Annotated in this window: 105 protein-coding genes and 1 pseudogene (1 of these 106 cut by a window edge); 56 read left to right on the forward strand and 50 right to left on the reverse strand. The window is 62.1% G+C overall.

What is annotated here, in order from left to right; translation table 11 throughout:
- Nucleotides 1-113: 113 nt before the first annotated feature.
- Nucleotides 114-995 carry a LysR family transcriptional regulator gene (locus tag ACIQUG_RS10345; protein ID WP_402320701.1) on the reverse strand — a complete coding sequence of 294 codons (882 nt, stop codon included), beginning with the start codon at nt 993-995 and terminating at the stop codon, nt 114-116.
- A 178-nt stretch (nt 996-1,173) separates the two neighbouring features.
- Between ACIQUG_RS10345 and ACIQUG_RS10350 the strand changes: the two genes are divergently transcribed.
- The 6 genes from ACIQUG_RS10350 to ACIQUG_RS10375 all read left to right on the forward strand — a co-directional run bounded on the left by ACIQUG_RS10350 (nt 1,174) and on the right by ACIQUG_RS10375 (nt 7,285).
- A complete protein-coding gene (locus ACIQUG_RS10350) occupies nt 1,174-2,163 on the forward strand; it encodes a hydroxyacid dehydrogenase (protein ID WP_402320704.1) in 990 nt (329 codons plus the stop codon).
- A gap of 47 nt (nt 2,164-2,210) precedes the next feature.
- Nucleotides 2,211-2,894 carry an RraA family protein gene (locus ACIQUG_RS10355; RefSeq protein ID WP_402320707.1) on the forward strand — a complete coding sequence of 228 codons (684 nt, stop codon included), beginning with the start codon at nt 2,211-2,213 and terminating at the stop codon, nt 2,892-2,894.
- A 102-nt stretch (nt 2,895-2,996) separates the two neighbouring features.
- The gene (locus ACIQUG_RS10360) at nt 2,997-4,007 is read left to right on the forward strand and encodes a tripartite tricarboxylate transporter substrate binding protein (RefSeq protein WP_402320710.1); all 1,011 of its coding nucleotides are present in this window, start codon (nt 2,997-2,999) and stop codon (nt 4,005-4,007) included.
- Nucleotides 4,007-4,471: a tripartite tricarboxylate transporter TctB family protein gene (locus tag ACIQUG_RS10365; RefSeq protein WP_402320713.1), complete on the forward strand. Its 465-nt coding sequence runs from the start codon at nt 4,007-4,009 to the stop codon at nt 4,469-4,471. The genes ACIQUG_RS10360 and ACIQUG_RS10365 overlap by 1 nt, the downstream gene beginning before the upstream one ends.
- Nucleotides 4,472-4,481: 10 nt before the next feature.
- On the forward strand, nt 4,482-5,990 hold the full coding sequence (locus tag ACIQUG_RS10370) for a tripartite tricarboxylate transporter permease (protein WP_402320716.1): 1,509 nt from the start codon (nt 4,482-4,484) through the stop codon (nt 5,988-5,990).
- A 128-nt stretch (nt 5,991-6,118) separates the two neighbouring features.
- Nucleotides 6,119-7,285 (forward strand): alpha-hydroxy-acid oxidizing protein, encoded by a 1,167-nt coding sequence (locus ACIQUG_RS10375; protein WP_402320719.1) that lies wholly within the window; start codon nt 6,119-6,121, stop codon nt 7,283-7,285.
- A gap of 231 nt (nt 7,286-7,516) precedes the next feature.
- Here the strand turns inward: ACIQUG_RS10375 and ACIQUG_RS10380 are convergent, their stop codons facing one another.
- The 3 genes from ACIQUG_RS10380 to ACIQUG_RS10390 all read right to left on the reverse strand — a co-directional run bounded on the left by ACIQUG_RS10380 (nt 7,517) and on the right by ACIQUG_RS10390 (nt 11,683).
- Nucleotides 7,517-9,472 (reverse strand): hypothetical protein, encoded by a 1,956-nt coding sequence (locus ACIQUG_RS10380; protein WP_402320722.1) that lies wholly within the window; start codon nt 9,470-9,472, stop codon nt 7,517-7,519.
- Nucleotides 9,473-9,550: 78 nt separating this feature from the next.
- Nucleotides 9,551-10,852: a PAN domain-containing protein gene (locus ACIQUG_RS10385; protein WP_402320725.1), complete on the reverse strand. Its 1,302-nt coding sequence runs from the start codon at nt 10,850-10,852 to the stop codon at nt 9,551-9,553.
- A gap of 570 nt (nt 10,853-11,422) precedes the next feature.
- Nucleotides 11,423-11,683: a hypothetical protein gene (locus ACIQUG_RS10390; protein ID WP_402320727.1), complete on the reverse strand. Its 261-nt coding sequence runs from the start codon at nt 11,681-11,683 to the stop codon at nt 11,423-11,425.
- Between the two features lie 45 nt (nt 11,684-11,728).
- On the opposite strand from ACIQUG_RS10390, the gene ACIQUG_RS10395 reads away from it, so the two are divergent.
- The gene (locus ACIQUG_RS10395) at nt 11,729-12,205 is read left to right on the forward strand and encodes an antibiotic biosynthesis monooxygenase (protein WP_402320730.1); all 477 of its coding nucleotides are present in this window, start codon (nt 11,729-11,731) and stop codon (nt 12,203-12,205) included.
- 90 nt (nt 12,206-12,295) lie between these two features.
- On the opposite strand, the gene ACIQUG_RS10400 is transcribed toward ACIQUG_RS10395, so the two are convergent.
- Both ACIQUG_RS10400 and ACIQUG_RS10405 read right to left on the reverse strand, forming a co-directional pair.
- Nucleotides 12,296-12,568 carry a hypothetical protein gene (locus tag ACIQUG_RS10400; protein ID WP_402320732.1) on the reverse strand — a complete coding sequence of 91 codons (273 nt, stop codon included), beginning with the start codon at nt 12,566-12,568 and terminating at the stop codon, nt 12,296-12,298.
- Nucleotides 12,569-12,733: 165 nt separating this feature from the next.
- Entirely contained in the window at nt 12,734-13,012 is a 279-nt protein-coding gene (locus ACIQUG_RS10405) for a helix-turn-helix domain-containing protein (RefSeq protein WP_402320735.1), read from the reverse strand.
- 105 nt (nt 13,013-13,117) lie between these two features.
- Here ACIQUG_RS10405 and ACIQUG_RS10410 point away from each other — a divergent pair, with 105 nt between their 5' ends.
- Nucleotides 13,118-14,029: a LysR family transcriptional regulator gene (locus ACIQUG_RS10410; protein ID WP_402320738.1), complete on the forward strand. Its 912-nt coding sequence runs from the start codon at nt 13,118-13,120 to the stop codon at nt 14,027-14,029.
- A gap of 403 nt (nt 14,030-14,432) precedes the next feature.
- On the opposite strand, the gene ACIQUG_RS10415 is transcribed toward ACIQUG_RS10410, so the two are convergent.
- The 3 genes from ACIQUG_RS10415 to ACIQUG_RS10425 form a co-directional block, all read right to left on the reverse strand.
- Nucleotides 14,433-14,783, reverse strand: coding sequence for a hypothetical protein (locus ACIQUG_RS10415; protein WP_402320741.1), 351 nt, complete (start codon nt 14,781-14,783; stop codon nt 14,433-14,435).
- A gap of 100 nt (nt 14,784-14,883) precedes the next feature.
- Nucleotides 14,884-16,548, reverse strand: coding sequence for a putative bifunctional diguanylate cyclase/phosphodiesterase (locus ACIQUG_RS10420; protein ID WP_402320743.1), 1,665 nt, complete (start codon nt 16,546-16,548; stop codon nt 14,884-14,886).
- A 517-nt stretch (nt 16,549-17,065) separates the two neighbouring features.
- Nucleotides 17,066-18,046: a substrate-binding domain-containing protein gene (locus ACIQUG_RS10425; protein ID WP_402320746.1), complete on the reverse strand. Its 981-nt coding sequence runs from the start codon at nt 18,044-18,046 to the stop codon at nt 17,066-17,068.
- 91 nt (nt 18,047-18,137) lie between these two features.
- On the opposite strand from ACIQUG_RS10425, the gene hisD reads away from it, so the two are divergent.
- On the forward strand, nt 18,138-19,448 hold the full coding sequence (gene hisD / locus ACIQUG_RS10430; protein WP_402323003.1) for a histidinol dehydrogenase: 1,311 nt from the start codon (nt 18,138-18,140) through the stop codon (nt 19,446-19,448).
- Nucleotides 19,449-19,478: 30 nt separating this feature from the next.
- A complete protein-coding gene (locus ACIQUG_RS10435) occupies nt 19,479-20,249 on the forward strand; it encodes an SDR family NAD(P)-dependent oxidoreductase (RefSeq protein WP_402320749.1) in 771 nt (256 codons plus the stop codon).
- Between the two features lie 81 nt (nt 20,250-20,330).
- Here the strand turns inward: ACIQUG_RS10435 and ACIQUG_RS10440 are convergent, their stop codons facing one another.
- On the reverse strand, nt 20,331-21,128 hold the full coding sequence (locus tag ACIQUG_RS10440; RefSeq protein WP_402320752.1) for an IclR family transcriptional regulator C-terminal domain-containing protein: 798 nt from the start codon (nt 21,126-21,128) through the stop codon (nt 20,331-20,333).
- 238 nt (nt 21,129-21,366) lie between these two features.
- Here ACIQUG_RS10440 and iolD point away from each other — a divergent pair, with 238 nt between their 5' ends.
- The 13 genes from iolD (at nt 21,367) to ACIQUG_RS10505 (ending at nt 34,431) form a co-directional block, all read left to right on the forward strand.
- On the forward strand, nt 21,367-23,214 hold the full coding sequence (gene iolD / locus ACIQUG_RS10445) for a 3D-(3,5/4)-trihydroxycyclohexane-1,2-dione acylhydrolase (decyclizing) (RefSeq protein ID WP_402323004.1): 1,848 nt from the start codon (nt 21,367-21,369) through the stop codon (nt 23,212-23,214).
- 2 nt (nt 23,215-23,216) lie between these two features.
- A complete protein-coding gene (locus ACIQUG_RS10450; protein WP_402320755.1) occupies nt 23,217-24,050 on the forward strand; it encodes an NAD-dependent epimerase/dehydratase family protein in 834 nt (277 codons plus the stop codon).
- Between the two features lie 11 nt (nt 24,051-24,061).
- On the forward strand, nt 24,062-25,024 hold the full coding sequence (locus tag ACIQUG_RS10455; RefSeq protein WP_402320758.1) for a hydroxyacid dehydrogenase: 963 nt from the start codon (nt 24,062-24,064) through the stop codon (nt 25,022-25,024).
- 4 nt (nt 25,025-25,028) lie between these two features.
- Nucleotides 25,029-25,799 (forward strand): HpcH/HpaI aldolase/citrate lyase family protein, encoded by a 771-nt coding sequence (locus ACIQUG_RS10460; RefSeq protein ID WP_402320761.1) that lies wholly within the window; start codon nt 25,029-25,031, stop codon nt 25,797-25,799.
- A gap of 56 nt (nt 25,800-25,855) precedes the next feature.
- A complete protein-coding gene (locus tag ACIQUG_RS10465) occupies nt 25,856-26,791 on the forward strand; it encodes a sugar ABC transporter substrate-binding protein (protein WP_402320764.1) in 936 nt (311 codons plus the stop codon).
- 59 nt (nt 26,792-26,850) lie between these two features.
- Nucleotides 26,851-27,969 (forward strand): ABC transporter permease, encoded by a 1,119-nt coding sequence (locus ACIQUG_RS10470; RefSeq protein ID WP_402320767.1) that lies wholly within the window; start codon nt 26,851-26,853, stop codon nt 27,967-27,969.
- Between the two features lie 11 nt (nt 27,970-27,980).
- Entirely contained in the window at nt 27,981-28,784 is an 804-nt protein-coding gene (locus ACIQUG_RS10475) for an ATP-binding cassette domain-containing protein (RefSeq protein ID WP_402320770.1), read from the forward strand.
- A gap of 22 nt (nt 28,785-28,806) precedes the next feature.
- Nucleotides 28,807-29,940, forward strand: coding sequence for a Gfo/Idh/MocA family protein (locus ACIQUG_RS10480; protein WP_402320773.1), 1,134 nt, complete (start codon nt 28,807-28,809; stop codon nt 29,938-29,940).
- The gene (locus ACIQUG_RS10485) at nt 29,940-30,854 is read left to right on the forward strand and encodes a TIM barrel protein (protein ID WP_402320776.1); all 915 of its coding nucleotides are present in this window, start codon (nt 29,940-29,942) and stop codon (nt 30,852-30,854) included. The genes ACIQUG_RS10480 and ACIQUG_RS10485 overlap by 1 nt, the downstream gene beginning before the upstream one ends.
- Before the next feature lie 2 nt (nt 30,855-30,856).
- Nucleotides 30,857-31,726 carry an SMP-30/gluconolactonase/LRE family protein gene (locus tag ACIQUG_RS10490; RefSeq protein ID WP_402320779.1) on the forward strand — a complete coding sequence of 290 codons (870 nt, stop codon included), beginning with the start codon at nt 30,857-30,859 and terminating at the stop codon, nt 31,724-31,726.
- A gap of 23 nt (nt 31,727-31,749) precedes the next feature.
- The gene (gene iolG, locus ACIQUG_RS10495) at nt 31,750-32,754 is read left to right on the forward strand and encodes an inositol 2-dehydrogenase (protein WP_402320781.1); all 1,005 of its coding nucleotides are present in this window, start codon (nt 31,750-31,752) and stop codon (nt 32,752-32,754) included.
- 246 nt (nt 32,755-33,000) lie between these two features.
- On the forward strand, nt 33,001-33,648 hold the full coding sequence (locus ACIQUG_RS10500) for an HAD family hydrolase (RefSeq protein ID WP_402320784.1): 648 nt from the start codon (nt 33,001-33,003) through the stop codon (nt 33,646-33,648).
- Nucleotides 33,649-34,221: 573 nt separating this feature from the next.
- Nucleotides 34,222-34,431 (forward strand): hypothetical protein, encoded by a 210-nt coding sequence (locus ACIQUG_RS10505; protein WP_402320787.1) that lies wholly within the window; start codon nt 34,222-34,224, stop codon nt 34,429-34,431.
- Nucleotides 34,432-34,610: 179 nt separating this feature from the next.
- On the opposite strand, the gene ACIQUG_RS10510 is transcribed toward ACIQUG_RS10505, so the two are convergent.
- Nucleotides 34,611-34,952: a helix-turn-helix domain-containing protein gene (locus tag ACIQUG_RS10510; RefSeq protein ID WP_402320790.1), complete on the reverse strand. Its 342-nt coding sequence runs from the start codon at nt 34,950-34,952 to the stop codon at nt 34,611-34,613.
- 81 nt (nt 34,953-35,033) lie between these two features.
- Between ACIQUG_RS10510 and ACIQUG_RS10515 the strand changes: the two genes are divergently transcribed.
- On the forward strand, nt 35,034-35,924 hold the full coding sequence (locus tag ACIQUG_RS10515; RefSeq protein WP_402323005.1) for a LysR family transcriptional regulator: 891 nt from the start codon (nt 35,034-35,036) through the stop codon (nt 35,922-35,924).
- A gap of 222 nt (nt 35,925-36,146) precedes the next feature.
- On the opposite strand, the gene ACIQUG_RS10520 is transcribed toward ACIQUG_RS10515, so the two are convergent.
- The 5 genes and pseudogenes from ACIQUG_RS10520 to ACIQUG_RS10540 all read right to left on the reverse strand — a co-directional run bounded on the left by ACIQUG_RS10520 (nt 36,147) and on the right by ACIQUG_RS10540 (nt 42,038).
- Nucleotides 36,147-37,025, reverse strand: coding sequence for an HNH endonuclease (locus ACIQUG_RS10520; RefSeq protein WP_402320792.1), 879 nt, complete (start codon nt 37,023-37,025; stop codon nt 36,147-36,149).
- 136 nt (nt 37,026-37,161) lie between these two features.
- Nucleotides 37,162-37,706: pseudogene (locus ACIQUG_RS10525) on the reverse strand (IS3 family transposase); the annotation flags it as partial.
- Between the two features lie 90 nt (nt 37,707-37,796).
- On the reverse strand, nt 37,797-38,582 hold the full coding sequence (locus ACIQUG_RS10530) for a pseudouridine synthase (protein ID WP_402320795.1): 786 nt from the start codon (nt 38,580-38,582) through the stop codon (nt 37,797-37,799).
- A 78-nt stretch (nt 38,583-38,660) separates the two neighbouring features.
- Nucleotides 38,661-40,223 carry a D-aminopeptidase gene (locus ACIQUG_RS10535; protein ID WP_402320798.1) on the reverse strand — a complete coding sequence of 521 codons (1,563 nt, stop codon included), beginning with the start codon at nt 40,221-40,223 and terminating at the stop codon, nt 38,661-38,663.
- 96 nt (nt 40,224-40,319) lie between these two features.
- Complete coding sequence (locus tag ACIQUG_RS10540) at nt 40,320-42,038, reverse strand: ABC transporter ATP-binding protein (protein ID WP_402320800.1); 1,719 nt, start codon at nt 42,036-42,038, stop codon at nt 40,320-40,322.
- Nucleotides 42,039-42,375: 337 nt separating this feature from the next.
- On the opposite strand from ACIQUG_RS10540, the gene ACIQUG_RS10545 reads away from it, so the two are divergent.
- A complete protein-coding gene (locus ACIQUG_RS10545; protein WP_402320803.1) occupies nt 42,376-42,669 on the forward strand; it encodes a DUF6074 family protein in 294 nt (97 codons plus the stop codon).
- A 10-nt stretch (nt 42,670-42,679) separates the two neighbouring features.
- Here the strand turns inward: ACIQUG_RS10545 and ACIQUG_RS10550 are convergent, their stop codons facing one another.
- The 3 genes from ACIQUG_RS10550 to ACIQUG_RS10560 form a co-directional block, all read right to left on the reverse strand.
- Entirely contained in the window at nt 42,680-43,900 is a 1,221-nt protein-coding gene (locus ACIQUG_RS10550; protein WP_402320806.1) for an adenylate/guanylate cyclase domain-containing protein, read from the reverse strand.
- Nucleotides 43,901-43,968: 68 nt separating this feature from the next.
- Nucleotides 43,969-46,035 carry a pyridoxamine 5'-phosphate oxidase family protein gene (locus ACIQUG_RS10555; protein ID WP_402320808.1) on the reverse strand — a complete coding sequence of 689 codons (2,067 nt, stop codon included), beginning with the start codon at nt 46,033-46,035 and terminating at the stop codon, nt 43,969-43,971.
- 58 nt (nt 46,036-46,093) lie between these two features.
- Complete coding sequence (locus ACIQUG_RS10560; protein WP_402320811.1) at nt 46,094-46,705, reverse strand: glutathione S-transferase family protein; 612 nt, start codon at nt 46,703-46,705, stop codon at nt 46,094-46,096.
- A gap of 148 nt (nt 46,706-46,853) precedes the next feature.
- Between ACIQUG_RS10560 and ACIQUG_RS10565 the strand changes: the two genes are divergently transcribed.
- Nucleotides 46,854-47,747 carry a LysR family transcriptional regulator gene (locus ACIQUG_RS10565; protein ID WP_402320814.1) on the forward strand — a complete coding sequence of 298 codons (894 nt, stop codon included), beginning with the start codon at nt 46,854-46,856 and terminating at the stop codon, nt 47,745-47,747.
- Nucleotides 47,748-47,759: 12 nt separating this feature from the next.
- On the opposite strand, the gene ACIQUG_RS10570 is transcribed toward ACIQUG_RS10565, so the two are convergent.
- From ACIQUG_RS10570 to ACIQUG_RS10580, 3 genes are all read right to left on the reverse strand, one after another.
- The gene (locus tag ACIQUG_RS10570; protein ID WP_402320817.1) at nt 47,760-48,563 is read right to left on the reverse strand and encodes a LytR/AlgR family response regulator transcription factor; all 804 of its coding nucleotides are present in this window, start codon (nt 48,561-48,563) and stop codon (nt 47,760-47,762) included.
- Nucleotides 48,560-49,654, reverse strand: a complete 1,095-nt coding sequence (locus ACIQUG_RS10575; RefSeq protein WP_402320820.1) for a sensor histidine kinase — start codon at nt 49,652-49,654, stop codon at nt 48,560-48,562. The genes ACIQUG_RS10570 and ACIQUG_RS10575 overlap by 4 nt, the downstream gene beginning before the upstream one ends.
- Before the next feature lie 116 nt (nt 49,655-49,770).
- Nucleotides 49,771-50,865, reverse strand: a complete 1,095-nt coding sequence (locus tag ACIQUG_RS10580) for a sensor histidine kinase (RefSeq protein WP_402320822.1) — start codon at nt 50,863-50,865, stop codon at nt 49,771-49,773.
- Between the two features lie 271 nt (nt 50,866-51,136).
- On the opposite strand from ACIQUG_RS10580, the gene ACIQUG_RS10585 reads away from it, so the two are divergent.
- On the forward strand, nt 51,137-54,160 hold the full coding sequence (locus ACIQUG_RS10585; RefSeq protein ID WP_402320825.1) for an autotransporter domain-containing protein: 3,024 nt from the start codon (nt 51,137-51,139) through the stop codon (nt 54,158-54,160).
- On the forward strand, nt 54,160-54,693 hold the full coding sequence (locus tag ACIQUG_RS10590) for an invasion associated locus B family protein (RefSeq protein WP_402320828.1): 534 nt from the start codon (nt 54,160-54,162) through the stop codon (nt 54,691-54,693). The genes ACIQUG_RS10585 and ACIQUG_RS10590 overlap by 1 nt, the downstream gene beginning before the upstream one ends.
- A 169-nt stretch (nt 54,694-54,862) precedes the next feature.
- Here ACIQUG_RS10590 and ACIQUG_RS10595 read toward each other — a convergent pair whose 3' ends face one another.
- Entirely contained in the window at nt 54,863-55,441 is a 579-nt protein-coding gene (locus ACIQUG_RS10595; protein WP_402320830.1) for a flavin reductase family protein, read from the reverse strand.
- 220 nt (nt 55,442-55,661) lie between these two features.
- Between ACIQUG_RS10595 and ACIQUG_RS10600 the strand changes: the two genes are divergently transcribed.
- The 3 genes from ACIQUG_RS10600 to ACIQUG_RS10610 are packed head-to-tail and all read left to right on the forward strand — an operon-like array spanning nt 55,662 to nt 56,652.
- Nucleotides 55,662-55,985 (forward strand): ArsR/SmtB family transcription factor, encoded by a 324-nt coding sequence (locus tag ACIQUG_RS10600; RefSeq protein WP_402320833.1) that lies wholly within the window; start codon nt 55,662-55,664, stop codon nt 55,983-55,985.
- Nucleotides 55,982-56,392, forward strand: a complete 411-nt coding sequence (locus tag ACIQUG_RS10605) for an SRPBCC domain-containing protein (RefSeq protein ID WP_402320835.1) — start codon at nt 55,982-55,984, stop codon at nt 56,390-56,392. Before ACIQUG_RS10600 ends, ACIQUG_RS10605 begins: the two co-directional genes overlap by 4 nt.
- A 44-nt stretch (nt 56,393-56,436) precedes the next feature.
- Nucleotides 56,437-56,652 (forward strand): hypothetical protein, encoded by a 216-nt coding sequence (locus tag ACIQUG_RS10610; protein ID WP_402320837.1) that lies wholly within the window; start codon nt 56,437-56,439, stop codon nt 56,650-56,652.
- An 18-nt stretch (nt 56,653-56,670) separates the two neighbouring features.
- Here the strand turns inward: ACIQUG_RS10610 and ACIQUG_RS10615 are convergent, their stop codons facing one another.
- Nucleotides 56,671-57,657: a GlxA family transcriptional regulator gene (locus tag ACIQUG_RS10615; RefSeq protein ID WP_402320840.1), complete on the reverse strand. Its 987-nt coding sequence runs from the start codon at nt 57,655-57,657 to the stop codon at nt 56,671-56,673.
- A gap of 106 nt (nt 57,658-57,763) precedes the next feature.
- Here ACIQUG_RS10615 and ACIQUG_RS10620 point away from each other — a divergent pair, with 106 nt between their 5' ends.
- Nucleotides 57,764-58,405, forward strand: a complete 642-nt coding sequence (locus tag ACIQUG_RS10620) for an HD domain-containing protein (RefSeq protein WP_043615281.1) — start codon at nt 57,764-57,766, stop codon at nt 58,403-58,405.
- Nucleotides 58,406-58,500: 95 nt separating this feature from the next.
- On the opposite strand, the gene ACIQUG_RS10625 is transcribed toward ACIQUG_RS10620, so the two are convergent.
- Nucleotides 58,501-59,388, reverse strand: a complete 888-nt coding sequence (locus ACIQUG_RS10625) for a LysR substrate-binding domain-containing protein (protein WP_402320843.1) — start codon at nt 59,386-59,388, stop codon at nt 58,501-58,503.
- Nucleotides 59,389-59,510: 122 nt separating this feature from the next.
- Between ACIQUG_RS10625 and ACIQUG_RS10630 the strand changes: the two genes are divergently transcribed.
- The gene (locus ACIQUG_RS10630; RefSeq protein WP_402320846.1) at nt 59,511-60,206 is read left to right on the forward strand and encodes a type 1 glutamine amidotransferase domain-containing protein; all 696 of its coding nucleotides are present in this window, start codon (nt 59,511-59,513) and stop codon (nt 60,204-60,206) included.
- A 242-nt stretch (nt 60,207-60,448) separates the two neighbouring features.
- Here the strand turns inward: ACIQUG_RS10630 and ACIQUG_RS10635 are convergent, their stop codons facing one another.
- On the reverse strand, nt 60,449-60,922 hold the full coding sequence (locus ACIQUG_RS10635) for a VOC family protein (RefSeq protein WP_402320848.1): 474 nt from the start codon (nt 60,920-60,922) through the stop codon (nt 60,449-60,451).
- Between the two features lie 253 nt (nt 60,923-61,175).
- Between ACIQUG_RS10635 and ACIQUG_RS10640 the strand changes: the two genes are divergently transcribed.
- A complete protein-coding gene (locus tag ACIQUG_RS10640; RefSeq protein ID WP_402320850.1) occupies nt 61,176-61,940 on the forward strand; it encodes an SDR family oxidoreductase in 765 nt (254 codons plus the stop codon).
- 199 nt (nt 61,941-62,139) lie between these two features.
- Nucleotides 62,140-62,877: a glutathione S-transferase family protein gene (locus tag ACIQUG_RS10645; RefSeq protein WP_402320853.1), complete on the forward strand. Its 738-nt coding sequence runs from the start codon at nt 62,140-62,142 to the stop codon at nt 62,875-62,877.
- 75 nt (nt 62,878-62,952) lie between these two features.
- Here the strand turns inward: ACIQUG_RS10645 and ACIQUG_RS10650 are convergent, their stop codons facing one another.
- The 3 genes from ACIQUG_RS10650 to ACIQUG_RS10660 all read right to left on the reverse strand — a co-directional run bounded on the left by ACIQUG_RS10650 (nt 62,953) and on the right by ACIQUG_RS10660 (nt 64,737).
- Nucleotides 62,953-63,330: a hypothetical protein gene (locus tag ACIQUG_RS10650; RefSeq protein ID WP_402320855.1), complete on the reverse strand. Its 378-nt coding sequence runs from the start codon at nt 63,328-63,330 to the stop codon at nt 62,953-62,955.
- A gap of 10 nt (nt 63,331-63,340) precedes the next feature.
- On the reverse strand, nt 63,341-64,255 hold the full coding sequence (gene yghU / locus ACIQUG_RS10655; RefSeq protein ID WP_402320858.1) for a glutathione-dependent disulfide-bond oxidoreductase: 915 nt from the start codon (nt 64,253-64,255) through the stop codon (nt 63,341-63,343).
- Between the two features lie 128 nt (nt 64,256-64,383).
- Nucleotides 64,384-64,737, reverse strand: a complete 354-nt coding sequence (locus ACIQUG_RS10660) for a GNAT family N-acetyltransferase (protein WP_402323006.1) — start codon at nt 64,735-64,737, stop codon at nt 64,384-64,386.
- 305 nt (nt 64,738-65,042) lie between these two features.
- Between ACIQUG_RS10660 and ACIQUG_RS10665 the strand changes: the two genes are divergently transcribed.
- The gene (locus ACIQUG_RS10665) at nt 65,043-66,011 is read left to right on the forward strand and encodes a TerC family protein (RefSeq protein ID WP_210333184.1); all 969 of its coding nucleotides are present in this window, start codon (nt 65,043-65,045) and stop codon (nt 66,009-66,011) included.
- A gap of 151 nt (nt 66,012-66,162) precedes the next feature.
- Complete coding sequence (locus tag ACIQUG_RS10670; protein WP_402320861.1) at nt 66,163-66,546, forward strand: YybH family protein; 384 nt, start codon at nt 66,163-66,165, stop codon at nt 66,544-66,546.
- A gap of 75 nt (nt 66,547-66,621) precedes the next feature.
- On the opposite strand, the gene ACIQUG_RS10675 is transcribed toward ACIQUG_RS10670, so the two are convergent.
- Nucleotides 66,622-68,037: an aldehyde dehydrogenase family protein gene (locus tag ACIQUG_RS10675; protein WP_402320864.1), complete on the reverse strand. Its 1,416-nt coding sequence runs from the start codon at nt 68,035-68,037 to the stop codon at nt 66,622-66,624.
- Between the two features lie 96 nt (nt 68,038-68,133).
- Between ACIQUG_RS10675 and ACIQUG_RS10680 the strand changes: the two genes are divergently transcribed.
- The 10 genes from ACIQUG_RS10680 to ACIQUG_RS10725 all read left to right on the forward strand — a co-directional run bounded on the left by ACIQUG_RS10680 (nt 68,134) and on the right by ACIQUG_RS10725 (nt 80,813).
- Nucleotides 68,134-69,078 (forward strand): LysR family transcriptional regulator, encoded by a 945-nt coding sequence (locus ACIQUG_RS10680; protein ID WP_402320867.1) that lies wholly within the window; start codon nt 68,134-68,136, stop codon nt 69,076-69,078.
- A gap of 125 nt (nt 69,079-69,203) precedes the next feature.
- Entirely contained in the window at nt 69,204-69,746 is a 543-nt protein-coding gene (locus ACIQUG_RS10685) for an RNA polymerase sigma factor (protein WP_402320868.1), read from the forward strand.
- A gap of 165 nt (nt 69,747-69,911) precedes the next feature.
- Nucleotides 69,912-70,910 (forward strand): FecR family protein, encoded by a 999-nt coding sequence (locus tag ACIQUG_RS10690; RefSeq protein ID WP_402320870.1) that lies wholly within the window; start codon nt 69,912-69,914, stop codon nt 70,908-70,910.
- Nucleotides 70,911-71,027: 117 nt separating this feature from the next.
- Nucleotides 71,028-73,334: a TonB-dependent receptor domain-containing protein gene (locus ACIQUG_RS10695; protein ID WP_402320873.1), complete on the forward strand. Its 2,307-nt coding sequence runs from the start codon at nt 71,028-71,030 to the stop codon at nt 73,332-73,334.
- A 153-nt stretch (nt 73,335-73,487) separates the two neighbouring features.
- A complete protein-coding gene (locus ACIQUG_RS10700; RefSeq protein WP_402320876.1) occupies nt 73,488-73,778 on the forward strand; it encodes a DUF2218 domain-containing protein in 291 nt (96 codons plus the stop codon).
- 101 nt (nt 73,779-73,879) lie between these two features.
- Nucleotides 73,880-75,664 carry an IucA/IucC family protein gene (locus ACIQUG_RS10705; protein ID WP_402320879.1) on the forward strand — a complete coding sequence of 595 codons (1,785 nt, stop codon included), beginning with the start codon at nt 73,880-73,882 and terminating at the stop codon, nt 75,662-75,664.
- Nucleotides 75,648-77,384: an IucA/IucC family protein gene (locus ACIQUG_RS10710; protein WP_402320882.1), complete on the forward strand. Its 1,737-nt coding sequence runs from the start codon at nt 75,648-75,650 to the stop codon at nt 77,382-77,384. Before ACIQUG_RS10705 ends, ACIQUG_RS10710 begins: the two co-directional genes overlap by 17 nt.
- Nucleotides 77,381-78,661, forward strand: coding sequence for an AMP-binding protein (locus ACIQUG_RS10715; protein WP_402320885.1), 1,281 nt, complete (start codon nt 77,381-77,383; stop codon nt 78,659-78,661). The genes ACIQUG_RS10710 and ACIQUG_RS10715 overlap by 4 nt, the downstream gene beginning before the upstream one ends.
- Nucleotides 78,658-79,971 carry a DUF6005 family protein gene (locus ACIQUG_RS10720; RefSeq protein WP_402320887.1) on the forward strand — a complete coding sequence of 438 codons (1,314 nt, stop codon included), beginning with the start codon at nt 78,658-78,660 and terminating at the stop codon, nt 79,969-79,971. Before ACIQUG_RS10715 ends, ACIQUG_RS10720 begins: the two co-directional genes overlap by 4 nt.
- Entirely contained in the window at nt 79,968-80,813 is an 846-nt protein-coding gene (locus ACIQUG_RS10725; protein WP_402320890.1) for a sugar phosphate isomerase/epimerase family protein, read from the forward strand. Before ACIQUG_RS10720 ends, ACIQUG_RS10725 begins: the two co-directional genes overlap by 4 nt.
- 44 nt (nt 80,814-80,857) lie before the next feature.
- Here the strand turns inward: ACIQUG_RS10725 and ACIQUG_RS10730 are convergent, their stop codons facing one another.
- From ACIQUG_RS10730 to ACIQUG_RS10755, 6 genes are all read right to left on the reverse strand, one after another.
- The gene (locus tag ACIQUG_RS10730) at nt 80,858-82,681 is read right to left on the reverse strand and encodes an adenylate/guanylate cyclase domain-containing protein (protein ID WP_402320893.1); all 1,824 of its coding nucleotides are present in this window, start codon (nt 82,679-82,681) and stop codon (nt 80,858-80,860) included.
- 117 nt (nt 82,682-82,798) lie between these two features.
- Nucleotides 82,799-83,983: a glycoside hydrolase family 5 protein gene (locus ACIQUG_RS10735; protein WP_402320896.1), complete on the reverse strand. Its 1,185-nt coding sequence runs from the start codon at nt 83,981-83,983 to the stop codon at nt 82,799-82,801.
- Between the two features lie 117 nt (nt 83,984-84,100).
- On the reverse strand, nt 84,101-84,796 hold the full coding sequence (locus tag ACIQUG_RS10740; protein WP_402320899.1) for a hypothetical protein: 696 nt from the start codon (nt 84,794-84,796) through the stop codon (nt 84,101-84,103).
- Between the two features lie 143 nt (nt 84,797-84,939).
- The gene (locus tag ACIQUG_RS10745; RefSeq protein ID WP_402320901.1) at nt 84,940-86,604 is read right to left on the reverse strand and encodes an ABC transporter ATP-binding protein; all 1,665 of its coding nucleotides are present in this window, start codon (nt 86,602-86,604) and stop codon (nt 84,940-84,942) included.
- Between the two features lie 374 nt (nt 86,605-86,978).
- Complete coding sequence (locus ACIQUG_RS10750) at nt 86,979-88,814, reverse strand: ABC transporter ATP-binding protein (RefSeq protein WP_402320904.1); 1,836 nt, start codon at nt 88,812-88,814, stop codon at nt 86,979-86,981.
- A gap of 45 nt (nt 88,815-88,859) precedes the next feature.
- Entirely contained in the window at nt 88,860-90,059 is a 1,200-nt protein-coding gene (locus tag ACIQUG_RS10755; protein WP_402320907.1) for an aminotransferase class V-fold PLP-dependent enzyme, read from the reverse strand.
- Between the two features lie 217 nt (nt 90,060-90,276).
- Here ACIQUG_RS10755 and ACIQUG_RS10760 point away from each other — a divergent pair, with 217 nt between their 5' ends.
- Nucleotides 90,277-91,083 (forward strand): IclR family transcriptional regulator, encoded by an 807-nt coding sequence (locus ACIQUG_RS10760; RefSeq protein WP_402323007.1) that lies wholly within the window; start codon nt 90,277-90,279, stop codon nt 91,081-91,083.
- A gap of 15 nt (nt 91,084-91,098) precedes the next feature.
- On the opposite strand, the gene ACIQUG_RS10765 is transcribed toward ACIQUG_RS10760, so the two are convergent.
- The 5 genes from ACIQUG_RS10765 to ACIQUG_RS10785 all read right to left on the reverse strand — a co-directional run bounded on the left by ACIQUG_RS10765 (nt 91,099) and on the right by ACIQUG_RS10785 (nt 96,312).
- Entirely contained in the window at nt 91,099-91,614 is a 516-nt protein-coding gene (locus ACIQUG_RS10765; RefSeq protein WP_052201747.1) for a RidA family protein, read from the reverse strand.
- Between the two features lie 22 nt (nt 91,615-91,636).
- Complete coding sequence (locus ACIQUG_RS10770; RefSeq protein WP_402320910.1) at nt 91,637-92,848, reverse strand: amidohydrolase/deacetylase family metallohydrolase; 1,212 nt, start codon at nt 92,846-92,848, stop codon at nt 91,637-91,639.
- 3 nt (nt 92,849-92,851) lie between these two features.
- Complete coding sequence (locus tag ACIQUG_RS10775; RefSeq protein ID WP_402320913.1) at nt 92,852-93,721, reverse strand: ABC transporter permease; 870 nt, start codon at nt 93,719-93,721, stop codon at nt 92,852-92,854.
- Nucleotides 93,721-94,662 carry an ABC transporter permease gene (locus ACIQUG_RS10780; protein WP_402320916.1) on the reverse strand — a complete coding sequence of 314 codons (942 nt, stop codon included), beginning with the start codon at nt 94,660-94,662 and terminating at the stop codon, nt 93,721-93,723. Before ACIQUG_RS10780 ends, ACIQUG_RS10775 begins: the two co-directional genes overlap by 1 nt.
- A gap of 120 nt (nt 94,663-94,782) precedes the next feature.
- Nucleotides 94,783-96,312, reverse strand: coding sequence for an ABC transporter substrate-binding protein (locus ACIQUG_RS10785; RefSeq protein WP_402320919.1), 1,530 nt, complete (start codon nt 96,310-96,312; stop codon nt 94,783-94,785).
- Between the two features lie 221 nt (nt 96,313-96,533).
- Between ACIQUG_RS10785 and ACIQUG_RS10790 the strand changes: the two genes are divergently transcribed.
- A complete protein-coding gene (locus tag ACIQUG_RS10790) occupies nt 96,534-97,232 on the forward strand; it encodes an aspartate/glutamate racemase family protein (RefSeq protein WP_402320923.1) in 699 nt (232 codons plus the stop codon).
- Nucleotides 97,233-97,268: 36 nt separating this feature from the next.
- On the opposite strand, the gene ACIQUG_RS10795 is transcribed toward ACIQUG_RS10790, so the two are convergent.
- Both ACIQUG_RS10795 and ACIQUG_RS10800 read right to left on the reverse strand, forming a co-directional pair.
- Entirely contained in the window at nt 97,269-97,562 is a 294-nt protein-coding gene (locus ACIQUG_RS10795; protein WP_034787562.1) for a hypothetical protein, read from the reverse strand.
- Between the two features lie 224 nt (nt 97,563-97,786).
- Nucleotides 97,787-98,734: a LysR substrate-binding domain-containing protein gene (locus ACIQUG_RS10800; protein WP_402320926.1), complete on the reverse strand. Its 948-nt coding sequence runs from the start codon at nt 98,732-98,734 to the stop codon at nt 97,787-97,789.
- 143 nt (nt 98,735-98,877) lie between these two features.
- Between ACIQUG_RS10800 and ycaC the strand changes: the two genes are divergently transcribed.
- On the forward strand, nt 98,878-99,504 hold the full coding sequence (gene ycaC, locus ACIQUG_RS10805; protein ID WP_034787558.1) for an isochorismate family cysteine hydrolase YcaC: 627 nt from the start codon (nt 98,878-98,880) through the stop codon (nt 99,502-99,504).
- Between the two features lie 78 nt (nt 99,505-99,582).
- Here ycaC and ACIQUG_RS10810 read toward each other — a convergent pair whose 3' ends face one another.
- A complete protein-coding gene (locus ACIQUG_RS10810; protein WP_402320929.1) occupies nt 99,583-100,764 on the reverse strand; it encodes an MFS transporter in 1,182 nt (393 codons plus the stop codon).
- A gap of 309 nt (nt 100,765-101,073) precedes the next feature.
- Entirely contained in the window at nt 101,074-101,490 is a 417-nt protein-coding gene (locus ACIQUG_RS10815) for a DUF2000 domain-containing protein (RefSeq protein WP_402320932.1), read from the reverse strand.
- A gap of 143 nt (nt 101,491-101,633) precedes the next feature.
- Here ACIQUG_RS10815 and ACIQUG_RS10820 point away from each other — a divergent pair, with 143 nt between their 5' ends.
- A complete protein-coding gene (locus ACIQUG_RS10820; RefSeq protein ID WP_043623419.1) occupies nt 101,634-102,119 on the forward strand; it encodes an Lrp/AsnC family transcriptional regulator in 486 nt (161 codons plus the stop codon).
- A gap of 11 nt (nt 102,120-102,130) precedes the next feature.
- Here ACIQUG_RS10820 and ACIQUG_RS10825 read toward each other — a convergent pair whose 3' ends face one another.
- Nucleotides 102,131-103,036 carry a LysR family transcriptional regulator gene (locus tag ACIQUG_RS10825; RefSeq protein WP_402320936.1) on the reverse strand — a complete coding sequence of 302 codons (906 nt, stop codon included), beginning with the start codon at nt 103,034-103,036 and terminating at the stop codon, nt 102,131-102,133.
- A gap of 130 nt (nt 103,037-103,166) precedes the next feature.
- Between ACIQUG_RS10825 and ACIQUG_RS10830 the strand changes: the two genes are divergently transcribed.
- On the forward strand, nt 103,167-103,646 hold the full coding sequence (locus ACIQUG_RS10830; RefSeq protein WP_402320939.1) for a carboxymuconolactone decarboxylase family protein: 480 nt from the start codon (nt 103,167-103,169) through the stop codon (nt 103,644-103,646).
- Nucleotides 103,647-103,682: 36 nt separating this feature from the next.
- Complete coding sequence (locus ACIQUG_RS10835; protein WP_402320942.1) at nt 103,683-104,090, forward strand: cupin domain-containing protein; 408 nt, start codon at nt 103,683-103,685, stop codon at nt 104,088-104,090.
- 141 nt (nt 104,091-104,231) lie between these two features.
- Here the strand turns inward: ACIQUG_RS10835 and ACIQUG_RS10840 are convergent, their stop codons facing one another.
- Nucleotides 104,232-104,720 (reverse strand): RrF2 family transcriptional regulator, encoded by a 489-nt coding sequence (locus tag ACIQUG_RS10840; RefSeq protein ID WP_402320944.1) that lies wholly within the window; start codon nt 104,718-104,720, stop codon nt 104,232-104,234.
- Between the two features lie 114 nt (nt 104,721-104,834).
- Here ACIQUG_RS10840 and ACIQUG_RS10845 point away from each other — a divergent pair, with 114 nt between their 5' ends.
- Both ACIQUG_RS10845 and ACIQUG_RS10850 read left to right on the forward strand, forming a co-directional pair.
- A complete protein-coding gene (locus ACIQUG_RS10845) occupies nt 104,835-105,737 on the forward strand; it encodes a M23 family metallopeptidase (protein ID WP_402320948.1) in 903 nt (300 codons plus the stop codon).
- A gap of 85 nt (nt 105,738-105,822) precedes the next feature.
- A complete protein-coding gene (locus ACIQUG_RS10850) occupies nt 105,823-106,467 on the forward strand; it encodes a LysE family translocator (protein WP_402320951.1) in 645 nt (214 codons plus the stop codon).
- A gap of 59 nt (nt 106,468-106,526) precedes the next feature.
- On the opposite strand, the gene ACIQUG_RS10855 is transcribed toward ACIQUG_RS10850, so the two are convergent.
- Nucleotides 106,527-107,798 (reverse strand): GGDEF domain-containing protein, encoded by a 1,272-nt coding sequence (locus tag ACIQUG_RS10855; protein ID WP_402320954.1) that lies wholly within the window; start codon nt 107,796-107,798, stop codon nt 106,527-106,529.
- Nucleotides 107,799-107,988: 190 nt separating this feature from the next.
- On the opposite strand from ACIQUG_RS10855, the gene ACIQUG_RS10860 reads away from it, so the two are divergent.
- Nucleotides 107,989-108,558, forward strand: coding sequence for a methylated-DNA--[protein]-cysteine S-methyltransferase (locus ACIQUG_RS10860; protein ID WP_402320957.1), 570 nt, complete (start codon nt 107,989-107,991; stop codon nt 108,556-108,558).
- Between the two features lie 125 nt (nt 108,559-108,683).
- On the opposite strand, the gene ACIQUG_RS10865 is transcribed toward ACIQUG_RS10860, so the two are convergent.
- Together ACIQUG_RS10865 and ACIQUG_RS10870 are read right to left on the reverse strand one after the other, a co-directional pair.
- Nucleotides 108,684-109,949, reverse strand: coding sequence for an alkyl sulfatase dimerization domain-containing protein (locus tag ACIQUG_RS10865; protein ID WP_402320960.1), 1,266 nt, complete (start codon nt 109,947-109,949; stop codon nt 108,684-108,686).
- A 122-nt stretch (nt 109,950-110,071) separates the two neighbouring features.
- Nucleotides 110,072-112,693, reverse strand: partial view of an AsmA family protein gene (locus tag ACIQUG_RS10870; protein ID WP_402320963.1) — the 3' portion only. 435 nt of this gene lie beyond the right edge of the window; 2,622 of the gene's 3,057 nt are visible here — the last part of the coding sequence; its start codon lies beyond the right edge, outside the window; its stop codon occupies nt 110,072-110,074.

Below are 112,693 nucleotides of genomic sequence, written 5' to 3' on the forward strand. Positions count from 1 at the left end.
TGTGGGCATGGCTCAGCTGCGGCCCTCCCGTTCCGGCCGGGGGGGGGGGGGGGGGCGGGGGGGGGGCGGCGCCCCCCCCCCCCCCCCCCGCCACGAGAGGAGCGGAGCCTGTCTCAACGAGCGACCCCAAAGTCTCCACTCAAGCTGACCAAATGTTGGTGAAGCCGGTCGATGACGGCTGCTCGAGGACTGGCCCGTCGCTCTATAAGGCCTATCTGGCGATGGATGGGTGGATCGCCAAAGGGCACGGCAATCACTTCGCCAGGCGTTTCCTTGAGGGCGCTCCAAGGCGCGATGGAAACTCCGAGGCCATTGACCACGCAGGCAACGACCGCCGTGATCGTGTCAATCTCGGCAATAACGTTCGTGACGATGCCGCTTCTCGCGACTTCGGTCTCAATAATGTTTGCAAGACGAAACCGGCTGATGAATTTCACATAGGGAAGGTCCGTAAGCATCTCCGCTGCAGGCCTGATCTGCGTCCCCTTTGGAGCGATCACAAAGAGGGGCTCCTGGATGAACGGGCTCCACCGCAATGTCGATGGGACGCTGGAATATTCGGCCACCATCGCGGAATCGAGGCGTCCGGTAACGACATCGTTGAGCAGCTCATCGGTGTTGGCGACGTGGAGCTTGATTTTCAAGCCGGGGAAGTCGTTCTTGAGGGCGATGATCGCCTTCGGCAACAGAGAAAGGGCGCTTGAGCGCACTGAGCCGATCGTAAACGTGCCACCGACCGATTTCCCCGAAATAGCGTCAACGATATCATCGGCAGAACGCACGAGACCTTGTGCCGCCTCCAGCAATTGAAGTCCCTGACTGTTCAGCGTGATCGGCCGCGTCGACCGATCGAAGAGCTCTGACCGCACTTCCAATTCCAGCGCCTGGATTTGTTGGCTCACGGCAGACGGTGTGAGACCAACCGCGTCGGCCGCCTTCGCGAACGTGCCGTGTTCTGCAATCGCGATGAAGGTCTTCAGCTGACGAATGTCCAACGGGCACCTATCGAATTAAGATTTCCTGTTTATCTTTGACAGAATTATTCGCTTTTATCAAGAAATGCTTATGCTACCGTCTTGCGTAGGAGGTGCCCACGGGAGTTCGGGCACGAGGGAGGATCTGGCAAAAGCACCTTGGTGCTTTGCGTCCTCGCCATTGCCAATCGAGGTACGCATGCCAAGCCAAAACATTCTCGTCACCGGCCCGGCGATCAATGAGCGGGCAGTGAAGCTCGCCGAAGAACGCGGCTACAGCCTGGTCTACGTGCCGCCCTATACGAGCGAAGAAGCTCTCGTGGGCATCGTGGCGGGTGCCGATCCGGTGGGTGTCATTGTTCGCATGGGCCGCTTCGGCGCTTCGGCGATTGCCGCTGCACCCTCGCTTCGGGTGATTTCCAAACATGGGGTAGGCGTCGACAACATCGATCTCGATGCAGCCTCCCGTCGCGAAATCCCTGTCGTCGTTGCAACCGGCGCGAACGCTCAATCTGTTGCCGAACACGCGATGGCCCTTCTCCTCACAACGGTGAAGCGCGTCTTGCCGCTCGACGCCGGGCTTCGAGCTGGAAAATGGGAAAAGCCAGGCTTCGCGGGCAAGGAGCTTTCGGGCATGACGCTGGGACTTGTCGGCTTCGGCGCAATCGCACGTCATACGGCAGCGCTCGCGAAAGCTTTCGGCATCCGCGTCAGCGCCTATGATCCGTTCACGAATGATGCCACGTTCGAACAGGCCGGCGTCGCCCGGCTGAACACAGTCGAGGACATCCTCGCTGGCTCGGATATCATCAGCTTGCACTGCCCGCTGACGCCCGAGACACGAAACCTCCTTGACGACGAGAGCCTCGCTCGGATGAAGCCCGGCTCCTACGTGATCAACACCGCGCGCGGCGGGCTAATCAATGAGGACGCCCTGCTGCGGGCCATAGCCAACGATCACATTGCGGGCGCCGGACTGGACACCTTCCAGACCGAGCCACCTGCGGCCGACCACCCGTTCTGGCAGGAGCCGAAGGTTGTCGTCACACCCCACATCGGTGGTGTTACGAAGGAGGCGAATGTCCGTGTCGGCATCGATGCGGTGGAGGGAGTGCTCGCAATTTTAGAGGAGCGTGGTCTCGGTCGCGAGAGGATCGTGAACTTCCGGGCCTTGGCGGCTACAGCCTGACGATCGAGCCCATTCAACATCATCAATCGCACTTTCAGGAGAGTATTTTGACCATTGGATTCAGAGTTCGCAGTCGGCCCCGGGCCGTCGAGCAAGCGTGGGTCGAGAAGTTTCGGGAACTGCCTGTTGCCAATGTGAGCGATAGCATGCACCGCATGCATGCGGCTGGTGCGCAACTTCGGCCTATGCATCGGTCTGGTAAACTTGCCGGCCGCGCCATCACAGTGAAGGCACCGCCCGGTGACAACCTCATGCTGCACAAGGCAATCGACATGGCCGTCGAAGGCGACGTCATCGTCATTGATGCGGGCGGTGACGTCACGAATGCCTTAATGGGCGAGATGATGCTTGCGCATGCCCGCGGTCGTGGCGTGGCCGGTTTTGTGCTCAACGGAGCTATTCGTGACGCTGACGCGTTTCTTGAGATGAACGTTCCGTCGTTTGCCGTCGGTGTGACACATCGAGGCCCCTATAAGAACGGACCTGGTGAAATCAATTGTCCGATTGCCATCGGCGGGATGGTGGTCATGCCGGGCGATCTGGTCCTTGGCGACGCGGATGGGGTGGTCGTAATCCCGATCGATGACGTGGCCGAGGTCTTTGAGCGGACCGCTGCCAAGCATGCTGCCGAAAACAAGCAGATGGAAAACATCAAGGCTGGGACGCACAAGCCGACCTGGTTCAACGACGCGCTCACGAAGGGTGGTTGCGAACTGCCGCCTGAGCCTTGATCGCGTGAACGACTGAATTTCGCCGGCACTTCACGGAGGAGTTGAAGCTCACCGGCCCAAGCAAAGATCCTGGCTCGTCACAGCAATTCCGCGTCGGGCCGAATGAAACTCGAAGCGCGAGGCGCGCTCGGTAACAGACATCAATGGGAGGATACCATGAAGCATTTGATCCGAAACACCGCGCTGGCGACGACGCTTTTCTTGGGCGCGGGTGCTGCACATGCCGAATGGCCGACGGATCGGCCGATCGAGTTCATCGTCGCTTTCGCTCCGGGCGGGGGTACGGACGTTATGAACAGAACACTGGCGCCATACGTCGAGAAGGGGCTCGGTGCCAAAATCACGGTTCTGAACCGGCCGGGTGCTTCGGGTGAAATCGCCTACACGGCAATGACGGAAGCCCGACCGGACGGCTACACAGCGTCCTCGCTGAACACGCCCGGCTATCTGACCATGCAGATGGACCGGAAGGTCCGTTTCGACCCCAAGAAGATCTGCCCTGTTGCTCGCATCGTTGAGGATCCGGGTTCGTTCATCGTCCAGGCGAACTCGCAGTTCAATTCTCTCAAGGACCTTGTGGACTATGCCAAGGCCAATCCTGGCGCAGTGACCGTTGGGACAACGGGTCTCGGCACGGACGAACATCTCGCCATGCTGCAACTCGAGAAGTCGGCCGGCATCGACCTGACCGCGGTGACGTTCAATGGTGCGAACGAGGCGCGCACGGCGCTGCTCGGCGGCCACGTCATGACGATCGGCATCAATGTCGGCGAATTCGTTGGCAGCGATCATTCCGCCTTCAAGAATCTGGGCCAGTTCGCAGAAGAGCGCGCTGTGATCGCCCCCGATCTACCGACGGCAAAAGAGCAGGGGTTCGAAGTTTTGGTGAGCTCAGAGCGCGGCATTGCGATGGGTTGTGACGTGCCGGAAGATATCCGGGTCAAGTTCTCCGATGCAATCCGAAAGGCCCTCGATAATCCGGAATTCCAAGCGAAGGCCAAACAACAGTCGCTTGCCCTTTCTTATCTCTCTTCGGATGCATGGAGCAAGGAATTGCCGGTTCGGGCAGACCGGCTGGGCGCCATCTGGAAGCTCGCAAAGGAACAGCAGTAATGTCGGCGCCGCGCAAAGCTGGCGGGGCGGGCGACCGTCCGGACCTCCTGACCGCCGTGCTTTTCGTGGGTTTTGGCGCGCTCGGCCTTTGGGCCGGGCGCGACCTGACCCTGGGGGCGGCGTCTGCGATGGGACCGGGCTACCTTCCGACGATCGTCTGTTGGCTTCTCATCATCGTTGGCGTGACAGTCGGGGGAGTTGGTGCCTTTCGTGATCGTCAGGAGATCGCCAAGCCGAAGCTTTGGCCGGTCGCAATCATTCTTTCTTCGGTTGTCGGGTTTGCGTTCATTGCCGAATTCTTCGGTTTTGTCGCGGCGTCGGTTTGGTTGCTGCTCGTCGGCAGCATTGCCGATCGTGACTCAAAACTGCGCGAGGTGATCCTCCTCACCGCGGGACTGACGGCCTTTGGCGCAATGGTGTTCATTGTCGGCTTGGGTGTTCAGATGCCCATCTGGCCATTCTGAGGAGGGACTTATGAACTTTATCGACCTCCTTATGCTGGGATTCAGCGAGGCGCTGACGCCCACAAATCTCGGCTTCTGCCTTTTAGGCGCACTTCTTGGAACCCTGATCGGCGTGCTGCCCGGCATCGGCCCGACTGCTACGATCGCTGTCCTGCTGCCGATCACGTTCTATCTGCCGCCGCTCGCCGGCCTCATCATGTTGGCTGGCATCTACTACGGTGCTCAGTACGGTGGCTCGACAACGGCCATCCTGGTCAACCTGCCGGGAGAAGCCTCCTCGGTGGTGACGGCGATAGACGGCTACAAGATGGCCCAGAAAGGGCGAGCGGGATCCGCGCTCGCCGTCGCGGCCCTTGGTTCCTTCTTTGCCGGTACGATCGCGACTTTTGGCATCGCCCTTGCCGGTCCGACGCTCTCCTCTTTCGCCCTGTCGTTCGGGCCGACGGAATACGTCTCGCTAATGCTGTTCGGCCTACTAGCGGCAACGGTACTTGCTCGCGGACCGGTTCTGAAAGCCATCGGCATGATCCTCCTCGGTCTGCTCCTGGGGATGGTCGGCATTGACGCCAGTTCCGGGGAGGAGCGCCTGACATTCAGCGCCGTGGAGTTGTTCGACGGCATCGACTTCGTCGTCATCGCTATCGGTCTCTTTGGCTTTGCGGAAATTATCGAGAACCTCGAAAATCACGAGGCGCGCGGCGTGCTCGTGAGTAAGCTAAGCCGGCTGTGGCCAACGCGAGAGGACTTCCGTCGGGCCTGGCCTGCAGTTCTGCGCGGAACGGGTGTCGGAACGTTCCTCGGTGTCCTGCCCGGCGGCGGGGCGACCCTTGCGTCCTTCTGCGCCTACTCGGTCGAGAAGAAGATTTCCAAGAACCCGTCCGAGTTCGGCGAGGGTGCCGTCGAAGGTGTCGCAGGTCCGGAGGCTGCCAACAATGCGGGCGCACAATCGTCGTTCATTCCGTTGCTGACACTGGGCATCCCGTCCAACAACATGATGGCAATGATGCTGAGCGCGTTCATCATCCACGGTATTACGCCCGGGCCGACTGTTCTCGCGACGCAGCCCGAGATTTTCTGGGGCCTCGTTGCCAGCATGTGGATCGGCAATCTTATGCTGGTCGTGATCAACCTGCCGCTGATCGGTGTCTGGGTGAAGCTGCTGACGGTTCCCTATCGCCTGCTCTATCCGGCCATCCTGCTGTTTTGCTGCGTTGGCGTCTACAGCATCAACAACCGCATCTTCGATGTGGTTCTGGCAGCCGGGTTTGGTCTGTTGGGCTACGCGTTCCGCAAGGCGAAGTGTGAAGCTGGGCCGCTGCTACTCGGGTTCGTCCTGGGCCCGCTTCTTGAAACGAACATCCGTCGCGCGATGACCATCTCCCATGGCGATCCGAGCGTCTTCTACGAGCGCCCGATCAGTCTGGTCCTGCTCATCGCAACGGTTGGGATGCTCGTGCTGATGGTGCTGCCGTCCTTCCGTCGGACGCGCGAGGTAGCGTTTCAAGACGAAGAAGCATGACACCGGTTGATAACGACGCTCCATGACGGCCGCTCCGCGCGGCCGTTTTTCGCGAAATGATGTAAGGCGTCATTGCCCCGGCAACCTGATCATTGGAAGCTGCGGCCAGCGACCTTGGTGGACACACAATGGGCGATTCCCTTCAAAAGTATCTCTGCTTGAATGATTTTGAAACTGCGGCCAGGCGCCGCCTTCCGCGCCCGCTGTTCGGCTACATCGCGGGCGCGAGTGAGACCAACGCGTCGTTGCGCTACAATGCGGAAGATTTCGATACGTATGCCTTTCGGCCCCGTGTGCTTCGAGACGTCTCCGGGCGGAGCACCCAAACGACACTGCTCGGCGAAACATATGACGCGCCGTTTGGGATCGCGCCTATGGGTATCAGTGCGCTGATGGCCTACCGTGGCGACGTCGTGCTGGCCGAGGCGGCCGCAAAGCGTCGAATTCCGATGATCATGAGCGGATCGTCGCTAACTCGGCTCGAGGACGTCGCCAACGCCGCCCCGGGCTCGTGGTTCCAGGCATATCTTCCAGGAGAACCCGACCGGATTGACGCACTCGTCGACCGCGTGCAACAGGCCGGTTTTCGGACGCTCGTCCTGACGGTCGACACGGCCACCCTGGCAAATCGCGAGAACAATATTCGCGCAGGGTTCTCGACACCTCTGCGCCCGAGCCTGCGTTTGGCGTGGCAAGGTATCACCCATCCGCGATGGACGATCGGCACCTTTTTACGAACACTCGCAACGCATGGAGTTCCGCATTTTGAGAACTCCTATGCGACCCGCGGCGCGCCGATCATTTCGTCCAACGTCATGCGGGATTTCGGGCGGCGGGATCATCTCAATTGGGTCCATCTCGAGCGCATTCGGGCGCGTTGGCCGGGAAAGCTCGTCGTCAAGGGTGTGCTGCACCCAGATGACGCTTTTCGGGCTCATGAGGTAGGCGCGGATGGGTTGATCGTGTCAAATCACGGCGGGCGTCAACTCGACGGAACGATGTCGCCCCTAAGTGCGCTTCCTGAGATCGTTGCGCGAGTCGGCAACAAAACCGCCATCATGGTCGATGGAGGCTTCCGGCGTGGCACCGATGTAATCAAGGCACGCGCCCTGGGCGCACGCTTCGTTTTTGTCGGGCGGCCGTTCCTCTACGCCGCGGTTGCGGCCGGCGGTTCAGGTATCCTCAAAGCCATCGACATCCTAAAATCCGAAATCCATCAGGACATGGCGCTCCTCGGAGCGGTTTCGCTAGACGACATTGACGACGGTTTCGTCGTTCGTCGTGATCGCCGCTGATCGGAGAAGGATTCTGGGGACGAAGGTCTGGGCGTCTCATCGACAGGTTCTCCGGCTCGGTTCCAGTCAAACCGACGGATGCATCTGGACTGCGCGATTATTTGTCGGTTCCGTCCATCTAGGTCGGTCAGGGCGCGGAAAGAAGGGCGGTGACGACAAACGCTTCGCGCTGCCCGCCCCCTTTTGATGTTCAGTGCCTGCGTTGTCGATCGTTCGCTAATGGCCTTCAGCCTACCGGCCCAGTGGGATGACTTCTTCGAGCCGGTCGAGGTAAGCGTCTGCGTTGGCAGCAGATCCCATGCTGTTTGGGTGGATCATGCCATAGACCTTCAGGTATTTGTCGGCAATGAGCGACGTCAGCGATCCATCGATTTCACTCTCAACCTTCATCTGGTTCTGGATAAGATAGCTGTCATTGATCGTCCGGAACCAGCGCGTCGCCTCGGCGTACGGATTGAATTCCATCAGATACCTGCGCGTCTCAAGGCTGTCTTCCTTCGAAAGGTTTCCTTCCGCGCAAATGCCATGCCCTATCGTGCGTCCCAGATGATCGTCGGCCACCGTCCATTTGCGACTGCCCCGGTCGGGAGCTTTGCCAATCACCGCGTTGAGCGGCTCGATGACATTTTTGACGATACTTGCGCTCTCGCCGGCTGACAGAGTAGCGGTTTTGCGGGCCGGGAATGCCTCCAATCCTCGCTTCATGCCGCCCGGATTGTTTCCGCAAAGGGCACCGTTTTGATCTGTTGCGGGATTGGGGTAGGCGCTGATGATGATCCGGCGCGCATCCTTCATGCCCAGGTACTTTTCAAGGAGGCGATCAAGCTCGCGGTACTTGCCGGGAAGCGTGTCGGCGATCGTCTTCTTTGCTTGTTGCGGCGAGACGATCTGACCCGCCAGGCTGAAAAGTTTGGACCTGAACCAGCCTTCGACAATCACGCCAGCGATAATCTTCGAGAAGCCGATGTCGTTTCCACCGACCGAGAGAAGCACAGCGTCGATAGGACGCTTGAAGCCGCTCGGGCATTTTGTTACCAGCCCATCCAGGCGGTTGGTTTCGAACCTTCCCTCGAGCTTTGGCGCATAATTGCCGGCGCGCAGTTCCCAGGGGAGGTAGATGCCTTTGTAGCGGAACGCTGCGCCGACCGGCTCATTGCAGAGCGCGCGAATTACCTGGTTGATCTGCGAGCCGTCCCACTGGTCATAGCGGCCCTGGCTGCGGCCGGCGCGTGAAAACTGGGAAGTGTCGCCAGTGCCGGTATATGGGCCAATGATGCCCTCAAGGATCTCGGCGCCCGAGCAGGCGAAGCCAAGAAAGATCGTTTCCTCCCTGGGTCGGCGCGCCGAGAACTGGATCGCGGCGCGCTGCTGTGCGCCGAGCAAAGATCGATGGCAGTCGCGATCGAGCCATTGCGCCGCATCGGTTTCCATCATCGTGCTGGTCGCGCGCCGTTTTGGAAGTGGGAAGGCGCTGTCGCCGTCAAGCTCTTCAGACAGGCGGACAGGGACATCGGGATTGCCCTCGCCGGAAGCGAAGGAATCGCCGAGACCGACAATCAGGCGTTCTCGGATCAGGGTGTCGGTTCCGCTCAGCTGGTAGCTCTTGCCTGTCTCGAGCACAGTCACGCTCAGCGTGCTTGAGGTTGCGCCTCGTTTTATGTTGATGTTCGTCAGCCATTCGCCGCAAGGCACCCGCCAGGCGTCGAGCGCGATCCCGTCAGCGGACCATTGGCAGGTCAGGGAGGCGGCAGACGGGCCCAAAAGGCGAGCCTTGATTCCGACACGCGGCTCACCATTGATCATCGTGCTATCATAGACGCGCTCGCGATTGTTCCAGGCCGTCGCCGTAGCAAGCCATGCGTCGCGAAGATGGGAGTTGTTATCCGGTTTGTATGGTGCAGCTAGCATTTCACGCATGGTTTGCAGCCGGGATGGCCCGAGCTTTTGCTCCGAGCAACTGACGGGATTTTTTCCCGCGCTGCAGGACGCATCGACAAAGAGATCACGCCGATAATCCCAGACCGCCCTGTCTATTGAGCCGGCCTTGAAGTAGTCGTCCTTGGCGCCGAATGCGCCAAACATCTTGAACGGGCGCCTAAGCTCCCACTCTATCCGCACGTCGTCCTGTGCAGTCGCTGGCGCCGCGGCGAGTGTTGTCGCCGCCAAAATCACCTTCATGAATTTCATGATGCAAATGCTCCCTGAAAAAGATCTTTGAGTTCAAAAGGCGGTGGTCCGAACCGTGGCCGATGCACGCGGCCTGCTTCAGTCCAAGGTGACGATGGTCGCAGGGGCGAAGCGCTGGAAATTCTTTACGCCCGATGTCATCCCAACTTTGAAAACGGGCGTTCCGACCGTCGCTTTCAGCCAGCATTCCCGCTTGCGCTTTATGTAGGTAAAGGCCGTACAGCGATCGCTGTCTATGCAGGCGAGCCGGCACTGCAATGCCGTCGCGTTCGAAAGGGACGGGCTCGCATGGATATCACCGCCCGGCAGATCGACATCATCAAACAGCGCCTGTTTGGGATCGATCGTACCAATGCTGAACGGAGATGGGTTCGGATCTGCACCTGTCAGGAATTTGCCCGAGACGGCGACGGAATTGCCGTCCGCTCGTCCCTCGCGGGATTTCAGGAAACAGTTCGGGCCGCGCAGGATCTTCGGGTCCGCGTTGAATGTGAAAGCCTTGCACGTTCCGTTCAACTCCAGGCAGCTCCTGGCGCACTCGGCCGCGTCGCCGGTACGCTTTGAGGCGATGTCGTCGCCGAAAAGATCGAGCCCGGTATAGAGGGCGATACGGGTCGGCTTGCGAGAAAACTCTTCGATCGCAGACAGGCCCGCGGTCGTGCTCGTCGTGACGGCTGACGCAGAGCTGGCGGCGACAGGCAGATTGGACGTTGGAGCTGCGTTGGGCGCAGAGCTCGCTTCTGAGCGCGTATCTGCTGGCGAAGCTGAGGGCGTCGCCGCAATCTGAGATGATTGGGTAAGATTGTTGGCGGACTTCCGGTTCAACGCGAACCGTTCGATCTCATCTTTCGAAAAGACGTGCATCTCCGATGGCGGGGTCTTGAACATGGTCGTCATCACCTCGGCAGGGGTGCCGAAGCGGGCGAGCATATCGATGATATCGGAGATGGATAGTTGAGCGTTGATCAGATCGTTTGAACCAGACGAGATCTGGTGGACACCAAGCTCGCCATCCACCTGTCGTTCGGAGCCGGCCAGGAAGATGAAGGCGCAAGCTGAATAGCAGCCATTGTCCTTGGCGATGTAGGTGGATAGCCCCCGCTGGTTCACGTCGTCGGCGATTAGCAAGGCCATTTGGACGGCGCCGCCGGCACTTTCAAGCACGAGTAGTTTTGCGTCCGGAAACGCCTGCAAGGCGCGGCGGAAATTGAGCGCCGAGTAGAGATCAATTTCTCCGCTTAACGCGATGACACCGGGGTGGGCATCGTCGACCGAGAACGGGCCGAAGTGCTTCTCGGCCGCCATTGCCGCGCTCTCGTGGAGCGCAAACGCAAGAACAAGCGCCACCATCCGGAAGACCCCGGCGATCAATTTTCCCAAAGCACCAACCCTCAGACCTGCCCTTCGTTAAGAAAACATTAATCAAGTTAGAGTTGCAACTGCTCTGTTCGCAGAGAGTTAACAGCCGCGCCGATATGGTCGGCAGGGACATGCGACTTGTTCAGCGGTCGGCGTCTTCAATTGGCTGCTTAGGTCCTCTGAGTAGCCTTCTGCCTTCAACCAATCCGGTAGCGCAAATGTGGATCCGAGCGGCACTTTTCCTGGTCTTGCTTGCCGTCCCCGTGGCCGGGCATGCCACAAACACCCCTTGCAGCGGAAAGAAGGGCGGAATCGACCGCTGTCAGGGGGACACGTTTATTTGCAGGGACGGTTCGGTCAGTGGCAGCAAGAAGTCATGCGTGGCCGAAATGGGGAGGATCGGGCTGATCGGATCAGATACCAACCAGATGACGCCTGCCGTCTCCAATGACTGCTCGTGCAGGTCAGGCACCTACTGCATCGGACCCCGCGGCGGGCGTTTCTGCCTGACGGATGGTGGTAGCAAGAGCTATCTGCGAAATTAGGCCGCCGGATTGTTCAGTGTTAGACAACCCATGTCAAAATGAACTGTCAGGCTTTTCTGAACAAAGGATCGGGTGATTGCACTGACGGGGTCGAGATCAAATTCAACGTCGCGCCGATGTGTCTTGCCTGCTGCTCGGTCAATCTGAACTGCAGGGACGACACGTCTGTTCGGTGCGGGTCGACGCTAAATTCCAACCTCAGCAAGACGTCGCCACTGCCGTCCGTCACGGCCTGTGCTTTCCAATCGATGATGTCTGATGCTCGAACATTGCCTCGTCCGTCTTTACTCCAGTCCTTGGTTTGCAAGCTGGCCCCCTAGCTGCGTCCGCGCTGGAAATTGGTTCATACCAATTGGTACTGGTTAATCGTTCGTTTGGCATTAAAATTTGCAATGCGAAGGACGAGTTTTCGATCTTCCTGCGCTTTGCCTGTACGTCCGGTTTCGATGCCTTGTGTCGCGCCGGAGATGGTACTCGATGCCAGGGATATCCGAACTGCAGTGCTGAATTGAACAAGCGCAAGGAGGTTGCGATGGTCGCGTTCAATGTGGTGCGTTTCAAAGTCAAGCCAGGCATGGAGACGGCATTTCTCGATGCCCACAGACACATCGCTGAAAGCTGGGCTGGTCTCCATCACGCCAACATCATCAAGACGGGGGAGGGGCGCTACTGCATCATTGCAGAATGGGAGAGCCTCGAAGCCTTGGCCGCAAGTCACCCCCAGATGATCGCCACCCTCGACAGTTTTCGAGAGACCCTGGAAGATCTGGGCGGTGGGTTGGGCGTCACAGACGCGGTCGCAGGGCCCGTTGTTCTCTCAGCGAAGTAGCGGCGTCGACAGGCCTCGAAGCAAGCTGGCTTCGGCACGCGACTCGGGTCTTCGACCGATATAGGTCAAAGGATCGCATAAGCGGTTTGCTCAGGTCTCTATGTGGCCGCGCTGATGCTTCGAAAGCGCATCGATCAGTCTAATCTGCGAGCGGACTCCTCTTTGGTACTCCGAGACAAGGATCTTGGCTTCTTTCGTGGCGTCCTTCCTGTCGATTTTCTGGTCGTGGCACCAGGCGTCGAGGACGCTTTGCAGCAGCGAAACATCTTGTGGCGGTATGCTGGAGTTTGCCAGGTTCATTTGTTGCTCTCCCAAGACGACAAACTTACCCCGAATAATGCCGCCCCCGGCATTGAACGTCATGATACACACTGCGCTGACGTCGCGAAGTAAACCATTGGTGAGCGGCCGCCCGGATGTCGTCGGGGAATTGCCAGGCGCAAAAGCGGGTTGTTCGTCGTCGGGGTCGGTTCGCCTTACGCGCAGACGGGTGCTGCTTGGTTTTGCCCATGGTTCTCGGGCAGGTCTCTACCTGGAGCGTCTATCCGCCGGCGGACGTCGACCACTCCTAAGTGGTTCAATTGCCGTTGCACCCTCTGGGATTTTCTCGAATAGCTCGGCAATCTCGCATTCCAGGGCAAGAGCAAGCTTTTCCAGTGTGACAATGGTCGGATTCTTGGTTCCGCGCTCGAGGTGGCCGGCGTAGGAGCGCTCGATGCCCGCCGCTAGAGCCAAATCATCCTGAGATATCTGTCGCGCAACCCGCAAACGTCGAAGGTTTAAGGCGACCAGCTGCCGTACATCCATAGCAGCAAAACAGCATTTGACAGGCTACGAAACCACGTATTATAGAACTATGAAAGCGACCAGGACGTGTGGTCGATCGAGGCTACACCTTTGAAAGGGGTCGCCATGGAGTTCCGACAACTCTCCTACTTCGTTGCCGTCGCCGAGGAACTGCACTTTCACCGGGCGGCCATGCGCATGCACATCGCTCAACCGGCGCTGAGTTCGCACATCCAGGCGCTGGAGAAGGAGTTGGGTGTGCGGTTGCTTGATCGGTCGACCCGAAGGGTGGAACTGACGCGGGCAGGGGAGGCGTTCTACGATCGGGCGGTCCGGATCATCGGCGATGTCGGGCTGTCGGCGGAGGTGGCGCGCTCGGTTGCCGGCAAGGCGGCACGCACGATCAGGATCGGAACCGTCTATCCAGCAACAACAGGTGTGCTGCCTTCGTTTCTGTCGCGCATCGGCCGGAAGTTTCCCGACGTGGCGCTGCATGTGCGAAGCGGCTCGACCACCGACATCATCCGCGGACTGGAAAACGGCCAGATCAATCTCGGCTTCATCCGTCCGGTCGAGAACATCGGTTCCTTGCGCTTCTTCTCGATCGCCCATGAGCGCTATCTCTTGGCGGTCGAAAAGACGAGCCCGCTGGCGCTTCGAAGCGAAATCGACATCGAGGATCTGCGGGGAGAGAAGATCATCGCCTTTTCCCGTCAGAACCTCTCCTACTCAGAGCGCTATTTCTCCGAGATGTTTGAGGCCCACGGCCTGGCTGGCAACATCGCCTATAGCTGCGACGACACCTTCTCGCTGGTGTCGCTGGTCTCGGCCGGCCTTGGCGTCGGCTTCGCGCCGGAATGGACGAAGGACCTGCCGAACCGCAACTTCGAGCTCAAGCCGGTGCGCGGCGTCGATCTGAAGATCGGGCTTGGCGTCGCCTGGAACAAGGAAGACCCGACGGCAGCCCGCGACGACATCATCGACATTGCCCGGTCGCTGGCCCGGTCGGGCAGGTGGAAAGGAGGCGATTTGCCGTAGTCAAGGGAGATTGAAGAAGTCACGCCAGTGGGATTGGGCTTTCGAGGAGAGTGGGGTCGCGCGCCTTAACCTTATGGGAAGTTGTATCGAAATCTTGACTGTCAGCGTCAATTTTTAGGAGCGCATAGCGAACAGTAATCGAACGCAGCGTGAACTTGATTGTGCTTCTCATGATTCCGTCCGGTCGCCCAGTGGAACGTACCCACAACCAGCTATGCCACTACCAACGGGTGAATTGCTTTCCCTCTGACCGATTGTAGATTGGAGGTGCTGTTGCAGCAGGCAACGACCTCTGTTGCGATGGTGTAGTCTTCCATTAGCCTCTGCTTCCCCGGCAGAGGCTTTTTTCCTGCCGCGGTCCCAACCCGGGAGCGGTCCACGGCTGGCGTTCATCACCGCTGGGTCACGCATATAAGCTTTCGGATTGCCCGGCTTTGTGGGGTGTCGGCAGAGTTGCCTGCCGCGGCCCGGTGTCGAGGATGTTATGAGCGGCCTGCATGATATCAATATCGTGGATGTGACTGACGGCGGCCAGCTCCATCATCATGTCGCCGACCACCATGTCGACGCGTCGAGGCTGAAGGGTTGCGTCCGCGACGCAGGCCTCTAACTGCTCAAAAGTTCCTCCCAAAGCCAGATAGAGTTCCATGGCCGTGGTCAGAACGTTTCTGCGACGTTCGTCGAGATCGCCGAGCGACGCCTCTCCAGTGGACGCAATCATCAAGCGAACAGCTTTGTTCTGAAATTCGCTCACACTCGCAACCCTCTCTTGATTTCCCTGCGAGGCAGATGCGTAGCGCAGAATTCTGAATCTTGCTTTAAAGCCAGTCACTTATACTTATTATCGTCGTTGATCATGCCTTCGTCGATCGATCCACCACAGAAGATTCTCGTAGAAAATCCGCAATCCTCTCAGGCCGCATGGGGGCGCCCAACAAATTTCCCTGCAAGCGGTCGCATCGCCGTGTCTGAAGCCAGGCAACTTGGTACTGATTTTCGACGCCCTCGGCGGTAGCCCGCATTCCCAAACCGTGGGCCAGTGCGATGATGGAGTGGACGATCGCCTGGCTTTTTTCATCAGTTTCGACGTCTTCAATGAAGTACCTGTCGATCTTGATCGTATCAAAAGGGAAATTCTTCAAATACGCCAGCGATGAATATCGCGTGCCGAATTCGTCGAGCGCGATCCTGACGCCCAACAACTCAAGCGTAAATAGAGTGTCGAGATTGCTGGTGGTCCGCTCAAGCAAGACCGACTCGGTGATTTCCAGTTCCAGGCGCTCGGGCGCGAGACCAATCACGTCCAGGGTCTGGGCCACGCGATCTGTTAGTCCCTTGTGCAAGAATTCAGCTGCCGACAGATTGACGGACACGGTAAAATGAGCCGGCCAGGTCGAGGCTTGCCTGCAGGCCTGCTCAAGCACCCATTCGCCGATCTCACCCATCAAGCCATCTGCTTCCGCCATCGGGATAAACACCCCAGGCGGTACACTGCCCGCGATGGGGTGCTCCCATCTGAGAAGGGCCTCAAACCCAACGATTGCACCGGATTCTGCGAACGGTTGATACTCGATGAAGAACTGCCGTTCCTGCAGCGCAACGCGTAGGCTGCGCCTCAGTATCTCCCTCTGCTCCAGCGCCGTGAGCATTGAGTGGTTGAACGTTCTCGCTATGCCCCGGCCGTCGCGCTTGGCTGCATAGAGGGCAATATCCGCGGCGCGCATCAACTGCTCAGCGCCAGTTCCATCTTCTGGTGCGATCGCGATGCCGACGCTTGCACCGACAAACACATCGATGCCGGCGATAGCGAACGGCTCTTTGAAAGCTTTCACGATCGTGTCGGCCATAGTTTCCGCCGCGGCCAGATCATCCCCACGCTGGATAACGGCGAATTCATCTCCAGCCAGTCGATAGGCGACGTCAGCTTCACCAAGCACGGCTCTAATTCGGTCTGCCGCCGACCTGAGCACAAGATCACCCGCCGCATGCCCGAGCGTATCGTTAACCGGCTTGAATTCATCGAGATCGATTTGCATCAACGAAATTTGGTTCGCTTTCCCGGCCGAGAAAATGCCATTCAAATGATCGCTGAATTGCCGGCGGTTCGGCAAACCCGTCAGTACGTCGTGTAGCGCCTGGTACTGAAATGCATCACGCTCGTCGGTCCCAGAACTTGACACTTCCGCGGTAGCCTCGGGGTCTCTCGTTTCGAGCACCCCAAGGTTTTCCTCCGCCCTGAACATGACGAGCGTCCGCCGCATGTCAGGGCTGCTACCGACGGCAACGCTTCGAGGAAGACCGGTGGCGAACACCGAAGCCATGACTAGCCCGACATCGTCAGCCGCAAGTTCGGGATAAATTTCGCAAAGCCTGGCATTCGGTGACGCCGCGTCTGGAAAGGTTCGGCTAAACGACGGGGAGCAGCTGACCAGTCTGCCGGCGTTGTCGTAGAGCGAAAAGATCTCGCCGCACTCACCTACTTCTCGTGGCGGGGTCGAGGCTGCATCGAAATCGGTCATTTCAGTCTTTTGCCAGCATTCTGCGCTTAAGCTGCTTCCCGTTTTTGCGGCCCGTCACAACGCACCTTGCGAATTTGGCATCCAACAGGAATTGCTTACTTACGCTAACGGCCAAGCATTGGGGAAGGAAGGTCGGTTATGGCGTTTCCGGTACGCTGGCAAAAAATAATTGTCACGTTTACTTTGTCCCGCGAACGACGTTTTGTCCCGGGAGGTTCCGAAGACAAAAGCCGGTCGAAATGCACTGAAGTAGCGAAACCTCGTTCATGGCGAAAGGTCGGCTAAGTGCAGCTTCGGATCGCCTTAGGAGACGAGCACGCCAACGACACTGATTCCACAACCGGCTGATCCAGTTTCCCTGTCCGCGCGCCCTTTCGCTTTTCTTCAAGGCGAGGCGAAAGGATCCGCATCCCAGGAGAAATGTTCATCCTGCTGCTGATAGCCGTCTTGGCTTGAATAAGAGTGCTCAACCGGGGGGTGCAGTTCGACGCGTTTCGCGCCCTGCATCTAGCAGAAGTTAAGCACTTCCCCGCTTGATTAACTCTCCGGAAAGCATCCGCGTTATGCCATCGTCTGTGGGCTTAATGCCTGGATCATCAATAAGGCTCAACGCCTCCTGGACCATGCGGTCAATCGGCTGACGGATTGTCGTTAGGTGATACGCGTTCCAGGAGGCCATCGGAATGTCATCAAATCCAACGACTGCAAGATCCTCAGGGACGCGCATGCCACGCTCGCGCGCAGCGTCGATCAAGGCGAGCGCCATAATGTCGTTGCAGCAGAAGATTGCATCTGGCGGGTTGGCGCCTGACAATAGATCCTGTCCGGCGAGATAGCCGCGACGATACTCGAAATCTCCCGAGGCCTGGGCGTGAATCCTCATACCAGATTCGCTCAGGACATCGCGAAAGCCGCGGGCCCGCTCTGCATGGGTCGAGGTGTTAGCAATGCCTCCGACAAATCCAATCTTGCGATGGCCACGTTCCAGCAGAAGTCGCCCGACATCCCGTCCACCCTGATAGTTGTCGCAGGCGACTGCGTTGATACGGATATCCCGCTGCACCCGGTTGAGGAGCACCACCTTGATTTGATGCTGTCGGCAGGCGCGCGCCATCTTCGAGGTGAGTTGTGCGGACGTAACGATGATCGCGGAAGGTCGCGAGGCCAAAATCTGGTCGGTGGCAGAATCCACATCGGTTTGGGCCGGGAGGGCGTAGACCAATAGCTGCCTATGGCTCTCTTGCAGCCGGCGCGCGAGCGCATCGAGGACGGTCGGATAGAACGGATTCACGAGGTCGCCGGCAACCAGGGTGATCGTCCCCGCCGCGATAACCTCGGCGGTCCGCCTCGCGGGGCTGATATAGCCGATCTCCTCAGCGACCGCGAGAATTCGTTTGCGCTTCTCGGCCTGGATTGGAGCCCCCGGCGTAAACGCGCGGGAGACCGCGGCAACGGAAACGCCCGCGGCGTGTGCGACCTGTTTGGCAGTGGGCTTCATGGCGACCGGATTGAAACTTTTTCACTTTGGCGATGAAAACTTGCACTCCGCGTTTAGCATCATATCCTTCGCTGCGAAAGGGAGAACATCCATGGCTATTACCTATCTCAAGCGCGGCAAACCGGAATCCGAGCGCTCCGAGGACGAAAGCAAGGTCAAGACGGTCGTCGCCGACATCCTGAAAGACATTGAAACGCGCGGCGATGCCGCGGTCCGAGAGCTCTCCTCCAAGTTCGACAACTATGCTCCGGCTTCATTCCGGCTTTCCGCTGGCGAGATCGAGGCCTTGATGAGCAAGGTGCCGGCGCGGGATATGGAAGACATCAAGTTTGCGCAGGACCAGGTTCGCAATTTTGCACAGGCTCAACGAGGCTCAATGCTCGATATCGAGGTCGAGACACAACCCGGCGTGATCCTCGGCCATCGCAACATCCCGGTCCAGTCCGTCGGCTGCTACATTCCGGGCGGCAAATTCCCGATGGTTGCGTCGGCACACATGTCAGTTGCCACCGCAACGGTTGCGGGTGTGCCGCGTATCGCGGCGGCCACGCCTGCCTTCAAGGGCGAGCCTAATCCTGCCGTCATCGCGGCAATGCATCTGGGTGGTGCTCATGAAATCTATGTTCTCGGTGGTATCCAGGCGATCGGCGCCTTGGCGCTCGGCACGGAGACGATCAAGCCTGTCCACATGCTCGTTGGCCCGGGTAATGCCTTCGTCGCCGAGGCCAAGCGCCAGCTTTATGGTCGCGTGGGGATCGATCTCTTTGCCGGGCCGACAGAGACGATGGTGATTGCTGACGAGACGGTCGATGCCGAGCTCTGCGCGACCGATCTGCTCGGTCAGGCTGAGCATGGCTACAACTCGCCCGCAGTCTTGGTGACCAATTCGCGCAAGCTCGCCGAGGATACGCTCGCTGAAATCGACCGTATCCTCGCGATCCTCCCGACAGCCGACACGGCGTCACGCAGTTGGAGTGATTATGGCGAGGTGATCCTTTGCAACACTTACGAGGAGATGCTCGACGTTGCCAACGATATCGCCTCCGAGCATGTGCAGGTTATGACCGATCGGGATGACTGGTTCCTTGCCCACATGCATTCTTACGGTGCGCTGTTCCTGGGTCCCAGGACCAATGTCGCGAATGGCGACAAGGTAATTGGGACCAACCACACGCTGCCCACCAAAAAAGCCGGCCGATACACGGGTGGTCTCTGGGTTGGAAAATACCTCAAGACTCATTCCTATCAGAAGATCTTGACGGATGAGGCTGCCGTTCAAATCGGCGAATACTGCTCACGCCTCTGCATCCTGGAAGGCTTCGTCGGCCATGCGGAACAGGCAAACGTCCGTGTTCGGCGTTACGGTGGCAGGAACGTGGCCTATGGAGCGGCGGCTGAATAGCTGCCGCCGACATTTAACCCAGGTGTTGTTATGACCTTACAGTTGCCCCGCACCCCGTCGTTCCGTTTGGATGGCAAGACGGCATTGGTTGTTGGAGCTTCGTCTGGCATCGGCCAGGCCGCGGCCGTGGCGCTTGCAGAGGCGGGCGCCGATGTAACCCTCGCTGCCCGTTCCATCGACAAACTCGATCTCACCGTGGGGGCTTTGCAAGACCTGGGCTATTCGGGCTCCGCGCTTGCGCTCGATATCGGCAACGTCGAGGCCACGGAGGAGGAGATCATGTCTCTTCCCGCGTTCGACATTCTCGTCAACAGCGCGGGCCTCGCGCGACACGGGCCTGCGTTGGAGACCACTCCCGCTGATTTCGACGCCGTTGCGTCGATTAATTTTAGGGGCGCTTACTTTCTCACGCGCGCTGTCGCCAAACGCCTGATCGAGGCCCGACGCCCAGGATCATTGATCAACGTTTCCTCTCAAATGGCTCATGTCGGCGGTATCGATCGTGCCGTTTACAGCGCCACGAAGCATGCGATCGAGGGCTTCACGAAATCTATGGCAATCGAATGGGGCCGTCATGGTATCCGCGTCAACACCATCTGCCCGACCTTTATCAAGACCCCGCTTGCAGAACAGACGTTTTCCAATCCTGACCGGGTCAAATGGATTGAGGAGAAGATCAAGCTCGGGCGCATCGGCGAATTGGAAGACATCATGGGGCCCGTCACGTTCCTCGCCTCTGACGCGGCCGCGATGATCACGGGCACAGCCTTGATGGTCGATGGGGGCTGGACCGCGGACTAGTCGACGTCACGAAGTTCGGTTCGTGTGACGACCATCCTGATATCCCTGGCCGCGGTATGGAGGAGCGATTACGCCTCTATCCTAGAGGACGGCCCAGTTTCGCTCCTGATAATCCCGTAGAATTCCTTCTACCTTCCGCGCGGAATCGCGTAGCTGAGGAAGAACTTTGTTTTCCAGATCCTCTGGCGGCATGCGATCACGATGCGATGCGACGCTCATGGCGGCCACGACGCGGCCGGCTCGTTCTCTGAGGGGGACCGCGATTGAGATTGTGCCATTTTCCATTTCGTCGATGGCAGTGGCAAAGTCGGCCTGCCTGGCATCAGACAAGCGGGCCTTGAGTGTCTCCGCGACGGTAATCGATGCGGGACCTTGCTTTGTCAGAATAGCACCATTCAGTCGGCTGTCTAACTCGCCCACGGGAAGAGACGCCAACAGCATCTTTCCACTTGCCGAGCAATGTGCAGGAAGCCGATCTCCGACGCCGAGACGCGATGTGTAGATGCGCCGCGTTGCGTCGCGGCTGACGAACAGGATGTCCAGACCTTCAAGCACCGAAATCGAGCATGGTTCGTTGAGCTGATCGGCCAACGCCATGACGATCGTTGATGCAGCGCTCCAGACGTTGGTTCGTCGCAAAACACCACGTCCGAGCGACAGCACCTTCGGCGTCGAAGCATAAAGCCCGCGCTCCTCCTTGACGTAGCCGAGGCTCTCCAAGGTCAAAAGGATCCGTCGTGCCGCTGCTCGGCTGACATCCATGGCCCGCGCAACCTCCGTACAGGTCGCCGGCGCGTCGGCCTCTGCCAACTTCTCGAGGCAAGCCAACCCCCGTGCAAGGGTTTGAGCAAAGTCGCGTTTTTGAATCTCTGTGTCCATGGCGACCAGTCATCTCACGAAGGGAAAAGCAAGTCAATGCGCGATAATCGCACAAGTGCGCGATATGTTGACATGCCGTTTTGAATGTGAAATAGATGTGAAGCTCGCTCTTGAGGAGGAAACATCGAAAGAGCGGAGCGAATGTGAGGAAGTTCATCCGAACAGTCGGGACGTGGCGCGGTCATTGATCGCAGCGTCTTGCGCGAAGGATGGAATTGAATGCCCGAAGGAGGAAGAGATGGGTTCGGTTCGGCTAACGCTTGCTCAAGCGATCGTCCGGTTTTTGATTGCGCAGAAAATCGCCGATGAGGGCGATATCATCCCGCTGTTCACGGGCGTCCATGCGATCTTCGGCCACGGCAACGTAACCTGCCTCGGTTCCGCGCTCGAAGAGGTTCAGGATCAGCTGCCGACCTACCGCGGGCAAAACGAGCAATCGATGGCTCTGGCCGCTGTCGCCTATGCCCGCGCCCGTCGGCGTAAGCAGATCCATGTCTGCTCCGCATCCGTTGGTCCTGGTTCGTCGAATATGGTCACGGCCGCTGGCGTTGCGCTGTCCGACCGGCTGCCAGTACTGTTCCTTTGCGGCGACAACTTTGCCTCCAGGCTGCCTGATCCGGTGTTGCAGCAGGTCGAGCACTTCCATGACATGTCGTTGACGACCAACGATGCTTTCAAGGCTGTGTCGTCCTACTTCGACCGCATCACCCGGCCTGAGCAAATTCTCACTTCGCTGCCGCAGGCGGTCGCCCTGATGCTTGACCCTGCGGCCTGCGGTCCGGCGACGATTTCACTGGCACAGGATGTGCAAGGCGAGGCCTTCGATTATCCCGAAGCCTTCTTTGCGGAGCGTATCCACCGCATTCCACGCTATCCGGCCGCCGACTACCAGATCGACGCGGCTGTGGAGTTGATCCGCAGTGCAAAGCGTCCTCTGATCATTGCGGGTGGCGGTGTGCACTACTCCGGCGCAACGGCTGAGCTCGCAGAGTTCAGCGATCGCTTCGGCATCCCCGTTGCCGAAACCATCATGGGGCGGTCGGCGCTGCTGCATGATCATCGCCTCAATCTTGCGTCGATCGGGGTCATGGGCGGCAACGCCGGCAACAATATTGGCGAAAAGGCCGACCTGGTGATTGCGATCGGCACCCGCATGGCCGACATGATTACGGGGTCGTGGAGCGTCTTCCGTGATCCGGACGTCAAGTTCCTTTCCCTCAACGCCAACCGCTTTGATGCCAACAAGCATATAGCACAGCCGGTCGTCGGCGATGCAAAGCTGTCGCTGAACGCAATCGCCGAAAAGCTTGGCGACTGGCGCGCGTCGGCGACGTGGGGTGAGGAAGCCGTAAGGCAGAAGGCTGCCTGGGACGAGATCGTCGAAAATCGGACCGGCCCGACGAACCAGGATCTACCGAACTACCCGCAAGTGATTGGGGCGGTCCAGCGAAGCGCCAAGCCCGATGATGTGATCGTCTCCGCGGCCGGCGGTCTGCCCGGCGAGCTCTACTGCACATGGAAATCGATCGGCATCGGGACGTTTGAGTCCGAATACGGCTTTTCCTGCATGGGCTACGAAATCGCCGGGGCCTACGGCCAGAAGATCGCCAATCCGGCGCGCGAGATCATCGCCATGCTGGGTGACGGCTCATATATGATGCTGAACTCCGACATCTACTCGTCGGTTCTGACGGGCAACAAGATTATCTGCATCGTCTGCGACAACGGTGGATTTGCCGTCATCAATAGACTGCAGACCGGCAAGGGCGGCGCCGAATTCAACAATTTGCTGGCTTCGTCGAAACACGTGGGCGAGGTGCCGCGCATCGACTTCGCAATGCACGCGAAATCGATGGGTGCGGACGCCGAGAATGTTACCTCGATCGAGGAACTTGAAGCGGCGATCGCGCGGGCCCGGGCAAGCGACAGAACCTACGTCATCGCCCTTCGCACCCATCCGTACGAATGGATGGACGGCGGATCGTGGTGGGATGTTGGAATGCCCGAAGTCACCAATCGTGCCTCGATCGCGACGGCGCGCGAGGCTCAGGAAGGGCAACGCAAGCATCAGCGCAAAGGGGTCTGACGATGTCAGGCCCTATGCATCGCCGCGTATTGTTGACGGGCTCCACCGGGAATCTTGGGCACAAAGCCACGGCGGCTCTCAAGGCGACCGATGGCGTTGAGCTGACGCGTATCGGCAGAAATGGCGGCAATGATCCGGAGGTCGTCACTGCCAATCTCGAAGTCTTCGATGACAGTTGGGTGCGGCACTTCCAGGGCATCGACACCGTGTTGCATCTCGCTGCCGATCCGCGTGCCGCTGGTAACTGGGACACGGTTTCGCCTCTCAACATCGATCTGGCGCTCAATGTCATGCGCGCGGCTCGTTGTGCTGGGGTCAAGCGCTTCGTCTTTGCAAGTTCGAACTGGGTGCTAGGGGGATACCGCTTCAGGAAGGAGCAACTGACGTCTGGCCTTTCGCCGCGACCGGTGAACCCCTACGGCGCTTCCAAGCTCTTTATCGAGCGTTACGGCCGGATGGTCAGCGAGGAAAACGGGATCGCCTTTCTCTCGCTTCGGATTGGCTACTGCCAGCCCGGTGAGAATAGACCCGGCCCGCACATGGCCTTTGGGATCTGGGGACAGCAGATGTGGCTCGGCAACGAGGATTGGGCTCAAGCCGTGGTCAAGTCTGCGACATCGGAGTTCACCGGGTTTCAGGCGATCAATGTGGTTTCACGCAACGAAGGCATGCGCTGGGATCTGGAAGAGGCGCAAAAGGCCATCGGCTATGCGCCAGTCGAGCGGCATCGGCCGAAACTGAGCTTCTCCGGCTGGATGAAGGACCGGGCCGCCAGTCTTCGCGAGACATTGATGCCATCGGGATCAGCTGTGCCGGCATATGGCAACCGCTGGTGAGGGAGGAAGTTTTGAAAAAGATAGTCGTAATACAGCCGCTTCGAGCCGAAGCGCTCGCCCTATTTGACCAGCGGAACGATGTTTCCTACGAAGTCGTGACAGATTTCTCGAAGGAGAACCTGCTCAAGCACGTGGGCGACGCCGATGCAATCACGGTTCGTGATGCGCCACTGCCCGAGGAGGTCCTCGCTGCCGCATCGCGGGTCAAAGTCGTGTCCCGGCATGGTGTCGGTTACGACAACATCCCGATCGATTACTGCACCACCCGCGGCATCCCCGTGACGGTCGTCGGCGACGTCAACGCCATCTCCGTTGCAGAGCAGACGATGTTCCTGATGCTGGCTGCCGCAAGAGCGGGAGTGCAGCTCGATGCCGCGGTTCGCAAGGGTGACTTCGCAGCTCGCTCCAGACTGCTTGGTGTCGAGCTCCGGGGCCGCACGCTGCTTGTCGTCGGTTTTGGTCGGATCGGGCGGGAGGTCGCCAAGCGATCGGCAAGCTTCGGCATGAACATCCGGGTATTTGATCCCTTCGCGTCGCGTGCAACATCGGAAGGTACTACTTTCGTCGACACGCTCGAAGAAGGCCTCGCGGTCGCGGACGTCGCCAGCCTGCATATCCCGTTGTCGGACGCCACACGCAATATCATCGATGCAAAAGCGCTCGCTACGTTGAAGCCTGGAGCGATCATCATCAACACCGCCCGGGGTGGGATTGTCGATGAAGCCGCTCTCGTACATGCCGTGAAGACCGGCCATGTGCGCTCCGCGGGCCTCGACACATTCGCGGTCGAGCCGCTGCCGACAACCGACCAATTGATTGCCGAAGAACGCATCATTCTTAGCCCTCATTCGGCCGCGCTGACTGAAGAATCGCTCGTCGCCATGGGCGTCATGACGGCACGCAACGCGCTGGCCGGCCTCGATGGCAACCTCGATCCGCAGCTGGTGGTCAATCGCTCTGTCCTGAAGGTGTAATCCAATGCGCAATAACAATATTCGCGACGTCTGGGCGAAGGGCGAGACCGTTGTTTCGGCGTGGCTGTCGATTGGCAATGCTTACACCGCCGAGATCGCCGGTTGGTCAGGTTACGATTGTGTGCTGGTCGACCTGCAGCATGGGATGACCGATATCCAGACGATGATCTCGATGTTGCAGGCCATTTCGGCAACGCCTGCGACGCCAATCGTCCGGGTGCCGTCCTGCGATCCTGCGGTCATCATGAAATCACTCGATGCTGGGGCTTTCGGGATTATTTGCCCGATGATCAACAGTGCTGAGGAAGCGAAAGCCTTCGTTGCGGCCACGCGCTATCCGCCGCTTGGAACCCGCAGCTTCGGCCCGGCACGTGGGCTCCTCTACGGTGGCGCTGATTACTTTGCCCATGCCGACAATGCGATCGTACGTCTGGGCATGATTGAGACGCGTGAAGGCTTGGAAGCGCTCGACGAGATCGTAGCGGTCGATGGCCTTGACGGCATATTCGTTGGTCCGAACGATCTTGGCTTGGCACTGGGCAAGGGCACGCTCGGTGACCCGACGGACGAAACTGTCCGTGAAGCGATCCTTCGCTGCCTGGCGGCTGCCAAAGCGCACGGGAAGCATGCGGGCATTTTCTGTCCTTCAAGCGCGGTTGCTGCCCGGCGTAGCAACGAAGGCTTCGATTTTGTCGTGCCGAACAGCGACGCAAATCTTCTGAAATCGGCTCTGAATGCGGAAGCAAACGGAGCGCGCGTGAGTATCCGCAAATAGGTGCGGAGCAATCGGTGATGCGGGAGCGTCATCTTTCTTAGTGGGAGGAGAATGGAATGAAGAATTTCCTGAAAGTTGCGGTGCTCGCAGGCGCTGCGTTCGTCGGGGCAGTCACCAGCGGTTTCGCCGAAGAACGCATCATCATGATCAGCCACGGTCTCGCCAATGACCCTTACTGGAATATCGTGAAGAATGGCGGCGACACAGCGGCCAAGCAGATGGGTGTGAAGTTCGACTACGTTGCGCCGGAGACGTTCGACATGGTTCGCATGTCTGAACTTATTACCTCCGCCGTCAACCAGAAGCCCGACGGCATCATCGTCACCATCCCCGATGCTGACGCTCTCAAGGACGCAATCAAGAGCGCCGTTGCGTCCGGTATCCCGGTTATTTCCGTCAACTCTGGTGCGACCGTCGCCAAAGAATTCGGAACGCTCATCCATATCGGTCAGGATGAGTACCCGGCCGGCAAGCGCGTTGGCGAACGGTTGAAGGAACTCGGTTCCAAGAAGGCGATCTGCATCAACCATGAGGTCGGCAACACCGCTCTCGACGATCGTTGCCGCGGCGTGACTGACGGTTTCGGTGGCCCGGTTACGGTTCTGCCGACGACCAATGACTTCCAGGAAGTCAAGTCGAAGGTGACGGCAGCACTCTCGAGCGATCCCGAAGTCGATACCGTGGTCGGTCTCAGCGCCGGCCAGGCTGGCGAGCCGGCAGTCGCTGCGGTTCAGGAATTGGGCCGGACCGACGTAAAGGTCGTTTCGTTCGACCTGTCTCCGGGCTTCCTCCAAGCGCTCATTGACGGCAAGGCCTTGTTTGCGGTCGAGCACCAGCCGTACTTCCACGGCTACCTCAGCACGGTTCTGCTGACGAACTACATTCGCAACGGCCTGATGCCGACCAACGATCTGATCGAGAGCGGACCGAAGTTCATCACCGCCAAGGAAGCTCCGCAGGTTCTGAAGCTTTCCGAGAAGGCGATCCGATAGCAGGAGTAAAGGCATGGATAGCTGGGAGCTATCCATGCCCTGAACTGGGAGATACGAAAATGGTAGACATAACCAAGGTACCCAACGGTGGGGCTAAAGACGAGCGGTTGAACCGCGTTTCGCTGATGGCGTCCCTGATCCGGAAGCCGGAACTTGGTGCCTTGGCGGGCCTGGTCTTCGTGCTTGTCTTCTTTCTGACGACTGCAAGCCCGCAGATGTTCACTCTCGCCGGCGTAATGAACTTCATGGCTCCGGCTGCCCAGCTTGGCATTCTCGCGGTGGCGGCCGCACTGCTGATGATCGGCGGTGAATTTGACCTCTCGATTGGCTCGATGATCGCTTTCAGCGGTATGATTTTCGGCGCGGCGGTTGTCGCCTGGGGACTGCCGCTCAGTGTCGCAATCGTTCTAACCCTTGCGGTTGCTGCACTTTTGGGGATCACCAACGCGCAGATCGTCATGCGAACAGGACTACCATCATTCATTGTCACGCTCGCGTTTCTGTTTGTTCTGCGTGGCCTCTCGCTCGTGGGTTTGAAGTGGGTCACCGGCGGCGCGACGCAAATGCGCGGGATCAAGGATGCGGCCTCGAATAGTCCGTTGGCGCCGTTCTTTTCGGGCGACGCTTTCAAGGGCCTCTTTCAGTACCTGGCCGACCACGACCTCATTGCAAAGTTCCCCAATGGCACTCCCGCTGTACCCGGCGTGCCCGTCGAACTCCTCTGGTTCCTGGCGATCGCGCTGGCAGCAACATATCTGCTCGTCCGCACCCGTTTCGGCAACTGGATTTTCGCAGCTGGGGGCGATGCCAACGCTGCTCGCAATTCGGGCGTGCCGGTGGCGCGTGTGAAGACGACCCTCTTCATCCTGACGGCATGCGCTGCAGCCCTGGTCGCCATTCTGACCGTACTCGATGCTGGATCGACCGATGCTCGACGCGGCTTCCAGAAGGAGTTCGAGGCCATCATCGCCGCGGTCATCGGCGGTTGCCTTTTGACCGGCGGCTATGGCTCGGCAATCGGAGCGTTCTTCGGCTCCATCATCTTCGGCATGGTCCTGATCGGCCTCACTTACACTCAGATCGACCAGGACTGGTACCAGGTATTCCTGGGCGGCATGCTTCTCCTTGCCGTCTTCTTCAACAACATCATCCGCAAGCGCGTGACTGGCGAGCGTTGAGGAGAACGATCATGCTGAACAGTCAAAACCCCAAGGACACAACACCTTTCATCGAGATCAAGAACCTTGTGAAGCATTTCGGGCCGGTGATTGCACTTAACGGCGTGTCCCTGAGCGTGCGGCCGGGGGAAGTGCTCTGCTTGCTGGGCGACAACGGGGCAGGGAAGTCGACCCTGATCAAGACCTTGTCCGGTGTCCACAAGCCGACGACCGGCGAGTTTCTGGTTGAGGGCAAGCCGGTCGAGTTTGGCAGCCCCCGGGATGCCTTGGATGCCGGCATCGCTACCGTCTACCAGGACCTTGCGATGATCCCACTGATGTCGGTCAGTCGGAACTTCTTCATGGGCCGGGAGCCGTTGAAGCGCATCGGTCCACTCTCCTGGTTCGACACGAAGTTCGCCGAGCAGGTCACCCACGACGAAATGATGAAAATCGGCATTGATGTGCGTGATCCCAATCAGGCGGTTGGCACCCTGTCTGGCGGTGAGCGTCAGTGCGTCGCAATTGCTCGGGCGGTGTATTTCGGTGCGAAGGTGCTCATCCTTGACGAGCCGACCTCGGCGCTTGGCGTTGCACAGACCTCAATGGTGCTCAAGTACATCGACGCAGTCCGCGCCAAGGGACTGGGAGTGATCTTCATCACCCATAACGTCCGCCATGCCTATGCGGTGGGCAATCGTTTCACAGTGCTCAATCGCGGTAAGACCCTGGGAACCTACGCCAAGGATGAGATCGCGATCGACGAGCTTCAGAACCTGATGGCGGGCGGCAAGGAATTGCAGACCCTTTCTAATGAGCTAGGCGGAACGATCTAGCTCTCTTTACGGAGTAACCAAAGTGACAGTCATTAAAGTAGGTCTCATCGGCGCAGGCTGGATGGGTCGTGCCCATGCGGCTGCGTTCGAAAATGCCACCCGCATCTTCGGTACAGACCCGGCAACCCTGAAAATTGCTGCGGTCGCCGACGTCAACGAATCGGCAGCGAAAGAATTCGCGGAGCGCTTTGGCGTCGAGCGCCATACCAGCGATTGGCGTAGCGTCGTCAACGATCCCGACATCGACGTTATCGACATCACGACACCGAACGATGTCCATCCGGAGATCGCTCTTGCTGCGATTGCTGCAGGCAAGCACGTCTATTGCGAAAAGCCGATGGCAAACACAGCGGCTGAAGCCCGCCAGATGCATGAAGCCGCTGCGAAGGCTGGTGTCGTTACCCTGGTCGGCTTCAACTATCTCTGCAGTCCCATCCAGGCCTATGCCCGTCAGCTCATTGAAAACGGGGATCTTGGCGAGATCTTCCACTTCAGAGGCACGTTCGACAACGACTACATGGTCGACGAGAGCTTTCCGTTCACCTGGCGGACGGACGCGAAGGCAGCAGGCAAGGCCGGCGCGCTCGGCGATATGGCAAGCCATGTATTGAGTCTCGCACACTATCTCGTCGGGGAAGTCACCGAGGTCAGCGGTGCACGCCAGGTGCTGCATGAAAAGCGGCGTGACGCAAGGGGCGTCGAGCGTACGGTTGAGAACGACGACCTTGCGCATTTCATCTGCCGCTTCAAGAACGGCGCTTCCGGTTATCTCGAAGCCAGCCGCATCGGGACTGGCCGCAAGCTCTACCTCTCCTATGAAATCCAAGGCACCAAAGGTGCTCTGTTCTTCGACCAGGAACGGATGAACGAGCTCAATCTCTATCGTGTTTCCGACGATCCCGCAGAGCGCGGCTACAAGCGCGTGCTGGTCGCCCCGCAGCACCCTGACTACGCCGCATTCTTCGGTCTCCAGGGCAATCCACTCGGCTATAACGACCTGAAGATCATCGAGGCCCGCCGCCTCATAGAATCGGTCGCATCCGGCAAGAAGTGGATTGCCGACTTTGAGTTTGGTTACATCGTCGATCGCGTTGTCGAGGCGGTGCTGGTTTCAGCCGATGAAGGCCGTTGGGTTAAGGCTGAGGAGATCGCTTAATGACCGTCGCTTTTAAGCTCGCGAATGCGCCTTGTTCCTGGGGCGTCGATTTCGCCGACCGGCCTGAAAACCCGGCCTGGACGAAAGTCCTCGACGAGGCTTCGGCGGCAGGATTCTCCGCCATCGACCTCGGGCCCGTCGGATATTTCCCGACTGATCCTTCACGACTGAGCGATGAGCTCTCCAAGCGCAATCTCGCTCTTTCAGCCGGCGGTCTCTTCGACCCACTGACGGATCAGCGCGCCTTCGAGGGCGTTGTCGACAAGACGCGGCGTACCTGCGCCCTTCTCAAGGAACTCGGTGCCCCCCGCCTGGTCATCATCGACTGTGTCTCGGATGAACGGGGAAAATACGCTGGCAGGTCCAACGATGCTCCCCGCCTGTCGGCAGAGGACTGGAAAGCGATGATGGGCCGCATCATCGAACTCGCGAAGATCGCCAAGAACGACTATGGCGTGAAGTCCTACCTGCACGCTCATGCGGGTTGCTACATCGAGTACGAGGACGAGCTCGATCGAGCGATGGCTGACCTTCCCGATGAACTCGTTGGCCTTTGCGTCGATACTGGTCACTCAGCCTATGCCGGTATCGATCCGATCGGCCTGATCCGACGCTACGGCAGCCGCATCGGGCACATGCACCTGAAGAACATCGACCGGCAAGTCCATTCCGCCTGCGTTGCCGATGGAACCGGCTTCTTCGACGCCATTGCACGCGGCATCTTCTGCCCGCTCGGTAGGGGTGTCGTCGATTTCGTCGCTGTCCGCGATGCATTGGCGGCGATCGACTATCGCGGAATGGCAGTGGTCGAGCAGGATGTGGACCCGACGGGCGATGCATCGCCGTTGAGCAATGCCCGGGAAAGCTTCGACTATCTCGCGTCGATCGGTATGTCATCCTCGGGAAGGGGATGACGATGGAAGCGACCTGCGTCGTCGACTGCAAGAACACGCTGGGCGAGGGCTGTGTTTGGGATCCTCGCGACGGGTGTGTCTATTGGACCGATATCGCCGAGAGCCGAATATATCGGTTGGGGGGAGACGGGGCGGTCGCCGTTCTTCCGCTTCCGGAGCGGGCAGGTTTTATCCTGCCACGCGCGCAGCCAGGCTTCGTGATCGGGTTGGCAACGCGCATCGCCATCTGCGACGCCAACTTTAGGCATTTCGAGACAATCGCCGTTATTGAAGAAGATCTGCCCCAGACGCGCATCAATGATGCCGCCGTGGATCCCTTCGGCGGCGTGGTCTTCGGGACATTCGACGAAAGGGACAGGAAGCCGGTTGCTGCTCTCTATCGCTGTTCTCCAGACGGCAAGGTCAGCAAGTTGCTATCCCATGTAACGATCAGCAACGGGATCGCATTTTCGCCGGCGGGTGATCTCATGTATTTTGCTGATACCGCGGAGGGCACAATCCGACGCTTTGAGGTCGGTCAGTCGGGGTGGGAAAAAATCGACGAGATCAGCCCCCTCGCAGACCTCGACGCGGCACCAGGACGTCCTGACGGCGCGGTTGTCGATGCAGAAGGCTCCTATTGGAATGCCCGCGTTTGGGGAGGATGCCTGGTGCGCTTCAACCCTGATGGCGTCATTCAGGAGAAGGTCCAGCTTCCCACGAAGGGCCCCACCTGCGTGACTTTTGGGGGAAAGGATCGAAAAACCCTCTATGCGACAACGCTTCGTGTCATGCACACGGAAGAGGAGCTTCGAGCCACTCCGCTTGCCGGCGGGTTGTTCTCAGTGCGAGTGAAGGTGCCCGGTCCGCCTCAACGTCTCGCTGCGATTTGAACGAATTCAGAAGGAAAGTGCTTATGAGGTTTTGTGTTTTCGGTGCTGGCCGTATGGGCGCGCAGCACATTGCAAACGTTGCGGCTCACGACACCGCCGTTCTCGCATATGTCTGCGACGTCGACTTGGAGCGCGCCAAGGTTCTCGCAGAGCGCTATGGAGCGAAGGCCATCAGTGATCCGCGCATCGCTCTCGATGACAAGTCGGTCGATGCGGTCATCATCGCATCCGCGACGAATACCCACGTCGACCTCCTCGTAGAGTCCGCCAAAGCGGGCAAGGCGATCCTTTGCGAGAAGCCTATCGACCTCGATCTGACGCGCGTCGACTATTGCGCAGAGCTGATCAAGGACTGCGACGTGCCGATCATGATTGGCTTCCAGAGGCGGTTTGACGCCACGCACATGGCCGTGAAACAAGCCGTGTCGGACGGCGAGGTTGGTGCGGTCGAAGTGGTGACCATCATTAGCCGGGATCCGTCGCCGCCTCCGGCATCCTATATTTCTGTATCCGGTGGCCAGTTTCATGACCAGATGATCCATGATTTCGATATGGCCTTGTGGCTGACAGGCGCTACGGGCACCCTCGAGCTTTGTGCGATGGGCAGTAACCTGGTCGATCCAGAAATTGGAAAGCTGGGCGACACGGATACTGCTCATGTCATGATCCGTTTCGAAAGTGGCGTCCTGTGCCGCATCGACTGCAGCCGTCGTGCTGTCTACGGTTATGATCAGCGCGTCGAAGTATTCGGATCCAAGGGCATGGTCACTTCGGCGAACCTTCTTAAGACCGGCATAGAGCGTTTTGGAGTGGCCGGGACGGGATCGCGAGACACTTTGCTTCCTGGCTTCATGGAGCGTTATCTTCCGACTTATTCAACGGAATTGAACTACTTCATCGATGCGGTGTCAAAAGGACTTAAGATCGAGTCAGATTTTGCGAGTGGGCGCAACGCGATCCTGCTGGCGGATGCTGCGCGGAAGTCGATGAAGGACGGTAAGTTCGTCACGGTCAACCTAGGAAGCTGACGCGATGGAAATGGATGGCTAGCGCTCGGCTCTTGGGTGGCCGAGCGAAAGTGCAAAATTCTCCGGCATGTCGACGTTGACGCCAAGCCAGGCATCTCGAGGTCGCAGAGGCCGCCTGAACTTTGGGTCCGTTTCAGCAAATAGCGGCTCAGTGGTCGGCTTTCGGTCTGCTCAACTATGGTGGACTCGAACTGGATTGCGCTTCAGCTTTCCTCTACACAAAGGCCTCACGAAAAAGGGGCGACGATGACGTTTCGATTTTCCGGTGTAATCCTCGACTTGGACGGCCTCCTCTTGGATACGGAAAGACTGCAATTCGAGGTCGGACCAGCTGTTCTCCACGGTATGGGTTTTGACCTCGCGCCGGACTTTTTCCGGAAACTGGTCGGGGTGGACCGGGTGGAGAGTGCCCGATTGATCGGTCTGGAAATCGGCGCGAGCATCGATAGTGCTGACCTAGACCGAGCTTGGAATGTGGCCATGGATAAAAGGATGAGGGACTCCATTCCCTTGCGACCGGGCGTCCACGACTTTTTGGATGCGCTGGATAAGCGAAAGCTTCCTCGCGCTGTTGCCACAAACAGCGTCACGGCACGCGCGGAATGGAAACTTGACCACAGCGGGTTGCTGGATCGTATCGACGCGGTTGTCGGTGTCGACATGGTCAAACGCGGAAAGCCTGCTCCAGATGTGTATGTTGCTGCAGCTGAAAAACTAAGGCTTGCACCGTCCGACTGCATCGCGCTCGACGATAGCGATTTGGGAGTACGAGCCGCCCTAAGCGCGGGGATACCTAAAGTAATCCAAGTGCCTGACCTCGTGATGAGTCGCGATCTGCTAGCTCACCACCAAGCAAATTCCCTGTCAGAGGCGCGCAACATTTTAGGTATTTGATCATCGACTGACGGCCAAGGCCGTGGGCGTACTCTTCTCGAGTGCGACACTGGCTGTGGCTCCATTGGCCACGGCTTTTATCATTGCTGCGATCATAGTGTTTGTCACCTCGTCCGTTGCAATGGCGTGGTTGCGGACCCCAGTGCAATCGCTCGATGTCTTCCGGCGACTACTCCCCGAGAGCCGCTTTGCGAACGCCGTCACCAGAGCATCACGGTCAAGCGGTACCTGGCTTGGTGAGCGAATTGCATTGTCTTACCTCGTCAAACCGCTAGCCGATCAGCTCAATAGGGCGACGCGCGAGGAATAGTAGGCGCTCACAAACACAAAGATCTGATCCCAGAAGACTGAGCCGGATCTGCGTCCTGTCTCCTCAGATATGCAATCCGACCTTATCGTCTCAAGGACAGAAAGATAATTTTGTCAATAACTTAGCGCTAAAATTGGCCACGTCTGGCGAACAGTGTTGTGATATATGGTAGGTTGCTAAGGAATCATATATTTGTTCCAATCCGCGCCGCGTTTTATCGTTGTGTCCAACTGGTCTAGCTGGTCGGATTGGGAGGATAGTTCATGGGAATTTTTCTGCGAGCCATCAAGGCGATGATTCTCGTTGTGGTCTCGACTGTTTACTGCCAAGCGGAGGAAATCTCCTTGCGCGCAGTGTCAGCGTTTTCGCCGAACCTCGAGTTCACAAAACAGTTTCAAGCCCTTATCGACAGGGTCAACCGCGACGGCAAAGGTGTGGTGAGCATTCATCCGGATATGGCCTGCATCGGCTGATCCGGTCTCTTGGGTATGAATGTGTGGTCGTGGCGCCACCGGCGGTCGTTTGCAGACCTAAGCGTGGAAGCGCCTTACGGGCCGGACACAACTGTGCTTCCAAGAGCCCTGCAAGCCTTGTTGCCGTGATGTTCACGCTTTGGGCCACGGAGATCGCATAATGTATCGAGCGGAACCGGCTAGGCCGATTGCTTCAACCCGGTTGCTAACGCTTCGATCATCAAAACGAGCCTCTGAAGGTCATCGCTTTTCAGCGCCTTGAGCGCAACGGAAATGCGATCTTGAAATTCCTCCTCGACCGTGCGGACCTTGTTCTCGTTTGCGGTCACTCCCAGCAATTCGTCGACGCTAATGCCCAGAACATCCGCTATCCGGACCAAAGTCGAGAGGTCTGGCTCCCGCACTCCGCTAACGTAGTTTCCGTATCGGCGGTCACTTAGGCCGGCGCGTCGGGCGACCTCGGCGTTGGAAATCCCAAGTTGTTCCGCGCGGCGCTTCAGGTTCAGGGCAAAAGTATCCATACCCACATTTTGTTCATGACAAACCACACGGGTCTATGTACGTTACGTGGTGTTATACAACAACGAAACGTGGTGATCGCTGTGGAACTGCGTCAACTCTCATACTTCGTTGCGGTGGCAGAGGAGCTGCACTTCCATCGGGCGGCCGCGCGGATGTGCATCGCCCAGCCGGCGCTGAGTGCGCACATCCAGGCGCTGGAGAAGGAGTTGGGTGTGCGGTTGCTTGATCGCTCGACGCGCAGGGTGGAACTGACGCGGGCAGGGGAGGTGTTCTATGATCGGGCGGTTCGGATCCTCGGCGATGTCGGACTGTCGGCCGAGGTGGCGCGGTCGGCAGCCGGCAAGGCGGCCCGCACGATCAGGATCGGAACCGTCTATCCGGCAACGACCGGCGTGCTGCCGGCGTTTCTTTCCCGCATCGGCCGGAAGTTTCCCGATGTGGCGCTGCATGTTCGAAGCGGCTCGACCAGCGACATCATCCGCGGACTAGAGAACGGCCAGATCAATCTCGGCTTCATCCGTCCGGTCGAAAACATTGGGTCGTTGCGCTTCTTTTCGATCGCGCATGAGCGCTATCTGCTGGCGGTTGAAAAGACGAGTCCGCTGGCGGCTCATAGCGAGATCGACATCGAGGATCTGAGAGGAGAGAAGATCATCGCGTTTTCCAGGCAGAACCTCTCCTATTCGGAGCGGTACTTCTCCGAGATGTTCGAGACCCATGGTCTGACCGGCAACATCGCCTATAGCTGCGACGATACCTTCTCGCTGGTGTCGCTGGTTTCCGCCGGCTTGGGCGTCGGCTTTGCGCCGGAATGGACGAAGGATCTGCCGAACCGTGGCTTTGAGCTCAGACCCGTGCGCGGTGTGGATCTCAAGATCGGGCTCGGCGTTGCCTGGAACAAGGAAGATCCAACTGCGTCGCGCGACGACATCATCGACATTGCCCGATCGCTGGCGCGGCCGGTGAGGTGAGGGTGGGCGGGCTCAGCTACACGGCGGTTTGCGAGACGAACTTCGTGACCTCGTGTTCGGCCATGCCCGTCTGCGATGTGTGGCGATCAGTATGGTCGGCCCGGAGGACCCTATCTTTCCGAATAACAGATTGTAATTGCTTTGGTTTTCCGGTCTGCGATGTCGCGATGCCAACACTGATGCCAACACAATTTTGGGATTTTCTGGGATTTCTGTGGACGATTACACAGAAAACACGCTTCCCCGATGGTGGGCCAAATACTCGCGGTGTGCGTCAACAAGTGTCGAGAGTTTGGCTGCGCCGGAGATGCCCGCCGCCAGTAACTGGTTCGCAGGCAGCTTAGGCGAGACGAGGACAGAGCCGTTGTCCTCGAAGCTGATCAACCCTGCATCGAACGCAGCGTCGTAGGCTGGCCCAAGCATGAAACCGTTGAGCACATCCAGTCGCTCGCGATTGTCAGAGTCACGCCAGGGCTTGATGTGAGACGCCCGCAGTAGGGCCTCGACTTCCAGACCGGTGACAGCGCATTTCCCCGCCCAGTGCTTCATCAGGTCACGGCGCCAACGCCCCTGACCGATACGAGCTTTCACGAGAGCTTCGCGGGTGGTTTCGTCCGGCACCGTCTGCGTGAGGGTGTCCGCCACGAGCTGTTCGACTGGTGCCGCAAAATCGAGCCGTTCGCAGATGAGTTGGCCAGCCTTTGGAGGGATGGCGAACAGGTATCCCTGGACGCCCTTCTTCTGGCTGGTGATCGGAGAGTTGCGCTCGGGCAGGAGCGGGATCAGATCATCGACGAAGGTATCGAGGCGGACTGCCGGATTGATCGTGCGATAGACCACGTCGATCTTCCGACCGTCTGCATCCCACGCATTCTCAAACTCTTCCGGCTGCGCTGCATCGTAGGCAGCAGTCGAAGCGACACCTACCGCGCCGATCGACTGCTTTGCGTATGAGAAGATCACATCGCCGGGACGCACCAGGGTCATGTTCGACCAGTGTGTGAAAACCACTCCACCAGACCCGCTCTTCGGCGCCCAAAGATATCCGCCGTCGCGTTCCTGCTTATGCGTCTGATTCTGCGATACCCACCAATACGCCATGCCGCTTAACTTGCCCCTCTATTACCCGCTACTGGATATCGCAAGATTCTTGGCTGTTTGTAAGCCCAGGGGAGGATCGAGGTGAAAAGGGAGAGGCAATCTTGGTGCCAATGGCAGCGGCGGCACGGACTATCGCATTGCGGATGATACGCGCGGTAGGTAGCGAGAAATCCACCTCGATGCCCAGCCCCTCGCGGTTGAAGTTGTCCAGGACGTTCAACAGGCGGAATTGCCTGCCATCCTCAAGACGATCCGCCATGAAGTCCATAGACAAGACCAGGTTCGGCTTCTCCGGTCCGGCCAGAGCATCCGGCTTCTCGCGCGTCAACCGGTTGCGTGGCTTGATCCTGAGGTTCAGTTCCAGCTCGCGATAGATGCGGTACACCCGCTTGTGGTTCCAGCGATGCCCCCGGACATTGCGCAGGTAAAGAAAGCAAAGGACGAAGCCTCAACTCTTCCTCGCCCGCGTCAACCCGATCAGGAGATCGGCGATCTGCTCGTTCTCGTCGTTCAGCTTGGCGCTGTAACGATAGCAGGTCTCGCTGACACCAAAGTGCGGCAGGCGAGTGCAATGCTCACCCCGCGCAACGCCACCGCTTTCCCGGCCATCCCTTGGCCGACAGGCAAATGCTCGCATTTGCCGTAAGGCTCCCGGCGTTGAGATGGCCGCGTTACTTTTTCTTCACCGCCGAGGGTGATGTGGTCGGCAAACTCCAGCCGCGTCTTGTGTGCCGATGCATGGTGGCGCGGACCTCCGATCGGATTGTCCTTTCACCGAGCTGTTCGCTGCCTCAAATAGGCGACTTCATCCGCCGTGAGCACACGCGTCGCACCCTTCGGTAAATCGCCGAGAGTGACCCTTCCGATCGAAACCCGCAGCAGTCGCAGCACCTCGAAGCCGAGCGCGTCGAGCATGCGGCGGATCTGGCGGTTTCGACCCTCTTCGAGTTCCACCTCGATCCACATGTTGCGGTCTCCCGCCCGCAAGTGTTCGGCCCGGGCGGCCCGCAACGTCTCGCCGCCTTCATCGATGCCGGTGACCATTTGCGCAAGCTGTGTGTCGTCGATCTGCCCGGCCAGTTGTACGTGGTAGATCTTGCCAACATGGGTTTCCGGGTCGAGCAGCCGCTGCGCAAGCACCGTGTCGTTGGTGAACAGCAGAAGACCTTCGCTCGCCTTGTCGAGGCGGCCGACCGGCGACAGATGGGTGGAGTCGACGTCCTTCAGGCAGTCGAAGACCGTCGGCCGGCCCTCCGGGTCATGCCTGGTCGTCACCAGCCCGCGCGGCTTGTTCAGCATTAGGTAGACCTTGTCTTCGGCAAGCACGGCCTTACCGTCGACGCCGAGACGGTCCGTGTCGACATCGACCCATGCGGAGAGACCAGGCGCCTTGCGGCCGTTGATGCTGACGCGGCCTTCAAGCACCAGCTTTTCGGCCTGCGTGCGCGAGCAGTAGCCAAGCTTGGAAAGGGCGCGGGCGACCGTCACGCGCTTGCCCGTATCGGCCGCGGGGCGGCGGCCGGTATCTCGGGCGGCAGTCGGTCGCTTCTGTTTCACGTGCTGGTCTTCCGGTTCCTGGTCATCTCGTGGTGCATGGTCGCGATGCCAAGCATAGCCGGCGGCGCGATCTGGACATCAGCCGATCTTGCTATAGTCGATCCGCCGGGCGAGCCAGCAGCCGATCGTCAGCCCCGTCACCTTGCCGTCAGCGTCACGCGAAACGAGTACGGTCCAATCTCCCGGCGCCGGCGCGTCCATCGAGCGTTTGCAGCGCAGCAGCCAGACATCTTCGGCGAGCGGCCGCATGGCGTGCATGGCGCCTCTGCCAAGCGGGCCGTCGAAACCGCCATAGAAGACGCCGTTGGCAGAGACGATGTCGAGATGGGCGTCGAGTTCTGCTGCATGGTAGCGGCCGGCGATATCCGGCTTGGCGGTGCCGGAGATGCGCGCGGCGTGAACCGTCAGGTTCTCACGCGGGCGCTCCATGTGAAGCGAGGCGCCTTCCGCACGAAGCATAACGGCCGTTGACTGTGCGCTGCCATCCGGACCGACGTCAAGCGTCTCGGCACCCGTGGCGAAGCTCAGCGCGACGCGGGATTTGCCGGTGGCCCGGGTAACGAGTACGAGGCCCGTTTCCGGATCGAGATAGCTGCCGGTGCCGTCGGCATCCCAGGTGCCCGTCGCAGGCTCGGCATCGCTGTGCCCAAGGGCGACCTTCATCAGTGCTGTCGCGGCAGCATGGGCGTCGGCTTCGTGATTGAACATCACCACGACGGAAAGGCGCTCGGCGGGCGCATAGAGCCTGCGGCTACGGAAGCCGCGCAGCGCGCCGCCATGGCCGGTCATGGCGACGTCGCCGATCTTTTCATGCGCAAGGCCGAACCCATAATGGGCCGGGCGGCCATCGGCATAGGTCTGCGGTACGGACAGGCGCCGATAGAGGCTGTTCGCGTTATCACGCGTCCGGTCGATGAAACATTCCCAGGCGAGCATATCGTCGAGCGACGCGGAAACACCGGCATCGCCCGCCCAGTAGATGTTGTTGACCGCTTCGAAATAGCCAGCCGTCTCATTGCCCTCGTAGCCGACGATACCGTCGGGGGGCAGGCTCGTATCGGCGGTGAGGGCGGCGGTCCGCATGTCGGCCGGGCCGAAGACGGAACCCTGATAAAGCTCGGCCATCGAGCGCCCGGTTTGCTCTTCGATGAGGTCGGCGAGAATGCGGAAATTGCCGTTCGAATAGGAGTAGCGTGTACCCGGCTCGAAATGGGTCGACCGCGCGGAGGAGAGCAGGGGCCGAGCGTCCTCGCGGCGGAAGACGCCGTCGTGCCTGGCGCCCTGCAGCACGGTCAGCGCCCAGTAATCGCGCAGCCCCGACTGGTTGTGACAAAGATGGGCGACCGTCGGGCGCTTGCCTTCAAGCAGAGGCAGATAGGCGTCGAGCGCCCGGTCGAGCCTCGCCGGTTCGCCGACTGCGTCCAGAAGCACAGCGCAGGTCATCTGCTTGGTGATCGAGCAGATGGGGACGCGGGTTGCCGCGGTCATCGGCCTGCGGGCGGTGAGGTCCGCATAGCCCCAGCTGTGGCTGAGGATCACCTGGCCATCCCGGACCACACCGGCGACGCCGCCGGGACCGGGATAGTGTTGGGGCAGGGCTTTTACGGCGCGTTCGAGAGCGGAGAGTTCAGAAGTGGTCATGGCGCTTAAGGATCGGTCCGACGAAGGGCAGGGCGGTGTCTGCCTCGTTCGTACCGCCCCGTCCCGGCACTTGCAATGCCGCGCCGACAGCTCTCCTCAGCCGGCGCCCGCCTGGGCGTGATAGAGGCGGCTATAGGCGCCCTTGGCGGCGAGCAGCGTCGCATGCGGTCCCTGCTCGCGAATGCCGCTGCCGTCGACCACGACGATGCGGTCGGCATCGCGGATCGTCGCCAGCCGGTGCGCGATGATCAGCGTCGTGCGCCCCTTGGACAGTTCGGCGAGGGACTGCTGGATGGCTCTCTCGGTTTCCGTGTCGAGCGCCGAGGTGGCCTCGTCGAGAATGAGGATCGCCGGGTTTTTCAGGAACATGCGCGCGATCGCCAGCCGCTGCTTCTGTCCGCCGGAAAGCTTGACGCCGCGTTCGCCGATCACCGTGTCCATGCCGTCTGGCAGGGCGGCGATCATGCCGTCGAGCCGGGCGCGGCGCGCCGCTTCCAGGATGTCGGCTTCGTTCGCTCCGAGCCGCCCGTAGGCGATGTTGTCGCGAATGGTGCCGGCAAAGAGGAAGACATCCTGCTGCACGATGCCGATCTGGCCGCGCAGCGACGCCAAGGTGATGTCGCGGATATCGGTGCCGTCGACGGTGATTGCGCCTTCCATCACTTCGTAGAAACGCGGAAGCAGCGAGCAGATCGTCGTCTTGCCGGCGCCCGAGGGACCGACGAAAGCGATCGTCTCGCCGGCGCGGATCGTCAGGTAGATGTTCTGGATGATCGGCTTTTCGGCGCTGTAGCCGAATGAGACATTGCTGTAGGTGATGTCCCCCTTGAGATCAGCGACGTCGGTCGCACCGGGACGATCCTCGATGTCGGGCTCGGTTTCCATCAGTTCGAGGAAGCGCTTGAAGCCGGCGATGCCCTTCGGATAGGTTTCGATGACCGAGTTGATCTTCTCGACCGGGCGGAAGAAGACGCCGACGAGAAGCAGGAAGCTGACGAAACCGCCATTGGTCAGCTCGCCTGTCAGCACGAAGTAGCAGCCGGTGATCATCACGATCAGCTGCGTCAGCCGCATGCTCATGTAGCTGAGCGACGTGCTCGCCGCCATGATGCGGTAGGCTTCGAGCTTGGTGCGGCGATAGTTCTGGTTGTCGGTCTCGAACAGGCTGCGCTCGTGCGCCTCGTTCGCGAAGGCCTGGACCACGCGCATGCCGCCGACATTCTCCTCGATACGCGCGTTGAAGTCTCCGATCCGGCCGTAGAGATTGCGGAAATTCCGGGTCATGCGCCCGCCGTAGCGGCTCGTCACCCAGGCCGTCAGCGGCACGACGGCGGCGGTAATCAGCGCCAGCTGCCAATGCACCATCAGCATCAGGATCAACGCCCCGATAAAGGTCATGACGGCAATGAACAGATCTTCCGGCCCGTGATGCGCGACTTCGCCGATTTCTTCCAGATCCTTGGTGAGGCGGCCGACGAGATGGCCGGTCTTCTGGTTGTCGAAGAACGAGAAGGAGAGCTTCTGCAGATGGTCGAAGGCCATGCGCCGCATGTCCGTCTCGATATTGATGCCGAGCATGTGGCCCCAATAGGTGACGGTTGCCATCAGGCCGGTGTTGAGCAGGTAGACGATGAGCAGCCCCACGGACGACAGCAGGATCAGCGTCCACTCCTGGCTTGGCAAGAGCTGGTCGACGAACAGCTTCACCGCAATCGGGAAGCCGAGTTCGAGCAGGCCGGAAAGCACGGCGCAGGAAAAGTCGAGGATGAACAGGCCGCGATAGGGGCGGTAGAACGCGAAGAAACGCTTCAGCATGCACGAGCACTCACTGGGGGCGGGGGGCGCCGTAGGGCGCCGCTAGAAAGATGATTGTCAATGTCATGTTTTTGGATCGAAACCAACCCAGAAAAGCGCGAAAGCGTGTCGGCCACGTGACGCGACCGATGTCTCTTCCGCCTGAGAGACACAATCGGTTCACTTCGGCACCGGTGGGAAGAAAACGTTAACCATAGGCTTCGTAGAAATGGAATCAGCAGAGCAATTCGCCTTCGATTGGGGACACCGGAGGCGGAGCAATTGCTCGATACCGAAACGCGTAGGGCGTCTTTGTGCGTTCGAGTGAGCGCACGAAGTCCAGGGGGCAAACGAGACGATGGCAGGCAATCAATCAGTGGAAGCTGCGGAAACCAACACCATTGTTCCGTTTCCCGTGGTCAGGAGATTGCATGCCATTCGCAGTGCTGCCGCCGAGCTTGAAGATCTGCACGGTGCCGAGGCGCTGCAATTCTGGCGCCGCCGCTGCCGCGCTCTAGCGGACGAGCTTTTTGCCTGCGGCTGCTCCGAAGACGAAGTCCGCCGTCAGGTGATGGACTTCCAGGACGAGGTCCAGATCGAGCTCCAGCATCGCCACCTCTCGCGTCTTTCCGCAGGCGCGATGAGCCAGTAGCCGCCGCGTCTCAGGGCAACGGCAATTCCGGATCCCAGGTAAAGAGCTCTTTTGCTCTGGCGATACCGCGCAGCGCAAAGCGGCCGAGCGAGACGGCGTGGACCCGTTCATCCGGCGGGCAGGCTTCGACGAAATCAGACGACATGATCATGTGCCGCTCAACGGAACGGCACATCGAGGAAATACGGCTCACCTCATTGACCGCCGGGCCGACCACGGTGAAATCGAGGCGGGTCTGGCTGCCGATATTGCCGTAGAAGACTTCGCCGATATGGAGTCCGAGATAGACCTCTGTGGTCGGCTTGCCCTCGGCCTGTCGGCGCACGTCGAGTTCGGCGAGCATGCGGCGCAGCTGCCGTTCGGCGGCGATTGCGTTGGCGCAGGCGGTCCCCGGATCGTCGGCATTGAAGATCGCCAGAACACCGTCGCCGATCAGCTTCAGAACGCTGCCGCCATGGTCGTGAATGGCGGTGATCACCGTTCCCGAATAATCGTTGAGAAGCGGAATGATCTCGTCGGGGGCGGCGGTGTCGGAGATGCGCGTATAGCCGCGCAGGTCGGAAAACCACATGACCGTTTCGATGCGTTCGGCCGAACCGCGGGCAATGCTGCCCTTGACGACGCGCTGGCCGGCATCGGCGCCGAGATAGACGTCGGCAAGCGTGCTGATGATGCGCACGCAGGAGCCTGCCTTCACCGCCAGCGCAAGCGTCGGCAACAGGATCCTAAGCGCTGCGATGTCATCCTCGCTGAAGCCGCCGTCGCTCCGTGTCGTCCAATAGGAATAGAAACAGTCCATCTCGCCGACACGGCCCTGGTCGGTGAAGTGGTGGATCATGCTGACGCAGTCGGTGTGGCCCTCGCCCTTCAGTTTGTCCAGTATGTTGTAGGTGGTGCCTTCGTCGGCGGAAAGCCGGATCCGGCGCTCGGCGGTCCGGTCGCGCAGCATGTGATAGAAGATCGAATTCTGCCAGTTCAGCAGCGCCTCACCCGTGGTCGTCGAGCCGTACTGGATGACTTCCGGGGTGATGTCGCTTTCATCGTTCCACTGGAAGGCACGCCCCTCGAATTCGGGGTGCAGCGTGTCGATCAGGCCGAGCGCGCGGGCAAGGTCGAGACCAGCTGCGCGACATTGCTCGCAGAAGCCGGCAAACAGCTCCGGCTCGTCCAGTCCCTTCAGGCCCTGTTCTGAAAGCCAGAGCACGATATCGCGTAGCTGTTGGTCGTTCATGGCGCATCCCGCTCGGCCGAGGTCGACTGCTTGATGATGTGGTGCACCATCCATAGCCGAACCAGGGCTTAGAGCGAAAGATGCAGTTTGCCCGCCTCGCTTTCGGCCGGCACTGCGCAACAGATCAGCGCTTCGCCTTCGGCGACCGGGAAGGAAGGCTGCGAGGGATAGGTTACCCTGCCCTCCAACACCGGCGCCCGGCAGGTGCCGCAACTGCCGTTGCGGCAGCCATATTCCGGGTTGAGGCCGCGCGCCTCCGCGAGATTAAGCAGCGTGCCTTCGCCCGGTTGCCAGCGCGCCTCCTTGCTCGACTTGGCAAAGACAACGTGAACGGGGGCGCTCGCCGCCGGTTCCATCGCCGGGGCGGAACCGCCATCCGGCCGCCGGGTCAGCGACGAGAGCCCGAAGGCCTCCGCATGGATGCGGGCATCGGCGATGTTGAGTGCCCGCAGACCGTCGTAGAGCGACTGGGTGAAGGTGGCCGGGCCGCAGAGATAGAAGTCGTAGTCGTCGAAGGGCAGGGTGGCCTTGAGATGGGTGAGGTCGATGCGACCGGCGATGTCATAGTCCTGGCTTTCGATGGCCGTTGCCGGCTGGCTCAGCGCCCGCACCAGACGAATATTGCCCTCGCCTTCCGCGACGAGGTCGGCGATCTCCCGATCGAAGGCGCGCTCTTCCGGCGAGCGGGCTGCCTGGAAGACCCAGGTTGGGCGCGTGCGCCGCTTGCGGCGGCTTTCAGCGACGATGTGCTTGAGCATGGCAAGGATCGGCGTGATGCCGACGCCGGCGCCGATCAGCACGGCCGGACGCCGCTCGGTTCCGTCGATCGTGAAGCTGCCGGCAGGCGCCCGCGCCTCGATCCGGTCTCCAGACTTCAGCCCGTGCAGGTGCCGGGAGGCTACGCCGTCCTTCTTGACGCTGATGCGGTAGAGACCATCCGTCGGCGCCGAGGACAGCGTATAACTCCTGACGAGCGGTCTTTCGCCGTCTTCGACGTTGATGCGGATCGGCAGGTGTTGGCCGGCCTGGTGGGCCATGAGCCCGACGCCGTCATCCGGTTCGAGGTAGAGCGAGCGGATCGTCGTGCTCTCGTCCTCGACGCGGGCAATCCGGAACGGGCGCCACGCATCGGCAAGGGCCGCGGCTTCAAGCCGGACCTTCGCCTGGACCCAGTCGCCGGTGGACGTGAGGCTGGGAGACCAGCCGCCTTCCTCGAAGGCCCAGCGAAGCGGCAGGCCGTCCTCGCGGTAGATGACCTTTTCCGGCCGGAAGCGCCATAGGCGCTCGGCTCCTTGGAATGCCGCGACCTCCGGGGAGGACAGGATGACTTCGGCGCTGCCGGTCATCTGCAGCATGTCGCCGGTCGCAAAATCGACGAACAGCAGGCCGGCGCGCGGATTGAGCATGAAGTTGCCGAGCGTGTTGAAGAACAGGTTTCCGGAGAAGTCCGGGATCGTCAGCACGCTGTCCGCGCCGATCTCTACGAAACCCGCCTTGCCGCCGCGATGCGAGACGTCGACCTGGCGCTCGCCGCTATCGCGGTCGACGTAGGAGGCGACGAAGAAGGTGTCGGCCTTGCCGATGATCGCCCGGGCGCGCGCGTCGAGCACCTCACCATGTACCGGGCGCACCGAGGCGGGCTGGCGCGGGTCGCGAACGAAGGTGAACTGGCGAAGCTGGATATATTGCGGGCAGTTGCCGAAGCTCTGCCGGACGCGCAGCGTGAAGCCGTCGTCGCTGTCGCGTTGGATCGCGCCGTTCAGCCGGTTCCGGCGCCGGGTCTCAAGCTGGATGCCGAGCATGCCGATGGAGTGCGCGTCGTCCATGCCGGCATCGGCCGGATCGTCCGCATCGCGCGGCAACCGTACGTCGAGGTTCCAGGCGTCCGGCGCCTGCATGAAGCCGGGGGCTGCGGCACGCATTGTCGCCCAGACATCACCGCTCGCATCGACGGCCCCGAACATGGCGAAGGGCAGCATCGGGAAGAATTGCTGGTGCTGCTCCGGCATGAAACTGCGCACGAAATTGCGCCCGGTCGTATCCATGCGCTCGGCGACGCCGAGGCTGCGCTGGATGGCGAGTTCGCCTTCGTGCCAGGGCGAATCCGGCTTTTTCTGCTGTGCGTTGTCCGGCATGGTCGGTGTCCCGGTTGGAAGGGGACCGGGGCAGCGTTGCCGCCCCGGGGAGCTTGGATCAGGCAGCGAGACCGACGGCGGTCTTCGCAAAGCCGACGAAACCGGGTAGGCGCTCGATGCGTGACAGCCAGGCGCGAACATGGGCGTAGTCGGAAAGATCGACATTGCCTTCTGGAGCAGCGGATATGTAGCTGTAGAGGGCGACGTCGGCGATGGTCGGCCTTGCGCCCACGAGGAAGTCGTGGCCGGCAAGCTCGGCATCGATCTGTGCAAGCACTCGGTGGGCCCTGGAGATCGCTCCATCGGCATCCAGATTGGCACCGAAGACCGTGACGAGACGCGCGGCTGCCGGACCGAAAGCGATGTCGCCGGCGGCAACCGAGAGCCATTTCTGCACCTTGGCCGCTGCGGCCGGATCTTCCGGCAGCCAGTCGATGCGGCCGAACTTCTTGGCGAGGTAGACGAGGATGGCGTTTGAGTCGGCGATGACTGTGCCCTCGTCGTCGAGCACCGGAACCTGGCCGAAGGGATTGAGCGCCAGGAATTCCGGCGCCTTGTGTGCCCGCGCCTTGAGGTCGACGTCGATCAGCTCGTGCGGCACGCCGAGCAGCGACAGGAAAAGCTGCGCCCGGTGCGAGTGGCCGGAGAGCGGATGGCGGTAGAGTTTCATGGGAGATGTCCTCGAAGAACTTGAGAACCGTCACGGCCCTCCGGCGGTTCGGAATGAACCGCCTTCGAGGATCAATCTATGACTTTCCAAATTTCGGCAGTAGAATGCAATTTCGATAGTCTGATTTCCAAATATCGGAAGGATGGAGATGGATCGCCTCGATGCCATGGGGGTTCTGCTTGCGGTCGTCGAACACGGCAGCCTGTCGGCCGCCTCCCGACACCTCAAGGTGCCGCTCGCCACGATCAGCCGGAAGCTTTCCGAGCTTGAAGCGCATCTGGGCGCGCAGCTCGTCACCAGGACCAACCGCCGGATCCAGCTGACCGAGGCCGGCCGGGCCTATGTCGAAGCTGCCAAGGAGATCCTTGCGCGGGTCGAAGAGGCGGAACGGGTGGCGGCCGGCGAATACAGAACGATCAAGGGTGACCTGACGGTCTCCGCACCCATCGTCTTCGGGCGCCTGCACGTGCTTCCCGTCCTGGTCGATTTCCTCAAGGCCCATCCCGAGGTCGATATGCGGCTCGCCTTGGGCGACCGGTTCGCCAATCTCGTCGACGATCACATCGACGTGGCGTTGCGGATCGGCAACCTGCCCGACAGCAATCTCGTCGCGACGAAGATCGGCACGGTGCGTCGGGTGGTCTATGCGAGCCCCGACTATGTCGCGCGACACGGCGTGCTCCGGCATCCGAGCGAACTTGCCGACCATGATTGCATCACCTTCGAGAACGTCACGGCCGCCCATGTCTGGCGTTTCCTCGACGAGGGGCGCGAGCTGGCTGCGCCGATCCGGTCGCGGCTGATCGTCAATACGGCGGAATCCGCCGTCGACGCGGCGATATCCGGTCTCGGCTTGACGCGGGTGCTTTCCTATCAGGTGGCGCGCCAGGTGGCGGACGGCCTGCTCGTGCCGCTACTGGAGACCTTCGAGCACCCGGCGCTGCCGGTCCAGCTCGTCTATCTTCCCCAGGGGCTGGTGCCGATGAAGCTCAGGGCCTTCGTCGATTTCGCGGCCCCGCGGCTGCGCGCGGTCCTGCGATAGCGGCAAGCGTCCCTAGTCCGTCTGGTTGCGTTCGCCCGTCGTCGGCCGGATGTGGCGGGCGTAGGTCCGGCCGACGCGGATCTCGCTACCGTCGGAGAGAAGGGCGATGAGCGCGGCAAAGGGGGCCTGCTTCAGCCCCACGATACAGTCCCGGCGCACGATCGAGCTGCGATGCAGCCTCAGGAATTCTGCGGGATCGAGGCGACGTTCGAGCGAGGCAAGGCTTTCGTGGTGCAGATACGACCGTCCATCGACGTGTATGCGAACATAGTCGCGTTCCGCCTGAAAGCGCACGACCCTGTCGAGCGCGATCCGCACGAATTCTCCCCGGGCCTTGATCCAGAGATCGCTGGTCTGGGTGTCGTGCTTGCGCAGCGCCTGGCGGAGCGCCGTCACGGTTTCGTTGAGTTCGAGCACCCGCTCGGCGCTCGTGCGCGCGGCGATCGCAACGCGGGCGCGCTCGATTGCCGTGCGCAGGCGGCTGGATTCGATCGGCTTGGTGACATAGTCGACCGCCGCTGCTTCGAAGGCGCGCAGCGCATAGTGGTCGAAGGCAGTCACGAAAACGACCGCGGGCGCGTTGTCGCCCAGCTGCTCGAGGATGTCGAAGCCGGTGCCGCCGGGCATCTGGATATCGAGCAGGATCGCGTCCGGCGAAAGTTCGGCCACCATCGAGCAGGCCTGCTGCACGTTGCCGGCCGTTCCGACCACCTCGACTGCTGGAATTGCACCGAGCAGGCGAAGGAGGCGCCGTCGCGCCAGGGGCTCGTCATCGATGACGAGGATTGAAAGCGGAACAGTCTGGATTTCATTCATGCAAGCCTCAGGGGCATTGTGATTGCAGCTCTGAAACGACGGGGGGTCACGAGGCCCGAAACGCAGGCGCCGACACCCGGAAAACGGGCCTGGACGCGCTCGGCAACATTCTTGAGGCCGATCCCCGTGCCCGGCCACCGGGCGGTATCCGGCGCCGCTGCAATGTCGTTTTCGACGGCGATTTCCAGCGCCTGGCCCACCTTGGCGGCGCTGATGACGATTTCCACCTGTTCCGGCGAACGGCTGACGCCGTGCTTGACGGCATTCTCGATCAGCGGCTGCAGGATGAGGCTTGGCACCAGTGCCTCCTCAAGGCCGTTGGCGATGTCCATCCGGAGCCGCATGCGATCGCAATAGCGCTCGCTCTCGATGTGCAGGTAACCGGCCTGGAGTGCGAGTTCGTCGGCGAGCCGCACGTCGTGCAACGGATCGAGCTCCAGTGTCGTGCGCAGAAAATTGGACAGCGACATCACCATGCGCGTGGCGGCAAGGGGCTGCCCCTCCTCGATCAGGCCGGTGATGGAGTTGAGCGTGTTGAACAGGAAATGCGGATTGACCTGGTAGCGCAGCGCCCGCATCTGCGCGGCGAGCGCCTCCTCGCGCGAGATGGCCAGGCGCCGCTCGCGCTCGCGCAGTTCGAAGCTGTAGAGCAAGGCGACGAAGAAGAAGGACCAGCCGACGAAGGTCGCCATGCTGTAGACCAGCGTGTAGCCGATGCTGGTCCAGTCCGGGGCGATCGGGTCGGGACGCACGATGAAAAGATAAAGAAGAAAGTCGACGCCGGTATTGGCGATGGCGGCCATCAGAGCGGTCGCGAAGCCGACGACGATCTTCAGCGCGATGTGCTGATGGCGGACGCCGAACATCGAAGCCGCGATGCCATAGGAGAAGGCCATGCCGCAGGACATCAACAGCAGCTTGCCCGGCGCCGACATGATCGGATCGATCCCAAGGATCGCCCACAGAATGCTGCTGACCAGGAATTCCACGAACCAGTAGAGAAAACCGAGCCAGAGCGTCGCGCGCCGCAGGCTGGCGATATAGGCGCTCTCGTCTACCGATCTTGCGTCATCCTCAAGGTTCATGGCCATTTTTATCGTTCAACCGGCCGCCGATGTCGATTGCCGTTCGTCGGTCAAATCGAGCCGTTGGCAGAAAGGCCCGGACTTTCGACCATTGCCGGCCGTCGTTGGCCGGAGAGCGACGATCAGGCCAGCCGCAGCGGCATGGTGATCGCTGCCCGAAAGCGGTGGGGAGCAACGAGGCCGGAAATGAAGGCGCCAACCTCGGGAAACCGGGCCTTGATGCGGTCGGCGACATTCCTCAATCCGGTGCCGGTCCCGGTCGGTTTATTCGCCGGGCGCGGCGGCTCGCCCGCCATGTCGTTTTCGACGGCGAGCTCCAGCGTCTCGCCGTGCCTTGCCGCCCGGATCACGATCTCGACCACGCCGATCGAACCGCCGACGCCGTGCTTGATCGCATTTTCGATCAGCGGCTGAAGGATCAGGCTTGGCACCAACGCCTGCTCCAGGCCCGGTGCAATGTCGAGCTTGACCCGCATGCGGTCAGAGAAGCGCTCGCCCTCGATGGTGAGATAGCCGAGCTGCAAGGCCAACTCGTCGGCAAGGCACACGTCCTGCATCGGATCGAGCTCGAGTGTCGTACGCAGGAAGGAGGAGAGCGAGAGCACCATGCGGCGGGCGGTCGTCGACGCGCCTTCTTCGATCAGCCCGGCAATCGAGTTCAAGGTGTTGAACAGGAAGTGCGGATTGACCTGGTAGCGCAGCGCCCGCATCTGCGCCGTCAGCGCTTCCTCCCGTGTCACGGCAAGCCGGCGTTCCCGCTCGCGCAGTTCGTAGTTGGCAAGAAGGGCGATGTAGAGAAACGCCCATCCGTGAAACAGTGCCATGCAATAGATGAGCGTGTAGCCGACATTGGTCCAGTTGATCGGGCCCGGATCGCCATGCTCGATCAGGCCGTGACTAAGGAAGTCGACGCTGGCATTGATCGCCGCGGCGACGAGCGCCAGGGCGGAGCCGAGCAGAAGCTTGAAGAGGATGGACCGGCCTCGGAAGCGAAAGAGCGCCGCTGCCATCGCATAGGACATGAGTGTCCCGTTCAGCATCAGGATCAAGGTGATTGGCGCGATCGCGATCGGGTCGTGTCCGAGGAAAGCCCAGAGCGTCGTGCTGATGACAAACTGCATGAACTGGTAGAGGAGCCCGAGGACGAGCGTCGCTCGCCGAACGCTTGCGGCATATCCAGCCTCGTCAGGCAAAACCGTCTCATGTCCTCGCGCCATGCGAGGTTTTATCCTTCAAGTCCATACGGTTGTCGATTGCCGTTCGTCGCCGAAAACAAGCCGTTTGCAGAAAGCCACAGCCCTTCAACGCCGCAATCTGCCGTTTGCAGAAAGCCGAATTCTCGCTTTTTGCGGGCTTGCTATAGCCGCCCCATGACCCGTGCTTTCCCGGCGATTCCGATCGCCTGGGAATTGTGCGCCCACGAATGCAAAGGAAAAGGGGCAGACATTGAATACCTGTGCGAAGGCGGACGTTTTGAGGATCAACCTTTTGAGCTCGACCGCGCTCGGCCGGGCCGGCCTTGTCTCGATGCTGCTGGCGGCGGCGCCGTTCGCAGCGTCGCCGGCAAAGGCGGCCGGATTGCTGGTTCCAAACGACACGACGTGGTCCAGCGACCATACGATCAACGGCAATCTCGTGATCCGTGGCGGGCCGGGCGGCGCGACGCTGACGATCAACAGTGGCGCCAAGGTCGAAAGCACCGATGGCTACATCGCAGACAGCCGCGGCAGCGTCGGGACGGTCGTCGTCTCCGGGCCGGGCTCGACCTGGGACATCGTCGATGCTAACCCCAACGGCGACCGCATGCTCTTCATCGGCGGCTTCGAAGGCGGTATCTATGGCGGCAAGGGCACGCTGATCGTCGAGAACGGCGGCAAGGTTTCGGCCAAGGAGACCTATGTCGGTGCCCTGCAGGAGGGCGACGGAACGCTCGTGGTGCGCGGCGCGGGTTCCATGCTAAACACCGAGTTCCTGGGCGTCGCCTACGGCGCACTGACGCTCAACACCGCTACGGTTCGGATCGAGGACGGCGGCCTTGTCAACACCAAGAAGGCCTACCTCGAAAACGGCACGGTTCTCGTCACCGGCGACAATACGCGCTGGGTCAATACCGGTGAACTCACGATCGGCGACAGCTTCATCGTCGAAAAAGGCGCTGTCGTTTCGACCAACACCGCGATCCTACGCGAGGACGAAAGCACCGACACCATCCAGGCTGCCATCGACGGCGCCGGCAGTGAGCTCAAGGTCGCCGACAGGTTGCTGATCGGCGAGGCTGGTCGGGCGAACCTTTCGATCGCCAACGGCGGCAAGCTCTCGGTTGGCGGGGACATCGTGCTCTCCGCCGTCGGCGGCATCAACAACGAGGGCATGGGCAACCTGACGATTGGCGGCAAGGTCAATCTCAACAACATCGCTGAACCGATCGCCGAACAGGCGCAGGCGGCAGGCACGGTCAATTCCTCGGCGAAGATCGATTTCGGACCGCGCAAGGGCTACGTCAACTTCAACCATACGAACACGGGCTACGAGTTCGCCAACACGATGGTCGGCAAGGGCACGATCACCAACTTCTCCGGCGAGACCATCGTTGGCGGCGACCTGTCGAAGTTCTATGGCAAGGTGAATGTCTCCGGCGGCAAGCTGGTCCTGAAGGGCAATATCGACACGATCGACAACGACCCGGACAACGGTCCCGTGGACTTCAGCGAGACCCGGTTCGAAGTGTCCGGCGGCACCCTAATCGTCGATGGCGAAACGGGGCGGGTAGAGGGCGATCGCTTCTATACCAATGAAGTGAATGTGCTCGGCGAGTTGAACCGCATTCGCAATCCGAACTCGACCGCTTTCGGCAGGCTCGGGGGCTCCGGCACGGTCGGCGACACGTTTATTGACAAGAATGCGATCATTTCGCCGGGCAACAATTCGACCGGCACGCTGACGATCATGGGCCGGCTGGACATGGCGTCCGGCTCGATCTACGAGGCCGATATCGCCGGCGATGGTCGCTCCGACCGGATCGTTGTCAAGAGCATAGGCACCAACGACAACACCGGTATCGCCAAGATCGGAACCGGCACCAATGTCCAGGTGACGGCGCTCGATGCCAACACCAGCTACAAGACCGGCCAGACCTACACCATCCTGACTGCCGATCGTGCGATCGAAGGCAAGTTCGCCGAGGCGATTTCGAAATCGGCGTTCCTCGAAATCTCGCTCGACCAGAAGGAAAAGCAGGTCGATCTGACGATCAAGGTCAAGAACGGCGGCAAGCCGGGCGGCGAAGAGCCGGGTAAACCGGGTGAGCCGGGTGGAGAGCCGAAACCGGGCGAGCCTGAACCCGGTGTTTTCGAAGGCGAAGCTGCCACTGGCAATCAGCGGCAGACGGCACTGGCGCTGAACACGCTTGCCCAGAGCGGCCCGTCGGTCGGCCTCTACAATGCATTGACGCTGCTCGACGGCGCCGGGGCACGCCGTGCCTTCGATCAGCTCTCCGGCGAAGTCCATGCGTCGGCCCAGACCGCGTTGATCAACGACAGCAGCCTGTTGCGCAACGCGGCGAACGACCGCATCCGCGATGCTTTCGGCGACGTCGGCGCGGCCAACGTCCCGGTTCTGGCCTACGGTCCGGAGGACAAGATCACGACAGGCGCAGTCGCGGCGGTCAACTCTGTCCCCGTGGCGCCGCCGGCCATGGTCGGTTGGGGCCAGGTATTCGGCTCCTGGACCAACACCGACGGCAACGGCAACGCCGGTGCGCTCGACCAGTCGACCGGCGGCTTCGTCACCGGTTTCGATGCGGCAATCGCGGACAATGCGATCGTCGGCATCATGGCCGGTTACAGCCGCACCAGCTTCGACGTTGACAGCCGCTCGGCGAGCGGCAACAGCGACAACTACCACCTCGGCGTCTATAGCGGCAGCCGTTGGGGCGACGTCGCATTGCGCTCGGGCCTCGCCTACACCTGGCACTCGATCAACACGTCGCGCAATGTCGCCTTCCCGGGCTTCAGCGATCACTTGAAGGCCGATTATGACGCCGGCACCTTCCAGGCCTTTGGTGAAGTCGGCTACCGCATCGATCTGCCGAGCGTCGCGCTCGAGCCCTTCGCCAACCTCGCCTATGTCAGCCTGCACACCGATGGCTTTACCGAGCGCGGTGCCGCAGCCGCGCTGTCGAGCAGGAGCAACACGACCGACACGACGTTCACGACGCTTGGTCTTCGCGCCTCGGCGCCGCTCGCCCTCGGCACCACGGAAGCAAAGCTGCGCGGCATGCTCGGCTGGCAGCATGCCTTCGGCGATACGACACCGTTCTCGTCGATGGCGTTCGGCACGGGCAGCGCCTTCTCGGTCGCCGGTACGCCGATCGCCGAGGATGCGGCGATCATCGAGGCCGGCATCGACTTCGCGCTGACCGGCAATGCGAGCCTTGGCATCACCTATACCGGCCAGTTCGGCTCCGGCACGACGCAAAACGCCGTCGACGCCAAGCTCGACGTGCGCTTCTGATGGGCAGGCTCGTCTGGCTCTCGACAATGCTGATGGCGACCTTCGTCGCCATCACACCGCTTTATGGGCAAGACGCTGCCGGAAAGCCGGCAGCGCCCTCCCAGCTTTCGGAGACCTTCGAGGACTGGAGCGTCGCCTGCGCCGAGATCGAGGGGAAGAAGCATTGCCTCCTCTCGCAGCGCCAGTTCCACAAGGGCGGTCAGCATGTGCTGACGATCGAGCTCCGCACGGCGGACGCCGGGCTTGAGGGGAGCCTCGCGCTCCCCTTCGGTCTCTACTTGGATAAGGGCGTGACGCTCGGTGTCGACGAGGCGACGGGCGGCAAGCCGACCGGCTTCCGCACCTGCCTGCCGCTCGGCTGCATCGTGCCTTTGACCTTCACCGAATCGACGGTTGCGCTGCTGCGCAGCGGAACGGCGTTGAAGATCGGCGCATTTGCGAGCGATAGCGAAAAGGACGTGGCGTTCGCTGTCTCGCTCAAGGGCTTTACCGCAGCGCTCGACCGCGTGATTGCCCTGTCCGGAAAGAGCTGAGGCAACGTCACGGCCTTCGCTTCGCCGCCAGGCATCTGGCGGGCTTTTTTAAAGGTGTGCAGCCTCCCGGGGCGGGCCCGGTCGTGCGAAAGGGCGCGGCCGGGTCTTCTCCATGTGTAGAGCCGAGCATAACCATCCCGGCGCGCCACCGCTGGCGGGCGCGTACGGACTATCGGGACGTTACGTCGATCGCCTCGCCGATAGCGTAGAAATGCCCGCCCGCGACATAGTGCAGGCTGCGCAAGGCGGTATCGGCCGTTTCGAACATCCAATGCCCGTCGCGAAACACCCGATCGTCGGCCCAGGCCGCGAAGACTTCGCCGATGAACAGGTCATAGCGGCTCTCGATCGACGGCTCGCTGATCAGCCGGCAGGCAAGCCAGGCGGAACAGCCGGCGACGAGCGGAAGGTCATGGTCTGGCATCTGGAACAGTTCGACGCCGGCATTGCGCAGCTTGTCGGGATCGTCGTGAAGGCTCGTGGTGCCCACCGCATGGGTCAGAACCGCCTGGGTGGCGGTCGGCACCTGGATGACGAACACGCCCGCTTCCTCCGCAAGGCTGCGAGTACGGGTGGCGCTGTCGAGAACGACTGTCAGCTTGGGCGGATCATAGTCGAGCGCGCAAGCCCAGGCGGCCGCCATCACATCCTCGATGCCGCCATGGCGGGCCGAAACCAGGACTGTCGGGCCATGGTTCAGCAGACGGTACGCCTTTTCGAGAGGAACGGCACGAATATGCGAAACCATCAGACTACCTCGGCCGCCATTGGCGGACATTGACCGATCATGCCTCCTCTATAGGGGCGCTGCATTTCGCCAACAAGCGCAAGCTTTCGCGGTGCCGGAGGGGCTGAGCGGCGGCGGACGCCGCGCGCTTGAATGGGATACAGGCGGGCACAACATAAGCGTTTGACAAACCCATACCCAATTGGCTATACGTTGTCTCATAGCCAATCGGGTATGAAACATGTCGCAACTACAGGACGCGGTTTTTCGGGCGCTCGCCGATCCCACACGCCGTGGGCTCTTCGAACACCTTTGTCGGCAGGGGGATACCACGGTCGTCGGATTGCTCGCCGACGCCGGGGTTTCGCAGCCGGTCGTGTCCAAGCATCTCAAGATCCTGAAGGCTGCGGGGCTCGTGCACGACCGCCACGAGGGCCGATACACCTATTACAGCGCCCGGCGCGAAGCGCTCACGACGCTGGTTGACTGGACGACGGAGATGGCCGGCTTCTGGCAGGACCGCTTCGATGATCTCGATGATTTGTTAAAGAGAATGGATCAATGACCGAAACAACCGAAACCACCCGCTCCGTCGTTGTCGAACGCGAATTTGCCCATGCGCCGGAAAAGCTTTGGCGGGCGCTCACCCAGCCGCATCTGATCGCCGAATGGCTGATGCGCAACGATTTCGTGCCGGAAGTCGGCCGCCGGTTCACGCTGTCGGCCGATTGGGGCCATGTCGACTGTCAGGTCGAGACGATCGAGAAGGATCGCTCGCTCGCCTATCGCTGGGACACAAAGGATCTCTCAAGCGTCGTCACCTGGACCCTTATCCCGACCAGCGGCGGGACCAGCCTGCGCATGGAGCAGCGCGGCTTCAAGGCGCACCAGAAGTCCTACTACCAGGGCGCAACCGTCGGATGGCGGCGCTTCATCGACCAACTTTCCGAGGTCGTCGCAAGGCTCGACTGACATCCGCTTGTGCCATCACCGTTTCTCAAACGCGAGGTATCGCAATGACCTCTCTTATACGAACGATCCATCGCTGGACATCGCTGATCTTTTCGCTTGCCGTTGCTGCGATCTTCGCCGGCATGGCCCTGACGACGCTTCCGGAGTGGGTTTATCTTACGCCACTGCCGCCCTTGGCCGTGCTTGTGCCGACGGGCCTCTATCTCTTTGCGCTGCCATATCTGGGCAAGCCGCAGAGCAGGATGCAGGCGGCGGAGTAGGAATAGCGCCGGCCCGGCTCAATCCGCGGAAAGAGCCGGGCTGGCGAAGCGTTTGCGATATTCGGCCGGCGTGACGCCGACATGCCGCATGAAGGCGCGCCGGAGCGTGTCGGCATCGGCAAAACCGCAGCGGGCGGCGACCTGCTTGGGGGCGTCCTGCCCCTGTTCGAGCAGGCGCCGGGCCGCAGCGACACGGGCCTCCTCCACCCAGCTCGCCGGCGTGATGCCGACCTCGCTGCGGAAAAGCCGGGAAAAATGGCGCGGGCTGAGATCCATGCGTTTTGCAAGGGTCGCGACGCTGTGATCCTGTCCGGGATTGGCGACGACCCAGCGCTGCAATTCCTGGAGCGCCGAGCGGCCGGCCGGCATGGCCTCGCCCTTGCGGCTGAACTGCATCTGCCCGCCCGGCCGCTTGAAGAACATCACCAGCTGGCTTGCCACTCGCATGGCGATCTCGTGCCCGAGATCCTCCTCCACCAGAGCAAGCGCCAGGTCGAGACCGGCCGTCACGCCGGCGGCCGTGCGAACCGGGCCGTCGCTAACATGGATGGCATCCTCGTCCACCGTGACCTTGGGATAACGCTGCGCCAGCCGCGCGGCGACGGCCCAGTGCGTGGTCACACGCCGCCCGTCAAGCAGGCCGGCGGCCGCCAGGAAAAACGCGCCGCTGCAGACAGAACCGTAGCGCCGGACCGTCGGTGCACATTGCCGCAGCCAATCAAGGACGATGCCGTCGGCGGGCACGTCCGTGGCATTGGGGCAGCCGGCGACGAGCAGGGTATCGATCGGATCGTCAAAGTCGCGGCCGATCACTCGGTCGGCCATCAGCCGCACGCCGGATGAGCTGCGCAGCGGCTCCGGTCCGGCCGCAGCGACGAGAAGGCTGTAAGCCTCCCGGCGAACCTGCGCATTGGCTTCGGCAAAGACGTCGAGCGGGCCGGAGACGTCGAGGAGCTGCACGCCGGGCAGCGCCACCATCACGACGGTTCTGGTTTTCTCCTGCATCCGCGGCCGCTCCAAACCGGATTTGTCTTTATTTGACGTATCACGTCGATTGCAGACAATCCAGGCGGTTCTATCCTTTGGGTGCTTAGAAACCCAGGAGAAGACGATGCCATTCATTGCCGAAGATGCGACCGTTCCCGACAGCAAGCTGGCCAGGGCGATTACCGAATACATCCGCGATACGGAAACCGAACTGCTCTTCAACCATTCGAGCCGCGTCTACCATTTCGGCGCGCTTGCGGGCGTTCATCGCGGCCTGACGTTCGACCGCGAACTGCTTTATGCCGGCGCGATGTTTCACGACATCGGCCTGATGCCGAGCCATAGCAGCAAGACCGAGCGCTTCGAAGTCGATGGCGCCCATGCCGCCCGCGATTTCCTGCGCAGCCACGGCATTTCGGAGGCAGATGCCTACACGGTCTGGACGGCGATCGCGCTCCATACCACGCCGGGCGTGCCCGAACACATGCATCCCGTCGTGGCGCTGGTGACGGCCGGCGTCGAGATGGACGTGCTCGGGCTGACCTACAAGCAATATTCCGACGCCGAGCGCGAGGCGGTGGTCAGTGCCTTCCCGCGCACGCCGACCTTCAAGGAGGACATCATCCAGGCCTTCTACGACGGCATCAGGCACAAGCCGGACACCACCTTCGGCAACGTCAAGGCCGACGTCATCGCCGACAAGGAACCGCACTTCCATCGCGGCAACTTCTGCAGCGTGATCCGCTGCTCGCACTGGCACGGTTAGGATGGGGCTGGTCGCTGGGGCCGTTGCCCGGGCGGCCAGGTTTGCACGTCAATTGTCGATTTCAGCGGCTGAGCCGACAAGCACTTCCTTTAGGCTTACTCCACGAGGCAGTCGATCAATGCTCGGGTCGCAGCCGCAAGGTTTCTATGCGGCGGATAAATGAGGGAGAAGGGACGCGACCGGCCACCGAATTCCGGCAGAAGCTCGACCAGACTGCCGCGCAAGAGCCGATCGCGCACGACGAAGTCATAGGTCTGGCATATGCCGAGACCCGCCTCCGCCAGCGACACGGTGCCCAGCACATCGTCCTCGACTTGCACGGGACCATGGGGCACCCAGTCGACATCCGAACCATCGATCCGCAGCAACCAGGGAGCCGGGCGGCCGGTGCTTGGCATGACGAAGGGCAGGCAGGTATGTGCTGCGAGCTCCTCGATCGTATGCGGCCTGCCGCGCCGCGCGACGTAATCGGGCGAGGCAACCAGCTTCAACGGCGCATCTTCGAGCTTGCGTCCGACCAGTCCGCTGTCTGGAAGCTGGCCGAGGCGGATGGCGAGGTCGTAGCCCTCGGCGACGAGATCGACATTGCGGTTGGCGATTGACAGTTCGACCGTAACGCCTGGATGGCGCAGCGCAAAGCGCGCCAGTTTCTCCGGTAGCTGGAAATGCCCGAAGGTTGTGGAGGCGCTGAGACGGACCCGGCCGCCAAGGGCGCCTTCGCCCTGGATGGCCCGCTCCGCCTGGTCGATCGCGTCAAAGGCTACGCGGACCTGGTCCAGATAGGCGCGGCCCGCTTCCGTGAGGCTGATCCGCCGCGTCGTGCGCCGCACCAACTGCGTGCCGAGCTTGGTTTCGAGGCGGGTGATCGCACGGCTGAGCACGGAAGGCGTGGTGGCGAGCGCCACCGCGCCGGCGGTCAGCGATCCCTTGTCCATGACGGTGATAAAGGCCTCGACGTCGGCGAGATGATCGAAGCGTCGCATTCTTGCCTTTCAAGACCAAATCATTTCCACAAAGGCGCATTTATCGCCGCAAATCGAAGCAATAAATAAGCAGCATCAGTCAACGGTCGCAAGCTCAGACCCGCTTCAAACAGGAAAAGATGATGCCGAACACCAACGCAAATCCGAAGAAGCCCGTCCTCTTTGTCCTCACCAGCCATGGTACCAAGGGGGAAAGCGGGCAGCCGACCGGTTTCTATCTCGGCGAGGTCACGCATCCGCTTTCGGTGCTCGAAGCCGCCGGCATCGCGGTCGAATTCGCGTCAATCAAGGGTGGCGAGCCGCCGGTCGACGGCCTCGACCTGGAGGATGACACCAATCGACGCTACTGGAACGACGAGGCGTTCCGTGCCGCAATCCGCACGACGGCTAGGCTCGACGATGTCGATCCCGAGCGCTACGCGGCCATCTTCTTCGCCGGCGGTCACGGTGCGATGTGGGACCTGCCGCAAAGCAGCGCCGTCGACCGGGCAACCCGTTCGGTGTTTGAGGCCGGCGGTGCCGTCGCAGCGGTCTGCCACGGTCCGGCAGCGCTCGTAAATGTCAGGCTTTCCGACGGCCGCTATCTGGTCGCCGGCCGCAATGTCAGCGCCTTTACCGATTCCGAAGAACGCGCCGTTGGCCTCGACAAGACGGTGCCGTTCCTGCTCGCAAGCACGCTTGTCGAGCGCGGTGCGACGCATCATCCGGCCGCGGACTGGACATCGAAGGTAGTTGTCGATGGACGGCTGATCACCGGCCAGAACCCGCAGTCGGCGACCGGGGTCGGCGAGGCGCTTCGCGATCTCCTGAGCGCCTGAACCAGGCGTCGCCGGGCATTTGGAAAGTCCGGCAAAGTCTCTCCCGATCGTGCTGCCGGCGATGCGTCGCCGACAGCGTGAGGCGAACCGGACAGGTGGGGCGCTCGACTGCCCTTGCGTTGGCCATGGCGGGAAACCGGAAAAACCGCCATGTTCGCCATCCCTGTCGCGTCCGGTTGACACGGCTCGCACACCCTTGGGTAAGCCGTCGCGGGCCGGAAAGTTCCCTCAGTGAGGCGGCGTCAGCCGCGCCGCGCCGCCTCGATCGCGGCGACGTCGATCTTGCCCATAGTCATCATCGCTTCGAAGGCGCGCTTTGCTTCGCCGCCGCCGGCCGCCAGCGCATCGGTCAGGACCCTTGGCGTGATCTGCCAGGAAATGCCCCATCTGTCCTTGCACCAGCCACAGGCGCTCTCTTGGCCGCCATTGCCGACAATGGCGTTCCAGTAGCGGTCGGTCTCTTCCTGATCATCGGTGGCGATCTGGAACGAGAAGGCCTCGTTGTGCTTGAACATCGGGCCGCCGTTGAGACCGAGGCAGGGAATGCCGGCGACGGTGAATTCCACCGTCAGCACGTCTCCCGCCTTGCCGGACGGAAAGTCGCCGGGCGCCCGGTGTACGGCGCTGACCCGGCTATCGGGAAAGATCTCGGCGTAGAAGCGAGCGGCCGTCTCGGCCTCCTTGTCGTACCAGAGGCAGATCGTGTTCTTGGCCATGACGCGTCCTTTCGTTTTGAAGCTGGATGGGCCGTTTCCTTCGCCACCTGCCCTGCGAGATAGGTCGGCGCCCCCGTTTCTCCACACTGAAATTCCCAGGCGGGGGCGTTTGCCGGGCGCAATGTCGGTCCGATCCACATGCGCCGGGTCGTCGCATCCGCCGGTTTCCCGTTGGAAATTCAACCGCTGATACCTAATTGTGCGGCTTCGATACGCGCGTGGGGCTTCTCCTCGCGCGCCTTAGGGGATGCGGATGATACAACTGAATGGAACTGTTGCAGTGGTTACCGGCGCTGGTCGTGGTCTCGGGGCGGCACTGGCCTATGCCCTGGCCGAAGCGGGATGCAATCTCGTTTTGTGCGGGCGCAGCCAGAGCGCCCTCAAGGACGTGGCCGAACCGATTGCCCGCAATCTCGGGCGACGGGTACAAACCGTCGCGCTCGATCTTGCGGACGTGAAAAGCGTCGCTGCGGCAGTCGAGCGCATCAAGGCCGAGAACGGACATATCGATATCCTCGTGAACAACGGCGCCATGTGGCTCGAGGACAGTGACGAGGATCATCCCGATGACGCGGTCATCGGCGTCATCAATGCGGCCGTTACCGGAACCTTCCTGTTTACCCAGGGGCTGCTGCCTTTGCTCGCTCACTCGGCCCGGCCGGATATCGTCACGATCGGCTCGATCAGCGGCCTGCCCAACGCCGCACTCCAGACCGTGTCCGTGCCCTTCTATGCGGCCAAGCGGGCGCAGGCCGCCCTTGCCGACGGTCTGCGCCAGAAGCTTACCGGTACGCCCATCCGTTCGATCGTCGTCCACCCGCCATACATTGAGGACATCTCGCCGCTTGATGGCGCATGGGAGGCGGCCGGCGATCGACGGAAGGGCGAGGCGGCGACGAACCGCGACATCGCCGAAGCGGTGCTGTTCGCGCTGACGCGGCCGCGGCACGTGACCTTGTCGATCACCGTCGATGCCGACGAAGGCGGCCTCTACCCGTCGCCGGCTAGCTCCGCCTAGCGCCGAGGCGTTATAGGGCGCCGACCCCGACATATTGCCGAACGCCCGCGAAGGCGGTCGGCAAAAATCAGCCATCGTTCGCCGAGATCTTTCGATTTCAATCGTCCACATGTGCAGACGATAAGTCCAATTTTGGCCGACTACAGAGCCGCCGTCCACGTCGATATATCCATGACACCAACAATGGAGAAACGACACCATGCCTTCTGTCTCTGAACCGATCTTCACCGCAGGCTTTCCGCTCGGCAGCTCCGCCGGCCTGGTCACCGCCTTCGAATGGCTCGGCCAACCCTATCGCCTCACCCGAGTCGACATGCTCGGGGAAATGCGCACCGACGCCTATGAGCGCTTCAACGGCCGGGTCGAAACGCCCGCGCTGGTGACCGAAAAGGGCGACGTGCTGACCGAGACTATGGCGATCGCACTGTGGCTGGAGGGGCGCGATCACGAGCGCCGCATCTCGTTCGCCCCGGGCACTTTCGAGGCGGCCCGCATGCACCAGTTCATCGCCTTCCTCAACACCGGCTTCACCGGCGCCTTCTTCACGATGTGGGTGGCGCTGGAAACCGAAGACGCCACGGAGGAGTACCGTGAAACCCTGCGCGCCTTCGGCCGCGAATTCGTCGCCAAGCGTCACAAGCAGCTGGAAGCGATGATGGGCGACAGCGATTACCTGCTCGGCGACCGGCCGACGCTTGCCGATGCGGTCTTTGCCGGCGTGGCCCGCTGGGTCGATTTCCATGAGGCGATCGATCCCAAGGACTATGCGCGCAACTACCCGCGCATCAACGCGCTGCGCCAGCGCATAGAGGCCGACCCCGCTTTCCGTTTCGCCGTGGCGATCGAGGATGGTGAACCTGCCGCCGGCAGCGGTGCGATGAAGGGCCTCGTGCCGCTTGAGGATGTGTTGCGGATGACGGGCGCACTCCGAGCGTAATCTAAAAAGTGAGGTGGCGCACCGGCAGGCGGTGCGCCACCTCAGATATTTGCAGCGGCCAGGCCGCCGCCGACCTCACACCTCGAATACGTCGACGAACGATTCCGGGAAACTTTGCCGGGCAACCTTTTCGTTGATGACGAGCAAAGCTTCGTAGGACACCGGATCGAAATCCTTGTCGACCGGAAGCACCTCGCGTCCGAACAGGAGGTTCAGCCGGGCGGCGTCGAGATTGCCGCGCTCGAATGGTTCCGTGCCGAAATGATGCCAGAGGGCATGGAGGAAGGCCGCATCAATGCGGTGCGCTCCGGAACCCGGCCGGGCATGACGGGGCAATGCCTTGATCGGCGTTGCTCCCTTGGGGTTGGCCCGACGGATGACGAACTGGATGCCGGTGCCCGGCATCGCGTAGGGAAAACCCCGGTGTTTCGTCATATCAGCCAGCTTGGCCATTCTATTCTCCTTAGGCGGTCTGCTTTTCGCCAATCTTGTCCTCAGTCTTCGTGTCGAAGTCGGAGGCGTCGTGGCGCTCATGCAATTGTTCGGACGGGTTGCCGCTCAAGCGGTTGACCATGCGGCCACGCTTGACCCCCGGACGGGCGGCGATCTCTGCCGTCCAGCGCTGGACGTGCTCGTAGCTCTGGACCTCGAGGAAGGTACCCGCATCGCCATATACCTGCCCGAGCGCCAGATTGCCATACCAGGGCCAGGTGGCCATGTCGGCAATGGTGTATTCTTTGCCGGCGAGGAACCGGTTTTCGGCGAGATGGCGATCGAGCACGTCGAGCTGGCGCTTCACCTCCATGGCGTAGCGGTCGATGGCGTATTTGATCTTCATCGGCGCATAGGCATAGAAATGGCCGAAGCCGCCGCCCAGAAACGGTGCCGAACCCATCTGCCAGAACAGCCAGTTCAAGGTCTCGGTGCGGGCGCGAAGCTCGCTCGGCAGGAAGGCACCGAATTTCTCGGCGAGATAGGTGAGGATCGAGGCCGATTCGAACACGCGCACCGGCGCGCCGCCGCCCTTTGGCGCATGGTCCATCAGCGCCGGGATCTTGGAGTTCGGGTTGACGTCGACGAAACCGGAACCGAACTGATCGCCGTCTCCGATGCGGATCGGCCAGGCATCGTATTCGGCGTCCTTGTGGCCGGCTGCCAGCAGCTCTTCGAGCATGATCGTGACCTTGACGCCGTTCGGCGTCGCCAGCGAGTAAAGCTGCAACGGATGCTTGCCGACGGGCAGATCCTTGTCGCTCGTCGCTCCGGCGGTCGGACGGTTGATGCTGGCAAACGCGCCGCCATTGCCCTTGTCCCAGGTCCAGACCTTGGGAACGTCGTAGCCGGCGGGGAAATTGTCAGCGGGGGATTTCTCGGTCATCAAATCTGTCCTTGTCTTGGCGGAAACTTCGAACGTCGTGTTCGCTTATATAGGAAGTTTATCAAGCCACCACATCGACTTGGCTGCGAGGACGACCATGCTCAAAGGCCAGAAGCTGGAGAATTTTTTTATCGAAGTTGGATGAGACCGGCATCCGTCGGCACGAAACCGCACCTGTCGAAGTAGAATCCGCGCAGATGCGGGTCAAAGTCCACATGCAGCCATTCGCAGCCCGAGGTCTTGGCGTGCGTTACGGCCTCTTCGACGAGCAGCGTCGCGTAACCCTTACGCCTCAACGTTGACGTCATCATCGTATCGAGCAGGAAAGCGTGCACGCCACCGTCCCAGGCGACATTGACGAAACCTGTCAGTGCGCCCGAGATCCGCATGGTGACCCAGCCGAGGCTGAAGCGGCTGACCTGGCCGCTCCAGTCGTCTTCGGTCAACGGATGCTCGAAGCATTCGGCGTGCAGGGTATTCAGTTCCTTGTTTCCAAATGCGCCGCGCCAGGCAAAAGCGGGTACTTCAGTCGGATTTTCTGCCGTCAAGGTTCAACCTCAAAGTTTGCCGGGACCGATTTTGACCACAAGGCCCGGCTGCCGCCAAGCGCCGCCGAGTTCCTTCAAAAAAATCATGGGCCTCCCTTGATACCGGAAAACCGAGCTCCTATCTGCCGCCTAACCCGCTGGTCCGGGCCCCTCTGGCGAGAGCTTCGGCACTCTTGCGATGTCGGACCTTATTCCGACAACATGTGCCGATTGGGGACCCGTCTGTGGACTTTTCCTTCATGTCTGTAGTGTGGCTGGGAACGCCACTGTGGCTGTGGGCGAGCTTTTTCGCCCTCGTGATCGCTATCCTGTCGTTCGACCTTGGTATTCTCCATAAGGAGAACAAGGAGATCAACGTTGCCGAAAGCGTCAAGCTTTCCGCCTTCTATATTGCCCTGGGCCTGAGCTTCGGCGGCTTCGTCTGGTGGTATCTCGGTGCCGAGTCCGGCCTTGCCTATATGACCGGCTTCGTTGTCGAGAAGACCCTGGCGCTCGACAACGTCTTCGTCATCGCCCTCATCTTCTCCTTCTTTGCCGTCCCGCGCATCTACCAGCACCGCGTGCTCTTCTGGGGTATCCTCGGCGTCATCGTGCTGCGCGCGATCATGATCGGCGTCGGCGCGACGCTCGTCGCTGAGTTCTCCTGGGTTCTCTATATCTTCGCCGCCTTCCTCGTCTTTACCGGCATCAAGATGCTGGTGATGAAGGAGGCCGAGCCCAACGTTTCGGACAACGCGCTCGTGCGCTTCATGCGCAGCCGTTTCAACGTCACCGAGGAACATCACGGCGAGCGCTTCTTCGTGAAGCTCGTCAACCCGAAGACCGGCAAGATGACTTGGTTCATCACACCCCTCTTCATGGCGCTGGTCATGGTCGAGGTGGCTGACGTGATCTTCGCCGTCGACTCGGTTCCCGCGATCTTCGCGATCACCACGGACCCGTTCATCGTCTACACCTCGAACATCTTCGCTATTCTCGGCCTTCGCGCTCTCTATTTCGCGCTCGCTGCGATGATCCATCGCTTCCGCTATCTGAAGCCGGCGCTGGCCGTCGTCCTGATCTTCATCGGTTCGAAGATCTTCGTCGCCGATCTCCTGGGACTTGAAAAGTTCCCGGCGGCCCTGTCGCTCGGTGTCACCTTCGCGATCATCGCTTCGGGTGTTGTCTGGAGCCTGGTCAAGACCAAGGAAGAGCAACTGCCGGCATAACGCTGAGGCTCATCCGACCGTGACGAGAAACGCGGCGGCCTTCGAAAGAGGGCCGCCGCGATCTTTTTTGCCCTTGCCGGTCGCGGGGTCAGCCTTACTTCGCCCTCAAGGAGACGTGCCGGACGGCATTTAGAAGGAGGAGGAGGCGCGCATGACAGAGGACGAACGGGCCATCCGCAAGCTCGTCGAAAGCTGGATGGCCGCAAGCCGGACGGGCGATCTCGACACAGTCCTCTCGCTGATGACCGATGACGTGGTCTTCATGGTCCCCGGCCGTGATCCCTTCGGCAAGGAAACTTTCGCCGAAGCCTCGAAGGCGATGGCCGGCACGCACATGGAAGGGACCAGCGAGATCGTCGAGCTCCAGGTGCTGGGCGAATGGGCCTTCATCCGCAACCGCATCGAGGTGACGGCAACGCCGCCCCAGGGTGCAAGCATCCGGCGGTCAGGCTTCACCTTGACGCTCTTGCGCAAGGAGGCCGACGGCCGGTGGCGGCTGGCGCGGGACGCCAATCTTCTCGCTGAGGGGACTTGAGGCCACCCCCCCAAAGGATGCCGCAGAGAGACTGTCGCCCGGACGGCTTAGGGTTCGAGCCGTCCGGGCAAGGCCTCACCCGATGATCGCCTTCGGTTCGAGGAAGGCGTCGAGGCCGAAGGCACCGAACTCGCGGCCGATGCCGGATTGCTTGAACCCGCCGAAGGGCGCTTGAGCGTCGGCCGGGGTTTCGTTGATCACCACGCGTCCCGCCTCCAATTGTAGGGCGATGCCGCGCATACGTTCGGGGTCGGTGCCAAGAACGTAGGACTGCAATCCGTATTCCGTGTCGTTGGCAATCGCGATCGCCTCCGCTTCCGTTTCGTAGGAAAGAACGCTGAGCACGGGGCCGAAGACTTCCTCGCGCGCAATCCGCATGTCGTTAGTCACACCGGAAAACACGGTCGGGCGGACGAACCAACCCCGTTGCAGCCCTTCCGGCCGGCCTTCGCCGCCGACAAGAAGCGTCGCGCCCTCTTCCTGCCCCTGGCGGATATAGGCCTGGACACGCTTCCACTGCCGGGCGCTCACCATCGGGCCGATGTCGGAGGCCGGATCGCTCGAGGGTCCGGGCCGTAGCGCGGAAACGGCTTGCGCAAGGCGCGTTATCACCTCCGTATGTCTTTGCTTCGGAACAAGAAGCCGGGTTCCGGCGATACAGGCCTGCCCGCTGTTGCGGAAGGCCGATGCCAAAACATGCGGGATCGCCCGGTCGAGGTCTGCGTCATCGAGCAGGATCTGGGGACCCTTTCCGCCCAGTTCGAGCGTCACGCGCTTGAAGCTTTCCGCTGCATTGCGCAGGATCTCCCGACCGGTCGTGGTGGAGCCGGTGAAGGTAATCTTGGCGATGTCGGGATGCCGGCTGAGTTCCGCGCCGACCACGTGGCCGTAACCGTTGACGACATTGAGGACGCCATCGGGCAGTCGCGCTTCGTGCAAGACTTCGAGCAGCACCTGGGTCTGGATGGCGCTCATTTCCGAGGGCTTGATCACGATGGTCGTGCCGGCCGCAATCGCCGTGGCGAGCTTGGTGCAGATGAAGCCGATGTTGCTGTTCCAGGGTGTGATCGCCGCGGCTATGCCGAGGGGTTCCATCACCACCTCCGCATTGCCGATACGGCGGGTGAAGGCGTAGTCGGCCACGGTCCTTGCCGCGACGTCGAACACGTTTGCCGCGTGCGGTACGGAGAATGCGAGGAACGACTGCGGCGCGCCATACTCGGTGGCCATGGCTGCGCGAAGCGCATCGGCGCTGGCAGCGACGGCCTGCCCCAACGCTTGCAGCAGGGCGATCCGTTCGGCCGGTGTCGTTTGCCGCATGGCCGGGAAGGCCCGTTTCGCGGCAGCAATGGCCGCGCGCGCATCCCGCGCATCGCCCAGCCGTACCTCGCCGATCTTTTCCTCCGTGGCGGGATTGAAAAGCGCAAAGCGCTCGTCGCCGTGAGGCGCAACGAAAGCGCCATCGACATATATTTGCTCAATGATCTTCATCGTCCGATTTCCTGTTGCGGTGAAAGGGATATGCATCGGAACGATCGTCAGGATAAGGTCATCAATCACAGACGCTCTGATGAGGAAAATAGCGCAATGAAGGCGAGCCTGTCCGAACTGGAGGCGGTGGCGGCGATCGCGCGGCGCGGCGGCTTTCGGGCCGCTGCCCGGGAACTGGGGGTTTCGTCCTCGTCGTTGAGCCACGCGGTCCTGGCGCTGGAGGCGCGCCTCAACGTGCGCCTGTTCAACCGCACGACGCGATCGGTGGCGTTGACGACGGCAGGCGAGGCTTTCGTTGCCGAGATCCTGCCGGCTCTTGCCGCCATCGACGGCGCCGTCGAGCGGGCGACGGAGTCGCAGGCGCGACCGAGCGGCATGCTGCGGCTCAACACCTCCCCGGGAGCGGCGAAGATGGTTCTGCGGCCGCTGCTGATCGAGTATCTGCGGCGATATCCGGAGATGGCGCTGGAGGTTGCGACCGACAATGCGCTGGTGGATATCGTGGCGCTCGGTTTCGACGCCGGGTTTCGCCTCGCCGAGGCGGTTCCGCCGGATATGGTCGCCGTTCCGGTCGTGCCTCAGTTGCGCATGATCGTCGTGGGTTCGCCGGACTATTTTCGCGAAAGAGCGGTGCCGCTGCGGCCGGGCGATCTGATGCAGCACGCCTGCATCCGAGCGCGCATGGCAAGCGGCCGGATCTATCACTGGGAGTTTTCCCGGCGCGGGGAAAGCGTCGAAATCGACGTGCCGGGACCGCTCATCCTCGACGACAGCGAACTCATGCTTCAGGCGGCTCTCGGCGGGGTGGGACTGGCCTATCTCTCCGATCATCACGTCCGCGACGACGTCGAGGCCGGGCGTCTGGTTCCGATGCTGGAGGAGTGGACGCCGTCCTACGATGGGCTATGTCTCTATTTTCCTGGCCGCCGGCACGTGCCGGCGAAATTGCGTGCCCTGATCGATCTGGTTCGCGAACTGCGTTCCGGCAACGCCCGTGCCCCCGCGATGCAGGCTCACACCCCGCCTTCGGCCAGGTCTTGAAATTTTAACATGAGTATTACAGACAAGTTTATTTCTGCGTGCTAAGAGACACGGCGCTCGACTGGTCCCTTGGCCATAGACCGCCTCTCGGCAGGGGTGCGCATGCCGCGCCAAATCGAAATTCTATGATCGGATCCGACACAGTGGTCGACATCGATACGCGCCATCAGGTCTATTTCGCCAACCGTACTGCCCTGGTCGCCTATGCCACGCGGATCGTCGGATCGCGGGAAACGGCCGAAGATATCGTGCAGGAGGCCTTCATCCGTTTCGCGCCCGCAAACACCGGCAATCCGCCTTCTGCCGGACCGTCCGGACTTTCGCTCGCGTATCTCTACAAGATCGTCCGCAACCTGTCCCTCGACCTCTTGAAGCGCCGCAAGATCGAAGCGCGGGAAGAGCAGAGCGAGCCGCCGTTCTGGTCGATGCCGATCGAGGTGCCGACGCCTGAGGACATTATTCTCGTCAGCGATGAAATCAGGCGCATTTCCGGCATTCTCGAAGACCTTCCCGAGGAAGTGCGGGTCGCGCTCGAGATGCACCGTTTCGGCGGTTACACCCTCGAAGAGATCGCCGCCCACCTCGATATCTCCATCGCGACGGCGCACCGCCACGTGCGTGCCGCCATGATGCGGGTTGCGACAACGCTCGCCGATGACGCCTCCTAGAATTTCAGGGGTTCCCGTGTGAAAAAAAATCCGGCGCTGGTCGTCTTTATGACAAAGCGAAGGAACCACGGAAGCGTCCCGCTCCCCGGGGTCTCGGCTTGACGGGGTAGGGGGCTACAGAAACAAAGTGCTTAGGCGTCGAACATCCAAGCGGCAGGCAGGGCTTTGACCAAGGACAACCACATATCGGAGGCGCTGCTCGAAGAGGCCATGGACTGGTTCCTCGAGTTGAAGGCGCGCCCGAACTGTCGCGATACCGACGCCCGGTTCCGCGCCTGGTTGGGCCAGTCGGAATTGCATGGTCAAGCCTGGCAGACGGCGTTGCGGACCTGGCAGCTGCTCGGCGAGGTGCCGCCGGTGCACGAGCATCTTTGGCGCGGGGCAAGGCCGTCCGTTTCCGTCGAGCTACCGATGCGCCACCGCCGCCGGGTGGCGACAAGCGGCTTGGCCGCCGGTGTGGCGCTGGCGCTTGCTGCCTGCCTCGTGCTTTTCGTCTCCTTGCCGTCGCTTCTCGTGTGGTGGCAGGCCGATCATGTGACCGAGACGGCGCAAAACAGGACGGTTACGCTCGCGGACGGGACGATCATCGAAATGGGCGGCGGTAGCGCCATCGCCACCGACATCAGCGTAGGCACCCGCCATGTCAGGCTGCTGAAGGGCGAAGCCTATTTCAACGTCGCCCGCGATCCTTCGCGTCCCTTCGTCGTCGAGGCGGGGGGTGTCGAGGTTACCGTGCTCGGGACCGCGTTCGATGTGCAGCTGGCGAGCACGGAGACAACCGTCGAGCTGGCGCACGGCACGGTCGCCGTCTCCTACAGCGCCAACGCGCACAAGCAGAATTTCGAACTGGCGCCGGGAGAAATGGCGACGGTGAGCCATGCGACCGGCGCAGTCTTGCGGAGTGCGATCGCGGCGGATGAGATCGGCGCCTGGCGAAGCGGCAGGATGTTCGTCAATGATGTCACGGTCGCCGCGGCCGCCGAGCGGCTGCAGCGCTACCATTCCGCCTGGATCTCTATTCCGCAGCCCGATCTGGCGGGACGGCGCGTGACCGGCGTCTACGACCTGAAGGATCCGGATCGTGCGCTCCAGGCGCTGGTGCAGCCCTTCGGCGGCAAGGTGCGCGAGGTGACCCCCTATGGCCGCATCCTGACCCGGTTTTAATTGGAGTAAAAAAATCAGGAAAAAATCGCGCGCCGGTGAAAAAAAATCCGGGGCCGGTCGTCTTTGGTTGGAAACACGCGTCCGCAAGGCCGCGTGGAAGGCCGAGACGGGGGTAAGATGCGTTCGCCGAAATGCCGCAAGGGACATCTGAAATTCGATACGGGACATCGCCGTGAAAGACGGCGCCTGCTGACGACGACGGCGATCGCCGCGTTTTCCTCCTTCGCGCTGATGCCCATTTCCACGGCCTCCGCCCAAGATACCACGTCGCGCGTCAGCAATGCCCGCAGCTTCGACATCCCGTCGCAGCCGCTCTCCACAGCGCTCAACGCCTTCGGAAGGCAGTCCGGCCTGCAGGTGACCCTGGCGGCTTCCACCTCGCAGGGGCTGCGCTCGGCAACGGTTCGCGGAACGATGACGGCGGACCAGGCGCTTGGTCGGCTTTTGTCCGGCACCGGCATTTCCTACAGCATATCGGGCGGAACCGCGCTGGTCGGCGCGGCCGTGTCGGCGGGTGGCAGCGCTGCGGTCGCTGCGGACGGAGCAACTGTGCTCGATCCGATTTCGGCCTTCGGTGCCGGGCCGCTCGGCGCCGGCGAGATCGTCATCTCGTCGGAAGACCTGAAGCGAAAGAACCCCGCCAACATTGCCGACGTGTTTTCCGGCGAGCCCGGAATTTCGGTCGGCAGCTCGTTGCCGATGTCGCAGAAGGTCTACGTCCACGGCATCGAGGAAACCAGCCTCGCCGTGACGATGGACGGCGGCCGACAGAACAACAAGGTCTTCCATCACAACGGCACCAACCTCATTGACCCCGGCCTGCTGAAGGCCGTCAACGTCGATGCCGGCGTTGCGCCGGCGGATGCCGGTCCCGGGGCGCTTGCCGGCGCGATCGCTTACGAGACGATCGACGCGCGCGATCTGCTCGATGGTGACGGCTTCGGCGGTTTTGTCACGTCGAGCTACAATTTCAACAGCGACACAGTGACGACCGGGATCTCCGCATACGGCATGCGCGACGGGCTCGAGTTCCTCGGCTACTTCAATTTCGGCAACGGCAACGATTTCACCGCCGGCAACGGGCAGGACGTGGAAGGCACGTCAACAGACGTGTTGAGCGGGCTTGGCAAGCTTGCCTACGAGTTCGACAGCGGCGACCGTTTCGAGATAAGCCACGACCGCATTCGCGACGATGCGCCGCGTCCGTTCCGCGCCAATATCGGCTTTATCGACGGACGCCCGCCCTGGGAGCCGCGCGTGCGCGACTACATGCTCGACCGGCAGAACACGGTGTTTACCTACACCGACAGCACGCCGGAGGGCTGGTGGGATCCGACGCTGATGCTCGCCTACTCCAGGACGGAGGTCGAAATTCCGATCATCCTGCCGCCGCGCCTCAACATTCCGCCCTATCCCGCCACCGGCACCACGAGCAGCTTCAACGGCAAGTTCGAGAACAAGTTCTCGTTCGACATCGGTAACGTCATTGCCGGCGTTGACTTTTATGACGACAAGGCTGACCTCGACGACATGTTCGATGCCAGCACCGAGAAGGCGCGCAATGTCGGCATCTATGCCCAGGCCCGGCTCGAACCCTGGGAGAGAACGCGCCTCTCCTTCGGTGCGCGCGGCGACACGCAGCAGTTTACCGGGACGACGGGAGAAGAGTGGAACAATTCGGGCCTCAGCGGCAACGTCTCGGGCGAGTACGACCTCATCGAGGACCTGCTGACCGCCAAGGCGGGCTATTCGCACGTCTGGGCAGGCATTCCGCTCGCCGAAAACTTCATCATGAATCCCAACTGGGACTATGGCAGCGGTCCGAAGCCGGTGACGGCGGACAACTACATCCTCGGCCTGGAGGCGAACTACAACGACTTCACCGTCGAAGGCAGCGTCTTCCAGACCGATATCGATGACGCCCGCACGCCCCGGTACGCCGTTGCGCGCGGGATCGAGGCCCATGACGTCCGCTCGCGCGGCTTCGAGATCGGCGCCGGCTACAGTTGGGGCGATGGCTTTTTCAAGGTGAAATACGCCAATATCGACGTCGAGATCGACGGCAAGCCTGCCGATTCTGATCTCGGCACCTATCTTGCCGCGCCGGCCGGCCAGATCATCACGCTGCAAGCGGTCCACACGCTGACGGACTGGGGCGTCACTTTCGGGGCCGACGCGGAAATTGCGCTCGACTACGACGACGTTGCCGACGGCAGTAAGCCCTTCGAGGGCTACCAGGTCTTCAACGCCTTTGTCGAATACGTGCCGCCGGAGCGGCCCAACCTGTCGCTGCGCGCCGAACTGAAGAACATTTTCGACGAAACCTATTCGGACCGGGCGACCTACGGTCAGGAGTTCGGAACGGTGACGCCGCTCTATGAGCCGGGCCGTTCCTTCATCCTGACCGCCAAGGCGACGTTCTAGAGCGTCCTTGTGCGTTTGGATGAACGCACGGCGCTTTAGGCTGACGGTCCGCGCCCGCGACGGCCGCCTCCTTCCGGTGGCCGTTGCCTGAAGAAGCGGAGGCGGCCACCCAAGGGCCGCCCACGCAAGCGAAAGCCGAAACAGGAGTTCCAGATGCAAGAAGCCACCACCCATTTTGCGACGGAAGACGGCCAGAAATACCTGACGCAGCTCTGCAAGCATTTCGCCCACAAGGTCGACGTCGAACAGGAGGGCCCGCGCGCCGAGCTCAGGTTTTCCTGCGGCACCGGCTACCTCCACGCCACATCAGAAGGCTTGAGCATCCGCGCCCGTTCACCCGATGACGCCAACCTTGCGGACACGAAATCGGTGATCGAAAGCCATCTTCTGCGCTTCGCGTTCCGGGAAGAGCCCGGTCCGCTTGCCTGGCAGCCCGCCGGCTAAGCGAACCGCTCGCAAGCTAGTTCCGACAAGAAAATTCAATGTGTTGGTCGAAAGCGCCAACGCAATTGCGCGGCTATGCGTGTCGCGTGCCGAGGATCAGGATGCAATCGTCTAGGCAAATCGCAGAAATCGCCACCTTTCAAAGCTTCGCAAACTGCTACCTGCGCGAAGTCAATCCGGGCATCCGGGCCATGCATCGCGCCGCAGGCGGCACTGTCGATTGCGTGGAGTGGTCTCTTCCCAGGCAGCAGATGATCCTGCGCGCCGAGGTCACGTCGCCGTCGCTCTGCGGTCCCCACCATTTCGGCCGGGTCTGGGGCAGGGGTGTGTCCGACGCCACCTGGCGCCAGATCGAACTGATTTCGGCGCTCCATATTCTGGTGCACGAATGCTACCGCCAGGTCGACGAGGCCCAGGCCGACGCCCTGCGCGGTTTCGAACTCGAACTGCTGATGCGCGTGCTCGAAAGCTACCAGCAGACCGCACTCTATATTGACAGGGCCGCGCCGGAACCGGCGGACGGCGGACACTTCATCGAAGCGGAGCAGTCGCTCGTTTTCGGCCATTGGCAGCACCCGACGCCGAAGAGCCGCCAGGGCATGACCTATTGGCAGCAGGAGAGCTACGCGCCGGAACTGCGCGGCCAGTTCAAGCTGCACTACTTCGCGGCAAAACGCGGCGATGTCCGGCACGATTGTGCGCGGGGACTTGCAGCGCCCGAGATCGTGCAGTCGCTGGTCGGCCTGGATGCCGACGGCATCGCGCTCGGGAACGACGAGTATCTGTTGCCGATGCATCCGCTTCAGGCAGAAGCCCTGCTGCTTGATCCCGATATCCGCGGCATGCTGGGGGAGGGACGGCTGCGGCATCTCGGCCCCGCCGGCCCGGCCTTTACCGCGACCTCGTCGGTGCGCACGGTTTACGGCGCCGATGCCGGTTGGATGCTCAAGTTCTCCCTGCCCGTGCGCATTACCAACTCCGTGCGGCTGAACCGTCGCCAGGAGCTCGAAGCGGGTGTCGCAATGGCAAAGCTGATCGACCGGATCGGTTTTGCCGAACGCTCGCGTAACTTCCGTATCATTCAGGACCCCGCCTACATCACGCTCGACTTGCCGGGACGCAGCGAGAGCGGCTTTGAAGTCATCCTGCGGGAAAACCCATTTGCCGGCAGCAGCGGGCGGGGCGTCGTCACCGTCGCGGCCCTGACCGCCGATCCGCTACCGGGGGCGCCATCCCGGCTCGCAAGGCTGGTTCAGACGGTTGCTGCGCGCGCCGGCGAGAACCTGGCGGATGCGGCGCTTGCCTGGTTCCGCCGCTATCTCGACTGCGCCGTCGAACCGCTGATCCGCCTCTATGACGACTGCGGGATAGCGCTCGAAGCCCACCAGCAAAACAGCCTGTTGGACGTTGGCACCGGCTATCCGTCCGTCAGCTACTACCGGGACAATCAGGGCTTCTACCTCTCGGAGCGGTATCGCAGCCTGATTGCCGGCCATGTGCCGGAGACCGAAAGGATCGCGTCCCTCTATTTTGCCGAGAGCGAGATCCGCGATCGCTTTGCCTATTACCTGATCGTCAATCAGGTCTTCTCGGTGATCAGCCGCATGGGCCATGACGGGCTCTGCGACGAGGGCCTGCTCCTGCGCGAACTGCGCGCGCATATCGAGCGCTATGCCACCCGAATGAGTGGCGCCGGGCGCGATTTCGCCCGTCACGTGCTCGATCTGCCGACGATCGTCTCCAAGGCTAACCTGACGACGCGCCTCTACGACGTCGACGAACTGCAATCCAGCAACGCGCCGTCCCTTTATCGCCCTGTGCCGAACCCGCTCCGGGCGCCGGCTGTTCTGACTGCGCCGAGGACCGACCATGCCATTGCCTCTTGATCTCAAGGGCCGCCCGGACGAGCGGGTGCTCCGCCAGCTCGTTGCCGCGCTGCTGTTCGAAGGCATCGTTGAGGCCAGCGAGCACACGGACGGGGATGTCACCAGCTTCCACTGGTCGCTCGGCGGCCGGCAGTTCCGCTCCCGCGGCGCCATCGGTCCCTTTGGCCGGCTGCGGCTGGCTGCCGGATCGGTGGAGATGCGCGATGACGTCGACGGCTGGGTCATGCCGCCGCTGGCGCATCTGGTATCCGTCCTGCCGGGCAGTGGACCGACGCGCGGAAAGCTGCTCAACGAACTGACACAGACGATTGCCTTCAGCGCCTGGAACGAGCGTCAGGTACCGGCGCGGCTGCGCCGCGCCTTTTCATTTGCCGAGTTGGAGGGAGCGCTTGACGAGGGGCATCCCTACCACCCCTGCTACAAGGCGCGCACCGGTTTTTCCGTCGCCGACCATGCAGCCTATGGCCCCGAAATGGGGGGCGCGTTCCAGCTCGTCTGGTTGCTGGTGGCGCGCAAGCATCTTCGCTGCGCGATCCCTGGTGATGAGGATGCCTTCTGGGAAACGGAACTGGGGGAGGAAACCTGGTCCGAACTCCGGGCGAAGTGGCAGGAATGCGGTGCTTCGCCTGACCTTTTCGGCCTTCTGCCGTTGCACCCGTGGCAATGGCGCGAACTCCGCGAAACTGACCTTGCCGGCTGGATCGCCGCGGGTGAAGTCTTTTGCCTTGGCCCGGCGGGGGACCGATACACGGCGACGCAGTCGGTCCGTTCCCTGTTGAACCGGGACCGGCCGCTGGCCGCGAGCATCAAGCTGCCGCTCAACATGGTCAACACCTCCTCGCGCCGCATCCTTGAGGCGCATTCGGTCTGCACGGCGCCGGTGATCTCGCACTGGATCGCCGGGATGGTTGCCGGCGATCCAGCTTTTCGAGACCGCTATCCGCTCACCATCCTGCAGGAATACGCCGGCATCATCGCCGACAGCGACGGCCCTTTGGCCGGACAGGTTGCAGCGATCTGGCGCGAGAGTGCGGAAGCGACGCTTGCAACCGGCGAGGCCGTCATTCCCTTCAACGCGCTGATGATGGTCGAAGCGGACGGGCGTGCCTTCGCCGACGACTGGATCCAGCGCTTCGGTTTGATGCCCTGGATCAACCGCCTGATCGAAGTCGCCGTCCTGCCCGTCTGGCACCTCCTGCTGCATCATGGGCTGGCGGTCGAAGCGCACGGCCAGAACATGCTGCTCGTCCATCGCGACGGCTGGCCGGTCCGGCTGATCCTGCGCGATTTTCACGAAAGCATCGAGTTTTCGCCGGGCTTTCTGCGCGCGCCGGAAAAGGCGCCGGATTTCCTGTCGCTCGAGCCGATCTACCGGGAGGCCGAGCCCGACCAGTTCTACTGGACGGACAACCTGGATTCGCTGCGCGAATTGGTGATGGACACGCTGTTCGTCTACAATCTGAGTGAGATCTCCCACCTTCTCGACCACTGCTACGACCTGCCGGAAACACTCTTCTGGCAGCGCGTCCAGACTGTGCTTGCCGCCTACGAGGTCGAGCACGGCGCGACGGAGCGGCTGGCGCAGCTTGCCTGCGACCGCCCCCGCATCCTGACTGAATCCCTGATGACGAGGAAGCTGCTCGCGCTCAAGCCGGAGTATCACCACGAGGTGGCGAACGCCTTGGCCGCAAGAACGCTCCAACGAAGGAGAAAGCCATGATCCGTATCGACGACAGGCTCTATGACGAGACCTATTTCAGCACCAGATCGGCAGAGCTCGCAGCCGAGATCGGCCTGAGCGCGCAAGACACCGGCCGCTACGCCGTCTGCTTCTCGGAAACGATCGATTGGCTGGCGCTGTTCTTTGCCATCCGCAAGGCGGGGGCGAGCGTGCTGCCGATCCATCCGGGCACACCCTATCCGGCCGCGCGTAAGCTGGCGATCGGCGCCGGCTGCGACCGGCTGTTCTACAACAGCCTGACGGCCGAAGTTCTCGAACCATCCGACCTGCTTTCGCCTCAGGGCAAGCTGTTGCAGATGAGCTCCGGAACGACGGGCGCGCCGAAATGCGTGGCGCGCAGCTGGCGGGAAATCGATGCCGAGATCGAAAGCTATGTCGGCACCTTCCGCGAACCGGAGGACATGACGCCGGTCGTCGCCTGCCCGGCCACCCATTCCTACGGGTTGATCTGCGGCATCCTGGTGGCGCTGAAGCGTGGGCAGACGCCTGTCATCGTCAACACCGCGAACCCGAAGTATCTCCTGAAGGTGCTGCGCGAGACCGAACGGCCGCTGCTCTATTCCTCGCCGGCGATCCTGCACACGCTGGCGCGGCTGATGCCTGCGGGCGAGCAGATCCACGCGACGATGACGTCGGGTACGCTGCTTCCCGATCCGTGGTTTGCCGATATCCGCGCCAAGAGCCGTTTCATGTTCCAGCAATATGGCTGCTCGGAATCCGGCTGCATCGCCATCAATCCGGATGTGACGTCTGCCGGCGACATGGGCTTCGTCCTGCCGCATCTGATCGCCGCCACCGGCAACAGTGCTGAGGATACGGGCGAGATCGTCGTCAGCAACGGCGACGGCGCGCCGATCCACACGCGCGACCTCGGCTACCGCCGCGCCGACGGCATGCTGGTCTTCGTTTCCCGCCTGGACGACATGATCAACGTCTCCGGCCTCAACGTCTATCCGAAGGATGTGGAGGATGCGGTCATGGCGATGCCGGCGGTCACCGATGCGGTGGCCTTCCGCAAGGCCGACCGGTTTGCCGGGGAGCGCGTCGCGCTGCTCTTCAGCGCCGAGGCGCCGGTGTCGCCGCAGGCGGTGCGCGAATGGTGCAGCCGCCACCTCGCGTCTCACCAGTTGCCGATGGAAATCCTGCAGATCGACGCGGTTCCGCGCCAGGCGAACGGCAAGATCAGCCGCCGCGACGTCGCGGCCCGTCATCTGGCAGGCGAATTCAACAAACCGATTGCGGGAGCCGCATCATGACCGAAAGCGAAGTTCTGGTGGCGGTCGAGGCCGTCCTGACCGACAAGATGGCGCATGGACATATGGACGGCTTCGGCCTCGATGCCCGCCTCAACGAAGATCTCTATCTCGACTCCGTCCTGATCCTCGAGATCTTCCTCAATCTCGAGCTCGAATACGGGTTGTCGGTGCCGGAAGAGGCGATCGCGAAACAGGAGATCGAAACGGTCGCCGATCTCGTCGCGCTCTATGTGCCCAAGCCCACCGCGACCATCGTGCCGGCCTTTCCGCTCACCGGCGGGACGACCGACGAAGGCGTGCACGGCGAGGCCTATTATGACATCAAGGTCCATTGCTTCGTCAGCTGCGTTTCGGATGGCCTAAAGCGAAACGGGCTGGACCAGCGGCCGTTCTATTTCGGCGTCTGGGACGCGAAGTTCGCGGTCAGCGAACGTTTCGAGCTGCTCTATCACGCGCCCGATATCACCCAGGAATTCTTCCGCGGCTGGTTCGAGCGGCTCTACGGCGTCTCCGTCGTCGAGTGGTACGACCCGCAGCGCACCAAGCTCGACAACCTCGCGGTGCTCCTCGGGCTGTTGAAGCAGCGCGGCGAAACCGGCTCGGTCATGGTCATGCTCGACATGTTCCACCTGCCGGAACGCGAGAACAAGTTCAACCAGAACCCCTTCCCGCACTATCTGATGCTGCAGGAGACGGCCGATCCCGACACATGGTTCGTGCACGATCCCGACTATCGCTGGGAGGGCGAGATCGCCCGCGAGAAGGTCATTCACGCCATCATGCAGCCGACCGTCGGTGGCGGTTATGTCTTCGACAATGTCGAGGCGCGCGCGCCGTTTGCCGAAGATCTGAAGGCTTATTTCGAGGCCTGCTTCGTCCGGGACCGCAATCCGCTCGTCGATGCCGTCAGAGCGATCGTTGCCGCGCATCTCGATGGCACCAACGGGGTGATGCTTACAGATCTCGGCGCGGCGGTGCGCGAGCTGCCGGTCATCACCATCCGGAAATATGCCTATGAGCACGGCTTCGCCTTCTACTGGCGGGCGCTGAAGCTGCCGTCGGGCGAATTCGAAAGGTGGTGCGAGGAGATCGAGGCGCTGGTCCAGTCGCTGAAGACCCTGCACTACGCCTGCATGAAGCTCGCCCAGACCGGCGACCGCGCTCTGGCCGCGCCGGTCTTCGCGCGCCTCGACGAGGCGGACCGGCTCGAAACGAGACTGAAAACCAAGCTCGCCGAAGTCTTCGAACGCTGGTGCGACCTTGCCATCCCCGCGGAAAGCCACACCCCCTTGAAGAGAGTTGCGCGATGAGAGTTTCGCTTTGCACCATCACCTTCCGGCACCACCTGATATCGCTGGACGAGATCGCCGCCTGGGCCGAAGCCAATGATTTCCAGGGCATCGAGCTCTGGGGTGCGCATGCGCGCAATCTCGCGCCGCGCCCGGACCGCAATGCGGAATGGCTGGACGGCTACGGCCTCTCGGTGCCGATGATCAGCGACTACCTGCCGCTCGACGGCGACGCCGAAACGCTGCGCACCAAGACGGTCGAGCTTTGCCGGCTGGCGCGCCGGTGGCGGACCCGCAAGATCCGGACCTTTGCCGGCAATCGCGGCAGCGCCGAGGTCAGCGCCGACGAGCGGCAGCGGATCGTTTCGCGGTTGAAGGACATCTGCGCGATCACCGCCGGCTACGGCACCCAACTGCTTGCCGAGACCCATCCGAAAACGCTGGCCGACACGGCGGCGTCGACCATGCAACTGATCGAGGAGGTCGACCATCCCGCCTTTGCGATCAACTTCGATACGCTGCATGTGTGGGAGGGTGGCGACGATCCGGTCGCGGTGCACCGGTCGATGAAGCCGCATATCCGGCACTATCACCTGAAGAATATTGTCGACCGCGCCGACCTGACCGTGTTCGAGCCCGCCAATGTCTATGCCGCCGCCGGCAGCCGGCGGGGCATGACGCCGCTGTTTGAGGGCGCCGTCGACTACGACCGCTTCCTCTCAGAAATCACAGGCGACCCGCAGGCCGATGCGTCGCTGGAATGGTTCGGAAACGATTGCTTCGAGACCCTGCGTGGAGACCGCCAGCAGATCAACCACATGGTCGAAACGCGCACGCCTGCCCGCAGAACGGCAGGCGTCTGACGCGGTAATCGACATCGCCCGGCGGCCTGGCCTTTGGCCGGCTGCTACACCGTCGGAAGTCTGTAGATTTCCGTATGTTCCGTTCGTCCCGCCAGGCAATGCTTGCCGAGCGGGATGAGATCGGAGCGATCTTCGGCCACCAGGTCGAAGGTCTCTCCACTCAGCAGCATCACCACCTCCTCGCCGGGCGCGACCGCCTTGCCGAGCTGCTCCAGCCGGTTGCAGGCATTCACGGTGTCGCCGACGATCGTGTAGGCCGAGCGCCCGGTCATTCCGATATTGCCGGCAACGACGGGGCCGGAATGGATGCCGATGCGCAGGCGGAGTGGTGGCAGGCCCTGTCGCTGTCGCTCCGCATTGTCCTTGGCGATCGCCCGGGCAATGCCGCGCGCCGCGCGGACGGCGCGATCGGCGTGGTCCTTTTGCGCATCGGGCGCGCCCCAGAAGGCCATGACGCAATCGCCGATGAACTTGTCGATGGTTCCGCCCTCGCCCTCGATGCAATGGCCGAGCAGGTCGAAGTGGCTGTTCAAGAGCGCGGCGACGTCGCCGGCGCTGGTCTTCTCGGCGGTGGCGGTGAAGTCGACCACGTCGGTGAACATGATGGTGACGACCCGTTGGGTCGAGGCCAGGTCTTCGCTGCCGATCAGGTGGCGCACGAGTTTCTTCGGTACGTAGGTCTCGAGCCAGCGAAGGCCGGTCAGCATGGTGTTGTAGGCCTTGGCCTGTTCGTTGAGTTCGGTGAACAGGCTGCCGGGAAGCGGACGGAGTGCGGCGAAATCGAGCATGCCGACGGCACGGACCTCACGTGCCATGCTGGTGACGGGACGAACGATCAGCCGCCCGACAATCCACGCGATGACGATCGCGACGAACAGGACGGCGAGACCGGCAAGGCCGGCCCGCAGCAGATCCCAGACCGGCTTCTCCACCGATTCGATCGGAACCTCGACGCCGATGATGAGCGGGGCCGATGCGTAGCCGCGGATTTCGCGCGTCAGGATGACCCGCCCGTCATCTCTTCCAAGCTTGACCGCGCGCACCTCCATGTCGGTGTCGTCGAAAGTCTCGGGCGGTCCTTTCCACAGTTCGGCGAGATAGGGATCGCCCAGTTCGTCAAGTGTCGGCAACCGGTGTTCTGCCGACAGCAGCGGATGGCCCGCGGCCATCAGCGGATGGGCCAGCACCTGGTCGCGGCCGTAGAGAACGAAGGGCGTCGTCCCGGGGTTCGAGAGCGCTATCTGGCGCAGGAAATCGGACATGGCATCGACCGTGATGGTCGCCCGGAACATGCCGGCAAATTCGCCCCCGAGGTTTGCTGGCTGCTGCAGGTTCGCGACCGAGGTGCGGATCGCCGGATCGGGCACGAAGTAGACGGGCCCCCAGTGGGGCGTGCCGCTGCGTCGCGCTTCCTCGATCTCCGAACGCTCGTTATCGCTCGTCACCTTGTCGGCGAAGGAAAAGACACCCTTGGGCCCCTGCGTCACGCCGAGGATCTCGCCGTTTGGCCGGACGAAGGAGAGCACGCGAACCTGCGGCGTTGCCGCCAGGGCACCGGTCATAACACGTTCGAGTTCGAGCGTATCCGTTGGATCGAGACGACCTGCGCCGACCTCCCGCGCCAGAAAGGCGAGCTGGTCCTCCACCGGTGAAAAGCGGCTGCCGATTTGCGTCTGCACCGCCTCCAGCCCGAGATGCGCCGATTGCACCAGCAGATCACGCGTCGTCCCGGCCGACATGAACCACACGACCGACAGGATGACGGCCGCGGTCAAGGCGACCAGTGCTGCCATCACGATCGCCAGCGTGCGCGACAGGCGAATGGTTCGGGTCCGTTTTTCGGCGTCAGCCGGCTTGGTGATCTGCACGCGCATGCCTCATGTTGCAGCAGGGGCTCGCAATTCGCGTCGCTCTGCAGGGAGTGCACCGTCTTCTAGCTGTTTTGGGCTTTTTTCCAAGCGCGTGCCGACCTTTCCGGTCCTGCGTCAATCTGCCCTTTGCAGCCGTTTGCTGATCGGCGCGAACTCGGGCGTCGCCTTGCGTGGCGTCGTGTCGCGCTCGTTGGCCTCCATCTGCTGCCAGTATTTCCATCCGACCTTCTTTGATCCCAGTTCGTAATCCATGCCGTCCCAGGCATCCTCGCGGAAGCTGTAGAAGGCCCAATGCAGATCCTCCTTGTCGAAAGCTGTCAGCACATCTTCAAGATAGGCCTTGCAACCGGACCAGAGGCGCATGCAGCCGAACTCGCCCGCAACCAGACGATTGAGCGGCACGCCCTTGTCTCTTGCCCACTGCACCGGCTCTGCCAGATAGGCTTCGACGCGCGTCTTGTCCCACGTCTCTTCACCATCGCCGAAGGGCACCTTGCCGGGATAGGCATAGGGGGCGTCGCGCTTCATGTTGGGGGCGCTTGTCGCGGCATAGGGTTCGTACATGTGGAAGCTGTAGAGCACCTTCTGGTCGGTGAGCGCGGCTGGCCAATACGAAAAGGCGTCGGCGGCCGCATACCAGCCGGCATCCGCCATGGCGGGCGTTGCGGGATCGACCGTCCGGATGGCGGCGATCACCGTCTCGTAGAAGGCCTTGAGGTCCGAGGCGCTGCCCGCCTTGTCGCCGTACCATGTCTGCATCGTCTTTCTGTCGGCATGTTCGGCAAGGCCGTTCTTCTTTTCGGGCGCCGGCTCGTTGACGATGTTGTAGGCGGCGACGGCCGGATGGTCCTTCAGTTCGCGGGCCAGATCCCGCCAGAAGGCTGCTGCCTGGTCCCACCAGGCCTTGTCCTGCCAGAGGCGGCCGTCGAACCGGTTGCCATTGTTCTGCGCCCAGCGCATGCCGGGCAGCGATAGCGGCGCGATGACGACCTTGAGGCCCGCCTTGTCGGCACGATCGAGCGTCTCCTTGAGCGTCTTGAGGTCGGCGGCCGGAATGCCCGCGTACTTGTCGGCGTCGCCGATCAGATAGTCGCGCTTGGCCGGTCTCCACTTGTCATAAGAGAGGCGCACCCAGGTGGCGCCGTAACCCGCGAGGGCCTTGAAATAGGCGTCGTCCGGCGGCAGCCGGTTGAAGCTGTTGCCGCCATGCTGGGGCTTGTCCCAGAAGCCGATGAGATCAGCGGCGCCGGCTGGTGATGCGAGGCTCAGGGCAAGAAGGGCGGAGGCTACGACGCGCATGTGTTCGATCCTGCAGGTTTCGGGTTGGCGCTGCAACCTACCGGCGGATCGTTTCAGCGATGTTCCCTGGGGAACACGGCCGCGCTTATCCCGGCTCGAAAAAGCAAAGGGTCGGCGTCAGAAGCCGAATGCGTCCCGCCAACGTTTGGTCCACGCGACTTGATCGGAGATGCTGGCCTGCAGCGACCGGACGGCATCCCGCATCTTGCCGTCGTCGGAGGCGGATCCTTCGGGGGTGCCCGTCTCGCTCGCGGTGATCAGCGCAGCTATGTTGGCGGAGTGGCGGGCAGACAGGGCTCCGCGGGTGCTGTTGCCGTTAGCATCCAGCATGTTGATAATGTTCGATCCGCCGTTTGCGAAGCGGAAGCCAATGACAAATTCGCCGGCCGGGAATTGTTCGCGATTGCTCTCGATGAGGCTGTAGATCGCATTGGCGATCGCGTTGTCGTTCGTGATGCCGGGTTTTGTTGCCTTTTCTTCCTCGACCAACGCGGCGAAGCGCTCGCTGTCTTCGCTTATCAACATCTTGAGCGTCTGCTTGACGCTGGGATCGCTCGATTTGAACTTTCCGGATTCCAGATAGGTCAACGCGGCAGAGGCATCGCCCTTGGCTTGCTGGGCATCCAGCATTCCGCTGTTGATACGGGCCGCCGCTCTGGTCTTCTCCGGGCTGTCGCCGCCCGTACCGCCGTTGACGATGGCGGCGATCTGGTCGACCGCATTCGGCTTGGTGTCGTTGCCCCGATCCGCAGGCGCCTGCACCTGCTGCAAGACGATGAGTGCGGCGTAACTCGTGGAGGAGATGGACATCATCGGCTGTTCCTCTAAACCTCCACCGCCCCGAACATCGGGCGACCTTAAGGTTGTGTCGTTAATTATGAGCAACGTTAGAGGGTGCTCGTTAATGAAAGGCGAACATCGCTCCGCCTTGCAACCTATTGGCGTTGGTCTGCCGGTCAGAACGCGCGCCCAGCGGACGGTGCGAGGGCTTCTTTCGGGGCGGTCTTGGTGTCGCCGAGTGCGATAACCGTGTCGGCCTCAGTGATCACCGATCGCCTGTGCGTGATCGCCAGCACCGTCACATCGCGGGCAAGCAGCCGTATATGTTCCATGATGTCGCGCTCGGTCGCCTCGTCGAGCGCCGAACTCGCTTCGTCGAGAAACAGGATGGCGGGGTTGCCGTAGAGCGCACGGGCGATGGCGATCCTTTGGCGTTCGCCGCCGGAAAGCTTCAAGCCCCGTTCGCCGACGGTGGTGTCGAAGCCGGCTGGCAGCGCCGCGATGAACGGGAGAATCGCCGCTTTCTCGGCGGCCTCGCCCAATCTGGCCTCGTCGCGCGGGCGACCGAGCAGGATATTGTCTTCCAGGCTCTCATTCAGCAGCACGACGTCCTGCGGTACGACGGCAATCGCGCCGTACCAGTCGGCTCGGTCGATGGTCGCAAGATCGATGCCATCGACAAGGATGCGTCCGCTGTCCGGCTCCATCGATTTCAGCGCCAGCTTGAAGATCGTCGACTTGCCGGAGCCGGTCTCGCCGGTAAGAAAGGTGATGCCGCCGCGGCTGGCGGCAAAGCTGACCGCGCTCAGCCCGCGGCCATTGTCATAGGCGTAGCCGACATCGTCGAAAACGACGCGCCCTTCGCGTGGCGTGAAGGCCGATGCGTGCGACACCTGCCGCTCCTCCGGCGCGCTCCATATTCTCGCCATCGGCCCCAGGTCGGCGCGCGAGCGCGCGACGTCGTCGATGGCGTGGGCGATCATCTCGAACGGCATGTTGAGCTGGAGCAGCAGCGTGTTGAACAAGACGATCTGGCCAATCGACAGAGCGCCGGCCTCGTAGCGCGGCAGCAGCAGCCAGAACGTCACCGCAAACTGGATCGCCAGCCCAAGACCGATGAGGGCGATCGAACCGATGCGCTGCAGCACGTAGGCGCGCCAGTTGTCACGCACCTCGCGCGCCTTGGCCGAGAAGCGGTGGCTCATCCAGGCGTGGCTGCCGAAATGGCGCAACGTTTCCATGGCGTTCATGGCGTTGCCGACGAAGCGGGCATTTTCCTGCCCGGCCTCCACGGCCCGATCGAGATAGACGCGGGCGCGGCGGGCGGAAAGCAGCGTGACCGTTATCGCTGCCGTGCCGTAGATCACCGTGATCGCGACCACTTCGGCGTTGATGAGGGCGCCGAGGGTTGCAAGCGTCAGCAGGATCTGCACGGCGCCGGGGATGAGGGCGACGAGCTCCAGCTCGACCAGTGTGATCAGCGCGCTGCGCCCGCGCGCATTGGCGTTCTGGATCTGCGCTGGATTGTGCTCGACGAAGAAGGCGTTCGTCTTCTTGAGGATGCGCTCGAAGAAGCGGGTGCTGGCGATGAAGCCGAGGTTCTCCGCGGTCATGAACGACAGATACTGCACCATGTGCTGCAGGGCCGCCGACAGGCCGAGAAGCGTCGCATAGATCACGAAGCCCCATAGCAGACCGGGAACGAGGGTTTCCTGCGACAGCGTGTCGATCAGCCTGGAAAAGACATAGGGAGCGGCAACGCTGCAGACGCTCGAAACGAGCACGATCGTCGCCACGGCCAGGAGCATCCAGCGATCGGCGCGCCAATAGGCGCGCAGCACTTCGGAGATCGGCCGCAGGAGATCGGGCTTGTTTCATCCTCGACTCAGTCTGAAACCCGCCCGCTGCCCCTATAGGTCTTTTGCGGCGTAATTGCAACGAAGGGATGAAGATGCTGTCTGTATTCGACCTATGGTTTGGTCGAATGTCGAGCCCGGCCTGGGCCACATCGGGTGGGTGACTGTTTCCTAAAACTTCGTCGAGCGGAGATGTTTACGGCGTGGCAAGCCACGGCCCTGGCGCAAGGAAGTTGGTCGCCTCCGTCGAAGTGCGTCAATCTCGAAGCGCCGACAGCAACGACGACCGCGCGCCCACGATATGCACGCGCGTCGGCCCGCGGTTGATGCCACGGCAGTTCGGTCGGTAAAGCGCGCCGTCAGATCTGGACGAAGTGATCGTCGGCGACCTGCTGGTAACGCCGTTCGGCCGGCACATAGTCGGGCTCGCGCAAGGGGCTCTTCAGCTCGTCGCTCGCGACATTCCGGCGCGTATGGCGACGGGTCGGGTCGGCGATCGGCACGGCCGCCATCAGTTTCTTCGTATAGGGATGCTGCGGGTTCTCGAAGACCTGCGCGCGCGAGCCGATCTCGACGATCTCACCGAGATGCATGACGGCGACGCGGTGGCTGACGCGCTCGACGACGGCCATGTCGTGCGAGATGAACAAATAGGCAAGGCCGAGGCTCGCCTGCAGGTCGAGCAAGAGGTTGATCACCTGTGCCTTGATCGACACGTCGAGTGCCGAGACGGACTCGTCGGCGACGATCACTTTCGGGTCGAGCGCCAAGGCGCGTGCGATGCAGACGCGCTGGCGCTGGCCGCCGGAGAACTCGTGCGGATAGCGCGCCGCCATGTCGGCCTGCAAGCCGACGCGTTCCAGGAGGTCGGCGACCTTCTCGCGGGCCTGTCGTGCGGTGCCGAGCTTGTGCTCGATATAGGGTTCGGCAATCGCCGCCCCTACCGTCATGCGTGGATTGAGGCTGGCAAAGGGATCTTGGAAGATCATCTGCATGGTGCGGCGCATTTCGCGCAACTGCTTGCGATCCATCTTGAGGACGTCCTGGCCGTCAAGCGTCACCGCGCCGCTTTCCGGTTCGATCAGCCGCATGATGGCGCGGCCGGTCGTCGACTTGCCGCAGCCGGATTCGCCGACGAGCGACAGCGTCTCGCCCGGCTGCAGGCTGAAGGAGACGTTTTCGATCGCGTGCACCCGGCCCTTCAGCTTGCCGAGCAGGCCGGCGTGGATGTCGAAGCGCTTGACAAGGTTCTTGACCTCGAGGATCGGCTTGCGGCCGGACTGCACCGTATCGGTGGCTTCAGCGACGGCGTTGGGCAGGCCCGTTGACGCATCGATCACCGGAAAGCGCATCGGCTGGCTTTCACCCTTCATCGAGCCGAGCATCGGTACGGCCGAAAGCAACGCGCGGGTATAGGGATGTTTCGCCCGAAGGAAGATGTCTTCGGTGTTGCCGGTCTCGACCGCATCGCCGCGGAACATCACGACTGTGCGGTCGGCGATCTCGGCGACCACGCCCATGTCGTGGGTGATGAAGAGCACCGAGGTGCCTTCCTCCTCCTGCAACACTTTGATCAGGTCGAGGATCTGGCCCTGGATGGTGACGTCGAGCGCCGTCGTCGGCTCGTCGGCGATGAGCAGCTTCGGACGGCTCGCGAGCGCCATCGCGATCATCACGCGCTGGCGCATGCCGCCGGAGAAGCGGTGCGGGTATTCGTCGAAGCGCGAGGCCGCCGAGGGAATGCGGACCTTTTCGAGCAGCCGGATGGTTTCGGCTTTCGCCTCTGCCTTTGACATCGGGCTGTGGCAGAGAAGGGCCTCGGAGATCTGGTCGCCGATGGTGAACAGCGGATTGAGGCTGGTCATCGGCTCCTGGAAGATCATCGCGACGTCGTTGCCTCGCACGCGGCGCATCTCAGATTCCGGCAGGTCGAGGATGTTTCGTCCGCCCATCATCACCCGTCCTTCGACGCGGCTCGTCTCCTTCTGCAGGAGCCGCATGATCGACAGCGACGTGACGCTCTTGCCTGAGCCGGACTCGCCGACGATCGCGACGGTTTCGCCCGGCGCAACGGAAAACGAGATATCCCGGACGACAGGCTTCCAGGCACCGTCGACCAGGAAGGATGTCGTCAGGTTTTCGACGGAGAGAACGGGTGCCGTCGAACGGTCCGGCTGGGCTTTGGTCTCGGTCATCTCGTTTCCTCCGTCAGATGCTGCGTATCGTCGTTGGTCGTCGGGTCAGTCAGGCCAGCGCAGCAGGCCGGCGAAGCGGCGTGCGTTGCGTTCGGCAAGCGAGGTGGCGATGATCTCGTTCGAGGCTCTCGCCTTGTCGAGTTCCTCGGCAAGCCGGCTGGCGACGATCTTCTCCTGGCCCGGATGCAGGTTGCAGGGGTCGAGGTAGAAATAGTTGTGCTCGGCCTCGTGGTCGCGCACGATGATCGGCGGCGCGCCGCGAGCCAGCGCATCGGCGAGATCCCAGGCGGTGATATGCGCTTCCTGCGGGTCGATGTTGACGCGCAGCCGGTCGAGCGGGTTGTTGGTTGGGTCGGCCTCGATCACCGGCTTGATGCCGGGACGGCCGTCGAGCGTCTCGCGCCAGAGGTTCAGGTAACCGGTTTCGCGCTCGCGGATGCCGGCATGGTCGCGTGTTTCCCAGGCCTGAAGCGCTGCCATCACGCCGAGCATGCTTTCCTTGCCGACCTTCATGCCGCGGCCGATGCCGAGGTTCTGCAGGAAGGTGTTGCGCACCATTTCCTTTTTGCCGGCGACGATGCCCGAGGTCGGGCCGCCCAGGAACTTGTGGCCGGAATAGAGCACGATGTCGGCGCCCTCGTCGAGGAAGATGCGCAGGTCGTATTCCGAGGCGGCGTCGACGATGACCGGCACACCCTTGGAATGGCAGACCTCGGCAAATTCCCTGAGGCCGACAAGTCCATACTGCACGACGTGGTGCGAGACGACATAGACGGCGCAGGCGGTGCGTTCGTTGATGGCGCCTTCGATATGGTAGCGATAGGCGGACGTCGCCTGGCCGACGATTACCGGCTTGGCGCCGGCAAGCCGGATCGCCTGGTCGACGGGCGCGCCGTAGCTGACCACATGGCCCATCTGCAGGATGACCTCATTCTTGAGGCCGGTCGTGTCGGGCAGGCGCTCGATGGCGGCAAGGTCGCTGCCGGTCATGGCGCCGGCAACGGCGAGGCTGATGCCGGCGGAGCACGACGCCGTGATGAAGCCGGCCTCGGCACCCGTCAGCCGCGAAATCACCGGGCTCACCTTTCGCTGCAGGTCGTTGATCTCGACGAACTGCGGCAGTATGCCTGTCATGGCCGTGATCGCTTCCGGGACCACGATCGATGCGCCGAGGCCCGTCATCGTGCCGGAGACGTTGATAACGGGACGAAGTCCGAGAGCTTCGCGAATGTCACGGTCAGGCATAGTGGTCTCCATATGATTTTCTGGCAGGCGATTTTCTGGCGGTCGAAACGGGTAGACTATTCCGTTTTCGCGGAATATCTACCATAGTAATGAAGTATGAGTGAGGCTTTCCGCGATCTGGCGCGGCCGCCATCGGCGGCGCGGCGACAGCAGAAGCCGAGATTTTACCGGCAGCACGCCCTTCGAGCGGTGCAGGAGTGAAGCAGTGGACAAGACGATGACCGGCGTCGAGCCGACCGACGATATCGAAACGACGGGCAAGCCGCGCCGTTCGCGCGTGAGCGGCATGGATCGCGCCTTGCAGGTGCTCGATTTCCTTTATGAGACGGGTTCGCCGAGCGGCGTCTACGCCATTGCCAAGGCCGTCGGCGCGCCGCTGTCGACCGCTTACGTCATCGTCGACGACATGGTCGAGAAGAACCTGCTCAGCCGTGACGCCGACGGGCTCGTCTGGCTCGGCGACCGGCTCTATCACTATGGCCTTGCCTATGCCCGCTCGCTCGATTTTCTCGGCGTTGCCACCCGCGAAATGCACGACCTCGGCCGCGAAGTCGCCGAGACGATCCAGCTTTGCGGCCGCGACGGCGACTACATGCAGGTGCTCGCGATGGCCGACGGTCCCGGCCATTTCCAGGTGACCTCGCGCGTCGGCACTCGGGTGCCGCTCAATTGGACGGCGTCCGGCCGCCTGCTCGTCGGTCATCTTCCGGCCGATGAACGGCTGGAACTGTTCCGCCGCTGCGCCCGCACCTCGCCGACCGGCCGCGCCGACATCGATCCGGCCGCCCTTTCCGACCAGGCCCAGAGCGCGCTTGCTGCACGGTTGTCGATCCAGGCGGGTGAATCCGACTATGCGGTCGCCTGCGTCGCCGCCCCGATCCTCGACGACAAGGGCAATTGCGCCGCAACGATCTCGATCGTGCTGCCCGAGCAGAAAATCCTCGACGACCGGGCATTCTACGCCGATCACGTCAGGGTTTCCGCCGAGCGGATCGAAAAGATGATGGGCTGGCGCAGCCACTGATCCAAACTCCTGTCGTTAGTCGTGCAGAGCGACGATCGCCTCGATCTCGACGGTGATGTTTCCGGGTAGCGATCCGAAACCCACCGCCGAGCGGGCATGGCTGCCGGCCTCTCCGAAAACATCCATCAAAAGATCCGAGCAGCCGTTGATGACGCGCGGATGCTCTTCGAAATCGGGCACGGCGTTGACCATGCCGAGCAGCTTGACGATCCGCTTGACCCGACCGAGATCACCGAGCGCGTCGTGCATGACCGCAAGCAGGTTTATGCCCGTCAGTCGTGCGTGCTGGTAGGCGCTGTCGACGTCAACCTCGGCGCCGACCTTACCGGCATGCAGGTGGCCGTCGACTTCGCGCGGGCCTTGGCCGGAGAGGTAGAGAATATTGCCTTCCTGCACATGGGTGACGAAGTTGGCGATCGGCGGTGGCGCCGGTGGCAGATCGATGCCGAGGGCTTGCAGCCGCTCATAGGGTGAGACGGCAGCAGAGGTGGTCTTTTTCTGATCCAGACTGTTCACGCGATATCCTGTCATTTCTGAATTCTGTTGCCTTGCCTCAGCGGTAGCTGAAGCCGTGGCTGTGGTCGGGGCATTCGACATGCTGCGGCTGGTAACGGTTGGCGGCAACCACCTCGGTGCCCATCACCGCGTAGCGCGGCTCGAAGAGACGGTTGAGGTGGGCTTCGGCGCCGAGGGAATCGAACACCCGAAGCTCGCTATCGACGAGGTCGAAGAGGGTGAATTCGGCGCGGGCACCGACGGTAAGCAGATTGTCCATCGGCAGGCGGATGACCGAGGCCGGCGCCTGGGTCACGGCCTCGACCACCTTTTCGAAGGGCATGCCGACGCTGAGCAGCTTCGACATAGTGGTGCCGAGGTCCCAGACCGACTGGTTCATGCTGCGCAGATGCACGTCGGTGGAAATCGAGAAGGGCAGCAGACCACGGGCGATCGCCACTTCCGCGACGCGGAAGGAAAACGAGGCGCCGCCATGGCCGATGTCGAGGCGGATGCCTTCGCCGGCGCAGCGTTCGGCAAGCTCGAACAGATCCTCGTCCTCGATGATGCTGGAACCGGCCTTGCCGTTGAAGCAATGGGTGACGATGTCGCCGGGCCCGAGGATTTCGAGTACCTCGTCGTAAAGCGCCGGCGGTTCGCCGACATGCACCATCATCGGGATCTTCAGGATCTTGGCGATCTTCTTGCCGAGCTTCACCGGCGTGACGCCCCAGGAGCCGGTGATCACATGGCTGGCGCGCACCTTCAGGCCGACGATGTGCTCGCGGTTTTCCTGGTAGCAGGCGATGATGCGGTCGATGTCGATCGAGCGGATGTCGGAGAGCTCGCTGACGCGGTTGCAGGCGACAAGCCCGATCGAACCGAGATTGAGGAACGCCTTGATGCGCTCGCGCGACGGCTCGATGATGTATTCGCGGAAGCCATGGAAATTGGCTTCGCCGGCCGAGCCCGCGTCGACGATGGTGGTGACGCCGCGTTCCATGCCGCAAAGCTGCGGGCGAACGGAGATGTCGGTGCCGCCATGCCAGACATGGGCGTGCAGGTCGATCCAGCCGGGCGAGATCCAGGCGCCATTGCCTTCGACGCGGCGTGCGCCGTCCGGGGCCTGAAGGTTCTGGCCGAGTCCGGCGATGCGCCCCTCGCCGTCGACGAGGATGTCGATGGTTTCTGCCGGTGCGGCCATGCCGAAGGCGACGGGCTTCACCTGCCGGAGCAGGACCGGACCGTTGCTGTTTGTTCCGTTAGCCATAACTTACAGATCCTTTCTGAGGCGGGGGTCGAGCATGTCGCGCAGGCCGTCCCCGACCATCTGCAGCGACAGCACCGAAAGCACGATGGCGATGCCCGGGAAGAGCGTTACCCAGTCGGCCTGGCCGATATATTGCCGGCCCGAGGCGATCATCGTGCCCCATGTGGGGATTTCCGGGCTGACGCCGACGCCGAGGAAGGAAAGGCCGGCTTCGGCGAGCATCGCATGGGCGAAGAGGAAGGTGCCCTGGACGAGGACCGGCGACAGCAGGTTGCGCAGCACATGCCGCGTCATGATGTGCGGCGTCGAGATGCCAAGCGCACGCGCCGCCTCGACATAGGGTAGCTCACGGATCACCAGCGTCGAGGCGCGCACCACGCGGGCAAGTCGCGGCGCATAGACGATGCTGAGCGCGATGATGACGGTCGTCAGCGACGGCCCGAGGGCGGCGACCAGCGCTATTGCGAGCAGGATGTCCGGAAAGGCCATCATCGCGTCGATGACGCGGGCGATCGGCGTGTCGAGCTTCGGGAAGAAGCCTGCAAGCAGACCGAGCACGACGCCGATCACGGTCGCGAGCGTGACGACCGCCGCGCCGACGAGCAGCGACAATCGGCCGGCATAGATGGTGCGGGAGAAGACGTCGCGACCGAACTCGTCGGTGCCGAAGAACCATTGCAGGCTCGGCGGCTGCAGTCGGTTGACGATCGACAGCTTGCCGGGCGCGTAAGGCGCAATCAGCGGTGCGAAGATCGCAAGCAGCACGAAGACGGTGAGCACGATCAGCCCGAAGGCGACGGTCTTGCGCTTCAACAGCCGGCGGATGAACTTGCGGCCCTCGCTCTCGGAGGGGGCGGATAAGGTGATAGCCATCAGTAGCGCACCCTTGGATCAACGAGGAGGTAGAGCATGTCGATCGCGAAATTGATCAGCACGTAGAGCGCGGCAATCACGAGCAGCGCGCCCTGGATGACCGGATAGTCGCGACGAAGCACGGCGGAGACGACGAGATTGCCGACGCCGGGCAGGCCGAACACGGTTTCGGTGACGACGGCACCGGAGATCAGCACGGCGGCGGTGAGGCCGATGATCGTCAGGATGGGGATCAGCGCATTTTTCAGCGCGTGTTTCATCACCACCTTGCGTTCGCCCAGCCCTTTGGCGCGGGCGGTGCGGATGAAATCGTCGCCGAGCACGTCGAGCATCGAGGCGCGGGTGAAGCGCAGGATGAGTGCAGACGAGACGACACCAAGCGCGATCGCCGGCAAGGTCAGGTGGTACATGCGCTCGGCAAAGGACGAGCCCGGGCCGCCATAACCGGAGACCGGGAACCAGCCGAAGCGTACCGCCAGCACCTGGATCAGGATCAGACCGAGCCAGAAGCTCGGTATGCTCGCCGCCAGCATGGCGAGTGTCGTTGCCGCCTGGTCGATGAAGGAACCGCGCCGGTAGGCGGCGTAGATGCCGATCGGCAGCGCGATGGCGCAGGCGATGACGATCGAAAACAGCGTCAGGAAGAAGGTCGGTTCGGCACGCTCTGCCAATGCTGACGTGACCGGCTGGTTGAGGAAGATGGACTGGCCGAGATCGCCCTGCAGCAGTTGCCCGATGTAGTAAACATATTGCAGGCCGAGCGACTGGTCGAGGCCAAGCCGGGTGCGCAGCGCCGAAATGTCCTCCTGGGTCGCCTCCGGACCGAGCATGACGGCGGCTGGGTCCCCGGGCGTCACGCGGACAATGACGAAGACGATCGTGACGACGATCGCCATGACGACGATCATGCCCATCAGCCGTTGGAAGATGTAGCGTAACATGGTGGCCTCGAACCTTTCCTGTGCGCCCCGCCGAAAGGTGGAGGCGGAGCGACGCGCCCCTTCAGGCGGACGCAGGGCCATTGGCCGAGCATCCGCCGAAGTCCCTTGGGAGGGGGGAGCTTACTTCTTGATCGAAGCGTTCCAGAAGTACGGCCACGGGGCCGGCGAGACGCCCTCAAGCGTCTTTGCCTTGGCCGACAGCGCGTTGAAGTCGCCGATCTTGATGAACGGCACTTCCTCGAAGATCACCTTCTGCACGTCGGCCCACAGTGCCACGCGCTTGGCCGGGTCGGATTCGGCGTTGAAGGCATCGACCGCCTTGGCGCGCGCCGGCGTATCCCAGTTGCCGGGAGCCTTGGTCGACATCATGCCGATCAGAGCCGGTTCCGGCAGGAAGGGGCTGTGGGTGATGTAGATGTCCCAGAGCGTCGGGTCGGCGCGGCGCTGGGTGAGCGTTGCCCAGTCGACCACCTGCAAATCGACGGTAAAGCCGGCGAGTTTCAGGTACTCGGCGGCGACCTGCGCCATCTTGTAGTGGAATTCGTACTGGCGGCTCGTCAGGATGCGCAGCGGCTCGCCCTTGTAGCCGGCGGCCTTCAGGAGTTCGCCAGCCTTTTCCGGGTCGGCGATGTTGTAGGCGCCTTCGGTGCCGGCATCGGTGCGCCAGGTAAACTGCGACGGGTAGAGAGCAGCGTCGAGCGCATAGAAGTCGGTGGTGCCGAAGGCAGCCGCCATCATGTCTTCCATGCTGAGCGAGGCGCGGATCGCCTTGCGCAGATCGATGTTCTTGGTCATGCCGTTGCCGGAGTTCAGGACGAAGACCGGCCAGCCGAAGGGCTGCAGCATGACCGGTTCGGAAGCGCTCGAACCCTTGACGCGTTCGAAGGATTCGACCGGCAGACTATCGACATAGTCATACTGGCCGGAAACTGCAGCCTCGACGCGGGTGTTCGGGTCCGGAACCGGCACGAAGCGGATTTCGTCGGCATATTGGTGGCGGGCGCCGCCATAGCCGTTGGCTTCGCCTTCCGGCGATTTGTAGGCGTCGTAGCGGGTCAGCTGGATGTACTGGTCCGCCTTGCGTTCCTTGAGTTGGTAGGGGCCGGTGCCGACGAAATCGGTCATCGGCTCGGCCTGCTTTTCGGACGGAAGCACGATTGCCGCGGAGTTGTTGAAGGCGAGCAGCGAAACGAGCGGTGCGTAAGGCGTGGCGAGCGAGATCTTTACCGTCAGCGGGTCGACCGCTTCGATGCCGGAAATCGTCGTTGCAGTCTGCTTGCCGCGCGAGGCGACCTTCGTCCAGCGCTCGAGCGAGGCGACGACGTCCTTCGAGTCGAGATCGGTGCCGTCGTGGAACTTGACGCCCGAACGCAGCTTGATCGTGTAGGTTTTTCCGTCGGCGCTGATCTCCGGCAGGCTGGCGGCGAGCAGCGGCGTCGGCTTCCAGTCCTTGTCGAAGGTGTAGAGCGTTTCGAAAATGTGTTGCGAGACGATGCCGACGAGGTCGGCCGTCGATGCCATAGGGTCAAGCGTCGGCGGCTCGCCGACGGTCGCGACGTTGATCACGCCGCCCTTTTCCTGCGCAAAGGCGAGGGTTGCCGATGCCACCAATGCGGTTCCAATAAGCAATGCGAGTTTAGTCGATTTCATATCTGCTCCTCCTCATATTCCATAGTTATGCTATGTCGTTCTTTATTTTGGAATATAAAACGGCACAAAGCCGGAAATGTCAACCGGCTGTCGTCGTCGTGTCACAACCGCCGGCAGCGGTGAACCAGAACCCTTGTCCTGGAGGTGCATAAACGGGCGGGAGCTATCGCGACGGCGCGGGATTTGTTAGCCCGGAGTCCGGAATGAAAAGGGAGAAGAAAATGAAGGTCATCGGCCTGATCGGCGGCATGAGCTGGGAGAGCTCGGCGGAGTATTACCGCATCATCAACGAGACAGTTCGCGAGCGCCTTGGCGGCGTGCACTCGGCGAAATCGCTGATGTGGTCGATGGACTTCGGCGAGATCGAGCGCCTGCAGCATCACGGCGACTGGCCGGCCCTGACGGAAGAGATGATCGCCGCGGCGCGGCGTCTCGAGGCCGGCGGCGCCGATTTCCTGATGATCTGCACCAACACCATGCACAAGATGGCAGCGGACGTTTCGGCCGCCGTCTCCATTCCGCTCTTGCATATCGCCGACCCGACGGCGGAGAAGATCAAGGCGACGGGCCTTCGCAAGGTCGGCCTGCTTGGAACGGCCTTCACCATGGAGCAGGACTTCTACAAGGGCCGTCTGGCGGAAAAATTCGGTCTCGATGTGCTGGTGCCGGAGGCGGAAGACCGAGCGAAGGTGCACGAGATCATCTACCGCGAACTCGTGGCCGGTATCGTCAAGGACAGCTCACGTGACGCCTACCGCGCCATCATCGCACGGCTCGTGGATGCCGGCGCGGAAGCGATCATCATGGGCTGCACCGAGATCATGCTGTTGATTTCACAGGCCGATAGCCCGGTCCCGGTGTTCGACACGACCGAGATCCACGCGCTTGCTGCGGTCGATCTCGCGCTCGGGGACGCCTGACTACGGCCGACTGGCCGTCGGCCGTGGTCGCACGCGCTAGTGCAAGGTGAATTCCCGGGGCTCGCCCGGAAACAGGCTGAGAAGCGCGATACCCTGCTGCAATAGCAGTTCGGCGGCTGGTAAGTCGCCGACGACCAGGTCGTCCGCACAGCCGATGATGATGTTGGCGAGGCTGATCGAGTTCTCGGCGAACCGGTCGTCGCCGATCTCGTAGGCCTTCTCGGCCGTTGCCTCGAGCGCTTCTGCTACCAGCGCCATCATGTTCGAGCGTTCATCCAGCGTCATGGCATCCAGTGTCTTGGCGTCGGGAGTCTTGGCAGTTGTCTGCATGATTACCTTCCCTATTGTTCAAGCCGAAATGGCCGCGCCGGCCGAAGCCGGGGGAAAAGTCTACGACTGGGTTGGGTCCAGGAGGGGAGCCGGCGTCGAACGCGGCTTCTCCATTAAGATCGTGCGTTGCGGCGCGATATGCAAGGAATGGCTACTATGCGGCCGGCGCATGGGTCGGTGTTGAGGACGGCACTTCAATTGCGGCCGTTTGAGCGCCGGGTGCGCTAGGCCGTGATATGGGGTCGCCTTGCCGGCCATGCCAGGCTTTCGTCGATCGTCAGGCGATCGGCGGCGCATTCCTGGGCAAGAAAGTCGATGAAGGTGCGAACGGAGGGCAGTAGCCCGCGCCGCGAAGGGAAGACGGCGTGCACGACGCCGGACGCCGGGCGCCATTGCGGCAGAACCGGCACCAGCGTGCCCGCCACCAGGTCCTTCCAGATCATCATCGTCGGCAGTTGCACGATGCCCGCGCCGTCCAGTGCCGCTTCGCGTAGCGCCGCCATGTCGTCGGTCAGGAAGCGCGGCTCGTGGCGGACGACGGCGCGCTCTCCATCGGCGCTTTCCAGCCGCCATTCATAGGTGTGCGTGGCCGAGGTCCAGGCAAGGCTCGGCAATCCCGTCAGTTGTGCGGGCTCGCCAATCGGCGCCTTCAGAAATCCGGGCCTGGCGACGAGATATTGCGAACTGTCGTCGAGCTTGCGCATCACCAGCTCGCTCTTTTCCAGCGGCGGGAACCGGACGCGGATCGAAACGTCGAAACCTTCGGCAATCACATCCACACGCCGGTTGGTGCTTTCCAGCTGCAGGCCGATCCGGGGATGGGCGGTCATGAACCGGGCAAAGAGCCTGCCGAACTGGAACGAGATCAACGCGGTTGGGCAGCTCACACGGATGATGCCCTGCGGCTCTCCCTGATGCTGCGCAATGAAGGCATCGGCCGCTTCCGCCTCGATTAACACCGCGACGCAGCGCTGATAATATTCGCGTCCGACATCGGTAACGAAGAACCGGCGCGGCGAGCGCTGGATCAGCCGGACCCCGATCCGGTCTTCTAGCATCGCAATGCGCCGGCTCAGCCGGGATTTCTGCGTACCGGTTGCCCGTGCCGCAGCCGCAAAGCCGCCGTGCTCCACGACTTGGACAAAATAATAGAGGTCGTTCAGGTCCTGCATCGTTCTATTGATAGGACGCTGCGTCGAAATTCACAATCTTTTTGCGGTGAGGGTCCTGCAGTAGCTTACGTTCAATCACAGCGGATCAAGCGACAACGACGGTCGCTGGCGGTGATGAAACCAAACGAAGGAAAGGACTTCCGATGACCAAGCCCTACGTACGCCTCAACAAGGACGATGTTGCCGTCCTGCTCGTCGACCATCAGACCGGCCTGTTGTCGCTGGTGCGCGACTTCGACCCGGACAAGTTCAAGAACAATGTCCTGGCCCTCGGTGATCTCGCCAAGTACTTCAAGCTGCCGACGGTTCTGACCACCAGCTTCGAGGACGGCCCGAACGGCCCGCTGGTGCCGGAGCTGAAGGAACAGTTTCCCGATGCGCCCTTCATTCCTCGCCCGGGCCAGATCAACGCCTGGGACAACGAGGACTTCGTCAAGGCGGTGAAGGCCACCGGCAAGAAGCAGTTGCTGATCGCCGGCGTGGTGACCGAAGTCTGCGTGGCGTTCCCGGCGCTTTCGGCGATCGAGGAAGGCTTCGAGGTCTTCGTGGTCACGGATGCTTCGGGCACCTTCAACGAGGTGACCCGCGATTCCGCCTGGTCGCGCATGACCGCCGCCGGCGTTCAGCTGATGACCTGGTTCGGCGTTGCCTGCGAGCTGCACCGCGACTGGCGCAACGACATCGAGGGTCTCGGCACGCTGTTTTCAAACCACATCCCGGACTACCGCAACCTCATCACCAGCTACAACACCATGGCGGCACGCAAGTAAGACACGTCAGACGACGAACGACGAAAGTCCCGGCCTGGCACGGCCGGGGCTTTTTGCGTTCGCTTCCTGCCGTGGCCGTTAGGCGCGGCTGGCGGCCTGCTGGGCGTCGTCCTGTAGGTCAACACGGGCGGCGGGCTTGAGCCGGCCGGTCAGAAGCAGGCTGACGGCGAGGAAGGGCACGAGCACGCCAAGGCCGAAGCGCATGTCGCTGTATTCGGCGATCAGGCCGATCAACGGCGGCCCGAGCAGGAAGCCGAGCAGCGCGATGAAGGACAGAATGGCGACGCTTGCGGCCGCCGGCCGGTCCTTCTGGTCGGCGGCGGCGGTGACCGCGAAGGGAAAGCCGACCGATACGCCGAAGCCCATCGCAGAAAAGCCGAGAAGCGCTGCCCAGGCGGCGGGGCTGACCACCACGAGAATGAGCCCGGTAATGCTGGCGATGCCGCAGGCACGCGCCACCGCAACCGGGCCGTAGCTCGCCTTCAGCCGGTCGCCGGCAAAGCGTCCGGCCGCCACCATGAAGGCAAAGATCGAGTAGCCGAAACCGGCGCTGGCGCTGGAAAGCCCGAAGATGTCGCGCAGGAAGACCGCCGACCAGTCGGCGACGGCGCCTTCGGTCATGGTGATGCCGAAGACGAAGAAGCAGACCCCGAGCAATGCCCAGCCCGGCAGCTTGCGCCTGGATGGCGCCGCTTCGGCAGCCGCGACCTCGCCGGTCTTCAGGAGCGGCAGCTTCCGGGCGAAGTAGACGCTGATCGGCAGCATGCCGGCGGCCGTCAGCGGCACCGCCCATTCCGGTGCCACGTGCAGAGCGGCAAAGCCGACGCCGACCAGGCTGCCGGTCATGATGCCGAGGCTCCAGAAGCCGTGGCAGGTGCTCATGATCAGCTGCCCGGAGTGCTTCTCGATCGCGTCGGCCTCGACGTTGAGGCCGAGTTCGAGCGTCGTCAGCGATGCGCCGACGATGGCGAGCGCCACGAAGAGCACCTCGATGTTCGGGGCCCATGTCGGTAGCCAGACGAGCGCCAGAAAGACGACGAAGCCGTAGAGGATGGTCGCACGACCGCCGATCCAGGCAACGAAACGGCCGGCAAAGGGCAGCGTCAGCAGAATGCCGACGGGCATGCCGAGCAGCGCGATCGCCAGTTCCGCGGGGCCGAGACCGAGCGTTTGCTGCACGTCGGGAATACGCGGCAGCCAGGCGCCGAAGGCGATCGGTTGCAGGAAGAAGATCAGCATGATGAGCCGTTGATTGGTCATGCGTTTTGTTCCCCGGATAGCGTGTCGGGCGATGCACCCTCGGCAACGGCGGGAGCCGTCGAGCCGATGCGGTATGTGAAGGAATTCTGATATGCTGAAAATTGTTTTCAGAGCTTGTCGCGCAGACCGGGTCCCGTCAAGGCGGGAAGAGGCCGGCAACTCGGAAAGCGCTGCCTTTCCGAGCGAATGGCTGTTGGTGTTGCGAATGTGTCGCCACCAATCCTGGCATTGGTCTGGTTCTGGTGAAAAAAATGTACATACCGGGCAGGGGCAGGCCCCGACCCGCTGCGCCGTTGCGAGGCTTTTGCCCTATCGCAGCAATCTCAGCGATCCCGTCAGCGATTTGACCCACTTTCCGGCGCCGGCAAGGCCGATGCCGTCGATCGTCTCCTGCGAAAGGTCGCGTTCCGGAAATTGCGTCTCGTAGTCCGCGTAGCTGTGCAGCGAGCGCGCGAACGCGGGAAACGGCACGACGACACGGTCGCCGTCTTTCGGCAGCGCCTTAAGGAGCAGTGCCCGGATCGTCGCGCCATCGGCCTGAAGGATCGGCACGGGCCGGTTGGAGCTGATGTCGATGGTGTTCTGCCTGCTGTCTGTCAGCCGCTGGTTACCGAGACTGGGCATCGCCGAGCCGATGCCGATGGAGATCGCTGCGATCGTGTTGGCGAGATGGCCGGGTGCCAATTCGGGATTGACGATGATGGCGAGGCGGGTGTCCTGAAGCACGTGGTCTGTTTCCTCTCTGTATCTCAAAGGCCGCTGTCGGGCGGGAGAATAGACCGTGTCGCGGGGAAGATTCTTTCGGATGTTGCGAGAAATTGCAAATGTAAGGTAGATTCTTCCTGATATGCCTAGAGCTGAGATAAAAGATGCCTGCGACCCTGACGCCCGCTGATGTAAAGATCCTGAACGCGCTGCAAAGTGACGGGCGCCTGAGCAACCAGGCGCTTTCCGAGGAGGTGGGCATGTCGACCTCGCCGTGTTGGCGGCGCGTGCGGCAGCTCGAGGACGACGGTGTCATCCAGGGCTACATGGCCGTTCTCAATCGGCGGGAAATCGGCCTTGGGGTGCTCGCCTTCATCCGGGTAAAGATCGACAGCCATACGGAGGCGGAAGCGGATGCCTTTGCCGAGGAAGTAATGAAGCTCGACAGCGTCGTTGCCTGCTACAGCATTGCCGGCGATGCGGACTTTCTGCTCCAGGTCGTCTCTGCCGACCTGGATTCCTATTCAGATTTTGCCATGAAGGTCGTGCGGCGCCTGCCGTGCATCAAGGAGATGCAGACGACCTTCGTGCTGAAGGAGATCAAGGCCTATGGCGGGCTACCCCTGCGCGCCTCGGCCGGCCAGCGCTGACCAAGCGACGGTCAGGAGGCGGACGCCATCAGCGGGTCCTCCCGGACCACCTGGACAAGGAAATCGAGAACGGTGCGCACGCGCAGCGGCACATTTCTGCGCGAGGGATAGACGACACTGATCGGCAGGCGCGCCGGTGGGAATGCCGGCATGACGTTAACCAGGCGGCCAGCCTCGATGTCCGGGCAGGCCAGGATATGGGAGAGGATCGCAAGGCCGTTGCCGGCGAGCACCGCGCGATGCACGGCCACGGCACTGTTGGCGACGAGCCGGGGCGCAATGCGCACGAAAACGTCGTTGGAGCCGTCGGAAAACGTCCACTGGCGGCCGTCGCCGGCGCGGCTGTAGCAGATGCATTCATGCGTCGCGACGTCGTCGGGCAACTTGGGCGCGGGGCGCCGGTTCAGATAGTCGGGTGCCGCCACCAGGAACGCGGTCGTCCAGCCGATCCGCCGGCAGATCAGGCCGCTTTCCGACACCGGGCCCAAGCGCACTTCCAGATCGATGCCCTCTCCGACCAGATCGGAGGCTTCCTCGCGGAACAGCATCTCGACCGACAGGCCCGGATGACGGGCGAGGAGGGTGGCCAAACGATCGCTCAGGCAGAGGCCGAGCGGCGCGGGCACCGTTAGCCGCACGCGGCCTGCCACGAGGCCGGTCTCGCCGGAGGAAGCCTCGGTAAGAGCATCGACCGCCTCGACCACCTTGAGCGCCATCGGGATCATGTGCTCCCCCTCGGCGGTCAGCGCCAGCGCATTTGTCGTCCGATGCAGAAGGCGCGTGCGCAGGTGCTCTTCGAGTCCCGAGACCTGACGTGACACCGCCGGCTGGGTCAGGCCGAGATCGTTTGCGGCGGCGGAGAACGAGCCGGTCTCTGCCACCCGCAGGAAGGCTCTGAGCGCAGAAACGATGTCCATCCGGCTTCCCCCAAACGTTTCGACATAAGCGTTATGCGCCGAGTTTACGCCCGGCGCGCTTTACTGTCCATCTATTAAGGATATTGTGTATCCATAAGGATAATAAATGTCCGTAATTAGGAGCAAAGCCATGACCCAGCGCCTCAGCTACGCCCAGCAGTCACCCGAGTTCTTCAAGAAAATCTCCGACTTCAGCCTCAGCCTGAAGGACAGCGTCATCGAGCAGGCCATCCGCGATCTCGTCAATTTGCGGGCTTCGCAGATCAACGGCTGCGCGTTCTGCGTCGACATGCACGTGAAGGAGGCGAAGATTCATGGCGAGAGCGAATTGCGCCTCTACCACGTGGCGATCTGGCGGGAATCGAACCTGTTTGCGCCGCGCGAACGCGCCGCACTTGCCTGGACCGAGGTGCTGACGAAGTTGCCCGAGGGCGGCGTTCCGGACGAACTCTACGAGCGCGTGCGCGGCCAGCTTTCGGAAAAGGAGATCTCCGATCTGACCTTCTCCATCATGGCCATCAACGCCTGGAACCGCGTCAGCGTCGCCTTCAAGTCCGTGCCCGGCTCCGCCGACAAGCTCTATGGGCTCGACAAGGCCGGGCTCAACTGAGCGCGCCCGTCTCCCTCATCCGAAAGGATTTTTGACATGATCAAGTCACTCCTCACCGCTCTCGCCGTTGCCGCGACCCTGTTCGGCACGGCCGTTGCCGGCGACGCCGCCAAGGTGACGCTCGTCTATGAGCATGAATTGCCGAACGTTCCGGGCAAGAGCATCAAGGGCGTCCTGGTGGAATACGGGCCTGGCGGCTCGTCCGAGGCGCATACCCACGCGAGCACGGCGTTCATCTACGCGACGGTGCTCGAAGGCTCGATCCTCAGCCAGGTCAATGACGGCCCGGTGAAGGAATACAAGGCCGGCGAGAGCTTCTCCGAAATGCCGGGCGACCGTCACGGTGTCAGCGCCAACGGCAGCAAGACCTCGCCGGCCAAGCTGCTGGCCGTCTTCGTCGTCGACACCGCCGAAAAGGAATTGACCTTTCCGATGACCAAGTGACGCCATGCCGGGGGCCGGATGCCAATCGCGCAGCCGGCCCCTCCCTCGGCCCAACCGTTGGAGCCTGTCATGTTCGCCGAGCGTTGCCGGCACAGGCCTATCTCTACCCCTCGCCGGCTGAAACCGCGGCCGAGCTGCCACTCATCCGGCGCGTTCTAGAACCCAGGCAGAGCTTTGCTTCGAGAGATCGGCGGGAATTTCCTTCGAGAGGATCTCCATCAGGTCGGACAGGCGCACGCTTCGCAGCTTGTCGCGCCAGGCTTCGTCCGCTTCCCACATGATGCGCGCCACCGCACAGGGCGTCTCGTCGCAGTAACCGGGCGCCCGGCAGGGATTGTTGGCCCGGATGTTGGTGCAGACGAAGGTGCGCGACCTGCCTTCGACCGCCTCGACGATCTCGAGAAAGGTCAGTTCCGCCGGCGCTTTCGCCAGCCGGTAGCCTCCCGAAGGACCGAGGGTCGTGTGGACGAGGCCCGCCTGTGACAGACTCTGCAGCGCCTTCGACAGATACTCCTTCGGAAGTCCATGGAATTCGGCCAGCGCCTTGGTCGATAGGTAGCGGCCCTCGGGCAGGCCGGCGAGAATGGCGCAACAGTGCAACGCCCATTCGACTTGGCTCTTAAGGATCATTCGCTCTAACGATCATTTTTCGTCCGGGAGATGCCGTCCACATATATTAAGGACAAAAAATATCCCTATTTTTTCTCTGTGTAAACAGCGCCATCATGTGTAACAGGAGGGGTCATGGTCGTTGTCGTCGGTTTTCTGCTTGTTCTCAGCATCCTGTTGCCGTTTGTCTTCATCTGGCGACTGTGGCGGCTGAATGAGCCGACGCGGCTTGGCTGGCTTCTGGCGCTTGCCGAGACCATCGTGCTGCTCACCCTGATCGGGCTTCTCAACCGTTGGGACATTGCCGGCTTCTGGACCAGGGCGGCGCTTGCCGCACTCGCGGTCGCGGCGGCTCTGGTCTCGTTGCCCCGGAATTGGCGCCGGCCCTGGCTGTCGCTCGATCGTGGCGCCTTGGCGCGCAGCCTGGTGCCCACCGTAGCATCTCTCTTCGTCTTCGGTGCAGCACTCGCCTATGTCACTTGGGGCATCGGTGCACGGCACGATCCGCGCGCGCTGTCGTTTCCGTTGACCGGCGGCCGATTCGTCGTTGCGCAGGGCGGTGGCATCGGCGTGCTCAACCATCACAGCGACCATCCGGCGCAGCGGCATGCCCTCGACATCACGGCGATTGGCGATGCCGGTTTCCGTGCGTTCGGACTGCTGCCCGCGGATCCCGCCGACTACGCCATCTTCGGCAAGACCGTCGTCAGCCCGTGTGGGGGAGAGGTCGTTGCGGCGGTCGATGGGCTACCCGATCTACCGCCGCCCAAGGCGGACCGGGACAACCCGGCGGGAAACCACGTGATCGTTGCCTGCGACGGCATGCGGGTTGAACTGGCGCATCTGCGCGAGGGCAGCGTGACCGCCACGGTCGGAGCGCGGGTTCTCGCCGGCGATCCGATCGGCGCGGTCGGTAACTCCGGCAACAGCACGGAGCCGCATCTGCACATTCATGCCGTCGATGCCGGATCCGGAAAGGCGGTTCAACTGTCCTTCGACGGGCGTGTTCCTTCGCGTAATGCGCAATTTTCCAGGTGAAGCCGATGCGCGGTTGAGCGGGGCAGTGCTTTACACGCTCGATCTGAATGGCCAAAGATGGGCCACTTAGGGGAGGAGCTCGTTCATGGACATCAGCACCGTGGCTGCCTTTGCGGCCGTCACCTTCATCGCAGTCGTGACACCCGGCCCGGACGTGATCCTGGCGATGGCCAACGGGTCTCGCTTCGGCATGAAAAAGGCGGTTGCCGGCATGATCGGCGTGCTGCTTTCCGACTTCTTCCTGATTGCCGCCGTTGCAGCCGGCCTCGGCGCCATCCTTGCCGCGTCGGAGTTCTGGTTCTCGGTCGTCAAATATGTGGGTGCCGGCTATCTCGCCTGGCTCGGCTACAAGATGCTTCGGCCCGCCAGCACCGAAAAAGCCGAAGGACAGAGCGCGGAAAACGCCGATCTCGCTCGCACGGAATCCGCGCTTGCGATCTGCCGCCACAGCATGATCGTCGCCATCACCAACCCGAAGGCCTACCTGTTTTTCTCCGCGCTGCTGCCGCAGTTCATCAACCCGGCCGCACCGCAACTGCCGCAGTTCCTGGCGCTTACGGCCGTGTTCACCGTCGTCGAGTTTGCCGTCATGTTCGGTTACGCCCTTGTCGGCTTCAAGACGACGCAGTTTGCCGCCTCGTCGATGCGGCGCTGGATGGAAAGAGGCTGCGGCGGCGCCTTGCTCGTCTCGGCCGCCTCGCTTGCGCTGGTAAAGCGCGTCAACGGATAGGCGGCGGGCGGCGATACCGGCGCGACCGGCGGATGGTTCGCTTCACTGACGCGGAAATATCAGGAGCCGGTGGGCCGCCGTGTCGATACACTGCCTCTGGATGGGCTTAGCGATAGAAGCGTCGTCGCCGTTTCTGTGGGCGCATTCGAGCCCGCGGCAAACTGCGGCACGCCTGACGGATCTTCCGACCAGACGCTGTTTCTGCCAGCGGCCTTGGCGGCATAAAGCGCGGCGTCGGCGGCGGAGATGATCGCGTGCACATCCTCTTGCCGATCGGCAAAGGCAATGCCGATGCTGACCGTTGCCGACAGCACACCCTTGGCCGTGCTCATCCGGCGCGCCTCAAGCGCGGTGCGGATGCTGTCGGCAATGGCGATCGCGTCGGCGCGATCCGCCTGCGGGAGGCAGGCGGCAAATTCTTCGCCGCCCATGCGCGCGATTAAGGTGTCGCGCGGGACCGCCTTCGAGAGAATCCCGGCAAATTCCACGAGCACCTGGTCGCCCACCGCATGGCCGTAGCGATCGTTGATCGCCTTGAAGTGATCGATGTCGAGATAGAGCAGCGCTCCCTTGGCCGGTTGCGTGGCGAGATGGGTTTCCAGCTGCACAAGGAACGAGCGGCGGTTCGGCACCCCGGTCAGGGCGTCGGTCTCCGAGGCGAGCTTGTAGCGCTGCTGGGTTCGCTCCTTGACCATGGCGAAGAAGGCGAAGCCCCCGGCGAGGCTGTGAAAAAACAGCTCGAAGGTCAGCAGCTGGTACCACAACGGCTGCGAGGCTCCCGCTGCCGTGTTGCCGGCGAGCGGCCAGATCAGGATCAGTGGGATGCGGGCGAGGTAGAGCAGGCCATGAGTGGCGAAGACGAAGGCGACGATGTAAGAGCTCGGAAGCTTGCGGAAATTCTCCGAGCGGAAGATCTCGTGCGCGATCAGCGCCGAATAGGCGAAGATCAGGACGGAATAGAGCACGATCCGGCTGGTGACGCTCTCGCGAACATAGTCTGAAGCATAGGTGACGACGATCCACAGGAGTGGCCCGATGAGCGCGGAGGCGATCTTGAGCGGCTGATGGTCAAAGGCGCGCAGGCCGAGCCAGATCATCGCGAGCCCCAGCACTGCGAGCGCGTTGCCGAGCGAGATGGTGATGAAGTTGTAGCCGTCGCCGCGCAGCGTCAGCAGGACGAAGCCGACCGCGCCGATGGCGAAGGCCAAGGACCACAGAAGCAGCTCGAGGCTCTTGCGCTCCTGCCGCCAGGCAAAACCGAAGAATGCGGCGAAGATCACGAGCGTTACGAACGAACTGAGCATGATCGTCGGGGTATGCAGGATGTCCACCATCGTCTCCTGATGTTCGCGCGAAACCATGCCCAACAAGCGTAAAGCTTTCGCAAATGACGGCACTCGGCGGCCTGTCCGGCATCGGGCAATCTGTGCCAAAACGGCGGTCGCGCAGGCAGGAAACGGGTTGAATTCGGCGGCGTCCTGCACGATTTTTGAGGGAGGCGTACAAGTGGAGGCGAGGCCGATGGGCCAGGCGATGCATCGTTATTTCATCTTTGAGACCGCGGCCGGGTTCTGTGGCATCGCCTGGAACGATGTCGGCATCACGCGCTTTCAACTGCCGACCAGCACGCGAGATGGGACCGAGCGGCTGTTGCTGCGGCGGCTGCCTTCCGGGGAGGCGTCGGAGCCGACGCCCGTAATCCAGGCGGCGGTGGAAGCCGTGCAGCGCTACTTCGAGGGCAGGGAGGTCGATTTCTCCGGCTTCGCGGTGGATCTGCAAGGCCAGGACGAATTCTTCCTGCGTATCTACGCGGCCGCACGAGCGCTGCGCTGGGGCCAGACCACGACCTATGGCGGGCTCGCCAAGGAATTGGGCGTCGGGCCGGAAGCGGCGCGCGATGTCGGCCAGGCCATGGCCAAAAACCCGGTATCGCTGATCATCCCCTGCCACCGGGTGCTGGCCGCCGGCGGCAAGATCGGCGGGTTTTCAGCGCCCGGCGGTTCGACCACCAAGACGCGCATGCTCGAACTGGAAGGCGTCCATCTGGAAGAGCAACAGCCCAAGCCCGCACAGCAGTCTTTCGGCTTCTGAAGTAAGGCTGCTCCAGCGCGGGGCGCCTGAAGCCTCTCGCGTGATGAGGGGTTCACACGCCAGGCTTTAAGCTCCTGCTCTTTTGGCGTTTTGCAAAACCGATGCGCAGTTTTGCGCGATATTCATTAGCCTTTGGACCGTTGCTCGGCTTCGCGTTCGTAGACCGCGAGGAAGGCCTTGCCCATCAGCGAATTCTCGTTCTCGATGCTCTTTCGCAGGACCGCGGAGCGGGTTGCCTGAATGGTCCGGTCGTCGGGTGCGGCTACGCTGGCGAACTCCACGAGTTGAACCGCGAGGCGGAAATTCCCTTCCTCCGAAAGCTGCGTGGCCCGCACCGCAAGCTTTTCGGCGCCGCCGGCAAGTGTGGCCAGTTCCGATGCGAGATCGGCGGTCCTCGGCGGCTTGAGATGGGCTGCGTCACCATCGAACCAGCCGGCGTAGAAATGGTAAATGCCGCGGACGAGGAATTCCGGGTCGTCGTATTTGGCTGCCAGATAGGGCTTGGCCAGATATGCATGCGGCACCTTCACCGCATGCAGGATCTCGTCGAGTGTTGCGCCCCTGTTGAGGAGCGCGAGCGTTTCACGCACAAGATGCTCGAGCGCCTCTGCCCCGTGGCGCAGCATCTCGGCCGCGCGCTCTTCACCAAAGACGACCGGACCGTGACCGGGAATAAGGACCGCCGGGGCAAGCGCCTCCATCCGCCGAAGCGCCGCCGCCCAATCCGCTGTATAACGCTGCACCTTGCGCGGATTGCCGGCATTCGGAAACACCCAGATAACGAAATCGCCGCTCGCAAGGACGCGCCGTTCCGGCAGCCAGACGAACGTTGCGTCGTCGGTCTCGCCCCTGCCGTGAAAGAGTTCGATCCGCTCGCCGCCTATGGAGAGCGACAGGGTATCGTCATAGACCACGTCCGGTCGCCGCTGGCCGATCGGGTAGACGTAGCCCGGTTTGTTGAACTGCTGGCTCTGCGCGATGCTGTTGTAGCCATGCGAGGCTTCGTAGCGCTCCATCCGCCGCTGCACGTTGCGGTGGGCGACGATCCGCGGGCGCGCTAACCCGCGCGCATCCGCTTCCTGGTCGATAACCGTGATCCCGCTGGTATGGTCGATATGGCCATGCGTGAAGATTACGGTGTGTATGGGGCTGTCGTCCCACGAGCGTATGACGTCGAGGGTCTGCTTTGCCGTTTCCGGCTTCGCGGTATCGATCAGGACCAGGCCGTCCGGCGTGCGGATGGCCGTCACGCTGCCGCAGAAATAGGTCGTATGGACGGTGATGATATCGTCGGCGATGTGCGTGATGGCGCCATGCGAGACGGCGGCGGTCCATTTTTCCATCGGAGCCGTGCCGTCCCACAGACGCTCGAACAACGGGTCGTGTCTCATGATCTTTCTGTCCTCGAAGCAATCGCAGACAGCTTTAGCACTGCCGGCCGTGGTTGGAAGCCGGCACGTGCGGTCTTGGGAGCATGCCTCAGGCTTCGGGCTCCATCATCGGAGCCGCTTGCTCACTGAAGAAGCTTGAACAGCTTTCCCAAGGTACCGCTGTCCTGTGCCGGCTGCTCGGCTTCTGCGGCGGGTTGCTGCTCAGGCTGTGGCGTTTCCGGCGCCGGCTGTTCTGCAGCCGTGTCGGGCGGAACTTGCCCTTCGACAGGCGGTGCCGCCTCGGGCTCGCCGCCGCCACCGCCGATGATCTGCTCGATGGAGAGTTCGCTGGCTTCGCCCTTCGGCTGCTTGCCAATCGCGCCGCTGAGGATATCGCGAAGCTTTCCTCCTTTGCCTTCCCCGGACAGGAGTTCGTCGAGCCCCAGCTTGCCGGTCGGCAAGCCGAGCTTCTTCAAGGTCGAAAGCGCGGCATCGGGGTTTTTCAGAAGGCCCGAAAGGTCGGGATAGATGCGCGGAGCGGCAAACGACCCTTCGATGATGACCGGCACGCCGATGCCTTCGGTCGCGATGTCGGCGCCCTGGCCTTGCAAGGATGCGACCACGCGTGGATCAAGCCGGAAGTTCAACTGGTCCTCCGGCAGGTTTGCCTCGCCCTTGCCGCTCATCCGCACGAGCGGGCCGACGAGCTTGATGTCGTCGGTGCGCGCAACGCCGTTCTCGATCGCAAAGGATGCCCCGAGTTCGGTAAAGCCGGTCGCCTTGTTGTCGTTCTGCTTGAAGCCGGACGACATCAGGCCAACGAGATTGTTGTAAACGTCGGCAACGTCGATCCCGCGGATGGCGCCGTCGGAGAAGCGGACCTGGGCCGTGCCCTTGAGCGATCGCTTGAGTGCGCCGGTCGTGCCGCCGGCGCCTGCAATGTCGAACGTCGTCTGCAGTGCGCCTTCGAGATGCTTGAAGTTCGCAAGGTCGGTCAGCAGCGGTGCGGCAGAGGCGCCCGCTATCGAGGCCTTGACCGCGATCGACGGCTCCGCGCCGGAGCCGTCTGCGGTTAGGCTTGCGGCCACCTGGCCGCCATAGAAGGGGCTTTCGGGAATATCGAGGTTTGCAATGCCCTCGGAGATCTTCAGCGAGGTTGCGACCGGCCCGGCGACGACGCGGCCGTAGGCGAGCTTCTCGGCATCGACCTTGATGGAGGCATCGATCGAGCGAAGGGCGGACAGGTCCAGCGGAGCATCCGTGGTAGGGCCTCCGCTTGATTTTCCCTTAACCTTCGCCTGCGGCGCTGCCGAAGGTGCGCCAGCCAGCCGCGCGAGGTCCAGTTCCATGAAATGGAGCGCGCTCGAAATTTTGAGCGGTGTCCCGAGTTCGACCGCACCGTTGCCGCTTCCCTCGACCCCGTTGACCGAGAGCGTGGCCTTCTGGAACGCAACGCCGGCAGTGCTTGCCTGCACGTCGCCATTGAAGGCGAATTGCGTAATGCCGCCCGCGTCTGCCTGTCCGATCCAGGCAAGAAGCGCTTGCAGGTCTGCGGCCGCGAAGTTCACCTTTCCGGCGTAGCTGCCCGCAAGCGCTGCCTTGCCGTCCAGCGCAAGCGTCGCCTCCTTCGTGCGCACATCGAGCTTCAGCGGGATATCGCCCGCGCGGGCGTTGGCGTCCATCAGCAGGTCGCGGACCGGCAGTGTGAGGTCGATCTCGGCCGGTTTGCCGCGCCACACGAGGCTGCCCGCAAGGCGCATCGGCTTGGCAAGGCCCTCGATCTTGAGGGCGAGCTTCTTTGCCTTCACCTCGGCCATGGCCGGATCGGCGATGCCGGGAATGACGATGGTCGCGTCGCGCAGGCTTGCGCCGCCGGTTACGTTGATCGTCTTGCGCACGGAGCTTGCGCTCAATCCGCGAAACGCGAAGGCCGTGTCCATCGTCACGGTCCCCGTCAGCGGCACCGCTTGGCCGGCGAGAGCCGCCAGTTTGGAAACGTCGAGCCCGTTGCTGACGACGCGGCCCTGGAAAATTGGCTCGGCGGTGCTGACGTCGGCAGCGAGATCGGCGGCAACGCTGCCGGCGTCGATCCCGAGATGTTCGAGCCGCCCTGTCAGCTGCCCGTCCTTGAGCGTCGCCGTCAGCGTGACGTCGGAGGCGGAAATGTCGCCGACGGCAAGGGCGCCGACATTGACGCTGATATCGGCGTCAAAACCGGCCAGCGCCTGCAGGCCCGCAGTTGCCTTGGCCCTGTCCGTCCGGCCTGCCGGTTCCTCGGGCTGCGTGGAGGATGCGGCGGTCTCGCCGCCCTCGAGAAACGCGCTCAGGTCCAGCCGCTCGGCGTTGAGGTCGGCGAGGAACCGCGGGCGGCTGCCCGGCACGAACAACGCGTCGAGCCCGAGCGCTTCATCGCCGATCGTAAGCTTGCCGCCGCGGATCTGGTAACCGCCATTGGCATTCAGCGCCACCTGGCCGCTGGCGGTCAGTTCGGTGAGCCCGGCCGCGAGCTGAGGCTCGGCCTCCAGGGAGAGGGTGAGTTCGGCGGGCTTGTGCTCAAGCAGCGGACGCAACGGCGAAATGGCAAGCGTCACCTCGTAGCGCCGGCCCTCGACGCCGGCGCCGGCCGAGAGCGACAGTTCGCCATCGATATCCGGAACGGCGAGCGTAAGGTCGAGATCCTTGACGACGTCGACCGAGCCGCCGGCGTCCTCCTGCCGCAGCGTTCCCTCGCTGATCGAGATCTTGTCGATGGCGCTTTTCTCTAG

The sequence above is a fragment of the Ensifer sp. NPDC090286 genome, assembly GCF_044769565.1.
Taxonomy (GTDB): domain Bacteria; phylum Pseudomonadota; class Alphaproteobacteria; order Rhizobiales; family Rhizobiaceae; genus Ensifer.

Coding starts and splice junctions, on each gene's coding strand:
- ACIQUG_RS10350 (WP_402320704.1), top strand. CDS start 1,174: ATGCCAAGCCAAAACATTCTCGTCACCGGCCCGGCGATCAATGAGCGG.
- ACIQUG_RS10360 (WP_402320710.1), top strand. CDS start 2,997: ATGAAACTCGAAGCGCGAGGCGCGCTCGGTAACAGACATCAATGGGAG.
- ACIQUG_RS10365 (WP_402320713.1), top strand. CDS start 4,007: ATGTCGGCGCCGCGCAAAGCTGGCGGGGCGGGCGACCGTCCGGACCTC.
- ACIQUG_RS10370 (WP_402320716.1), top strand. CDS start 4,482: ATGAACTTTATCGACCTCCTTATGCTGGGATTCAGCGAGGCGCTGACG.
- ACIQUG_RS10375 (WP_402320719.1), top strand. CDS start 6,119: ATGGGCGATTCCCTTCAAAAGTATCTCTGCTTGAATGATTTTGAAACT.
- ACIQUG_RS10380 (WP_402320722.1), bottom strand. CDS start 9,472: ATGAAATTCATGAAGGTGATTTTGGCGGCGACAACACTCGCCGCGGCG.
- ACIQUG_RS10400 (WP_402320732.1), bottom strand. CDS start 12,568: ATGACGTTCAATGCCGGGGGCGGCATTATTCGGGGTAAGTTTGTCGTC.
- ACIQUG_RS10405 (WP_402320735.1), bottom strand. CDS start 13,012: ATGGATGTACGGCAGCTGGTCGCCTTAAACCTTCGACGTTTGCGGGTT.
- ACIQUG_RS10410 (WP_402320738.1), top strand. CDS start 13,118: ATGGAGTTCCGACAACTCTCCTACTTCGTTGCCGTCGCCGAGGAACTG.
- ACIQUG_RS10420 (WP_402320743.1), bottom strand. CDS start 16,548: ATGACCGATTTCGATGCAGCCTCGACCCCGCCACGAGAAGTAGGTGAG.
- ACIQUG_RS10425 (WP_402320746.1), bottom strand. CDS start 18,046: ATGAAGCCCACTGCCAAACAGGTCGCACACGCCGCGGGCGTTTCCGTT.
- hisD (WP_402323003.1), top strand. CDS start 18,138: ATGGCTATTACCTATCTCAAGCGCGGCAAACCGGAATCCGAGCGCTCC.
- ACIQUG_RS10435 (WP_402320749.1), top strand. CDS start 19,479: ATGACCTTACAGTTGCCCCGCACCCCGTCGTTCCGTTTGGATGGCAAG.
- ACIQUG_RS10440 (WP_402320752.1), bottom strand. CDS start 21,128: ATGGACACAGAGATTCAAAAACGCGACTTTGCTCAAACCCTTGCACGG.
- iolD (WP_402323004.1), top strand. CDS start 21,367: ATGGGTTCGGTTCGGCTAACGCTTGCTCAAGCGATCGTCCGGTTTTTG.
- ACIQUG_RS10450 (WP_402320755.1), top strand. CDS start 23,217: ATGTCAGGCCCTATGCATCGCCGCGTATTGTTGACGGGCTCCACCGGG.
- ACIQUG_RS10460 (WP_402320761.1), top strand. CDS start 25,029: ATGCGCAATAACAATATTCGCGACGTCTGGGCGAAGGGCGAGACCGTT.
- ACIQUG_RS10465 (WP_402320764.1), top strand. CDS start 25,856: ATGAAGAATTTCCTGAAAGTTGCGGTGCTCGCAGGCGCTGCGTTCGTC.
- ACIQUG_RS10470 (WP_402320767.1), top strand. CDS start 26,851: ATGGTAGACATAACCAAGGTACCCAACGGTGGGGCTAAAGACGAGCGG.
- ACIQUG_RS10475 (WP_402320770.1), top strand. CDS start 27,981: ATGCTGAACAGTCAAAACCCCAAGGACACAACACCTTTCATCGAGATC.
- ACIQUG_RS10485 (WP_402320776.1), top strand. CDS start 29,940: ATGACCGTCGCTTTTAAGCTCGCGAATGCGCCTTGTTCCTGGGGCGTC.
- ACIQUG_RS10490 (WP_402320779.1), top strand. CDS start 30,857: ATGGAAGCGACCTGCGTCGTCGACTGCAAGAACACGCTGGGCGAGGGC.
- iolG (WP_402320781.1), top strand. CDS start 31,750: ATGAGGTTTTGTGTTTTCGGTGCTGGCCGTATGGGCGCGCAGCACATT.
- ACIQUG_RS10500 (WP_402320784.1), top strand. CDS start 33,001: ATGACGTTTCGATTTTCCGGTGTAATCCTCGACTTGGACGGCCTCCTC.
- ACIQUG_RS10505 (WP_402320787.1), top strand. CDS start 34,222: ATGGGAATTTTTCTGCGAGCCATCAAGGCGATGATTCTCGTTGTGGTC.
- ACIQUG_RS10510 (WP_402320790.1), bottom strand. CDS start 34,952: ATGGATACTTTTGCCCTGAACCTGAAGCGCCGCGCGGAACAACTTGGG.
- ACIQUG_RS10520 (WP_402320792.1), bottom strand. CDS start 37,025: ATGGCGTATTGGTGGGTATCGCAGAATCAGACGCATAAGCAGGAACGC.
- ACIQUG_RS10535 (WP_402320798.1), bottom strand. CDS start 40,223: ATGACCACTTCTGAACTCTCCGCTCTCGAACGCGCCGTAAAAGCCCTG.
- ACIQUG_RS10540 (WP_402320800.1), bottom strand. CDS start 42,038: ATGCTGAAGCGTTTCTTCGCGTTCTACCGCCCCTATCGCGGCCTGTTC.
- ACIQUG_RS10545 (WP_402320803.1), top strand. CDS start 42,376: ATGGCAGGCAATCAATCAGTGGAAGCTGCGGAAACCAACACCATTGTT.
- ACIQUG_RS10550 (WP_402320806.1), bottom strand. CDS start 43,900: ATGAACGACCAACAGCTACGCGATATCGTGCTCTGGCTTTCAGAACAG.
- ACIQUG_RS10555 (WP_402320808.1), bottom strand. CDS start 46,035: ATGCCGGACAACGCACAGCAGAAAAAGCCGGATTCGCCCTGGCACGAA.
- ACIQUG_RS10560 (WP_402320811.1), bottom strand. CDS start 46,705: ATGAAACTCTACCGCCATCCGCTCTCCGGCCACTCGCACCGGGCGCAG.
- ACIQUG_RS10565 (WP_402320814.1), top strand. CDS start 46,854: ATGGATCGCCTCGATGCCATGGGGGTTCTGCTTGCGGTCGTCGAACAC.
- ACIQUG_RS10570 (WP_402320817.1), bottom strand. CDS start 48,563: ATGAATGAAATCCAGACTGTTCCGCTTTCAATCCTCGTCATCGATGAC.
- ACIQUG_RS10575 (WP_402320820.1), bottom strand. CDS start 49,654: ATGGCCATGAACCTTGAGGATGACGCAAGATCGGTAGACGAGAGCGCC.
- ACIQUG_RS10580 (WP_402320822.1), bottom strand. CDS start 50,865: ATGGCGCGAGGACATGAGACGGTTTTGCCTGACGAGGCTGGATATGCC.
- ACIQUG_RS10590 (WP_402320828.1), top strand. CDS start 54,160: ATGGGCAGGCTCGTCTGGCTCTCGACAATGCTGATGGCGACCTTCGTC.
- ACIQUG_RS10595 (WP_402320830.1), bottom strand. CDS start 55,441: ATGGTTTCGCATATTCGTGCCGTTCCTCTCGAAAAGGCGTACCGTCTG.
- ACIQUG_RS10600 (WP_402320833.1), top strand. CDS start 55,662: ATGTCGCAACTACAGGACGCGGTTTTTCGGGCGCTCGCCGATCCCACA.
- ACIQUG_RS10605 (WP_402320835.1), top strand. CDS start 55,982: ATGACCGAAACAACCGAAACCACCCGCTCCGTCGTTGTCGAACGCGAA.
- ACIQUG_RS10610 (WP_402320837.1), top strand. CDS start 56,437: ATGACCTCTCTTATACGAACGATCCATCGCTGGACATCGCTGATCTTT.
- ACIQUG_RS10615 (WP_402320840.1), bottom strand. CDS start 57,657: ATGCAGGAGAAAACCAGAACCGTCGTGATGGTGGCGCTGCCCGGCGTG.
- ACIQUG_RS10620 (WP_043615281.1), top strand. CDS start 57,764: ATGCCATTCATTGCCGAAGATGCGACCGTTCCCGACAGCAAGCTGGCC.
- ACIQUG_RS10625 (WP_402320843.1), bottom strand. CDS start 59,388: ATGCGACGCTTCGATCATCTCGCCGACGTCGAGGCCTTTATCACCGTC.
- ACIQUG_RS10630 (WP_402320846.1), top strand. CDS start 59,511: ATGCCGAACACCAACGCAAATCCGAAGAAGCCCGTCCTCTTTGTCCTC.
- ACIQUG_RS10635 (WP_402320848.1), bottom strand. CDS start 60,922: ATGGCCAAGAACACGATCTGCCTCTGGTACGACAAGGAGGCCGAGACG.
- ACIQUG_RS10640 (WP_402320850.1), top strand. CDS start 61,176: ATGATACAACTGAATGGAACTGTTGCAGTGGTTACCGGCGCTGGTCGT.
- ACIQUG_RS10645 (WP_402320853.1), top strand. CDS start 62,140: ATGCCTTCTGTCTCTGAACCGATCTTCACCGCAGGCTTTCCGCTCGGC.
- ACIQUG_RS10650 (WP_402320855.1), bottom strand. CDS start 63,330: ATGGCCAAGCTGGCTGATATGACGAAACACCGGGGTTTTCCCTACGCG.
- yghU (WP_402320858.1), bottom strand. CDS start 64,255: ATGACCGAGAAATCCCCCGCTGACAATTTCCCCGCCGGCTACGACGTT.
- ACIQUG_RS10665 (WP_210333184.1), top strand. CDS start 65,043: ATGTCTGTAGTGTGGCTGGGAACGCCACTGTGGCTGTGGGCGAGCTTT.
- ACIQUG_RS10670 (WP_402320861.1), top strand. CDS start 66,163: ATGACAGAGGACGAACGGGCCATCCGCAAGCTCGTCGAAAGCTGGATG.
- ACIQUG_RS10675 (WP_402320864.1), bottom strand. CDS start 68,037: ATGAAGATCATTGAGCAAATATATGTCGATGGCGCTTTCGTTGCGCCT.
- ACIQUG_RS10680 (WP_402320867.1), top strand. CDS start 68,134: ATGAAGGCGAGCCTGTCCGAACTGGAGGCGGTGGCGGCGATCGCGCGG.
- ACIQUG_RS10685 (WP_402320868.1), top strand. CDS start 69,204: ATGATCGGATCCGACACAGTGGTCGACATCGATACGCGCCATCAGGTC.
- ACIQUG_RS10695 (WP_402320873.1), top strand. CDS start 71,028: ATGCGTTCGCCGAAATGCCGCAAGGGACATCTGAAATTCGATACGGGA.
- ACIQUG_RS10700 (WP_402320876.1), top strand. CDS start 73,488: ATGCAAGAAGCCACCACCCATTTTGCGACGGAAGACGGCCAGAAATAC.
- ACIQUG_RS10705 (WP_402320879.1), top strand. CDS start 73,880: ATGCAATCGTCTAGGCAAATCGCAGAAATCGCCACCTTTCAAAGCTTC.
- ACIQUG_RS10710 (WP_402320882.1), top strand. CDS start 75,648: ATGCCATTGCCTCTTGATCTCAAGGGCCGCCCGGACGAGCGGGTGCTC.
- ACIQUG_RS10715 (WP_402320885.1), top strand. CDS start 77,381: ATGATCCGTATCGACGACAGGCTCTATGACGAGACCTATTTCAGCACC.
- ACIQUG_RS10720 (WP_402320887.1), top strand. CDS start 78,658: ATGACCGAAAGCGAAGTTCTGGTGGCGGTCGAGGCCGTCCTGACCGAC.
- ACIQUG_RS10725 (WP_402320890.1), top strand. CDS start 79,968: ATGAGAGTTTCGCTTTGCACCATCACCTTCCGGCACCACCTGATATCG.
- ACIQUG_RS10735 (WP_402320896.1), bottom strand. CDS start 83,983: ATGCGCGTCGTAGCCTCCGCCCTTCTTGCCCTGAGCCTCGCATCACCA.
- ACIQUG_RS10740 (WP_402320899.1), bottom strand. CDS start 84,796: ATGATGTCCATCTCCTCCACGAGTTACGCCGCACTCATCGTCTTGCAG.
- ACIQUG_RS10750 (WP_402320904.1), bottom strand. CDS start 88,814: ATGACCGAGACCAAAGCCCAGCCGGACCGTTCGACGGCACCCGTTCTC.
- ACIQUG_RS10755 (WP_402320907.1), bottom strand. CDS start 90,059: ATGCCTGACCGTGACATTCGCGAAGCTCTCGGACTTCGTCCCGTTATC.
- ACIQUG_RS10760 (WP_402323007.1), top strand. CDS start 90,277: ATGACCGGCGTCGAGCCGACCGACGATATCGAAACGACGGGCAAGCCG.
- ACIQUG_RS10765 (WP_052201747.1), bottom strand. CDS start 91,614: ATGACAGGATATCGCGTGAACAGTCTGGATCAGAAAAAGACCACCTCT.
- ACIQUG_RS10770 (WP_402320910.1), bottom strand. CDS start 92,848: ATGGCTAACGGAACAAACAGCAACGGTCCGGTCCTGCTCCGGCAGGTG.
- ACIQUG_RS10775 (WP_402320913.1), bottom strand. CDS start 93,721: ATGGCTATCACCTTATCCGCCCCCTCCGAGAGCGAGGGCCGCAAGTTC.
- ACIQUG_RS10780 (WP_402320916.1), bottom strand. CDS start 94,662: ATGTTACGCTACATCTTCCAACGGCTGATGGGCATGATCGTCGTCATG.
- ACIQUG_RS10785 (WP_402320919.1), bottom strand. CDS start 96,312: ATGAAATCGACTAAACTCGCATTGCTTATTGGAACCGCATTGGTGGCA.
- ACIQUG_RS10790 (WP_402320923.1), top strand. CDS start 96,534: ATGAAGGTCATCGGCCTGATCGGCGGCATGAGCTGGGAGAGCTCGGCG.
- ACIQUG_RS10795 (WP_034787562.1), bottom strand. CDS start 97,562: ATGCAGACAACTGCCAAGACTCCCGACGCCAAGACACTGGATGCCATG.
- ACIQUG_RS10800 (WP_402320926.1), bottom strand. CDS start 98,734: ATGCAGGACCTGAACGACCTCTATTATTTTGTCCAAGTCGTGGAGCAC.
- ycaC (WP_034787558.1), top strand. CDS start 98,878: ATGACCAAGCCCTACGTACGCCTCAACAAGGACGATGTTGCCGTCCTG.
- ACIQUG_RS10810 (WP_402320929.1), bottom strand. CDS start 100,764: ATGACCAATCAACGGCTCATCATGCTGATCTTCTTCCTGCAACCGATC.
- ACIQUG_RS10820 (WP_043623419.1), top strand. CDS start 101,634: ATGCCTGCGACCCTGACGCCCGCTGATGTAAAGATCCTGAACGCGCTG.
- ACIQUG_RS10825 (WP_402320936.1), bottom strand. CDS start 103,036: ATGGACATCGTTTCTGCGCTCAGAGCCTTCCTGCGGGTGGCAGAGACC.
- ACIQUG_RS10830 (WP_402320939.1), top strand. CDS start 103,167: ATGACCCAGCGCCTCAGCTACGCCCAGCAGTCACCCGAGTTCTTCAAG.
- ACIQUG_RS10835 (WP_402320942.1), top strand. CDS start 103,683: ATGATCAAGTCACTCCTCACCGCTCTCGCCGTTGCCGCGACCCTGTTC.
- ACIQUG_RS10840 (WP_402320944.1), bottom strand. CDS start 104,720: ATGATCCTTAAGAGCCAAGTCGAATGGGCGTTGCACTGTTGCGCCATT.
- ACIQUG_RS10845 (WP_402320948.1), top strand. CDS start 104,835: ATGGTCGTTGTCGTCGGTTTTCTGCTTGTTCTCAGCATCCTGTTGCCG.
- ACIQUG_RS10850 (WP_402320951.1), top strand. CDS start 105,823: ATGGACATCAGCACCGTGGCTGCCTTTGCGGCCGTCACCTTCATCGCA.
- ACIQUG_RS10860 (WP_402320957.1), top strand. CDS start 107,989: ATGGGCCAGGCGATGCATCGTTATTTCATCTTTGAGACCGCGGCCGGG.
- ACIQUG_RS10865 (WP_402320960.1), bottom strand. CDS start 109,949: ATGAGACACGACCCGTTGTTCGAGCGTCTGTGGGACGGCACGGCTCCG.